This window comes from Streptomyces herbicida (assembly GCF_032656585.1).
GTDB lineage: Bacteria > Actinomycetota > Actinomycetes > Streptomycetales > Streptomycetaceae > Streptomyces > Streptomyces herbicida.
The window spans coordinates 1-112,767 of the sequence record NZ_JAUYWJ010000008.1; the positions used below are offsets into that span (position 1 = coordinate 1).

At 70.4% G+C, this 112,767-nt stretch carries 100 protein-coding genes and 3 pseudogenes (1 of these 103 only partly in view); 40 read left to right on the plus strand and 63 right to left on the minus strand.

Features of this window, described 5'->3' with window-relative positions; translation table 11 throughout:
- Positions 1–131: 131 nt before the first annotated feature.
- A complete protein-coding gene (locus Q8A52_RS17860; RefSeq protein ID WP_316753255.1) occupies positions 132–794 on the plus strand; it encodes a response regulator transcription factor in 663 nt (220 codons plus the stop codon).
- A gap of 54 nt (positions 795–848) precedes the next feature.
- A complete protein-coding gene (locus Q8A52_RS17865) occupies positions 849–2,303 on the plus strand; it encodes a peptidoglycan D,D-transpeptidase FtsI family protein (protein ID WP_316753257.1) in 1,455 nt (484 codons plus the stop codon).
- Positions 2,304–2,397: 94 nt separating this feature from the next.
- On the opposite strand, the gene Q8A52_RS17870 is transcribed toward Q8A52_RS17865, so the two are convergent.
- From Q8A52_RS17870 to Q8A52_RS17905, 8 genes are all read right to left on the minus strand, one after another.
- Complete coding sequence (locus Q8A52_RS17870; RefSeq protein WP_316753259.1) at positions 2,398–3,849, minus strand: NCS2 family permease; 1,452 nt, start codon at positions 3,847–3,849, stop codon at positions 2,398–2,400.
- A gap of 330 nt (positions 3,850–4,179) precedes the next feature.
- Positions 4,180–4,977, minus strand: coding sequence for an HAD family acid phosphatase (locus Q8A52_RS17875; RefSeq protein ID WP_316753261.1), 798 nt, complete (start codon positions 4,975–4,977; stop codon positions 4,180–4,182).
- A gap of 198 nt (positions 4,978–5,175) precedes the next feature.
- Positions 5,176–6,909, minus strand: a complete 1,734-nt coding sequence (gene araD, locus Q8A52_RS17880) for an L-arabinonate dehydratase (protein WP_316753263.1) — start codon at positions 6,907–6,909, stop codon at positions 5,176–5,178.
- A complete protein-coding gene (locus Q8A52_RS17885) occupies positions 6,906–7,817 on the minus strand; it encodes a dihydrodipicolinate synthase family protein (RefSeq protein ID WP_316753265.1) in 912 nt (303 codons plus the stop codon). The genes araD and Q8A52_RS17885 overlap by 4 nt, the downstream gene beginning before the upstream one ends.
- On the minus strand, positions 7,814–8,482 hold the full coding sequence (locus Q8A52_RS17890; RefSeq protein ID WP_316753267.1) for a GntR family transcriptional regulator: 669 nt from the start codon (positions 8,480–8,482) through the stop codon (positions 7,814–7,816). Before Q8A52_RS17890 ends, Q8A52_RS17885 begins: the two co-directional genes overlap by 4 nt.
- Positions 8,483–8,625: 143 nt before the next feature.
- Entirely contained in the window at positions 8,626–9,378 is a 753-nt protein-coding gene (locus Q8A52_RS17895) for an MBL fold metallo-hydrolase (protein WP_316753270.1), read from the minus strand.
- Between the two features lie 22 nt (positions 9,379–9,400).
- Positions 9,401–9,919 (minus strand): DUF6368 family protein, encoded by a 519-nt coding sequence (locus Q8A52_RS17900; RefSeq protein WP_316753272.1) that lies wholly within the window; start codon positions 9,917–9,919, stop codon positions 9,401–9,403.
- Between the two features lie 85 nt (positions 9,920–10,004).
- Entirely contained in the window at positions 10,005–10,592 is a 588-nt protein-coding gene (locus Q8A52_RS17905; protein WP_316753274.1) for a TIGR03086 family metal-binding protein, read from the minus strand.
- Between the two features lie 161 nt (positions 10,593–10,753).
- Between Q8A52_RS17905 and Q8A52_RS17910 the strand changes: the two are divergent.
- Positions 10,754–11,056, plus strand: a pseudogene (locus Q8A52_RS17910) (MFS transporter); the annotation flags it as partial.
- A 146-nt stretch (positions 11,057–11,202) separates the two neighbouring features.
- On the opposite strand, the gene Q8A52_RS17915 reads toward Q8A52_RS17910, so the two are convergent.
- Positions 11,203–12,366, minus strand: coding sequence for a hypothetical protein (locus Q8A52_RS17915; RefSeq protein ID WP_316753276.1), 1,164 nt, complete (start codon positions 12,364–12,366; stop codon positions 11,203–11,205).
- Positions 12,363–13,304 (minus strand): 5-dehydro-4-deoxyglucarate dehydratase, encoded by a 942-nt coding sequence (locus Q8A52_RS17920; protein WP_316753278.1) that lies wholly within the window; start codon positions 13,302–13,304, stop codon positions 12,363–12,365. Before Q8A52_RS17920 ends, Q8A52_RS17915 begins: the two co-directional genes overlap by 4 nt.
- A 221-nt stretch (positions 13,305–13,525) precedes the next feature.
- Here Q8A52_RS17920 and Q8A52_RS17925 point away from each other — a divergent pair, with 221 nt between their 5' ends.
- From Q8A52_RS17925 to Q8A52_RS17960, 8 genes are all read left to right on the plus strand, one after another.
- Positions 13,526–14,335 carry an NAD-dependent epimerase/dehydratase family protein gene (locus Q8A52_RS17925; protein WP_316753280.1) on the plus strand — a complete coding sequence of 270 codons (810 nt, stop codon included), beginning with the start codon at positions 13,526–13,528 and terminating at the stop codon, positions 14,333–14,335.
- A gap of 283 nt (positions 14,336–14,618) precedes the next feature.
- Positions 14,619–15,389: a DeoR/GlpR family DNA-binding transcription regulator gene (locus Q8A52_RS17930; protein ID WP_316753283.1), complete on the plus strand. Its 771-nt coding sequence runs from the start codon at positions 14,619–14,621 to the stop codon at positions 15,387–15,389.
- Between the two features lie 76 nt (positions 15,390–15,465).
- Complete coding sequence (locus Q8A52_RS17935) at positions 15,466–16,836, plus strand: ABC transporter substrate-binding protein (protein WP_316753285.1); 1,371 nt, start codon at positions 15,466–15,468, stop codon at positions 16,834–16,836.
- On the plus strand, positions 16,833–17,771 hold the full coding sequence (locus Q8A52_RS17940; RefSeq protein WP_316753287.1) for a carbohydrate ABC transporter permease: 939 nt from the start codon (positions 16,833–16,835) through the stop codon (positions 17,769–17,771). The genes Q8A52_RS17935 and Q8A52_RS17940 overlap by 4 nt, the downstream gene beginning before the upstream one ends.
- Entirely contained in the window at positions 17,768–18,604 is an 837-nt protein-coding gene (locus tag Q8A52_RS17945; RefSeq protein WP_316753289.1) for a carbohydrate ABC transporter permease, read from the plus strand. Before Q8A52_RS17940 ends, Q8A52_RS17945 begins: the two co-directional genes overlap by 4 nt.
- Entirely contained in the window at positions 18,601–19,590 is a 990-nt protein-coding gene (locus tag Q8A52_RS17950) for a zinc-dependent alcohol dehydrogenase family protein (protein WP_316753291.1), read from the plus strand. The genes Q8A52_RS17945 and Q8A52_RS17950 overlap by 4 nt, the downstream gene beginning before the upstream one ends.
- A gap of 101 nt (positions 19,591–19,691) precedes the next feature.
- Positions 19,692–19,913, plus strand: a complete 222-nt coding sequence (locus Q8A52_RS17955) for a hypothetical protein (RefSeq protein ID WP_316753293.1) — start codon at positions 19,692–19,694, stop codon at positions 19,911–19,913.
- A 72-nt stretch (positions 19,914–19,985) separates the two neighbouring features.
- Positions 19,986–21,176, plus strand: coding sequence for a TerD family protein (locus Q8A52_RS17960; RefSeq protein ID WP_316753912.1), 1,191 nt, complete (start codon positions 19,986–19,988; stop codon positions 21,174–21,176).
- 83 nt (positions 21,177–21,259) lie between these two features.
- Here Q8A52_RS17960 and Q8A52_RS17965 read toward each other — a convergent pair whose 3' ends face one another.
- Positions 21,260–22,843 carry a TROVE domain-containing protein gene (locus Q8A52_RS17965; RefSeq protein WP_316753295.1) on the minus strand — a complete coding sequence of 528 codons (1,584 nt, stop codon included), beginning with the start codon at positions 22,841–22,843 and terminating at the stop codon, positions 21,260–21,262.
- A gap of 497 nt (positions 22,844–23,340) precedes the next feature.
- Positions 23,341–24,786 carry an alkaline phosphatase PhoX gene (locus Q8A52_RS17970; protein WP_316753296.1) on the minus strand — a complete coding sequence of 482 codons (1,446 nt, stop codon included), beginning with the start codon at positions 24,784–24,786 and terminating at the stop codon, positions 23,341–23,343.
- 311 nt (positions 24,787–25,097) lie between these two features.
- Here Q8A52_RS17970 and Q8A52_RS17975 point away from each other — a divergent pair, with 311 nt between their 5' ends.
- Genes Q8A52_RS17975 through Q8A52_RS17985 form a run of 3 tightly spaced genes read left to right on the plus strand, consistent with a single transcriptional unit; the run spans position 25,098 to position 27,027 of the window.
- Positions 25,098–25,328, plus strand: coding sequence for a hypothetical protein (locus tag Q8A52_RS17975; RefSeq protein WP_316753298.1), 231 nt, complete (start codon positions 25,098–25,100; stop codon positions 25,326–25,328).
- Positions 25,329–25,382: 54 nt separating this feature from the next.
- Positions 25,383–26,546, plus strand: coding sequence for a chymotrypsin family serine protease (locus Q8A52_RS17980; protein WP_316753300.1), 1,164 nt, complete (start codon positions 25,383–25,385; stop codon positions 26,544–26,546).
- Between the two features lie 37 nt (positions 26,547–26,583).
- Positions 26,584–27,027, plus strand: coding sequence for a hypothetical protein (locus tag Q8A52_RS17985; protein WP_316753302.1), 444 nt, complete (start codon positions 26,584–26,586; stop codon positions 27,025–27,027).
- A gap of 48 nt (positions 27,028–27,075) precedes the next feature.
- Here Q8A52_RS17985 and Q8A52_RS17990 read toward each other — a convergent pair whose 3' ends face one another.
- Complete coding sequence (locus Q8A52_RS17990) at positions 27,076–28,506, minus strand: hypothetical protein (protein WP_316753304.1); 1,431 nt, start codon at positions 28,504–28,506, stop codon at positions 27,076–27,078.
- A 264-nt stretch (positions 28,507–28,770) separates the two neighbouring features.
- On the opposite strand from Q8A52_RS17990, the gene Q8A52_RS17995 reads away from it, so the two are divergent.
- Positions 28,771–30,597: an endonuclease/exonuclease/phosphatase family protein gene (locus tag Q8A52_RS17995; RefSeq protein WP_316753306.1), complete on the plus strand. Its 1,827-nt coding sequence runs from the start codon at positions 28,771–28,773 to the stop codon at positions 30,595–30,597.
- Positions 30,598–30,681: 84 nt separating this feature from the next.
- On the opposite strand, the gene Q8A52_RS18000 is transcribed toward Q8A52_RS17995, so the two are convergent.
- The 6 genes from Q8A52_RS18000 to Q8A52_RS18025 all read right to left on the minus strand — a co-directional run bounded on the left by Q8A52_RS18000 (position 30,682) and on the right by Q8A52_RS18025 (position 34,031).
- Complete coding sequence (locus tag Q8A52_RS18000) at positions 30,682–31,419, minus strand: SRPBCC family protein (RefSeq protein WP_316753308.1); 738 nt, start codon at positions 31,417–31,419, stop codon at positions 30,682–30,684.
- Positions 31,420–31,436: 17 nt separating this feature from the next.
- A complete protein-coding gene (locus Q8A52_RS18005) occupies positions 31,437–32,045 on the minus strand; it encodes an ArsR/SmtB family transcription factor (RefSeq protein ID WP_316753310.1) in 609 nt (202 codons plus the stop codon).
- Between the two features lie 167 nt (positions 32,046–32,212).
- A complete protein-coding gene (locus Q8A52_RS18010; RefSeq protein WP_316753312.1) occupies positions 32,213–32,728 on the minus strand; it encodes a DUF3618 domain-containing protein in 516 nt (171 codons plus the stop codon).
- The gene (locus Q8A52_RS18015) at positions 32,725–33,144 is read right to left on the minus strand and encodes a phage holin family protein (RefSeq protein ID WP_316753314.1); all 420 of its coding nucleotides are present in this window, start codon (positions 33,142–33,144) and stop codon (positions 32,725–32,727) included. The genes Q8A52_RS18010 and Q8A52_RS18015 overlap by 4 nt, the downstream gene beginning before the upstream one ends.
- Before the next feature lie 54 nt (positions 33,145–33,198).
- Complete coding sequence (locus tag Q8A52_RS18020) at positions 33,199–33,900, minus strand: hypothetical protein (protein ID WP_316753316.1); 702 nt, start codon at positions 33,898–33,900, stop codon at positions 33,199–33,201.
- A complete protein-coding gene (locus Q8A52_RS18025; RefSeq protein WP_316753318.1) occupies positions 33,897–34,031 on the minus strand; it encodes a hypothetical protein in 135 nt (44 codons plus the stop codon). Before Q8A52_RS18025 ends, Q8A52_RS18020 begins: the two co-directional genes overlap by 4 nt.
- 172 nt (positions 34,032–34,203) lie before the next feature.
- Here Q8A52_RS18025 and dapA point away from each other — a divergent pair, with 172 nt between their 5' ends.
- Positions 34,204–35,106 (plus strand): 4-hydroxy-tetrahydrodipicolinate synthase, encoded by a 903-nt coding sequence (gene dapA / locus Q8A52_RS18030; protein ID WP_316753319.1) that lies wholly within the window; start codon positions 34,204–34,206, stop codon positions 35,104–35,106.
- Here the strand turns inward: dapA and Q8A52_RS18035 are convergent, their stop codons facing one another.
- Positions 35,107–36,318, minus strand: a complete 1,212-nt coding sequence (locus tag Q8A52_RS18035) for a WD40 repeat domain-containing protein (RefSeq protein WP_316753321.1) — start codon at positions 36,316–36,318, stop codon at positions 35,107–35,109.
- Positions 36,315–36,872: a SigE family RNA polymerase sigma factor gene (locus Q8A52_RS18040; RefSeq protein WP_316753323.1), complete on the minus strand. Its 558-nt coding sequence runs from the start codon at positions 36,870–36,872 to the stop codon at positions 36,315–36,317. Before Q8A52_RS18040 ends, Q8A52_RS18035 begins: the two co-directional genes overlap by 4 nt.
- A 137-nt stretch (positions 36,873–37,009) precedes the next feature.
- On the opposite strand from Q8A52_RS18040, the gene Q8A52_RS18045 reads away from it, so the two are divergent.
- A complete protein-coding gene (locus Q8A52_RS18045; RefSeq protein WP_316753325.1) occupies positions 37,010–37,513 on the plus strand; it encodes an HAD domain-containing protein in 504 nt (167 codons plus the stop codon).
- A gap of 51 nt (positions 37,514–37,564) precedes the next feature.
- Here Q8A52_RS18045 and dapD read toward each other — a convergent pair whose 3' ends face one another.
- The 3 genes from dapD to Q8A52_RS18060 all read right to left on the minus strand — a co-directional run bounded on the left by dapD (position 37,565) and on the right by Q8A52_RS18060 (position 39,524).
- Positions 37,565–38,554 carry a 2,3,4,5-tetrahydropyridine-2,6-dicarboxylate N-succinyltransferase gene (dapD, locus tag Q8A52_RS18050; protein WP_316753327.1) on the minus strand — a complete coding sequence of 330 codons (990 nt, stop codon included), beginning with the start codon at positions 38,552–38,554 and terminating at the stop codon, positions 37,565–37,567.
- A 113-nt stretch (positions 38,555–38,667) separates the two neighbouring features.
- Entirely contained in the window at positions 38,668–39,204 is a 537-nt protein-coding gene (locus Q8A52_RS18055; RefSeq protein WP_316753329.1) for a TetR/AcrR family transcriptional regulator, read from the minus strand.
- Positions 39,204–39,524 (minus strand): DMT family transporter, encoded by a 321-nt coding sequence (locus tag Q8A52_RS18060; protein WP_316753331.1) that lies wholly within the window; start codon positions 39,522–39,524, stop codon positions 39,204–39,206. Before Q8A52_RS18060 ends, Q8A52_RS18055 begins: the two co-directional genes overlap by 1 nt.
- A gap of 192 nt (positions 39,525–39,716) precedes the next feature.
- Here Q8A52_RS18060 and Q8A52_RS18065 point away from each other — a divergent pair, with 192 nt between their 5' ends.
- Both Q8A52_RS18065 and Q8A52_RS18070 read left to right on the plus strand, forming a co-directional pair.
- Positions 39,717–41,516: an endonuclease/exonuclease/phosphatase family protein gene (locus Q8A52_RS18065; protein WP_316753333.1), complete on the plus strand. Its 1,800-nt coding sequence runs from the start codon at positions 39,717–39,719 to the stop codon at positions 41,514–41,516.
- Positions 41,517–41,790: 274 nt separating this feature from the next.
- Entirely contained in the window at positions 41,791–42,624 is an 834-nt protein-coding gene (locus Q8A52_RS18070) for an AbfB domain-containing protein (RefSeq protein ID WP_316753335.1), read from the plus strand.
- 75 nt (positions 42,625–42,699) lie between these two features.
- Here Q8A52_RS18070 and Q8A52_RS18075 read toward each other — a convergent pair whose 3' ends face one another.
- Genes Q8A52_RS18075 through Q8A52_RS18110 form a run of 8 tightly spaced genes read right to left on the minus strand, consistent with a single transcriptional unit; the run spans position 42,700 to position 49,293 of the window.
- Positions 42,700–43,032, minus strand: a complete 333-nt coding sequence (locus tag Q8A52_RS18075; RefSeq protein WP_316753337.1) for a metal-sulfur cluster assembly factor — start codon at positions 43,030–43,032, stop codon at positions 42,700–42,702.
- Positions 43,029–43,496, minus strand: a complete 468-nt coding sequence (gene sufU / locus Q8A52_RS18080; RefSeq protein ID WP_316753339.1) for a Fe-S cluster assembly sulfur transfer protein SufU — start codon at positions 43,494–43,496, stop codon at positions 43,029–43,031. Before sufU ends, Q8A52_RS18075 begins: the two co-directional genes overlap by 4 nt.
- Positions 43,497–43,515: 19 nt before the next feature.
- Positions 43,516–44,772 (minus strand): cysteine desulfurase, encoded by a 1,257-nt coding sequence (locus tag Q8A52_RS18085; RefSeq protein ID WP_316753341.1) that lies wholly within the window; start codon positions 44,770–44,772, stop codon positions 43,516–43,518.
- A complete protein-coding gene (sufC, locus tag Q8A52_RS18090) occupies positions 44,769–45,533 on the minus strand; it encodes a Fe-S cluster assembly ATPase SufC (protein ID WP_316753343.1) in 765 nt (254 codons plus the stop codon). Before sufC ends, Q8A52_RS18085 begins: the two co-directional genes overlap by 4 nt.
- A gap of 7 nt (positions 45,534–45,540) precedes the next feature.
- Positions 45,541–45,861, minus strand: a complete 321-nt coding sequence (locus Q8A52_RS18095; protein WP_316753345.1) for a non-heme iron oxygenase ferredoxin subunit — start codon at positions 45,859–45,861, stop codon at positions 45,541–45,543.
- Positions 45,858–47,081, minus strand: a complete 1,224-nt coding sequence (gene sufD, locus Q8A52_RS18100; protein ID WP_316753347.1) for a Fe-S cluster assembly protein SufD — start codon at positions 47,079–47,081, stop codon at positions 45,858–45,860. Before sufD ends, Q8A52_RS18095 begins: the two co-directional genes overlap by 4 nt.
- Before the next feature lie 59 nt (positions 47,082–47,140).
- Positions 47,141–48,562, minus strand: a complete 1,422-nt coding sequence (gene sufB, locus Q8A52_RS18105; protein ID WP_316753349.1) for a Fe-S cluster assembly protein SufB — start codon at positions 48,560–48,562, stop codon at positions 47,141–47,143.
- Positions 48,559–49,293: a helix-turn-helix transcriptional regulator gene (locus Q8A52_RS18110; protein ID WP_316753351.1), complete on the minus strand. Its 735-nt coding sequence runs from the start codon at positions 49,291–49,293 to the stop codon at positions 48,559–48,561. The genes sufB and Q8A52_RS18110 overlap by 4 nt, the downstream gene beginning before the upstream one ends.
- A gap of 161 nt (positions 49,294–49,454) precedes the next feature.
- Between Q8A52_RS18110 and Q8A52_RS18115 the strand changes: the two genes are divergently transcribed.
- The 4 genes from Q8A52_RS18115 (at position 49,455) to Q8A52_RS18130 (ending at position 53,129) form a co-directional block, all read left to right on the plus strand.
- Positions 49,455–50,270 carry an aminoglycoside N(3)-acetyltransferase gene (locus Q8A52_RS18115; RefSeq protein WP_316753352.1) on the plus strand — a complete coding sequence of 272 codons (816 nt, stop codon included), beginning with the start codon at positions 49,455–49,457 and terminating at the stop codon, positions 50,268–50,270.
- A gap of 31 nt (positions 50,271–50,301) precedes the next feature.
- Positions 50,302–51,225 carry an ABC transporter ATP-binding protein gene (locus Q8A52_RS18120; protein ID WP_316753355.1) on the plus strand — a complete coding sequence of 308 codons (924 nt, stop codon included), beginning with the start codon at positions 50,302–50,304 and terminating at the stop codon, positions 51,223–51,225.
- 142 nt (positions 51,226–51,367) lie between these two features.
- Entirely contained in the window at positions 51,368–52,084 is a 717-nt protein-coding gene (locus Q8A52_RS18125) for an ABC transporter permease (protein WP_316753914.1), read from the plus strand.
- Positions 52,085–52,118: 34 nt separating this feature from the next.
- A complete protein-coding gene (locus Q8A52_RS18130; RefSeq protein ID WP_316753357.1) occupies positions 52,119–53,129 on the plus strand; it encodes a COX15/CtaA family protein in 1,011 nt (336 codons plus the stop codon).
- A gap of 7 nt (positions 53,130–53,136) precedes the next feature.
- Here Q8A52_RS18130 and Q8A52_RS18135 read toward each other — a convergent pair.
- The 4 genes and pseudogenes from Q8A52_RS18135 to Q8A52_RS18150 all read right to left on the minus strand — a co-directional run.
- Positions 53,137–53,868, minus strand: a pseudogene (locus tag Q8A52_RS18135) (nucleotidyltransferase domain-containing protein); the annotation flags it as partial.
- 18 nt (positions 53,869–53,886) lie between these two features.
- Entirely contained in the window at positions 53,887–54,993 is a 1,107-nt protein-coding gene (locus Q8A52_RS18140; protein ID WP_316753359.1) for an amidohydrolase family protein, read from the minus strand.
- A 97-nt stretch (positions 54,994–55,090) separates the two neighbouring features.
- Positions 55,091–55,423, minus strand: coding sequence for a hypothetical protein (locus Q8A52_RS18145; protein ID WP_316753361.1), 333 nt, complete (start codon positions 55,421–55,423; stop codon positions 55,091–55,093).
- A 96-nt stretch (positions 55,424–55,519) separates the two neighbouring features.
- A complete protein-coding gene (locus Q8A52_RS18150) occupies positions 55,520–56,506 on the minus strand; it encodes a heme o synthase (protein ID WP_316753916.1) in 987 nt (328 codons plus the stop codon).
- A 400-nt stretch (positions 56,507–56,906) separates the two neighbouring features.
- Between Q8A52_RS18150 and tkt the strand changes: the two genes are divergently transcribed.
- The 5 genes from tkt to pgl are packed head-to-tail and all read left to right on the plus strand — an operon-like array spanning position 56,907 to position 63,517.
- On the plus strand, positions 56,907–59,009 hold the full coding sequence (gene tkt, locus Q8A52_RS18155) for a transketolase (RefSeq protein ID WP_316753363.1): 2,103 nt from the start codon (positions 56,907–56,909) through the stop codon (positions 59,007–59,009).
- 33 nt (positions 59,010–59,042) lie between these two features.
- Positions 59,043–60,161: a transaldolase gene (gene tal, locus Q8A52_RS18160; protein WP_316753365.1), complete on the plus strand. Its 1,119-nt coding sequence runs from the start codon at positions 59,043–59,045 to the stop codon at positions 60,159–60,161.
- A 4-nt stretch (positions 60,162–60,165) separates the two neighbouring features.
- Entirely contained in the window at positions 60,166–61,689 is a 1,524-nt protein-coding gene (gene zwf, locus Q8A52_RS18165) for a glucose-6-phosphate dehydrogenase (protein WP_316753367.1), read from the plus strand.
- On the plus strand, positions 61,686–62,738 hold the full coding sequence (opcA, locus tag Q8A52_RS18170) for a glucose-6-phosphate dehydrogenase assembly protein OpcA (protein ID WP_316753369.1): 1,053 nt from the start codon (positions 61,686–61,688) through the stop codon (positions 62,736–62,738). The genes zwf and opcA overlap by 4 nt, the downstream gene beginning before the upstream one ends.
- Positions 62,735–63,517 (plus strand): 6-phosphogluconolactonase, encoded by a 783-nt coding sequence (pgl, locus tag Q8A52_RS18175; protein ID WP_316753371.1) that lies wholly within the window; start codon positions 62,735–62,737, stop codon positions 63,515–63,517. Before opcA ends, pgl begins: the two co-directional genes overlap by 4 nt.
- A gap of 187 nt (positions 63,518–63,704) precedes the next feature.
- Here the strand turns inward: pgl and Q8A52_RS18180 are convergent, their stop codons facing one another.
- From Q8A52_RS18180 to Q8A52_RS18200, 5 genes are all read right to left on the minus strand, one after another.
- Positions 63,705–64,544: a carbohydrate ABC transporter permease gene (locus Q8A52_RS18180; RefSeq protein ID WP_316753373.1), complete on the minus strand. Its 840-nt coding sequence runs from the start codon at positions 64,542–64,544 to the stop codon at positions 63,705–63,707.
- Positions 64,541–65,902, minus strand: coding sequence for an ABC transporter permease (locus Q8A52_RS18185; protein WP_316753375.1), 1,362 nt, complete (start codon positions 65,900–65,902; stop codon positions 64,541–64,543). The genes Q8A52_RS18180 and Q8A52_RS18185 overlap by 4 nt, the downstream gene beginning before the upstream one ends.
- Positions 65,903–65,908: 6 nt before the next feature.
- A complete protein-coding gene (locus tag Q8A52_RS18190; protein WP_316753376.1) occupies positions 65,909–67,237 on the minus strand; it encodes an ABC transporter substrate-binding protein in 1,329 nt (442 codons plus the stop codon).
- 52 nt (positions 67,238–67,289) lie between these two features.
- On the minus strand, positions 67,290–68,936 hold the full coding sequence (locus tag Q8A52_RS18195) for a glycoside hydrolase family 13 protein (protein ID WP_316753378.1): 1,647 nt from the start codon (positions 68,934–68,936) through the stop codon (positions 67,290–67,292).
- A gap of 178 nt (positions 68,937–69,114) precedes the next feature.
- Complete coding sequence (locus Q8A52_RS18200; protein WP_316753379.1) at positions 69,115–70,383, minus strand: ABC transporter substrate-binding protein; 1,269 nt, start codon at positions 70,381–70,383, stop codon at positions 69,115–69,117.
- 123 nt (positions 70,384–70,506) lie between these two features.
- Here Q8A52_RS18200 and Q8A52_RS18205 point away from each other — a divergent pair, with 123 nt between their 5' ends.
- The 3 genes from Q8A52_RS18205 (at position 70,507) to Q8A52_RS18215 (ending at position 74,132) form a co-directional block, all read left to right on the plus strand.
- Positions 70,507–71,022 carry a PadR family transcriptional regulator gene (locus tag Q8A52_RS18205; protein ID WP_316753381.1) on the plus strand — a complete coding sequence of 172 codons (516 nt, stop codon included), beginning with the start codon at positions 70,507–70,509 and terminating at the stop codon, positions 71,020–71,022.
- Positions 71,019–71,783: an ABC transporter ATP-binding protein gene (locus tag Q8A52_RS18210; RefSeq protein WP_316753383.1), complete on the plus strand. Its 765-nt coding sequence runs from the start codon at positions 71,019–71,021 to the stop codon at positions 71,781–71,783. The genes Q8A52_RS18205 and Q8A52_RS18210 overlap by 4 nt, the downstream gene beginning before the upstream one ends.
- A 66-nt stretch (positions 71,784–71,849) precedes the next feature.
- A complete protein-coding gene (locus tag Q8A52_RS18215) occupies positions 71,850–74,132 on the plus strand; it encodes an ABC transporter permease (RefSeq protein ID WP_316753385.1) in 2,283 nt (760 codons plus the stop codon).
- A 739-nt stretch (positions 74,133–74,871) separates the two neighbouring features.
- On the opposite strand, the gene pgi is transcribed toward Q8A52_RS18215, so the two are convergent.
- The 12 genes and pseudogenes from pgi to uvrC form a co-directional block, all read right to left on the minus strand.
- On the minus strand, positions 74,872–76,527 hold the full coding sequence (gene pgi / locus Q8A52_RS18220) for a glucose-6-phosphate isomerase (RefSeq protein WP_316753387.1): 1,656 nt from the start codon (positions 76,525–76,527) through the stop codon (positions 74,872–74,874).
- 74 nt (positions 76,528–76,601) lie between these two features.
- A pseudogene (locus Q8A52_RS18225) lies at positions 76,602–77,909 on the minus strand (MFS transporter).
- Positions 77,910–78,031: 122 nt separating this feature from the next.
- Entirely contained in the window at positions 78,032–78,319 is a 288-nt protein-coding gene (locus tag Q8A52_RS18230; RefSeq protein ID WP_007448238.1) for an RNA polymerase-binding protein RbpA, read from the minus strand.
- Between the two features lie 276 nt (positions 78,320–78,595).
- Positions 78,596–78,832 carry a preprotein translocase subunit SecG gene (gene secG / locus Q8A52_RS18235; RefSeq protein WP_316753431.1) on the minus strand — a complete coding sequence of 79 codons (237 nt, stop codon included), beginning with the start codon at positions 78,830–78,832 and terminating at the stop codon, positions 78,596–78,598.
- 108 nt (positions 78,833–78,940) lie between these two features.
- Entirely contained in the window at positions 78,941–79,717 is a 777-nt protein-coding gene (tpiA, locus tag Q8A52_RS18240) for a triose-phosphate isomerase (protein ID WP_316753433.1), read from the minus strand.
- Positions 79,718–79,722: 5 nt separating this feature from the next.
- On the minus strand, positions 79,723–80,934 hold the full coding sequence (locus tag Q8A52_RS18245; RefSeq protein WP_316753435.1) for a phosphoglycerate kinase: 1,212 nt from the start codon (positions 80,932–80,934) through the stop codon (positions 79,723–79,725).
- A 145-nt stretch (positions 80,935–81,079) separates the two neighbouring features.
- The gene (gene gap, locus Q8A52_RS18250) at positions 81,080–82,087 is read right to left on the minus strand and encodes a type I glyceraldehyde-3-phosphate dehydrogenase (protein ID WP_316753437.1); all 1,008 of its coding nucleotides are present in this window, start codon (positions 82,085–82,087) and stop codon (positions 81,080–81,082) included.
- 251 nt (positions 82,088–82,338) lie between these two features.
- Complete coding sequence (locus Q8A52_RS18255) at positions 82,339–85,302, minus strand: M14 family metallopeptidase (RefSeq protein ID WP_316753439.1); 2,964 nt, start codon at positions 85,300–85,302, stop codon at positions 82,339–82,341.
- 148 nt (positions 85,303–85,450) lie between these two features.
- Complete coding sequence (gene whiA, locus Q8A52_RS18260) at positions 85,451–86,440, minus strand: DNA-binding protein WhiA (RefSeq protein ID WP_030642347.1); 990 nt, start codon at positions 86,438–86,440, stop codon at positions 85,451–85,453.
- Positions 86,431–87,498 (minus strand): gluconeogenesis factor YvcK family protein, encoded by a 1,068-nt coding sequence (locus Q8A52_RS18265; RefSeq protein ID WP_316753444.1) that lies wholly within the window; start codon positions 87,496–87,498, stop codon positions 86,431–86,433. Before Q8A52_RS18265 ends, whiA begins: the two co-directional genes overlap by 10 nt.
- Positions 87,495–88,508, minus strand: coding sequence for an RNase adapter RapZ (gene rapZ, locus Q8A52_RS18270; protein WP_316753447.1), 1,014 nt, complete (start codon positions 88,506–88,508; stop codon positions 87,495–87,497). Before rapZ ends, Q8A52_RS18265 begins: the two co-directional genes overlap by 4 nt.
- Positions 88,505–90,565 (minus strand): excinuclease ABC subunit UvrC, encoded by a 2,061-nt coding sequence (gene uvrC / locus Q8A52_RS18275; RefSeq protein ID WP_316753449.1) that lies wholly within the window; start codon positions 90,563–90,565, stop codon positions 88,505–88,507. The genes rapZ and uvrC overlap by 4 nt, the downstream gene beginning before the upstream one ends.
- Positions 90,566–91,010: 445 nt before the next feature.
- Between uvrC and Q8A52_RS18280 the strand changes: the two genes are divergently transcribed.
- A complete protein-coding gene (locus tag Q8A52_RS18280) occupies positions 91,011–91,958 on the plus strand; it encodes a hypothetical protein (protein ID WP_316753451.1) in 948 nt (315 codons plus the stop codon).
- 46 nt (positions 91,959–92,004) lie between these two features.
- On the opposite strand, the gene Q8A52_RS18285 is transcribed toward Q8A52_RS18280, so the two are convergent.
- A complete protein-coding gene (locus Q8A52_RS18285) occupies positions 92,005–92,433 on the minus strand; it encodes a QcrA and Rieske domain-containing protein (RefSeq protein WP_316753453.1) in 429 nt (142 codons plus the stop codon).
- A 217-nt stretch (positions 92,434–92,650) separates the two neighbouring features.
- On the opposite strand from Q8A52_RS18285, the gene Q8A52_RS18290 reads away from it, so the two are divergent.
- Both Q8A52_RS18290 and Q8A52_RS18295 read left to right on the plus strand, forming a co-directional pair.
- The gene (locus Q8A52_RS18290) at positions 92,651–93,712 is read left to right on the plus strand and encodes a LacI family DNA-binding transcriptional regulator (RefSeq protein ID WP_316753455.1); all 1,062 of its coding nucleotides are present in this window, start codon (positions 92,651–92,653) and stop codon (positions 93,710–93,712) included.
- Positions 93,709–94,620: a carbohydrate kinase family protein gene (locus Q8A52_RS18295; RefSeq protein ID WP_316753457.1), complete on the plus strand. Its 912-nt coding sequence runs from the start codon at positions 93,709–93,711 to the stop codon at positions 94,618–94,620. Before Q8A52_RS18290 ends, Q8A52_RS18295 begins: the two co-directional genes overlap by 4 nt.
- 133 nt (positions 94,621–94,753) lie before the next feature.
- Here the strand turns inward: Q8A52_RS18295 and uvrA are convergent, their stop codons facing one another.
- Positions 94,754–97,792, minus strand: coding sequence for an excinuclease ABC subunit UvrA (gene uvrA / locus Q8A52_RS18300; RefSeq protein WP_316753458.1), 3,039 nt, complete (start codon positions 97,790–97,792; stop codon positions 94,754–94,756).
- A gap of 225 nt (positions 97,793–98,017) precedes the next feature.
- Here uvrA and Q8A52_RS18305 point away from each other — a divergent pair, with 225 nt between their 5' ends.
- The gene (locus tag Q8A52_RS18305; protein WP_316753460.1) at positions 98,018–98,707 is read left to right on the plus strand and encodes a maleylpyruvate isomerase family mycothiol-dependent enzyme; all 690 of its coding nucleotides are present in this window, start codon (positions 98,018–98,020) and stop codon (positions 98,705–98,707) included.
- A 45-nt stretch (positions 98,708–98,752) separates the two neighbouring features.
- Positions 98,753–99,409, plus strand: a complete 657-nt coding sequence (locus Q8A52_RS18310; RefSeq protein ID WP_316753461.1) for an MBL fold metallo-hydrolase — start codon at positions 98,753–98,755, stop codon at positions 99,407–99,409.
- Positions 99,410–99,691: 282 nt separating this feature from the next.
- Here the strand turns inward: Q8A52_RS18310 and aroQ are convergent, their stop codons facing one another.
- Positions 99,692–100,165, minus strand: coding sequence for a type II 3-dehydroquinate dehydratase (gene aroQ / locus Q8A52_RS18315; RefSeq protein ID WP_316753463.1), 474 nt, complete (start codon positions 100,163–100,165; stop codon positions 99,692–99,694).
- Between the two features lie 102 nt (positions 100,166–100,267).
- On the opposite strand from aroQ, the gene Q8A52_RS18320 reads away from it, so the two are divergent.
- Together Q8A52_RS18320 and Q8A52_RS18325 are read left to right on the plus strand one after the other, a co-directional pair.
- Positions 100,268–101,314, plus strand: coding sequence for a S66 family peptidase (locus tag Q8A52_RS18320; protein ID WP_316753465.1), 1,047 nt, complete (start codon positions 100,268–100,270; stop codon positions 101,312–101,314).
- Between the two features lie 93 nt (positions 101,315–101,407).
- Positions 101,408–102,706, plus strand: a complete 1,299-nt coding sequence (locus Q8A52_RS18325) for an MFS transporter (protein ID WP_316753918.1) — start codon at positions 101,408–101,410, stop codon at positions 102,704–102,706.
- A 6-nt stretch (positions 102,707–102,712) separates the two neighbouring features.
- Here the strand turns inward: Q8A52_RS18325 and Q8A52_RS18330 are convergent, their stop codons facing one another.
- From Q8A52_RS18330 to Q8A52_RS18360, 7 genes are all read right to left on the minus strand, one after another.
- Entirely contained in the window at positions 102,713–103,813 is a 1,101-nt protein-coding gene (locus Q8A52_RS18330) for a calcium:proton antiporter (RefSeq protein ID WP_316753467.1), read from the minus strand.
- Positions 103,814–103,924: 111 nt separating this feature from the next.
- Complete coding sequence (locus tag Q8A52_RS18335; RefSeq protein WP_316753469.1) at positions 103,925–104,227, minus strand: hypothetical protein; 303 nt, start codon at positions 104,225–104,227, stop codon at positions 103,925–103,927.
- A gap of 130 nt (positions 104,228–104,357) precedes the next feature.
- The gene (locus Q8A52_RS18340; RefSeq protein ID WP_316753470.1) at positions 104,358–105,359 is read right to left on the minus strand and encodes a TerC/Alx family metal homeostasis membrane protein; all 1,002 of its coding nucleotides are present in this window, start codon (positions 105,357–105,359) and stop codon (positions 104,358–104,360) included.
- A gap of 235 nt (positions 105,360–105,594) precedes the next feature.
- Complete coding sequence (locus Q8A52_RS18345) at positions 105,595–107,577, minus strand: TerD family protein (RefSeq protein WP_316753472.1); 1,983 nt, start codon at positions 107,575–107,577, stop codon at positions 105,595–105,597.
- Positions 107,578–107,632: 55 nt separating this feature from the next.
- Positions 107,633–108,211, minus strand: a complete 579-nt coding sequence (locus Q8A52_RS18350; protein ID WP_316753474.1) for a TerD family protein — start codon at positions 108,209–108,211, stop codon at positions 107,633–107,635.
- Positions 108,212–108,367: 156 nt separating this feature from the next.
- Positions 108,368–110,518 (minus strand): excinuclease ABC subunit UvrB, encoded by a 2,151-nt coding sequence (gene uvrB / locus Q8A52_RS18355; RefSeq protein ID WP_316753476.1) that lies wholly within the window; start codon positions 110,516–110,518, stop codon positions 108,368–108,370.
- A 39-nt stretch (positions 110,519–110,557) separates the two neighbouring features.
- Positions 110,558–111,415 carry an MHYT domain-containing protein gene (locus tag Q8A52_RS18360; RefSeq protein WP_316753478.1) on the minus strand — a complete coding sequence of 286 codons (858 nt, stop codon included), beginning with the start codon at positions 111,413–111,415 and terminating at the stop codon, positions 110,558–110,560.
- A gap of 278 nt (positions 111,416–111,693) precedes the next feature.
- On the opposite strand from Q8A52_RS18360, the gene Q8A52_RS18365 reads away from it, so the two are divergent.
- Together Q8A52_RS18365 and Q8A52_RS18370 are read left to right on the plus strand one after the other, a co-directional pair.
- A complete protein-coding gene (locus Q8A52_RS18365) occupies positions 111,694–112,566 on the plus strand; it encodes a glycerophosphodiester phosphodiesterase (RefSeq protein WP_316753480.1) in 873 nt (290 codons plus the stop codon).
- 45 nt (positions 112,567–112,611) lie between these two features.
- Positions 112,612–112,767, plus strand: the beginning of a protein-coding gene (locus tag Q8A52_RS18370; protein WP_316753482.1) for a methylated-DNA--[protein]-cysteine S-methyltransferase. Its footprint extends 399 nt past the window's final position; only the first 156 of its 555 coding nucleotides appear in the window; the start codon lies at positions 112,612–112,614; its stop codon lies beyond the right edge, outside the window.

Sequence of the window (112,767 nt, forward strand, 5' to 3'; positions counted from 1 at the left end):
CGGGACTCCGGGCGGCCAAGTCCTTTGAGCCTTGCCAACGGCGCCCGCATGACAGCCATACCCAGAGCCCCTGGGCCTTCCGATCTTACGAATGACCAGATCAGACCCACGCCTAGAAAGGTAGGACCCGCATGACCCAGGCCCCGACCCTCCGGATCGTCCTCGCCGACGACGAGCGCATGGTGCGCTCGGCCCTGCGCGCCATCCTCTCCGCCGAGCCGGACCTGGAGGTCGTCGGCGAGGCGGCGACCGGCGCCGAGGCCGTGTCGGTCGTACGGGCGCTGAGGCCCGACGTGGTCCTGATGGACGTCCGCATGCCGGAGACCGACGGGATCCGGGCCACCGAGCAGATCCTGGCCACGCTCGACGAGCCGCCGCGCATCGTCGTCGTGACCACCTTCGAGAACGACTCCTATGTGTACGACGCACTGCGCGCCGGGGCCGTCGGGTTCCTGCTGAAGCGGGCCGAGGCCGACGCGCTGGTGCAGGCGGTGCGACTGGTCGCGCGCACCGACAGCCTGCTGTTCCCGTCGGCCGTACGGGCGCTGGCCGCCGAGTACGCGCGCGCCGTCCCGGCGCCTGCGGCCTGGGTGGCGCGGCTCACGGGCCGGGAGAAGGAGGTGCTGCGACAGCTGGCCGCCGGGCTCACCAACGCCGAGATCGCCCGGCGCATGGAGGTCGGCCCCGCCACCGTGAAGACACACGTCGCGGCGGTCCTGGCCAAGACCGGCGCGCGGGACCGGACGCAGGCGGTGATTGCCGCGTACGAGGCGGGCTTTCTGAAATCCCGATGAGAAAAGCGGGCGTACGGGAACGACTGCCGCCCTCTTGGTCGTCTTCTGTCCGGGATGAACAAGACGATCAGGCGGGCGTCCGTCTTCGCGCTGCTGCTCGTGCTCGCTCTGCTGATCAGGGCGACCTGGGTGCAGTACTACGACGGCCAGGCCCTCGCGGACGACAAGAACAACCGGCGCAACGCGATCGAGACGTACGCGGAGCCGCTCGGGAACATCATCGTGGCCGGCGATTCCGTCACCGGCTCGACGCGGACGAAGGGGGGCGACCTCGCGTACAAACGGACGTACAAGAACGGCAAGCTGTACGCGGCGGTCACGGGCTATGCGTCCCAGGCCTACGCGCCGACCCAGCTCGAGGGCATCTACCAGGACGTGCTCAACGGCACGGACAACCGGCTGAAGACCATCATGGGCACGGTCACCGGCAAGCGTGCCGATCCGGGCAACGTGGTCACGACGATCGATCCGGATGTGCAGAAGGCGGCCTACCGGGCGCTGGGCGGCAACAAGGGCGCGGCCCTCGCGATCGACCCGAAGACCGGGAAGATCCTCGCCGTGGTGTCGACCCCGTCGTACGACCCCACGACGCTCACCGACGCCAACACCGCGGGGACCGCCTGGAAGCAGCTCAACGCCGACTCGGACAAGCCGCTGACCAACCGCGCGCTGCGCCAGCCGCTGCCGCCGGGTTCGACGTTCAAGCTGGTCGTGGCGGCGGCCGCGCTGGAGGACGGGCTGTACAAGAACGTGGACGAACACACCGACAGCCCCGACCCGTACACGCTGCCCGGTACCACCAGGGTCCTCGCCAACGAGAACAAGTCGGCACCCTGCAAGGACGCCTCGATCCGTGTCGCCCTGCGCTTCTCCTGCAACAACGTCTTCGGCAAGATGGCCGTCGACCTCGGCCAGGACAAGGTGAAGGCGATGGCCGAGAAGTTCGGCTTCAACGACGACAAGCAGGATGTGCCGGTGCGCGCCTACGCCAGCGTGTACCCGTCGGACATGGACAAGGCACAGACGGCCCTGTCGGGCATCGGGCAGTTCGACGTGACGGCGACCCCACTCCAGATGGCCATGGTGTCCGCGGCCATAGCCAATGGCGGCAAGCTGGTCTCACCGCACCTGGTTTCGCAGATCACCGACAGCGGTGGCGACGTGCTGCAGAACTACGACGACGGCACGGACAGCAAGGAGATCGTGAGCTCCTCCACCGCCGAGCAGTTGCAGTCGGCGATGGAGACGGTCGTGAAGGACGGCACGGGTACGAACGCGCTGATCGACGGCGTGACCGTGGGCGGCAAGACGGGCACGGCCCAGCACGGCGAGAACAACAGCAAGACGCCGTACGCCTGGTTCACCTCGTACGGCAAGTCCGACAGCACCGGCAAGGAGGTCGCCGTGGCGGTCATGGTGGAGCAGTCGGACGCGGCGCGTTCGGAAGTGAGCGGCAACGGATTGGCGGCCCCGGTGGCCAAGGCGATGATGCAAGCGGCGCTGAAGTAAGCGCCCCAAAAGGGCGCGGGGCTGTATCGATGTGCGGCTCGCCGCGTGGGCGCGACCAGCCGCATCGGACCCGCGGCCGATCGCGCAGCGACCCTCACTTCACGCCGAGAACCTGCTCCACCGGATCGATCGCGAAGTAGACGAGGAACAGCACCGAGACGCCCCACAGCAGCCAGTTGACCTCTCTGGCCTTCCCCAGCACCGTCTTGATGACGACGTACGACAGGAAACCGGCACCGATGCCATCGGTTATCGAGTAGGTGAACGGCATCGCGGCGATCGTCAGGAACGCCGGGATGGCGATCTCGTACTTGTCCCAGTCGATGTGCTTGACGTGGGTCATCATCAGGAAGCCCACCGCGATCAGCGCGGGCGCCGCCGCCTGCAGCGGAACGATGGTCAGCAGCGGGGTGAGGAACAGCGCGAGACCGAAGAGGCCGCCGGTGATCAGGTTGGCGAAACCGGTGCGGGCACCCTCGCCGACACCGGCCGCGGACTCGATGTAGGCGGTGTTGGAGGAGGACGAGCCCACACCGCCCGCGACGGCGGCGGCGCCGTCGATGAACAGGACCCGGCCGATGCCCGGCACCTGCCCCTTCTCGTCGAGCAGGCCGGCCTCGGCGCTGATGCCCACGATGGTGCCCATGGCGTCGAAGAAGTCCGACAGGACCAGGGTGAAGACCAGCAGGACCGCGGTGAGCACCCCGGCCTCGGCGAAGCCTCCGAACAGGCTGAAGTGACCGACGAGTCCGAAGTCCGGGCTGGCGACGATCTTGTCGGGCACCTTCGGGGTGGTCAGACCCCAGCTCTTGATGTCGGCGACGGCATTGATGACGATCGCGACGACGGTCATGGTGACGATGCTGATGAGGATCGCGCCCTTCACCTTCCGCGCGACCAGCGCGATGGTCAGCAGCACGCCGAGACAGAAGACCAGTACGGGCCAGCCGGTGAGCCGGCCGACGGCGCCCAGCTGCACCGGCACGGTGGTGTTCGCGGCGTCCGGGATACGGCTGACGAACCCGGCGTCGACGAAGCCGATGAATGCGATGAACAGGCCGATGCCGACGCCGATGGCCTGCTTGAGCTGCTGCGGGATGGCGTTCATGATCGCTTCCCGGAGTCCGGTGAGGACAAGGACGCAGATCAGGACGCCTTCGAGGACGACCAGGCCCATGGCGTCGGCCCAGCTCATCAGCGGCGCCAACTGGAAGGCGACGACGGCGTTGAGGCCGAGGCCGGCGGCGATGGCGAGCGGGAGGTTGCCGCCGACGCCCATGATGATCGTCATCACACAGGCCACCAGCGCGGTGGCGGTGACCAGTTGGCCGGTGTCGAGCTGGTGGCCGAACTTGTCCTTGGCGCTGCCCAGGATGATCGGATTCAGGACAAGGATGTAGGCCATCGTGAAGAACGTGGCGAAACCGCCGCGTATCTCCCGGCCGAGGCTGGACCCCCGCTCGGAGATCTTGAAGTACCGGTCGACACTGTTCACCGGGGGTGGCGCGGCCGTTGGCCGGTCGGTCGCCTGCTGGGTCTCGGACATGATCGTCCTCCTCGTTGCCTGACTGATCGTGCGCGGATGCTGGCTGGATTGTTCCCCCGTTGAACCGGTTTCAGGTTCTCTCCGTGTTACGGAATCGGGTTCGGCCGGTCAGACCACGTCCGAACCCCCGTACGAGGTACGCCAATCACCACTCACTGGGCACCGGCCCCGACGGAACCTCCTGCCTCTTCTCCTCATCTCACATCACGTACGAGTGAGTGAACCACCTTGATCCGCCGGCCTGGCCCCCCTCGGCCGGCATGAGAACGCCCCCGCCGGTCACGACCGGCGGGGGCGTTCGTCCTGTCCAGGCGTCCGGCCCGCAGCGAACTAGCTGACGAAGTACGTCGGGTTCGGGAGCTTGTACGTCCGGTCGGCGTAGCCGCCGTCGAGGTCCGAGTACTGGTCGCCGAAGTTGGCGATGATCTCGTACCCGAGGTCGTCCTCGATGTGCTTGCGGGTGCCGGACTTGTACTGCACGGTCGTGCAGTTCCAGGCGCCCGGGGCGGCGCAGTCCTTCAGGTAGGCCGGCGGGTTGGCCTTGTCCTTGAGGAACATGTGGTCGGCGTCGAGGTTCACATCGGCGCCGATCTTCTTCAGGTTCTCGACCGCGGCGGTGCGCTGCGCCTCGCTCAGGCCCGAGTTGTAGAAGACCTCGACGCCCTTGGACTCGGCGTACTGGACCAGCTCGGGGCTGCCGAAGACGGCCGGGCGGTCGGCCTTGTTCACATAGTCCGCCCAGGTGGTCGAGTTGTAGGTGTAGTTGTAGCGCTTCTCGTAGTCGAGGCTGAGCAGCAGCGTGTCGTCGATGTCGAAGACGACCGCGGGCTTCTCGCCCCAGTGGTGGGCCTGGTGCGCGGCCCGGTCGATGTAGCGCTTGGCGGCGGCGTCCATGCGCGCCAGGTCCGTGGCGTACGGGCTGTCCGGGGACGCCTGGTACACGCCGTTGCTGTCGGCGGTGGTGCCGTAGTACGTGTCGATGTCCTTCACCAGCAGCCCGATGTTGTAGGGCTCGTGGGTGGAGTTGGCCGTCGACTGGTGTGCGGTGGCCGCGCCGGCCCCGTAGAGGGCGCCACCGGCGACAGCACAGGCGGCGACAACGGCCGCGAGACGCAGTGATTTATGCATGACAAAGGTTCTACGCGCGTCACCCGGGTGAGCGCGAGGCCCGTTGCCTGATCGATATCTATCCCACAGGTGACACGGGCCTCACTTCACCCGTCCGGCTCAGTTCATGGTCGCCCATGTTCCTGACCGTGTTGTTCACGGTGATCCGGGAGCGCACCGCGAGGATGCCGTGCGGGTGGGCAGGTGTGCGGGGTCCCGTCAGCCGGCGTACGGGTCCGGCACCCGGCCCGGCCGGGCCAGGAACTCGAAGTCGCATCCGGTGTCGGCCTGGGTGATCTGCTCGTTGTAGAGCGCGCCGTAGCCGCGCTGGTAACGGGGGTGCGGCGGCGTCCACGTGGCCCGCCTGCGCGCCAGCTCCTCGTCGTCCACGTTGAGTTGAAGCGTTCGCGCCTCGACGTCCAGGGTGATGGGGTCCCCGGTGCGCACCAGCGCCAGCGGTCCCCCGACGTACGACTCGGGCGCCACGTGCAGCACGCACGCGCCGTAACTCGTGCCGCTCATACGGGCGTCGGAGATCCGCACCATGTCCCGCACGCCCTGTCCGAGCAGGTGGTCGGGGAGGGGCAGCATGCCGTACTCGGGCATGCCGGGTCCGCCCTTGGGTCCGGCGTTGCGCAGGACGAGGACGCTGTCGGCGGTGATGCCCAGGGAGGGGTCGTTGATGGTCCGCTGCATCGTCCGGTAGTCGTCGAAGACGACGGCCGGGCCGGTGTGCTTGAGCAGGTGCGGCTCGGCGGCGATGTGCTTGATGACCGCGCCGTCCGGGCAGAGGTTGCCGCGCAGCACGGCCACCCCGCCCTCGCTCGCGACCGGGTTGTCGCGGGTGCGGATGACGTCGTCGTCGTGCACCCGGGCGCCCGCGAGCTGCTCGCGCAGGGCGTCGTACGAGACCGTCGGCCGGTCGAGGTGGAGCAGGTCCGGGATACGGGAGAGGAACCCGGGGAGGCCGCCCGCGAAGTGGAAGTCCTCCATCAGATACCGCTGTCCGCCGGGGCGGACGTTGGCGAGGACCGGGACCGTGCGGGCGATGCGGTCGAAGTCGTCGAGGGTGAGCCGCACGCCCGCCCGGCCGGCCATGGCGATCAGATGGATCACGGCGTTGGTCGAGCCGCCCAGGCCGAGCACGGTCGTCACCGCGTCCTCGAACGCCTCGCGGGTGAGGATGTCGGACAGCTTCCGGTCCCGGTGGACCAGTTCGACGATCCTCAGCCCGGACGCCGCGGCCATCCGGTCGTGCCCGGAGTCCACGGCCGGGATGCTGGACGCGCCCGGGACGGTCACACCGAGTGCCTCGGTGGCGGCGGTCAGCGTGGAGGCCGTACCCATGGTCATGCAGTGGCCGGGTGAGCGGGCCAGGGCGCTCTCCAGCTCGGCCAGCTCGCAGTCGCCGATGAGGCCGGCGCGCTTGTCGTCCCAGTACTTCCACATGTCGGTGCCGGAGCCGAGGACCTCGCCCCGCCAGTGGCCCGGCAGCATCGGCCCGGCGGGCACGAAAACCGTGGGCAGGTCGACGCTCGCGGCCCCCATGAGCAGGGCGGGCGTGGACTTGTCGCAGCCGCCCAGCAGGACGGCGCCGTCGACCGGGTAGGACCGCAGCAGCTCCTCGGTCTCCATCGAGAGCAGGTTGCGGTAGAGCATCGGGGTCGGCTTCTGGAAGGTCTCGCTGAGGGTGGAGACCGGGAATTCGAGCGGGAAGCCGCCGGCCTGCCACACCCCGCGCTTGACGGCCTGTGCGCGGTCCCTCAGGTGCACATGACAGGGGTTGATCTCCGACCAGGTGTTCAGGATCGCGATGACCGGCTTGCCCAGGTGTTCCTCGGGCAGGTAGCCGAGCTGGCGGGTGCGAGCGCGGTGGCTGAAGGAGCGCAGCCCGTCGGTGCCGTACCACGCGTGGCTTCTGAGCCCTGCGCCCTTCTTGATGTCGCTCTTCATATCGACCAGCCGGCGACGATGGCGGCGACCTCGGCGCGCTCGTCCTCGGACAGCTGCCTGCTGGGCGGGCGGACCTCGCGGCGGCACAGGCCGAGGGAGGCGAGCGCCTCCTTGACGACGGTGACGTTGTCGGCGGAGCCGTTCGCGGCGCGCAGTTCCTCGAAGCGGCGGATCTGCTCCCAGACCTTCATGGCGGCGGGGTAGTCGCCGGATCGAAGCGCTTCGATCATGTTCAGCGAAGCGGCCGGGGCGACGTTCACGAGTCCGGAGGTGAAGCCGGTGGCGCCCGCGGAGAAGTACGAGGGGGCGTAGGGCTCGGCCAGACCGGCCACCCATACGAAGCGGTCGAGACCCGCGTCCCGGGAGAAGGCGGCGAAGCGGGCGGCGTCCGGGACCGCGTACTTGACGCCGATGACGTTCGGGCAGGCGTCGGCGAGCTCGGCGAGGCGGGCGCCGGGCAGCTGAGCGTTGCGGATGTACGGCACGACGCCCAGTTCGGGGGCTGCCTCGGCGATCGCCCGGTGGTAGTCGACCCAGCCGCTCTGCGCGACGTAGGGGTGGACGGGCTGGTGGACCATCACCATCCCGGCGCCCCGCTCGCGGGCGTGCCGGGCGGACGCGACGGCAGTGGGCACGTCGTGGCCGACGCCGACGAGGACGGCGGCGCGCTCGCCCACCTCGTCGAGGGTCAGTTCGGTGACCAGCCGCCGCTCCTCGGGGGTGAGGGCGTAGAACTCACCGGTGTTGCCGTTGGGGGTGAGGGTGGTGACGCCGCCGTCGAGCAGCCTGCGCAGCAGGGCCCGGTGGACATCCCCGTCGACGGTGCCGTCCTCGGCGAACGGGGTCACCGGGATCGCGACCACACCGGCCAGGGCCGCCCGCTGGGTCTCGAACGTCACGCCGCTCATTGCCGGCCTTCCGCTGCCGGGGACTCGTCGGAAGCCTGCGGGAAAGCCCGCCGGACGAACGACGCGATGTGGGCGCGCAATGCGCCGGCCGCGCCGTCCGCGTCGCCGTCCAGGGCGAGCCGCAGGATCTCGCGGTGCTCGTCGGCCTCCCGTTCCCAGGAGGGGGCGGCGGCCCAGGCGACGGCGGAGACGAGGGCGGCCTGGTCGCGGACCTCGTCGAGCATCCGGCCGAGCAGCGGGTTGCCGCACGGCAGATAGAGGGCGCGGTGGAAGTCCCGGTTGGCGAGGGAGCGTTCGGCCGTGTCCGTCGCCTCGTCGGCCCGGGTCAGCGCGTCACGGGCGCCGTCGAGGCAGGCGCCGAGCCGCACGGCCCGCTTCACCGCCTCCGGTTCGAGCAGCAGCCGCACGTCGTAGACCTCGCGCGCCATGTCCGCGTCCACCATGCGCACCGTGACGCCCTTGTACTGGCTCATCACGACCAGTCCGGTCCCGGCGAGGGTCTTCAGCGCCTCGCGCACCGGGGTCTTGGACACCCCGAACTGTGCGGCGAGCTCGGTCTCGACCAGGGCCTGACCCGGTGTCAACTGCCCGGTGAGGATGCGGTGTCTGATCGCGTCCAGCACGAACTGCGTGCGGGACGGGATCGGCGTGGGCACAGAGGTCATGCGCGCCTCTCGGATATCGCGTATGTGATCTCACGTATCGCGTCTCATATATGACGTACGAAATACGACGGGTTGACGGTAGGAGCGCCCCCGCGCTTCGTCAATGCCTCTGACAAAGGGAGCTGAGGTGCCGTCGGGGAGGTTCAGACGATCCTGCTGTCGCCTTCGCGGGCGGTGTCCGTGGGCCGGCCGAAGGCCACCGCGGCGCGGGCGGTCGCCGACTCGCGGCCCAGCGTGGGCCCGACGTGGGTGATGAGCAGCTCGCGCACATGGGCCTCGCGGGCGATACGGCCCGCGTCCTCCGGCGTCAGATGAACCCGTTCGCCTTCGCGATGTTCGTCGATGTCCGCCTCGCAGAGGAACAGGTCGGCGCGGGTGGCGAGCTCGATGAGCGCGGCACAGGGCCCGCTGTCCCCCGAGTAGGCCAGCACGCTCCCCTGGGACTCGGCGCGCAGTCCGTACGCCTCGGTGCCGTGGGCGACCGCGCGGGCGGTGAGGCGCAGATTCCAGTGCTGGACGAAATGGCCGTCGTACAGGGGCCGGAAGTCGAAGACACGGCTCAGGAAGTCCACATCGGGCTTCCCGAAGAAGCCCGCCAGCCGCCAGGCACAATCCTGCGGCGCGTACACCGGGACCGGCGCGGGCGGAGCCATGCCGCCGAACGCGAAGGCATAGGCCGCGGCGAGCAGATCCGCGCTGTGGTCGGCGTGCAGATGCGAGATCCAGATCGCCGTGAGCCGCGCGGGATCCGTGTGCCTCTGCAACTCGGCGAAGGTACCGGGCCCCGCGTCCACCCACACCTCGGCGCCTCCGCCGCGCAGCAGGTACCCGGAACACGGGCGCCCGGGCCGCGGGTACGGGGAGGCGGTGCCGAGGACGGTGAGCGTGAGGGGCATGCCCGGAGCGTAATGTCGCCCGCTACTTGATCATGCGGAATTGGGGCTGCCGCAGCCAGGCGGCGAGGAACTCGGCGTCCCCGACCTGACGCAGCCCGCGTCCGTCGTCATCGGCGCCGTACGACACCTGAGCGAGCAGCCCCGGCAGCTCCGGCGCGTCCAGCATTCCGTCGAAGTCGATCAGCGCGTCGAGGCGTCGGGCGAGGGCGAGCGTGAGGTGGCCCAGCATCCGGTGGTTCGCCGGACCGGAGGAGCCGGCGGCCAGGACCAGCCCCTGGACGCGCGGGCTCGGGAAGGCCGAGTAGTCCTCGTCCGGCGCGGGGATGTGCTCGTCCCCCGTCAGGAGGAAGGCACCGGTCCCCTCGGCGTCGGCGGCCGGTCCGAGCGCCCGCGGATCCTCGACCCGGACGTCGACCTCTCCGTCGTCCCGGACTCGCACCGGCGCGCAGAAGCTCTCCAGCCACGGGAGCAGACCGGCTATCACCTCCCGGGTCTCCCTCGGCCGCCCGAACAGCCACAGCCCCACCACCGGCCCGGCCACGCCCGCCGCCTCTCCCCCTCGGTCCGTCCATGCGGTTGTAGCAGGCCCGGCCCCCGGCTCCGTACCCGTTTTCGTTCGAACCCTCCTACGGCCGCCACCCCGGATCCCGCCCGCTCAGTCCCACCGCGCGGTCCAGCAGGGGGGCGTCGGCCGGGACGGGGACTACGGGGCCGAAGGCGCCGTTGCCGCGGTCGGGGTTGTCGGCCGCGGCGAGCAGGAAGCCGTACGACGCCTGCAGGGCCGCGGGGTCGGGGGTGTACTGCCGGCCGGTCGCGCGGGCCAGGTCCCAGCCGTGGATCACCAGTTCGTCCGCGGCGACCGCGCCCGCGACCGCGCCGGGCAGGTCCACGCCGCCCGCGCGGGTCATACCGGTCCACGCGGCGGGCTCGCGCCAGGCCTCGGCGAGCTCGTCCAGGACCTTGGGCAGCTCCTCGCGCCAGCCGGGGCCGATGTCCGGCTCGGCGGCGGTCGGGCTGGTGTCGGTGGTGGTACCCAGGTCCTTGCGGGCGGCGTCGCGGAAGGCGACGGACAGCCCCAGCAGGTGCCCCAGCATGTTGCGCACCGCGCAGCCCGGACACGGCGTCGCGGCCGAGAGCTGCTCGTCGGTGACACCCTCGGCGAGCCGCAGCAGCTCGCGCGTCTGCGGGCCGAGGTCGAGGATCGTGTCGGTCATCCGGTTGCTCCTTGGGGATGGCGGTGTCCGTCTCCGTACAGAAGGTGGACTGTCCGGGTTCCCGGAACTCATCGGTGGCCGCCCGATTCCGTGGGGCGCCTGCCCGATGTCGCACGGATGCCTCAGGCCCACGATGACCGGGCACGACGACGAACCGGACCGTGACCCGCGTCCTCCGGGACCGCAACGCGGGGCTGTATCTGTCGAGCGTGGTGGTGTCCGCCTCCGGCACGTCCGCGCTGGGGCTCGCGTCGGGCGTGTGGGTCAAGGACCTCACCGGCTCGAACGGCCTGGCCGCCCTGTGCATGCTCGCCACCCGGGCGCCGATGCCGCTGGGCCCGGCGCTCGGCACGATCACCGACCGCGTCCGCCGCACACCGCTGCTCATCTGGACGAACCCGGGCCACGCCGGTCTCCTGCTCACCCTCTTCGGTGTCCGCACGACGTCCCGGGGCCGCTGCTGGGCCGGGCGACCGCACCGCCGACACCTTGGTCGTCACGCCGAACATGATCGGGCCGGCCGTGGGGCGGCCCTGGTCGAGTTGGTCGACCACCGTCTGCCGCTGGTCCTGTTCGGCCTGGCGCTGCTCGCGACGACCGCCTTCCTGGCTCAGCGCCCGGACAGGGCCTCCCGCACCGCCGCCAGGTCCATGTCCGACGCCAACCCGGCGTGATACAGCCGCAGTTCCGTCGCCCCGAGCTCCCGCGCCCGGGCCGCGTCCGCCGCGAGCGTGCCGGGGCTGCCGCCCATCCCGGAGACCACGGTGAAGTTGGCCGCGAGCACGGCAGCCGCGCGCCCCTGCTCCGCGAACGGCCTCAGCCGACCGGGCCCGTCCGTGCAGGGCACGACCACACCGTCCGCGACGGACAGAATGTGGGCCGGGTCCACGCCCACGTCGGCGCCGCAGTGGTAGGACACCGGGTCCGCGTGGAGCAGCACCTGGAAGCCGTCGGGCGCGGCCGCGCGGACCGCGGCGACGGCCTCCTCCTGGAGGGTACGGGCGGTTTCTTCGCGCCACGCGCGCGTGGCGGCGGCCTGCTGTACGCCGAGGAGCTTCTCCACGCCCGCCCAGCCTCCGTCGTCGGGCGCGCCCTGCCACAGCGGCTCCAGGGCGTCCCGTACGGCAGTGGCCAGTTCGTCGGGGTCCAGGCCTTCTCCGCCGTACCCGTCCCGGCAGGCGGAGCAGAAGCAGAGCGACATCAGGTACTGGCCGGCCTCACCCAGGCCGACTCCGCCGGTCTTGTCGTGGGCGTGCAGATGCGCGAGACCGTACCAGCCGAGGGACTCCAGCTCGGTGCCCCTGGCTCCGGGCCGTACGGCGGCCTCCGCGGCCAGGTCGACGAGGTACGCGCGCGTGGCGGGTGGCGCGATGCACGGCGCCCACGGGTAGCGGTCGCCGTAGGCGTTGACGACGCAGGTGCCCGGGTGCTCGGCGCCCAGGCGGGAGTTGTGTGCGAGGACGACCCAGGTGTGCACCTCCAGGCCGGCCGCCGCGAGCGCCGCGGCCGCCGCGCCGTAGGCGTCCCCGGGCGCCCAGGCCCCGGCCGGGTACGGGCGTATCGTGCGGCCCGTCCAGCGGTCGCCGGGCGGATACAGCACGGCCGCGTGCTCGGCGGTGACGACGCGGTGGCGGGGGTGGCGGGGGGTCAGCGCGCGCGTGGAGTGGTAGGCGGCCGCGAGGGTCACCTGGGCCACCCCGAGCGCGGCGACGCGGACGGCTGCCTCCGGGTCCCCGACGACGTCCCAGGGGTAGACGAACGCCGACGCCTTCACGCGTCCTCCTCCAGCAGTGCGTGGCCACGCTCGATGATCCGGGCGAGCTGCTTGACGTGGTCCTCGGACGGCTCGTGCAGCGGGGGCCGCACCTCCCCCACGTCGAGTCCGCGCAGCCGTACGCCCGCCTTGACGAGGGCGACGGCGTAGCCGCGGCCCTGGGCGCGCAGTTCGACGAACGGCCGGTAGAAGCCGTCCAGGAGGCGGTGCGCGGTGGTCTCGTCGCCCGACTCCAGCGCGCGGTGGAAGGCGAGGGCGATCTCGGGCGCGAAGCAGAACACGGCGGAGGAGTAGAGGGTGATGCCGAGGGCGCGGTAGGCGAGCTGGGTCTGCTCGGCGGTCGGGAGCCCGTTGAAGTACAGGAAGTCGCCGGGGACTTCGGCGCGTACGGCGCTGACGATCCGCTGCATCAGGTCCAGGTCGCCGAGGCCGTCCTTGAAGCCGATGATCCCCTCGGTGCGCGCCAGCTCGACCACGGTCGGCGGGGTGAACACGGCGTTGTCCCGCTGGTAGACGATCACGGGCAGGCCGGTCGCCGCGGCCACCTCGCCGTAGTGCCGCACCAGGCCCTCCTGGCCGGCCACGACGAGGTACGGCGGCATGGCCAGCAGCCCGTCGGCACCGGCGCCCTCGGCGAGCCGCGCGTAACGGACGGCGAGGGCGGTGCCGTACCCGGCGCCCGCGACCACCGGTACCCGTCCCTGGGCCGCCTCGACGGCGGCCCGTACGCAGGCCTCGAACTCCTCGGGCAGCAGCGCGTGGAACTCCCCGGTGCCGCAGCAGGCGAACACGGCGGCGGCGCCCGCCTCGACGCCCCGGCGCACATGGGTGCGGTAGACGTCGAGGTCGACCGAGCCGTCGGGGCCGTAGGCCGTGACGGGGAAGAACAGCGGTCCGCTCGGTACACGGAGTCGGGCGGCGAGAGGGGCTGGCGTCACGGGCGCTCCCTGTCGGTGCATGTCTCTGATCGGCGTCTATATTTCTGAACACGACCACGCTACGGGCCCTTCTCCTGACCGGTCAAGCGGACAAACGAGCAACAGGGCAGCAGATCTCCGCACGCCACGCCACACTTGACCAGCCAGGTCGGCCCTCCCTAGCGTGTCCATGAATGTGAATGCCATGCATGAATGCGATCGTTGAGCCAAGGAGACCGTGGATGCCCGCCCCCCGCACCGTCCTGCTCACCGGCGCCGCCGGCGGCCTCGGCACCCTGATGCGGACCCTCCTCCCGGAGTACGGCTACGAGCTGCGCCTGTTCGACGTGCGCCCCATCGAGGGCGCGCCGGACGCGATCACCGCGGACCTCTCCGACACGGCGGCACTGCGCGAGGCCGTCCGGGGCGTCGACGCGGTCCTGCACCTCGCGGGCATCTCGCTGGAAGCGCCCTTCGAGAAGATCCTCAGGTCCAACATCGAGGGCACGTACAACCTGTACGAGGCGGCCCGCCAGGAGGGTGTGCCGCGCATCGTCTTCGCCTCCTCCAACCACGCCGTCGGCTTCACCCCGGCCCCCCGGGGCACGGACCCGCTGATCCCGGTCGACACCCCGCGCCGCCCGGACACCTTCTACGGCCTGTCCAAGGCCTTCGGCGAGGACCTCGCCCAGTTCTACTGGGACAAGTACGGCCTGGAGACCGTCTCCGTGCGCATCGGCTCCTGCTTCCCGGAGCCGACCGGCGTACGCATGCTCTCGGTCTGGATGAGTCCCGCCGACGGCGCCCGCCTGTTCCACGCGGCCCTCACCGCCGAGAACGTGGGCCACACCGTCGTCTACGGTTCCTCCGCCAACACGCGCCTGTGGTGGGACCTGACGAGCGCGCGGGCACTCGGTTACGAACCGCAGGACGACTCCGAGCCGTACGCCGAGAAGCTGATCGCCGAGCACGGCGAGCTGGACCCGGAGAACCCCGCCCACAGCCGTCTGGGCGGCCACTTCGTGAACGATCCGCCGATCTGGCCGTACTGAGGGTCGCGAAACGACCGCTCTCGCGAGCGGGCGCCGAACGGGCTCGCCCGCCCGTGCATTCGGACACCGATCGGGCCCGCCCGCCCGTGCATTCGGGCACGGGCGCTGCCCGCTCTCCCGCCCCGTCCCGCAGCAACGCAGGTCCGAGGCGGGCACAGCGATCGGTGAACGGGCCGATACGGGCAGCATCGAACCGGCAACAGACCTGGTCAGAGCCGCGCACCCGCTGTAGAAATTCCCCCATGGCCCGAACGGGCGGTTCCACAGGGAAGCGGGTGACGACATGAGCACCAGTACGGCGGAGGAACGCCAGCGCGAGATTCTGCGTGCCGCGCGGGCCACGGGCTCGGTCGACGTCACCGCGCTCGCCGCCCGGCTGGGCGTGGCCAAGGAGACCGTCCGGCGCGATCTGCGCGCCCTGGAGGACCACGGTCTGGTGCGCCGCACGCACGGGGGCGCCTATCCCGTGGAGAGCGCCGGCTTCGAGACGACGCTCGCCTACCGCGCCACCAGCCACGTGCCCGAGAAACGCCGGATCGCGGCCGCCGCGGCGGAGCTGCTCGGGGACGCGGAGACGGTCTTCGTCGACGAGGGCTTCACCCCGCAGCTCATCGCCGAGGCCATGCCGAGGGACCGGCCGCTGACCGTGGTCACCGCCTCGCTCCCGGTCGCGGGCGCCCTTGCCGGGGCCGAGCACGTCTCGGTGCTGCTCCTCGGCGGCCGGGTCCGGCCCGGCACACTGGCGACCGTCGACCACTGGACGACGAAGATGCTGGCCGGCTTCGTCCTCGACCTCGCCTTCATCGGCGCCAACGGCATCTCCCGCGAGCACGGTCTGACCACCCCCGACCCCGCGGTCAGCGAGGTCAAGGCGCAGGCCATCCGGGCCGCGCGACGCACGGTCTTCGCGGGTGTGCACACCAAGTTCGGGGCGGTCAGCTTCTGCCGGTTCGCCGAGATCGGCGCGCTGGAGACGATCGTGACGAGCACGCTGCTGCCGGTGTCCGAGGCCCATCGCTATTCGCTGCTGGGACCACAGGTCATCCGGGTCTGAGGAGCCGACGCCACCGCACAGGGCATCCGCATGCCCGCCGACATCACTTATCCCCCCATATGTCCAGGAGCGATCCATGCGCACCCAGAGCCGACGGAGGCCGCGAGCCGCACTAGCCGTGGCCGCCGCAGGGACGCTGCTCGCCCCGTTGCTCTCCGGCTGCTGGTCCGGGGCGGGCGGGTCCGGTTCCGGCGGCGACTCCATCAACGTCCTGATGGTCAACAACCCGCAGATGACCGAGTTGCAGAAGCTGACGGCAGCGCACTTCACCGCGGAGACCGGCATCAAGGTCAACTTCACCGTCCTGCCCGAGAACGACGTCCGCGACAAGATCAGCCAGGACTTCGCCAACCAGGCCGGCCAGTACGACGTGGCCACCCTCTCCAACTACGAGATACCGATCTACGCCCGCAACGGCTGGCTGCACGAGATGGACCCGTACGTCGCCGAGGACCCCTCCTACGACGAGCAGGACGTCCTCAAGCCGATGCGCCAGTCCCTGACCGGCGACGACGGCAGGCTCTACGGCCAGCCCTTCTACGGCGAGTCGTCCTTCCTGATGTACCGCAAGGACGTCTTCGCGAAGAAGGGCCTGACGATGCCCGCGCACCCGACCTGGACCCAGGTGGCCGACCTGGCCGCGAAGGCCGACGGCGCCGAGCCCGGCATGAAGGGCATCTGTCTGCGCGGACTGCCCGGCTGGGGCGAGCTGATGGCGCCGCTCACCACCGTCGTGAACACCTTCGGCGGCACCTGGTTCGACAAGCGCTGGAAGGCCCACCTGGACTCACCCGAGTTCGAAAAGGCGACGAAGTTCTATGTCGACCTCGTGCGCGAGCACGGAGAGTCGGGCGCCGCCCAGTCCGGTTTCGCCGAGTGCCTCAACAACATGACCCAGGGCAAGGTCGCCATGTGGTACGACGCCACCTCCGCGGCCGGTCTGCTGGAGGCGGCGAAGTCCCCGGTCAAGGGCAGGCTCGGCTACGCCCCCGCCCCCGTCGAGAGGACCGGGTCCTCCGGCTGGCTCTACACCTGGGCCTGGGGCATCCAGAAGGCCTCACGCAACCCCGACAAGGCCTGGAAGTTCGTCTCCTGGGCGTCGAGCAAGCAGTACGAGCAGCTGGTCGGCGACACCAGTGGCTGGTCGAACGTCCCGGCGGGCAAGCGCGCCTCGACGTACACGAACGCCGCCTACCGCAAGGAGGCCGCCGCGTTCCAGGACATGACGAAGGACGCCATCGAGAACGCCCGCCCCACCGACCCCGGCGTGCAGCCCCGCCCCGCGCCCGGCATCCAGTTCGTCGGCATCCCCGAGTTCACCGACCTCGGCACCAGGGTCTCCCAGGAGATCAGCGCGGCCATCGCCGGACGCCAGTCCGTCGACTCGGCCCTGAAGAAGTCCCAGCAGCTCGCCGAGAAGATCTCCAAGGAGTACGAGGGACGATGACCGCGACCACGACAGCACCCCTGGCGACCACACCGGTACGCGCCTCGCGGCAGCCCTCCGCCCGCCTGCGCGCCTGGGCCACCCGGGGCCCGCTCCTGCCCGCCCTCGTCTTCATGATCGTCGTGACCCAGCTCCCGTTCGTGGCCACGCTGGTGATCTCCTTCTTCGACTGGAACGCCCTCTATCCCAAGGCCCGCCACTTCACCGGCCTCGACAACTACCGCGAGGTCCTGACCGACGCCGACCTGCGCCACTCGGTGTGGACGACGGTGCTGCTCACGGCTGCGGTGGTGCTGGCCAGCCTGGTCCTCGGCCTGGCGCTGGCCCTGCTGCTGGACCGGAGGTTCCGCGGCCGGGGTGTCGTCCGCACCCTGCTGATCGCCCCGTTCCTGGTGGTCCCGGTCGCCGCGGCCCTGCTCTGGAAGCACGTCCTCTACAACCCCGAGTACGGCCTGTTCAACGGCCTGCTGCACTACGGCGGCGGCCCCCAGCCGGACTGGATCTCGAACACCCCGCTGCTCGCGGTCGAGGCCTCCCTGGTGTGGCAGTGGACGCCCTTCATGATGCTGATCCTGCTGGCCGGCCTGCAGAGCCGGGACCAGCAGCAGATCGAGGCCGCCCGGGTGGACGGCGCGAACGACTGGCAGATCTTCCGCCACCTCACGCTCCCGCACCTGCGCCGCTACCTCGAACTCGGCGCCCTGCTGGGGTCGATCTACATCGTCCAGAACTTCGACGCCGTCTTCACGATCACCTCCGGCGGCCTCGGCACCGCCAACCTGCCCTACACGGTCTACCAGAGCTTCTACCAGGCCCATGAGAACGGCCTCGCCTCGGCCGCGGGCGTCCTGGTGGTCATCGGCTCGATCGTCATCGCGACCTTCGCCCTGCGGGTGGTGTCGTCGCTGTTCCGCGAGGAGGTGTCCCGCGCATGACCACAACCACCGTGCGCCGCAAGGGCCTCGGCCTGGGTCTGGTGGCCTGGCTGGCGGGGATCGTGTTCTTCCTGCCGATCGCCTGGATGGCCCTCACGTCCTTCCACTCCGAGCAGGACGCGGCGACCAACCCGCCGTCCTTCACTTCCGCCCTCACCCTCGACGGCTACCGCGAGTTCTTCGGCACGGGCGGCGGGGCGAGCCCCTGGCCCGCGCTGATCAACTCGACCGTGGCCTCGGTGGTCTCGACGGTGTGCGTGCTGCTGCTGGCGCTCCCGGCCGCGTACGCCCTGTCGATCCGCCCGGTCAGGAAGTGGACTGACGTCCTGTTCTTCTTCCTGTCGACGAAGATGCTGCCCGCGGTGGCCGGCCTGCTGCCGATCTATCTGTTCGCGAAGAACGCCGGGATGCTGGACAACATCTGGCTGCTGGTCGTCCTCTACACCTCCATGAACCTGCCGATCGCGGTGTGGATGATGCAGTCGTTCCTCGCCGAGGTGCCGGTCGCCGTGATCGAGGCGGCCCGGGTGGACGGAGCACGGCTGCCGACGGTCCTGGCTCGGGTGGTGGCCCCCATCGCCCTCCCCGGGATCGCGGCCACGGCCCTGATCTGCTTCATCTTCAGCTGGAACGAGCTGCTCTTCGCCCGCGTTCTCACCGGCGTCGTCGCGGAGACCGCCCCCGTCTTCCTGACCGGCTTCATCACCAGTCAGGGCCTGTTCCTGGCCAAGGTGTGCGCCGCGTCGCTCGTCATCTCCCTGCCGGTGCTCGCCGCGGGGTTCGCCGCCCAGGACAAACTGGTCCAGGGCCTGTCACTGGGAGCCGTGAAATGAAGGCCGCCGTCATCGAGTCCGTGGGCCGTGCCGTCGTCACCGAGGTCCCCGACCCGACGCCGGGCCCGCGCGAGGTCGTGGTGGAGGTGGCCGCCTGCGGCCTGTGCGGCACGGACCTGCACATCCTCCAAGGGGAGTTCGCGCCGAAGCTGCCGATCGTCCCAGGGCACGAGTTCGCGGGCGAGGTGGTCGGGGTCGGCGCCCAGGTCACCGAGGTCGCGGTCGGCGACCGGGTGGCGGTGGACCCGTCGCTGTACTGCCACGAGTGCCGTTACTGCCGTACCGGCCACAACAACCTCTGCGAGCGCTGGGCGGCGATCGGCGTGACGACGGCCGGCGGAGCCGCACAGTTCGCGGTGGCGCCGGTGGCCAACTGTGTGAAGCTCCCCGAACACGTCCGCACCCAGGACGCGGCCCTGGTGGAGCCGCTGTCCTGCGCGGTGCGCGGCTACGACGTCCTGCGCTCGCGGCTGGGCGCGCACGTGCTGATCTACGGCTCCGGGACCATGGGCCTGATGATGCTGGAGCTCGCCAAGCGCACCGGCGCGGCCAGCGTGGACATGGTGGACCTCAACCCGGCCCGGCTGGAGACGGCCCGCCTGCTCGGCGTATCGACGTCCGCCGCGAACGCGGACGAGCTGGAGCGGCCGCAGGGCTGGGACGTCGTGGTCGACGCGACGGGGAACGCGGCGGCGATCCAGGACGGGCTGGACCGGGTGGCCAAGGCGGGTACGTTCCTGCAGTTCGGGGTGGCCGACTACGCGACCCGGGTGACCATCGACCCGTACCGCATCTACAACCAGGAGATCACCATCACCGGTTCCATGGCGGTCCTGCACAGCTTCGAGCGGGCGGCGGAACTGTTCGCGAACGGCGTGCTGGACCCGGAGGTGTTCATCAGCGACCGCATCCCGCTGGAGCGCTACCCACAGGCCCTGGAGCAGTTCGCGGCGGGGGTGGGCCGCAAGATCGTGGTGGTGCCGTGACCGGTGGTGCAAGGGGCGGAGCCCCTGGGACGGGACGGGCAGGGGCGGCGAGGGCGAAAACCGCTGGGCCCGCCCACCACCGGCCCTCTACCATCCCCGACATGCCACGCCCCCAGGGATTCCGGTACGAAGCACACGCGAGCGGCACCGTCAGCATCACCCACCACAACCGCCCCGCAGCCACCCTGAACGGCGCACGCGCCGCGCAGTTCCTCGCCGAGGTGGACGCCGGGGACCCGCAGCTCGTGATGGCCCGCTGGACCGGCAACTACCGGCGAGGCAATGAGCGCACCGCCCGCAACCACCCCCGCAACGCCCGCTGAACGGCTCGTCCGAATGGTCGCCGGGTAAGGGAACGGTAAAGCGGTCCCGCTCGTTCACCCGGCATGACAGCTATGACCCCCGGCTCGAACATCCCCCTGTCCGCCGCCCGCGTGACGGTGGACGTCGCCGCACCGGTGCGGCTCGACGTATCGGGCCTGCTGCTCACCGCCGACGGCAAGGTGCGCTCCGACGACGACTTCATCTTCTACAACCAGCCGAGCGGGCCGGGCGTGACGTACCGCTCGGGCGGCGGGACGGCCCCCGACGCCATCACTGTCGACACCACCGCCGTGCCCCCGGGCATCGAGAAGATCGTGGTCACCGCGAGCCCGGACGCCGCGGGCCAGACCTTCCAGGGCATCGAACCGACGGCCACGATCCGCAACGCCGACGACAACAGCGTCCTGGCCACGTTCACGCCCCCGCAGCTCGGCACCGAGACGGCGCTGGTGGTCGTGGAGATCTACCTCCGCAACGGCGCCTGGAAGGCCCGCGCGGTCGGCCAGGGCTACGCCAACGGACTCGCGGGCATCGCGACCGACTTCGGTGTGACCGTGGAGGAACCGGCACCGGTCCCGGTCGCGCCGCCGCAGCCGGTGGCCCCGCCGCCCGCGGCACAGCCGTCGATGACGCCCCCGCCGCCCGCCGCGCCCCCGGCCCCGCCCGCCCCCGCGCCCGGTACCGGGAAGATCAACCTCGACAAGGGCCGGGTCAGCCTCCAGAAGAACCAGACCGTCTCCCTGGTCAAGGGCGGCAGCCCGCTGCTCTCCCAGGTGAAGATGGGCCTCGGCTGGGAGCCGGCGTTCCGCGGCAAGAACATCGACCTGGACGCCTCGGTCATCGCGTACGGCCCGCAGCGCAACCACATCGACAGCTGCTACTTCGGCAAGCTGACCATCCTGAACGGCGCGGTCAAGCACTCCGGCGACAACCTCACGGGCGAGGGCGGGGGCGACGACGAGGTGATCATGGTCGACCTCGGCAGGCTCCCGCAGGAGGTCACCGGCCTGGTCTTCACCGTCAACTCCTTCTCCGGCCAGAAGTTCACGGAGGTCGCCAAGGCCTACTGCCGTCTGCTGGACGCCACCACCGGCGAGGAGCTGGTCCGCTTCGACCTCACCAGCGCCGAGCCGCAGACCGGCGTCGTGATGGCCAAGCTGATCCGGCAGTTCTCCGGCGAGTGGGACATGACCGCTTTGGGTGACTTCGTGAAGGCGCGTACGGTCCGGAACATGGTGCAGCCGGCGGCGCAGGCGCTGTAGCCGGCCGTACGACGTCTGCGGGCGCCCCCGGCTCCAGGGGGCGCCCCGCCTTCAGCGCGCCATACTGACGAAATCCAGGCCGCTCAAACAAGCCATGGCCAACGCCCATCGCGGCCACTCTCGATCAGTGAAACGATGCGGAAGGCAGCATCCGAAAGGCCGGCAAATACATGCCGGTTCCCCTTGCCCGACGGGCCGTGGCCCGCCCGGTAGCCGGCCAGGTTCCAGGTGTAGACCGGGACGTCGGCCGGGACCTGCTGGGTCGGGTCGCCGTGCACGTTGTACGCGTACTGCTCGTCGGTGACGATCAGCACCCGGTCGTGCTTCCGGTAGTGCCGGAGTACCGCCTCGGTGGTGTCGGTGCCGCCCAGGTCGCCGAAGCGCTCCAGGATCTTCAGCACCGACTCGCCCTTGCGGAACTTGACCGGGTTGCTGCTGCTCCCGAACTCGACGAGGTCCGCGTCCGCCGCCCGCACCGCGAGCGCCGTACCGAAGATCGCCGCCGCGTCGGCCCGGTTGAGCTCCGAGCGGTCCGACAGCCGGGAGTAGAACATCGAGCCGGAGCGGTCGACGAGCACCAGCGTCCGCCCGGGCAGCGCGGGCACGTTGGCCAGCGAGTGACCGAGCGCCTGCTCCAGCGGGTACGACCAGCGCAGCGACGGGGCGTGCTGGTACGCGGCCAGGTAGCGGAAGGGGAACTGCCGCGAGCGCGCCACCTCCGCCGGGTCGCTGATCTTCGCCGCGACCCGGGCGGCCACCTCGTCCGAGACTTCCGCCTCGTCGAAGTTCCGCAGGTTGCGGACCAGCGCCATCGCACCCATGGACGGAATCACGGCCTCCCAGGCCGCCTTGTCCATCGGGCCCTGCAGCCAGCCGGCCAGCGCCTCCCAGGTGATCCCGGCCGCCGCGAGCCGCTCGGCGCCGTCGGGCGCCGTGACGAGCGCCCGGCGCTGCTCCACCGGTACCGCCATCAGCTCGCGGTGCGCGGTGAGCACGCGGTTCGAGGCGGGCGGCACAGCGGTGTCCGGGTTGTGCCGGCGGTCCAGCGCGTACTGGAACAGCTCGCCCTGCCACGGCTTGTCCGGGTCCGGCGCCGCGTGCACCAGGTTGAGGATGTCGCCGAAGCGGTAGCCCTTGGACGCGGTGTCGTACTTCAGCAGCGACTTGCCGTGGTACATCCGTCGTACGGCATCGGCGACGCCGCGCTTGACCGGCTTGGGGATGGTGCGGCCGTAGGTCGCGGTCCAGTACGCGAGCAGCTCGCCGGGCTCGTCCGGGCGCTGCAGCACGGAGGCGACGACCTGCCGGTTGGACGGGCCGTCGGTCGCGCCTGCCTCCAGACGCGCCTTGACGTACTCGGCGGCGCCGACGACCGCGGCCGTACGGAGGTTGCCCTCGCCGCGCAGCCAGCCGAGCAGACCGGCCGTCCACGACGGGTCCGCGACGGCGAGCCGGGCCACGAGCGCGGCGAACCGGTCGTCGCGGTCGGCGCCACTCTCGTAGAAGGTCTGCTGCGAGACGAAATTGGCGACGGCCAGCAGAAAAAGCTCCGAGCGCGCGTCCCGCTCGTGACCGCGGCCGCCCTGGTAGGTACGGAGCACCCGCCCCGTGGACGTCACCCGCGAAGTCGGCTGCGCCTTGGCCGCCTTGGTGTTGAATCGCGCCATGCTGAATTCCCCCGAATTCATTTTCCGTTTCGGAGGGAGGCGCAGCAAAAGGAGGGTGCCCGAGATCAGGGGTCGGCGACGGACTTAGCCAGGTGCTCTACCGATTGCGCTACACCGACCCGAAGTCGATGACGGGACTCGAACCCGCAACCGCCCGATCCAATGAAGTAACCGTTGCCTGCGCACCGGGCACCCACCATGAGCTGCGCCTCCCGAGATCAAATAGGCTGCGGCTCCGGATTCTCTTTGCAAAAGAAGTAGCCGCTGCCTGCGCACCGGGAGGTGCATGAAGTTGTGGTGTCCAGAGTTCAGATCGGCGGAACCGACGTTTGGCGCTCTAACCTCTGAGCTACACCGGTATGTGGCACCGGCGGCGGGATTCGAACCCGCGGCCTCCCCATGAGGAGTGGAAGTAAGTCCTGCCTTCGCACCTGGACGTTCATCACTCTAGGAGGGGGGCCGCGGGACGAGCCAGCGAATTAATTCCCGTCAGAAGTTCAGCCGCGTCGCTGGCGCTTCCAGGGGCCCGTGATGGCCAGCATGATGCCCGGCTCCTGGATGTTGGCGAACAGGGTCTTGCCGTCGGGTGAGAACGTGACGCCGGTGAATTCGCTGTACTCGGGCTTCTCCGGGGTGCCGATGTTCAGGTCGTTGCGGGCGATCGGGTAGGTGCGGCCGCTGTCCGTGGCACCGAACAGGTGCTGGACGCCCTCGCCGTCCTCGGCGATGACGAGGCCGCCGTACGGGGAGACGGTGATGTTGTCAGGGCCGTCGAAGGCGCCGTCCTTGGACGGGTCGGGGTTGACGCCGAGGAGCACCTTCAGGGTCAGGGTGCGGCGCTTGGGGTCGTAGAACCAGACCTGGCCGTCGTGCTGGACGGGGCTCTCCGCACGGGCGAACGAGGAGACGATGTAGGCGCCGCCGTCGCCCCACCACATGCCCTCCAGCTTGCGGGCGCGGGTGACCTGGCCGGCGGTGAACTGCTTGCGCACGGAGGTCGTCTTCGCGTCGCGGTCGGGGACGTCCACCCAGTCCACGCCGTACACGGTGCCGATCTTCGTGGCCCGGGAGAGGTCGTCGACGAACTGGCCGCCGGAGTCGAAGCACTTGAACGCCTGCAGGACGCCGGCGTCATCGGCGAGGGTGCGCAGCTCGCCGCGGCCGTGGCAGAAGTCCTCCGGCGGGGTCCAGCGGTACAGGAGGCCGTTCGGGCTCGCCGCGTCCTCGGTCAGGAGCAGGTGGCCGCGCTTGGGGTCGACCACGACCGCCTCGTGGGCGTAACGGCCGAGCGACTTGATGGGCTTGGGGTCCCGGTTGGCCCGGCGGTCCTCGGGGTCGACCTCGAAGACATAGCCGTGGTCCTTGGTCATGCCGTTCTGGCCGGCCTTGTCCTCGGTCTCCTCGCAGGTGAGCCAGGTGCCCCAAGGAGTGTTGCCGCCCGCGCAGTTGGTGGACGTGCCGGCGATGCCGACCCACTCGGCGACCTTGTCGTGCCGCACCTCGACGACCGTGCAGCCACCGGCGGCGGCCGGGTCGTAGACGAGGCCCTCGGTCAGCGGCACCGGGTACTTCCAGGCGGCGCGCGCGCCCCTCAGCTCGTGGTTGTTGACGAGAAGGGTCGCGCCGCGCGGGCCGTCGAAGGTGGAGGTGCCGTCGTGGTTGGACGGGGTGAACTCGCCCGACTCCAGCTTGGTCCTGCCGCTGTAGGTGATGATCTTGTACTTGAACCCGGCGGGGAGCGCGAGGATGCCGTCCGGGTCGGGGAGCAGCGGCCCGTATCCGACCCCGCCGTGCGCGGCGGCCGACTCCTCGTCGACGCTCTCGGTGTCCGTGGACGCGAGGGCGTTCGGCGCGGTGGCGAGGGCGCCGACGCTGCCCGCCAGGGCGACCCCGGCGCCGGTGATCGCGGATTTTCTGGCGAAGTCCCTGCGGGTGAGCGACATGGTGTCTCCTGTGACGGTGGGAGTGCCGTGGAGGGTGGCGGTCCTCGGTCGGCGAAAACGGTCCCGCCCATCTCTGAACGGGAGTTGAACACCGGGCGACCGCAACGGGCCCGCTTCCATGAATCCGTATGCACCTTCCCATGGGACCCAAAAGTCACTCCACCCAGCGGAATTGGTCGGATGATTCTTCGTAAAGAAGGTCAACAGGTGCGGATCATCACTCATCCCATGATTTACGGCAGAGCGCCTTGACTGCCGGTGTGCCGGGCAATAGACACCAACTACCAAGCACCCGGGGGAGGCGAGCCGAAGTGGACGCACGTCGCGCGCGCAGCCTCCATGAGGGCCGGCTGATGGGCCTGCCCAATGTGACGGGGGTCGGGACCGGGAAGGACGAGCACTCGGGTCGGGACGTCATCGTCGTCTTCGTGACCCGCAAGGTGCCCCGGGACCGGCTCAGGGACGAGGACGTGGTTCCGGACGAACTCGACGGCGTACCCGTGCGTGTGCTCGCCATCGGCGAGGTCTCCGCGCAGGAGTGACGTCCGCGATCGGCCCCGGGACCGCGCACACACCGGGGAAGAGGTGGTCTGGCCGTGACGAGCCGGCCCGAACTGATGCGAGGACCAACCGGCGGACAGCTCAGTGACAGCTCACGCCGCCAGGCGTTGTCGGACTTCCTGCGGCGCGAGCAGCCGCCGGCGAACGTGGTCGGCTTCGGCCACGGCGTGAAGTGGAGCGGCGGCGAACCGACCGGCGAGGAAGCCGTGCTGGTGTTCGTGACGCAGAAGCTGCCGGAGTCGATGCTGCCGGAACGGGACGTGATCCCGTACCGGATGGACGACGGGACGCCCACCGACGTGGTCGCGGTCGGCCATGTCTCCGCGCAGCCGCAGCGGCGGCTGACGGGCCTCGGGCCCGACGCGCGCAGCGAGGTGGGGTACGGCCCGGACGGCCGGGCCGGCGAAGAGCTCGCGCGGCTGTCCCTGCCGCTCCTGGAGGAGCCGCCCGGACCGGCGGTGTTCGAGCCGCAGATCCTCAGGCGCCGTATGCGGCCGTGCCCTTCGGGCTTCTCGGTCGGCAACGTCCGGGTGACCGCGGGCACGCTCGGCAGCGTGGTGTACGACTTCCTGCCGGGCGCGACGGTCGACCCGCCGGGACCCGGTCTGGGCGTTCCGGCGAAGTTCTACATCCTGTCCAACAACCATGTGCTGGCCGACTCCAACCGGGCGCAGCAGGGCAGCCCGATCGTGCAGCCGGGGGTGTTCGACGGGGGTACGGACCCGGCGGACCGGATCGCGACGCTCGACCGGTACATCGCCATCGCCTTCGCCCCGCAGATCCCGCTGGACCGGCACAACAACGTGGTGGACTGCGCACTGGGCGTGGTGGACTTCCAGGACGCCACGCGGGAGCAGTACTTCAGCGGGGCGCCGCGTGCCTGGCGGCGCAAGGCCAATGTCGCGGTGGGCGACCTGGTGAAGAAGACCGGCCGCACCACCAACATCAGCTTCGGCCGGATCATCGCGGTCGACGCGACGGTCGACGTCAACTACGGCACGGCGGGCACGGCCCGCTTCAAGGACCAGATCCTGACCACGAACATCTCGGCGGGCGGCGACTCGGGCTCCCTGGTCACCTCGCTCGACGACGTGGCCGTGGGCCTGCTGTTCGCCGGTTCGTCGGTGGTGACGATCGCCAACCACATCGAGAACGTCCGCGCGCTGCTGCGCGTCGAGGTCGCCGAGCAGCTGGCCTGACGGTCACTCACACTCCGACGAGGGGAGGCACGTTCCCATGACCACACAGGCACGCCAGCGGCGGGGCGCCGAGGCCGAGCACCGCTTCCACAACGCGCAGGGCGCGGAGGTCAAGACGCGCGACGAGGCGTTCGCGGCCCGGCAGGAGGTGTCGACGGAGGCCCTGTCCACGTCCGCGAGGCTGGAGCTGCACAACGGGGCCGTCACCTTCGCGATGGAGGTGACGTACGACCCCAACAGCCATCCGTACGTCGTCCTCGGCGGCCGGATCACCTCCGGGATCTGCGGCGCCCCGTGGGACATCACGGGCGGCTTCATCGGTGACACGATCCGCCTGGACGCCAAGCGCGCGGGCCAGGGCAGCTGCGCCGACACGATCACGATCGTGGGCGAGTACCAGAACCCGCCGGCCTACCGGGGCACATACGGCTTCAACGGGTCGACGTCGTCCTTCCGGCACACGACGGTGTACCACTGCTGAGGCCTTCGACCGCGACCCACGCCGGGCGGGCGTGGGTCGCGCCCGTGCTCAGTACCCGTGCTGGGAACGGGCCTTGAAAGCGGCCTTGCGTGCTTCCTTCGCGACCTTCTTGTCCGGGTGCAGCCGCCCCATCGCCTCCAGCACGTCCGCCGTCGCCGGGTGCTCCACGCGCCAGGCCGTCGCGAAGAAGCCGCTGTGCTGCTGGGCCAGGCCCTCCACCAGGGCCCGCAGCTCCTCGGAGTTGCCCTCGGCCTGGAGCTGGGCGGCCACGGTGTCGATGGTCAGCCAGAAGACCAGCTCCTGCGACGGCGCGGGCACGTCGGAGGCGCCCCGCTCGCTCAGCCACACCCGGGCCAGGCCACCGAGCTCGGCGTCGTCGAGCACCTCCCGCAGTGCGGGTTCGGCCTCCGCGCCGACCAGCGACAGCGCCTGCTGGCAGCGCAGCCTGCGCAGCGGCGCACCGGCGTCACCGCCCCGGGCGGCGGCGAGCAACTCCCTTGCCGCGGCGAGGGGTTCGCGGCGGACCAGCCACTGCTCGGTCTCGGCCAGGGCCGCGCCCGACGGGAACAGGGAGGTCCCGTCGAGCAGGACGTCGGCTCCCTTGTCGGCGAGTTCACCGACCGCGGGCGCCTCGAAACCGGCCTCCAGCAGCCGTGCCCGCAGCCCGTACACACCGAGCGGGGTGAGCCGGACCATGCCGTAGCGGGCGACGTCGGTCTCGTCGACGGGCGCCACCCCCGGCTCCTCGTCGGCGTCGGCCATCAGCGCCTCGTCGACCGGCTGGTACTCCACGAGTCCGGCCGGCTCCAGCATCCGGAACTGGTCGTCGAGACGCATCATCGCGTCGGAGACCTGCTCCAGGACGTCGTTGGTGGGCTCGCCCATGCCGCTGGGCACGATCATCGAGGCGGCGAGGGCGGGCAGCGGCACCGGGGCCTCGCCGTGACCGTCCTCCCGGACGGTCAGCAGATAGAGGTTTGCGAGGACGCCGTCGAGGAAGTCCGCCTCGGCCTCCGGGTCCCAGCCGAGTGACGCGAAATCGACCTCGCCGCCCTCGTCCAGCGCGTCGACAATACCGTCCAGATCGGGCACGGTCGCGTCGGCGACGACGGTCTCCAGGGCCGTGAGCCACACCGCGAGCACATCGTGCGGCGAGCCGCCGGTGAGCAGCGTCAGCTCCTCCCCCGCCGCCACGGCGCCGGCCTCCTCGTCGACCATCTCGACCAGCCCGGTGTCCACGGCGACCCGCCAGGCCTCACTGGCGTGGGCCGCGGCGTCGTCCCCGGTCAGCCCCAGTGCCTCGGCCGCGGCCGGCAGCTGTTCGTCGACCAGGCCGCCCCCGGCGTCCACCCGGGTCTCCGGCCCCGCCCAGCGGGCGAGCCGGGCCGCCCGGGAGAGCAGGGGCGTGGACAGCGCGGCGCGCGCCAGCTCCGCTTCGGGGTGCAGCCGCACCGGCGGCAGGGGGGAGCTGTCTGACATCGGCTGGTTCTCCTCGGGTGAAAGGACTCAGCCGCTCAGCCTAGACGGATTTCCACCCATGCCGCCCGGTTCATCTCCCCTTCGGTCGCCGTACATGGCCGAAACCTTGACAACTCCCTTGATCAGGCAGGAGATTGACGCGCGTAGAAGTCGGGGGACAACTGTTCACTGTATTTCTACGCGTGTCACACTGCCGCCGCGTGTCATGCGCACTCCAATGTCCAGCCTCGTCCCGGCGCTCACGTTCATCCCCGGAGGGATCCCTTGCCGAGCAGGTCTTCCGCGCGTCTCGCCGCGCTCACCGTCGCCGCGGTCTGTTCCGCGGCGTCCACCGTCGCCCTCACGTCGCCCGCACACGCGGACGCGGTGCGCATCCATGACATCCAGGGCAGCACCCGAATATCGCCGTACGCCGGCCAGAAGGTGACCGACGTGCCGGGCATCGTCACGGCCACGCGCACCTACGGCTCCTCCAAGGGCTTCTGGATCCAGGACCCCACCCCGGACGACAACCCGGCCACGAGCGAGGGTGTGTTCGTCTTCACCAGCTCCACGCCGAAGGTCACCGTCGGTGACTCCGTCACGGTCACCGGCACGGTCTCCGAGTACGTCCCCGGCGGCGCCTCGTCCGGCAACCAGTCGCTCACCGAGATCACCAAGCCGGCGATCACCACCGTCTCCGCCGGCAACGCGGTCCCGGCCGCCACGGTGATCGACGCCAAGTCGGTCCCGGCGGAGTACACCCCCGCCGGTGACACCGCGGCGAGCGGCTCGATCAACGCCCTGACCCTGGACCCGTCGAAGTACGCCCTGGACTACTACGAGTCCCTGGAGGGCACGAACGTCCAGGTCGCCGACACTCGTGTGGTCACCGCGACCGACCCGTACAGCGAGCTGTGGGTCACGGTGAAGCCGCGCGAGCACCGCACCCACCGGGGCGGCACGATCTACGGCTCCTACGAGTCCCAGAACACCGGCCGCCTCCAGATCCAGTCCCTGGGCCCGACCGCCGACTTCCCGAAGGCGAACGTCGGCGACACCCTGGAAGGCGCCACCACGGGCCCGCTGGACTTCAACCAGTTCGGCGGCTACACCCTGGTCGCGAGCAAGCTCGGCACGCTGGAGAGCGGCGGCCTGGAGCGGGAGACGACCCGCAAGCAGTCGCGCGGCGAGCTGGCGGTGGCGACGTACAACGTCGAGAACCTCGACCCGTCGGACACCACCTTCGACAAGCACGCGGCCGCGATCGTGAACAACCTGCAGTCGCCCGACATCGTGTCCCTGGAGGAGATCCAGGACAACAACGGCGCCAAGGACGACGGCACGGTCGACGCCGGCGAGACCGTCAACAAGCTGATCGACGCGATCGTCGCGGCGGGCGGCCCGAAGTACGACTGGCGCTCCATCGACCCGGTCAACGACCAGGACGGCGGCGAGCCCGGCGGCAACATCCGCCAGGTGCTCCTGTTCAACCCGGAGCGGGTGTCCTTCGTGGACCGCGCGGGCGGCGACTCCACCACCGCGGTCGGCGTCACCAAGGTGCACGGCAAGGCCCAGCTGACGGTCTCCCCGGGCCGGATCGACCCGGACAACGCGGCCTGGAAGAGCAGCCGCAAGCCGCTGGCCGGCGAGTTCGTCTTCCGCGGCAAGACCGTCTTCGTGATCGCCAACCACCTCAACTCCAAGGGCGGCGACCAGGGTCTGACCTCGCAGTACCAGCCGCCGGTGCGCAGCTCGGAGATCCAGCGCCACGCACAGGCGACCGAGGTGAACACGTTCGTCAAGGACATCCTGTCCGCGCAGAAGAACGCGAACGTCATCGCGCTCGGCGACATGAACGACTTCGATTTCTCCGAGACCGCGCAGATCCTCGAGGGTGACGGCGAGCTGTGGTCGGCGATCAAGTCGCTGCCGAAGAGCGAGCGTTACACCTACGACTACCAGGGCAACCAGCAGGTCCTGGACCAGATCCTGGTGAGCCCCTCGATCCGGCGCGGCTGCGACTTCGACTACGACTCCGTGCACATCAACTCGGAGTTCAACGACCAGATCTCCGACCACGACCCGCAGGTGCTGCGGTTCCGCCCGTAATCAGGTGTCGTCAGACTCCCGTCGTCCGCCCGTAGGGCGTGCCAGGCGCCGCCAGGCAGACGGGAGTTTGGTGACAGAGCCCGCTCAGGACTGGCCGAACACGCCGTTCAGCCAGTCCTGCCAGGCGGTCTCGTTCGCCCGGGCGTCGGCGTCCGGCGCGAAGTCGTGGACGCTGATGCCGAGCGGCGCGCCCCAGTGGCCGCGTCCGAAGAAGCGGATGAGGGCGCTGTCGGTGCGCAGCCCGATGAAGTACGGGTTGCGGTAGTCGAGCACGGCGTCCAGGGTCCGTCCGCCGGGCCCCTGGGCGTCGACCTTCGTGCCCGCGGCCGTGTCGTCCGCCAGGCCGAGCGCGCGGCCGACGGCCGCGAGCGCCCGCGGGGTCTGGGAGGCCGCAGGCCCCTGCAGCTGGACGAAGGTGACCGGGCGGGGCGCGAAGTGCGTGAGGTACTCGCACAGGGTGTGCAGATAGAAGTTGGTGTGCTTGCTCGCGCCGTCGTACTGGTTGTTCCAGTCGTCGGTGAAGATCCCGCTGTGGACGTAGCGCACCCAGGCGCGCCGGCCCTCTTCGCGGGGCTCGATCGTGTAGTCGAGCTGGTTGAGGGACTGGGTCGGGAAGCCGACGTCCTCGCTGCGGTTGGTGTAGCGGTGGGGCGGGTCCCAGGCGGTGACGGTGGACCCGAAGGGTCCGCTGCCGCCCACCCGCGGCTCGGGCGGGTCCATCGGCCACAGATAGCCACCGGTTCCGGTGGTGACCGCCTCCCACACCTTCTCGGGCGGGGCGTCGACCTCAAACTCGCGGACGATCTCGAATTCCTTGGACATGGTGGGGCTCCTGCGGACTACTGGTCCAGTTCGGGGGTGGGCCGGTCCTTGACCGTGGGATGGACGGCGACGACGATCCGGTGGTCCCGGCCGCCCTCCGCGTCGGGGGCGTCGTACTTGCGGATCAGGGCGCTCACGCCCGCCGTCAGTTCCTGGACGAAGGCCGCGCGGTCGGCGGCCGAGGCGAAGCGGACCTCGCCGTCCAGCGCGTAGGTCGCCAGCCCCTTGCGTGCCTTCGTCGCGCCGGTGATCAGCGCGCCGACGTCCCGCACCAGGCGGGCGCCGAGCGCAAGCAGCCAGCGCGCGGAGAGCTGGTCGCGGAAGCGGTCCGGGTCCGGCTGCACCGGGGCGAGCGCGAGCGGCGAGATGACGTACGACGCGGCGGTCGCGCGCATCAGCCGCTCGGTGACATTGCCCTTGCGCCGCTCCCCGGCCAGCTCGACCAGGCCGTGCCGCTCCAGTGCCTTCAGGTGGTAGTTCACCTTCTGCCGCGGCAGTCCGACCTTGCCGGCCAGCATGGTGGCCGACGCGGGCTCGGCGGCCAGTTCGGCGAGCAGTCTGGCCCTGATGGGGTCCAGGGAGACGGCTGCGGCCTCGGGGTCCTCGATCACGGTCACGTCCAGCATGCGTCCACCGTCTCACCGAAAACTTTTCTTGTCCAGGTGAGTGGACTTTTCGGTGAGACGGTGGAGCGGGAGCCGGGCTGTGCCGTGCTGTCACGTGCTGTGCTGTTGTGCGGGGGCGGACGGGGACGAGTCGGCTCAGCGGCCAGTCCGGTCAGCGGCCAGTCCGGTCACCGGCGACCGCCACGGCCGTGGTGGCCGTGGCTCCTGTGCCGCAGGGCGCCCACCGCGACGGCCGCCGCGCCTGCCGCCGCCCCGACGAGCAGCACCGACCGCGGATGCCGCAGTCCGAATCCGACGGCGGCGCGTACCGGGCGCGGGCCGCTCTGCTCGACGGTGTGCCCGGCGTGGGCGGCCCTGTCCTGGACGCTGTGGCCCGCCCGGCCGGCCTTGTCCTGAACGGCGTGACCGGCCTGGGCCGCCTTGTCGTGAACGGCATGACCGGCCTGCGTCGCCTTGTCGTGAACGGCATGACCGGCCTGCGCGGCGCTGCTGCGCAGCTGCACGGTCATGGCGCCCGCCTTGTCCTTGAGGTCGGCGGCCCGGGCCCGGGCGCGGCCCTTCAGATCCGCCTTGTCCGCCAGCTCCTCGACGGTGTCGCCGAGTTGGCTCCTGGTCTGTTCGATCTGTGCCCGCAGTTCCTCGGGGCCCTTCGCGCCCGCCCCCTGCGGAGTCCTGTCCGTCATCGGTGCACCCTTTCCCTGATCTCCTCGACGTCTGCCCTGACGCTGCCGAGGCTCTCCTGTGGCGTGGGCGGGGCGGCACGGCGCAGCTGGGCACGTCCGGTCACGGCCAGCACCGCGGCGATCACGAAGAGCACCGCCGTGACGACGAGCGCGGCGGCCCACACGGGCAGCGTCAGTGAGAGGCCGGCGGTGGCCGACCCGGCCAGGACGAGCAGACCGGCATAGGCAACGGCACCGGCGGCACCCAGCAGCCCGCCACCGCGCCCCGCGCGTCGCCCCTTCTCGGCCAACTCCGCCTTGGCGAGGGCGACTTCCTGTCGGACGAGCCGTGAGGCCTGCTCGGTGGCCCGGCCGACGAGGTCGCCCACCGAGGCCTGCCCGTCTGCGACGGGCCGGACATCATCGGTCCCGGTCACGGTCTTCCGCCTCCTCTCGGTTCCGGACCATCCGGGTACCCCGAGCGGCGGCCGTTAGCCCTTGTCCCCGCCGGCCTCTCCCCCGGCGCCACGCTCCCCGAGCCGGGCCAGCTGGGTCTGGAACCAGTCCAGACGGGCCTGCAACAGGGCCGCCTCGGCGGCGAGTTCGGGGACACCGAGACCCTCGGGTCCGGCGAGGCCGGCGAGGGAGAGGACGCCGTCGCGGTCCGCCACCACCCGCAGCCCGCTCCCGGCCAGCAGGGCGAAGGCGGTGAGCGAGGCGGACGTACGGCCGCGCACGCAGGCCGCGCAGGCGGCGGTCAGGGCGCGCCAGCCGGGCCTGCCCCAGCCCGCGTCGGCCAGCGCCACCGCGGGCGCACCGCACGCACAGGGGCCGACGGTGGCCGTGCGCACCCGCTGCCGGGCGTAGCGGAAGCCGCGCTCGAAGCGGATGTAGGCGCCGAGGACGGAGACCTCGAGCAGGACGGCCGCCCGGTGCTCGGTGGTGCACAGCAGCGCCTCGGCGGCCGTGCGGTCGTGCACGCAGTGGAAGCCGCAGTCGCACAGCCGCGCGGGCGGGCGGTGCCGTCGGCCATAGACGCAGGACGCGTCGTCCAGCACTCCGTACGGCAGCGCGCCGCCCAGCGACACACCGGTGAACCCGGCCCGGGTGCCGTCCTGCGACAGCACCGGGTGGGCGATCTTGTATCCGGTCGGCGGCTCCGTCGGACGTTCCGTGGGGAGCCGCAGTCTCATCGGGCGGCCGGGACCTCTTCCGGCGCGGACGCCGTCGGTTCGGCGATCTCCTCGGGGAGTTCGAGTTCTTCCTCGTGGACGAGCGGCCGTTCCTCCGCCACTCCGGTGGCCAGTGCCTTGCCGAGCTTCATGGCGCCTCCCATGACCTGGGGTCGGTGACCGTCCGGCCCATAGTGACCCATGGGCGGCCGAGTTGGACATAGGGCCGGAGGTCGGCACGGGAACATCAGTTCAGTGCCGCTTATCAATATCTCTTAGGAAAATTAAGTAGAGCTTCACGATTGTCATGCCGAGACTACTCCCATGACGAACCCGGGCAAGACCAGCGCTCCTTTCGGCCGCACCCTCTGCGCGATGATCACTCCCTTCACCGGGTCGGGCGCGCTCGACCTCGACGGTGCCGGGAGACTTGCCGGCCGACTGGTGGCGGAGGGCTGCGACGGGCTGGTGCTCAACGGGACGACGGGCGAGTCACCGACCACGACGGACGCGGAGAAGGCGGAGCTGGTCCGGGCCGTCCGGGCGGCCGTCGGCGGGCACGCCTCGATCGTCTCGGGTGTCGGCACCTCCGACACCCGGCACACCGTCGAGCTGAGCCTCGCGGCCGAAAAGGCGGGCGCCGACGGGGTGCTGGTGGTGACGCCGTACTACAGCAGGCCGCCGCAGGACGCCGTGGAGGCGCACTTCCGAGAGGTCGCCGACGCGAGCGGCCTGCCCGTGATGCTGTACGACATCCCGGGCCGCACCGGCACCCGTATCGAGCCGGAGACGATGATCCGGCTGGCGGAGCACCCCCGGATCGTGGCGGTCAAGGACTGCTCCTACGACCTCCTCGGCACCCAGAAGGTGCTGGCGCGCACGGAGTTGGCGTACTACGCGGGATGCGACGAGCACATCCTGGCCCTGTACGCGGTGGGCGCGGCAGGCTGCGTCAGCACGGTCGCGAACGTCGTGCCGCGCCGCGTCGCGGAGATCCTGGACGCGTTCGAGGCGGGCGACACGGCCCGGGCCGCCCGGCTCCAGCAGCGGGCCACCCCGCTGATCGAGGCGATGATGGCCGCCGGCCTGCCGGGCACGGTCACCGCCAAGGCGCTGCTGAACGCGCTCGGCCTGCCCGCGGGCCCGATGCGCGCACCGCTGCGGCTCGCCGGCCGGGAGGCGGCCGACGGGCTGCGGGCGGTGTACGAGGAGCTCGTGGCTGCGTGATCAGCGCTCGGCGAAGACCGGCTCCCAGGTCTGGCGCAGGAGGGAGTCGTTCATCTCGCTGACGCCGCTGAGTGGTACGACCTTGTCGCTGCCGATGGTGACCAGCACGAGCCGGGGCCGGTACGGCTCCTCGAGGCTCGTGACCCGCTCCCAGGCGATGAGCCGCTTGTCGTCGGCCCAGGCGAGCAGATGGCCTCCGCGGACCTTGGTGATCTCCTTGCCCGTACGGGGATCACGGATCGAGGAGTACGACTTGCCGGGGGCGACCTCCTTCGTCAGACCGAGAGCGGCGAGCCGGCCGTTCGGGGACAGCCGCGCGCCCACGTCCCACCGCAGGTACTTCTCGTTCGCAGGGGCGGCGACCTCCTTCCCGGCGAGGTCGTAGAACTGCTCCGAACCGTCGTGGTCTCCCACGATCCGCGCGTACACCAGGGCACCGTCGCGGCTGAAGGCGAAGTCCTCCCGGGCGTTGACGTTGCGCTTCGCCGGAACGCCGCTCCAGGAACCCCTGCCGGAGGCCACGTCGATGACGGAGAAGCCGGTGCGGACCTTCGCCCCGAACCGCGGCACCCAGGTCCCGCCGGAACCGCTCCTCTCGTACAGGTCGGGGTTCTCCGTGTACGTCGTGGCGACCAGCCTGCTGCCGTCGTGCGAGAACGCCAGCCCACCGACACCGTGGTCCACCGGGATCCACCGCTCGACCTCCCCCGTCGCGAGGTCGAGCAGGCCGATCCGGGGGGCCGGCAGGTGGCGCTCCAGCACGGCGGCGGTCCGCAGGCCCGGGGCGACGGCGACGAACTGCCACCGGGTGTCCTTCTCGTACCGGCCCGTCTTCGGGTTCAGCAGCCAGTACGTGTGCGCGCCGATGCCACGGCCGTCGCTCTGCGGGACGACCTGCGTCGTGGAGTACGCGGCCAGCACCGCGTTCCCGGCCGCGATCATGTCGCGCGGCGGCGACTGGTCCGGGTGGGCGGACACCCCGTCCTGACCGAGCACCCTCGCGGGCCGGGCGTCGCCCTTGCCGGAGTCCAGCAGCGGCACCCCGACCGCCACGGCGACGACCGCGGCGGTGGCCACGACGACGGACACGAACCGGCGGGCACGGCGGCGACGCCGTACGGCCAGGACCCGGTCGGCGAAACCGTGCCCGAGCGGCTGCTGTCCGGCCGCCTGCTCCCGCAGTGCGTCACGCACCAGTTCCTCGACGTTCACGACCGCACCTCCACGGGTGAGTAGTCACGGGACGGGAGCTCCCGGCCGCCGTCCGGGCCGAGCCCGTCCAGCTCGGGCGCGAGGGCGCGCAGCCTGGCCAGGGAGCGATGGGTGGTGGACCGTACGGTGCCCACGGAGCAGCCCAGCATTCGGGCCACGTCGGCCTCCGGCAGGTCCTCGAAGTAGCGCAGCACCAGCACGGTGCGCTGGCGGGCGGTGAGCCGGGACAGCGCGGCGCGCAGCACGAGGCGCAGTTCGGCGGCGTTCGAGCCGTCCGGGGCGTGGCCGGACTCCGGCGGCTCGGCGACGGTGACCTCCCGCCGCCGCCACTTCAACCGCCAGCGGCTGATCTGCTGGCGGTACAGGACCTGCCGTACATAGGCCTCGGGTTCGTCGATCCGCTGCCAGCGGCCCGCCGCCTTGACCAGCGCGTTCTGCAGCAGGTCCTCGGCGGCGTGCCGGTCTCCGCCGGTCAGCAGCACCGCCGTCTTCAGCAGTGCCGACGAACGGCCGGCCACGAACTCCCGGAAACTCTCCTGTGCCTGCGCATCCATCGTCACCTTCACATCCCGGGCGGACCCTGCGCCCGGCCCCTGTACCCCTTGTGACGCGCGCGGAGTTCCGCCGCTATGCCTGCCGCATCCGAAGAAATTCCGTGAGCTCTCCGACCGGGGTGCCGTACGTTGTCCCCGTGAGCCGCCCCCTGCTCTTCCTCGACGTCGACGGCCCCCTCAACCCGTACGCGGCGCAGCCCGAGCGGCGGCCCGAGGGCTATACGACGATCAGGGTGGCCGTGGACCCCGGCCGCACACTGCGGGTCTGGCTCAACCCCGGCCACGGCCCGGCGCTGCTGCGTCTCGGCTACGACCTGTGCTGGGCGACCACGTGGATGGACGCCGCCAACCGCTATGTCGCCCCGGTCGTCGGCCTGCCCGAGCTGCCGTACGTCGACTTCGGCAGCGGGCTGTTCGCCTGGCGGCCCGACGACGTGCACTGGAAGACAGAGGCGATCGTGGCGTATGCGCAGGGCCGCCCCTTCGCCTGGGTGGACGACGAACAGAGCCCGGCCGACACGACGTACGTGAACACGCACCACCCGGGCCCCGCACTGCTCCACCACGTCAACCCGCGCATCGGCCTGCGCGAGGACGACTTCAGAGCACTGGCGGAGTTCGCGGCGGACTTCCCCGCATGAGCCGTGCGCCCTCCCGCCGACGACGGAAGGGCGCTCAGCGGGACGCTCGGCTCAGTTGTGGCTGTGCAGGATCTCGTTCAGGCCGCCCCACACCGCGTTGTTCGGGCGGGCCTCGACCGCGCCGGTGACCGAGTTGCGGCGGAAGAGGATGTTGGAGGCGCCGCTGAGGTCGCGGGCCTTGACGATCTGGCCGTCGGGCATGGTGATGCGGGTGCCCGCGGTGACGTACAGGCCGGCCTCGACCACGCACTCGTCGCCGAGCGCGATGCCCACGCCCGCCTCGGCGCCGACCAGGCAGCGCTCGCCGATGGAGATGATCACGTTGCCGCCGCCGGACAGCGTGCCCATCGTGGAGGCGCCGCCGCCGATGTCCGAGCCGTCGCCGACCACGACGCCCGCGGAGATACGGCCCTCGACCATGGAGGTGCCGAGCGTGCCGGCGTTGAAGTTCACGAAGCCCTCGTGCATGACCGTGGTGCCCTCGGCCAGGTGGGCGCCCAGCCGGACCCGGTCGGCGTCGGCGATGCGGACGCCCTTCGGGGCGACGTAGTCCGTCATGCGCGGGAACTTGTCGATCGAGGTGACCTGGAGGTGCAGGCCCTCGGCGCGGGCGTTCAGGCGCACCGTCTCGATGTCGTCCACCGCGACCGGGCCCAGCGAGGTCCAGGCGACGTTGGCGAGGAAGCCGAACATGCCGTCCAGGCTCTGGCCATGCGGCTTGACCAGGCGGTGGGACAGGAGGTGGAGGCGCAGGTAGACGTCGTGCGCGTCGATCGGCTTCGCGTCGAGGGAGGAGATGACCGTGCGGACCGCGACCACCTCGACGTTGCGGCGGGCGTCGGGGCCGATCGCCTGCGCGGCCCCCTCGCCGAGCAGCTCCACGGCCTTCTCGGCGGACAGCGACTCGGTGCCGGACGGACCGGGCTCGTCGACGAGCCCGGGGGCGGGGAACCAGGTGTCGAGGACGGTGCCGTCGGCGGCGATCGTGGCAAGGCCGGCGGCCACGGCGCCGGTGGTACGGGGAGCGTTCGTGTCGGTCATGAGGGAAAACTAACGCGAGGGGGGTCGTACGGGCGAACCGGTGAGCAGGGCGTCTCATGTGCCGGTCGGACCGGCCCGGCCGAGTCCGGTCGAGGGACCCGCCGCGCACTGTGTCAGGGAATCACCCGCGCCAGCACCTCCCGCGCGTACTCCTCGTCATAGGCAGCCCCCGTCAGCAGCACCTGCAGACAGATCCCGTCCATCAGGGCGAGCAATGCCCGCGCGGTCACCGGGTCCGTGTGGGCGGCCAGTCGCCGGGCCGTTTCCTCCGTCCATTCGGCGGCGACGGGGCGCAGGGCGGGGCGGCGCAGGGCCGCGAGGTACAGCTCGTACTCGAGCTCGACGCCCGGGCGGTCTCCGCCGAGCCACTCCCCCAGCACCCGTGCCAGCCCCGCCGCCGGCTCGCCCCCGGTGTCGTCCAGGACGCCACTGCTCGCAAGCACCTTGGCGAAGCCCTCGTTGGTCTGGCGCAGTGCGGCGACCATCAGTTCGTCGAGGGTCGCGAAGTGGTAGGTCGTGGAGCCCAGCGGGACGTCCGCCTCCGCGGCGACGGAGCGGTGACTCAGCCCGGCGATGCCCTTCTTGCCGACGACCCGGATCGCCGCGTCGATGATCCGCTGCCGCCGCTCGGGGTCGTAGCGCCGGGGCATCAGTGCGCGCCGCCCAGGTTCAGCACCACCACGCCCCCGATGATCAGCGCGATCCCGGCGACCTTCGCCACGCCCAACCCCTCGCCGAACAGCATCAGTCCGATGACCGCGATGGTCGCGGTGCCCACCCCGGCCCAGATCGCGTAGGCCGTGCCGATCGACACGGTCTTCAGGGTCTGGGCGAGCAGAGCGAACGAAAGCACATAGCCCAGGGCCGTCAGCAGCGAGGGCCAGAGCCTGCTGAAGCCGTCGCTGTACTTCATCGCGGTCGTGGCCGCGACCTCGGCGGCTATGGCGCCGACGAGCAAGAGGTATCCCATGTGTACAAGCGTACATAACCGAACGGCCGCCGTGCACCCACACGGGTTCGACGACACGCATAGACGCCGTGCGCGGAACACACTCCGTACATCCTTCGGTAACTCTGAGCGAATAGAACTCTCCGCGACCAGTCGCTCATGTACGTCCAGGCACCAACCAGCTCCACTCAACCGCTTGTTGAAGGGACGCACATGGACAGAAAGCTCGGGCTCGCGGCCCGCGCGACAGCCGCCGGGCTGCTCGCCTCGGCCTCGCTGATGGCACTGCCGTCCGCCGCGCACGCCGCCACCTACACGATCTCCGCGATCCAGGGCACCACCCGGATCTCGCCGTACAACGGCTCGACGGTCACCACGACCGGTATCGTCACCGCGATTCGTTCCGCCGGCTCCTCGCACGGCTTCTGGATCCAGAGCGTGGGCGGCGACGGCAACGCGGCGACCAGTGACGCGATCTTCGTCTACACGGGGTCCGGCACGCCGAACACGGCGGTCGGCAACAGCATCACGGTCACCGGCAGGGTCTCCGAGTACTACCCCGACTCCTCCGGCGGCAGCCAGTCGCTCACCGAGCTGGGCAGCGCGAGCTGGACCACCAACTCGACCGGGAACGCCCTTCCCGCGGCCGTCACGATCAGCGACGCGACCGTCCCGGCCACCTACACCCGCACCAACAACGGCGGTTCGATCAACTCGTTCACGCTGGCCCCGACGACCTACGCCCTGGACTACTACGAGTCCCTGGAGGGCATGCGGGTCAGCGTCGGCAACTCGCCGGTGGTCGGACCGGCCAACGCGTACAACGAGATGTGGGTCAATGTGAAGCCCTCGCAGGTGAACTCGGCCCGCGGCGGATCCCTGTACTCCTCCTACAGCAGCCAGAACTCCGGCCGGCTGCAGATCACCACGCTGCTGTCCTCGGCCTTCCCGAAGGGGACGGTGGGCGACACGATCTCCGGCGCCACCGGTGTCCTGGACTACAGCGCGTACGGCGGCTACTCCCTGAACGCCACCTCGCTCGGCACGCTCACCTCGGGCGGGGTCGCCAAGGAGACGACGGCGGACCAGTCGCCGGGCCAGTTGTCGGTGGCCACGTACAACGTGGAGAACCTCGACCCGACCGATCCCGCCTCGAAGTTCACCGCGCTCGCACAGGGCATCGTGAACAACCTCAAGTCGCCCGACATCGTGGCGCTGGAGGAGGTTCAGGACAACGACGGCCCTGCGGACGACGGCGTCGTCTCCGCCTCCACGACCCTCTCCACGCTGATCTCCGCGATCAGGACGGCCGGCGGCCCGACCTACTCGTACACCCAGATCAACCCGCGGAACGACGCCGACGGCGGTGAGCCCGGCGGCAACATCCGCCAAGTGCTCCTGTACAACTCCGCACGGGTGGGCTTCACCGCCCGCGGCAGCGCCACCGCCACCACCGCCAACTCGGTCACCAGCGTGGGCGGTGTGGCGCAGCTGACGTACAACCCGGGCCGGATCGCCCCGGCCAACTCGGCCTGGTCGGCCAGCCGCAAGCCACTGGCCGCGGAGTTCACCTTCGGCGGTCAGAAGTACTTCGTGATCGCCAACCACTTCGTCTCCAAGGGCGGTGACTACTCGCTGCACAGCCAGTACCAGCCGCCGGCCCGGTCGTCGGAGACCCAGCGGGGCAGCCAGGCCTCGGTGGAGAACTCGTTCGTGGACTCGATCCTGGCGGCGCAGTCGGACGCGCATGTGATCGTGCTCGGCGACCTGAACGACTTCCAGTTCTCCACCGCGGTCTCCAACCTGGAGGGCGGCGTGCTGACCGACCTGGTGGACACACTGCCGGCGTCCCAGCAGTACACGTACGTCTACGACGGCAACTCCCAGGTCCTCGACCACACCCTGGTCAGCTCGTCGATCACGTCGTACGACTACGACATCGTGCACATCAACAGCGAGTTCCCGGACCAGACCAGCGACCACGACCCGCAGGTCGTACGCATCACCCCCTGAACCAAGAGGCGGTGCGGCGGTGGCGGAGCAGTCCGGCCGGGTCGGGCCGTACTGCTCCGCTCCGTCATGGAAACGGATTTCTCTCCGGCAGGTGATCCGCTGCGCGTCGGCGGCCCCGTTGCCCGGATCACGGACGGGAGCAGGTTCAATATTCATGGAAACCGCTCGCTGAAACGGGTCCCGGTAACCCCTCGGCTCCACTAGAGTTCCACCGCTCGATCACCTCACCCTCACATCCCCGGCCGCCGCCACGGGCGCCGCTGGAGGAACACGCATGCCCGAAACCACCCCCCACCCTCCCCGGAACCAGCCATGGCAGAACGGCTGGTTCCCCGACACCTCCCGGGCTCCCGGAACCCGGAGACTCTGGCTGGCCGGTGGGCTGGCCATGGCCACGATCGTCGCCTGCGCCACCGCAATCGTGGTGAACCGCCAGGTTCCTGACGACACGACATCCCCGGTGCGGTCCGCGGCGCCCACGGACGACGGGCCCGGCCTGCTCTCGTTCGCCTCGCCGACGTCGGGTACGACCCCCGCCCCCAAGGACAAGACCGGCATGGCGTCGGTCGCGCCTCCCGCCGCCTCGGCCACCCCCACGGACCGCGACGGCAAACCGAAGTCCACGGCCTCCGCCTCGCCGTCCAAGTCGCCCGCATCACACGGCGGTTCGGGGGGCTCGGAGACCTCTTCCGCCTGGACCTCGGTCCGCTCGGTGAACTACCCCGACCGCTACTGGCACGTCGGCGGCGGCTATGTGCAGCTCGACCCGATCGGCTCCGCCTCCGCCCGCCGCGATGCCACGTTCAAGGTGGTGGACGGCCTGGCCGACGGCTCCTGCTACTCCTTCGCCACCGCCGACGGCAGCTATCTGCGGCACCGCGACTTCCTGCTGCGCGCCGAGCGCAACGACGGCTCGTCCCTGTTCCGGCAGGACGCGACCTTCTGCCCCCGCGCCTCCTCCTACTCCGGCGCGGTCATGCTGGAGTCGGTCAACTACCCCGGCCGCTTCCTGCGCCACCAGAACTTCCGGCTCAAGCTGGACCAGTACCAGTACAGCGACCTGTACCGCGCGGACTCCTCGTTCCGGCTGGTCGACGGACTGCTCTGAGGGCAAGAACAAGAACGAGAACGAGAAACGGCGAGGTCCGGGTGGACCTCGCCGTTACTGTTCGGCCGGTGGATCTCAGACGTTGAAGCCGAGCGCCCGCAGCTGCTCGCGTCCGTCATCCGTGATCTTGTCGGGGCCCCACGGCGGCATCCAGACCCAGTTGATGCGCAGCTCGTTGACGAGGCCGTCGGTGGCGGACTTGGCCTGGTCCTCGATGACGTCCGTCAGCGGGCAGGCCGCCGAGGTCAGGGTCATGTCGATCGTCGCGATGTTCGCGTCGTCGATGTGAATGCCGTAGATCAGGCCGAGGTTGACGACGTCGATGCCCAGCTCGGGGTCGACGACGTCGTACAGGGCCTCGCGGACTTCCTCCTCCGAGGCCGGCTTCGTCTCCACGGTGTCGCTCATGCCGTCTTCCTTTCGGCGTCGGCCCCGCCCAGCGCCTGGGCCGTCGCGTCCTTCCACGCCATCCAGCTGAGGAGGGCGCACTTGACCCGGGCCGGGTACTTGGAGACTCCGGCGAACGCGACCGCGTCCTCCAGAACGTCCTCCATCGCGTCGTCCGGCTCGACCTTGCCCTTGGACTGCATCAGCTCCAGGAAGGTCTCCTGGATCTTCTGCGCCTCGGCCAGCTCCTTGCCGACGAGCAGCTCGTTCAGCACGGAGGCCGAGGCCTGGCTGATGGAGCAGCCCTGGCCCTCGTACGAGACGTCACTGATCGTCGTGCCGTCGTACTTCACACGAAGGGTGATCTCGTCGCCGCAGGTCGGGTTCACATGGTGCACCTCGGCGTCGCCATCCCTCAGACCACGCCCGTGCGGGTTCTTGTAGTGGTCCAGGATGACTTCCTGGTACATCGAATCCAGCTTCATGCGATCGCTCGCCAATCCCTCAGCCGAAGAAGTTCCGGACGTGCTCCAGCCCCTCGACCAGTGCGTCGATCTCGGCCGGCGTGGAGTACAGATAGAACGACGCTCGCGTGGTCGCAGGAATTCCGTACCGCAGGCAGACCGGGCGGGCGCAGTGGTGGCCGACCCGGACCGCGATGCCCTGCTCGTCGAGGACCTGGCCCACGTCGTGCGGGTGGATGTCACCGAGCGTGAAGGAGATCGCCGCGCCCCGGTCCTCGGCCGTGGTCGGGCCGATGATCCTGAGGTCGGGGACCTCGCCCAGCTTCCGCACCGCGTACTCGGTGAGCGCGTGCTCATGGGCGAGGATCTTGTCCATGCCGATCGAGTTGAGGTAGTCGATCGCCGCGCCGAGACCGACCGCCTGGGCGATCGGGGGCGTGCCCGCCTCGAACTTGTGCGGCGCCGGGGCGTACGTCGACGAGTGCATCGACACGGTCTCGATCATCTCGCCGCCGCCGAGGAACGGGGGCAGGTCCTCGAGCAGCTCCTGACGGCCCCACAGGACGCCGATGCCGGTCGGACCGCACATCTTGTGGCCGGTGAAGGCCACGAAGTCGGCCTGCAGCGCCTGCACGTCCAGCGGCATGTGCGGGGCGGCCTGGGAGGCGTCGATGCAGACCAGCGCACCGACCTCCTGCGCTCGGCGCACTATCGCCTCGACCGGGTTGACCGTGCCCAGGATGTTGGACACCAGCACAAAGGAGACGATCTTCGTCTTCTCCGTGATGATCTCGTCGATGTTGGAGAGGTCGAGACGGCCGTCGTCGGTCAGCCCGAACCACTTCAGCTTCGCGCCCGTGCGCTGCGCGAGCAGCTGCCACGGGACGATGTTGGAGTGGTGCTCCATCTCCGTGATGACGATCTCGGTCTCGCGGTCCACGCGGTAGGGCTCGTCGGCCCAGCCCAGCATGTTCGCCACGAGGTTCAGCGACTCGGAGGCGTTCTTGGTGAAGATCACCTCGTCGCGGCTCGGCGCGTTGATGAACGCGGCGACCTTGTCGCGCGCGCCCTCGTACAGCGCCGTGGCCTCCTCGGCGAGCACATGCACACCGCGGTGGACGTTGGCGTTGTAGCGCTCGTAGTACTCGCTCAGGGCGTCGAGCACCTGGCGCGGCTTCTGCGAGGTCGCCGCGTTGTCCAGGTACACGAGCTTCTTGCCGTCGTGGACCAGTCGGTCCAGGACGGGGAAGTCCTTGCGGATCGCCTCGGTGTCGAGGAGGCCCGGCAGCTGTGTCACGCGGATACGCCACCCTTCGTGTACGACTCGTAGCCCTCGTCCTCCAGCTTGTCGGCGAGCTCGGCACCGCCGGACTCGACGATCCGCCCGCCGGAGAAGACGTGGACGAAGTCGGGCTTGATGTAGCGCAGGATGCGCGTGTAGTGCGTGATCAGCAGGGTGCCGACCTCGCCGGTCTCACGGACGCGGTTGACGCCCTCGGAGACGATGCGCAGCGCGTCGACGTCCAGGCCGGAGTCCGTCTCGTCGAGGATCGCGACCTTCGGCTTGAGCAGCTCGAGCTGCAGGATCTCGTGGCGCTTCTTCTCACCACCGGAGAAGCCCTCGTTGACGTTGCGCTCGGCGAAGGACGGGTCCATGTTGAGGCGCTGCATGGCCTCCTTGACCTCCTTCACCCAGGTGCGCAGCTTCGGCGCCTCGCCGCGGATCGCGGTGGCGGAGGAGCGCAGGAAGTTGGAGACCGAGACGCCGGGGACCTCGACCGGGTACTGCATCGCGAGGAACAGGCCCGCGCGGGCGCGCTCGTCGACGGACATCTCCAGGACGTCCTCGCCGTCGAGCAGCACGGTGCCCTCGGTGATCGTGTACTTCGGGTGACCCGCGAGCGAGTAGGCGAGGGTCGACTTGCCGGAGCCGTTGGGGCCCATGATGGCGTGCGTCTCGCCCTGCTTCACGGTGAGGTCGACGCCCTTGAGGATCTCCTTCGTGGCGTTGTCGGCCTCGACGGTGACGTGCAGGTCTCGGATTTCAAGCGTTGCCATGGGTGCCTCAGGACTCCTGGGTGAGGGAGACGAGCACGTCGTCCCCTTCGATCTTTACGGGGTATACGGGGACGGGGCGCGTCGCGGGAAGGCCGGACGGCTTGCCGGTGCGGAGGTCGAAGCTGGAGCCGTGCAGCCAGCACTCGATCTGGCAGTCCTCCACCTCGCCCTCGGAGAGCGAGACATTCGCGTGGGAGCAGATGTCGTAGATCGCGAACACCTCGCCCTCGGTCTTCACGACCGAGACCGGCGTGCCGTCGAGTTCCACCCGCTTCGGGGTGTCCTCGTCCAGCTCGCTCAGCCCACAAGCGCGTACGAAGGTGGTCATGCGACCGACGCCTCCAGCTCCTCTTCGATCTTGGCGAGCAGGCGCTCCTCGATGTCCGCGACACCGATCTGCTGGACCAGCTCGGCGAAGAAGCCACGGACGACGAGGCGGCGGGCCTCGTGCTGCGGGATGCCGCGGGCCATCAGATAGAAGAGCTGCTCGTCGTCGAAGCGGCCGGTGGCCGAGGCGTGACCGGCGCCGACGATCTCGCCGGTCTCGATCTCCAGGTTCGGCACCGAGTCGACGCGGGCGCCGTCGGTGAGGACCAGGTTGCGGTTCATCTCGTACGTGTCCGTGCCCTCGGCCTTGGCCTCGATGAGCACGTCGCCGATCCACACCGCGTGCGCGTCGTCGCCCTGGAGCGCGCCCTTGTAGACGACGTTCGACTTGCAGTGCGGGGTGTTGTGGGTGACCAGGAGGCGGTGCTCCTGGTGCTGCCCGGAGTCCGTGAAGTACAGGCCGAACAGCTCGGCCTCGGCGCCGGGGCCCGCGTAGGTGACGCGCGGGTGCAGGCGGACGAGGTCGCCGCCGAAGGTCACGACGACCGACTTGAAGGAGGCGTCCCGCCCGATGAGGGCGTTGTGCTGGGCCACGTGCACGGCCTTGTCGTCCCAGTCCTGGACGGAGACGACGGTGAGCTTCGCACCGTCGCCCAGGACGAAGTCGACGTTGGCGGCGAGCACCGCGTCACCGGTGTGGTCGATGACGACGACGGCCTCGGCGAAGGCGCCCAGCTCGATGACCTGGTGGCCGTAGGCGACCCCGCCCTGGCCGTGCACGGCGATGCGGATCGGCTCGGTGAGCACCGTCTCCTTGGGGACGGTGACCACGCCGGCCTGCTCGAACGCCGAGTACGCCTGGGCGGCCACGCGGTCCACCGGGGTGCCCGCCCTGCCGACGCGCGCGTCGTCGCGGCCGACGGTCTCGACGGTGACGCCCTCGGGGGCCTCGACGGTGACCTTCACGCCCTCGCCGTTCGCGACGGCGCTGCCGTCGTGCAGCCCGCGCAGGCGCTCCAGCGGGGTGAACCGCCACTCCTCCTCGCGGCCGTGCGGGACCGGGAAGTCCGCGACGTCGAAGGACGGGGGCGCGCTCATGCGCGTGGCGACGGTCGACTCGGCGGCCACCGCGATCTGGCCCGCGGTGGTCGAGCCCAGCGGTGGGGGTGCCCCCTGTCCGAGCGGAGTCGAGGACTTGGGGGAGTTCGGAGCCTCAGCCATGGCTGTCGTAATGCTCGCTTTCTTGCGTAAGTGGCTTGACGGGGACTGCGGGCCGGTGATTAACCGACCGCGCCCTCCATCTGCAGCTCGATCAGCCGGTTGAGCTCCAGCGCGTACTCCATCGGCAGTTCCTTGGCGATCGGCTCGACGAAGCCGCGCACGATCATCGCCATCGCCTCGAACTCGGTCAGACCGCGGCTCATCAGGTAGAAGAGCTGGTCCTCGGAGACCTTGGAGACGGTCGCCTCGTGGCCCATGGACACGTCGTCCTCGCGGACGTCCACGTACGGGTACGTGTCGGAGCGGGAGATCGTGTCGACCAGCAGCGCGTCGCAGAGCACGTTGGACTTGGAGCCCGCGGCGCCCTCGCCGATCTCGACCAGGCCGCGGTACGAGGTGCGGCCGCCGCCACGCGCCACCGACTTGGAGACGATGTTGGACGAGGTGTTCGGCGCCATGTGGACCATCTTGGAGCCGGCGTCCTGGTGCTGGCCCTCACCCGCGAAGGCGATGGAGAGGGTCTCGCCCTTGGCGTGCTCGCCCATCAGGTAGACGGCCGGGTACTTCATCGTCACCTTGGAGCCGATGTTGCCGTCGATCCACTCCATTGTCGCGCCCTCGTAGGCGACGGCGCGCTTGGTGACCAGGTTGTAGACGTTGTTCGACCAGTTCTGGATGGTCGTGTAGCGGCAGCGGGCGTTCTTCTTGACGATGATCTCGACGACCGCGGAGTGCAGCGAGTCCGACTTGTAGATCGGGGCCGTGCAGCCCTCGACGTAGTGCACATAGGCACCCTCGTCGACGATGATCAGCGTCCGCTCGAACTGGCCCATGTTCTCCGTGTTGATACGGAAGTAGGCCTGGAGCGGGATCTCCACGTGCACGCCCGGCGGGACGTAGATGAAGGAGCCGCCCGACCACACGGCGGTGTTCAGCGACGCGAACTTGTTGTCACCGGCGGGGATGACGGTACCGAAGTACTCCTTGAAGAGCTCCGGGTGCTCCTTCAGCGCCGTGTCGGTGTCCAGGAAGATGACGCCCTGCTCCTCCAGGTCCTCACGGATCTGGTGGTAGACGACCTCGGACTCGTACTGGGCTGCGACACCGGCGACGAGACGCTGCTTCTCCGCCTCGGGGATGCCGAGCTTGTCGTACGTGTTCTTGATGTCCTCGGGCAGGTCCTCCCAGGACTCCGCCTGCTTCTCCGTGGAGCGCACGAAGTACTTGATGTTGTCGAAGTCGATGCCCGAGAGGTCCGAGCCCCAGTTGGGCATGGGCTTCTTCTCGAAGAGCTTCAGGCCCTTGAGGCGCAGCTTCGTCATCCACTCCGGCTCGGACTTCTTCGACGAGATGTCCCGGACGACGTCCTCGTTCAGACCGCGCTTCGCTGCGGCACCGGCCTCGTCGGAGTCGGCCCAGCCGTATTCGTACTTGCCCAGACCCTCGAGTTCGGGGTGGGCAGTCTCCGTGGGGAGAGTCATGCGGGGTTCCTCCCGGCCGTGCTTGCAGATGCGTCAGGTGAAATCTTGGGGATGAACGTCGTGCAGACGCCGTCGCCGTGGGCGATGGTCGCCAGTCGCTGGACGTGCGTTCCGAGCAGCTCGGCGAAGATCTCCGTCTCCGCCTCACAGAGCTGGGGGAACTGCTCCGCTACGTGCGCGACCGGGCAGTGGTGCTGGCAGAGCTGCTCGCCGACCGGTGCGCTGCGCGCCGTAGCAGCGTACCCGTCGACGCTCAAGGCCTTGGCCAGGGCTTCGGCGCGCTTGTCGGGGGTGGCGCCCTCGATCGCCTTACGGTACGCGCTCGCCTGTGCCGCGATCCGGGCGCGGGCGAAGGCGGCGACCGCCTCCTGGCCGCCCTCCTGGTCGGCGATCCAGCGCAGCGCGTCCGCGGCGAGCGTGTCGTACGACTGGTCGAAGGCGTCGCGACCGCAGTCGGTGAGCGCGAAGACCTTGGCGGGACGACCGCGGGTGCGCGCGCCGTACACACGCTGTTCGCGCGCCTCCACGACATCGTCGGCAACCAACGCGTCCAGGTGGCGCCGTACGGCCGCCTGGGTCAGTCCCAGACGTCCGGCGAGCTCCGCGACGGTCGACGGGCCGTGGTCCAGGATGGACCGCGCGACGCGGTTGCGCGTCGAGCGCTCACCGGTCGCGAGCTCTTCGTGAGGAGCCCCCGTGGGGGCCTCCGGAGCCTCGCCGACGTTTTTCACAACGCCATTGTTGCGTAATTCCTCGGAGACTGACAAGCCGCGTCCGTTTCGGCGGGCGGTGCCCTGCGTCACTTAGGCATACCTAATCCGACCTGCGGAAACGATCTTTGATCGATCAAATCGGTGGCACCGGCGAGGCTCTTCGGGAACACTGCCGAACCATGCCCATCCCCGCTCCGACCGGCCCTCTTGTCACTCGCGACACGCTCGCCGCACAGCTGCGCCGACTGGGTGTCGAGACCGGCGAGACCCTGCTGGTCCACTCCTCTCTGAGTTCACTCGGCTGGGTCTGCGGCGGCGCCGTGGCCGTCGTCCGGGCACTGCTCCACGCCCTCGGCCCGGACGGCACGCTGGTCGTCCCCACCCAGTCCGGCGACCTCTCCGACCCGGCCCTGTGGGGGAACCCTCCGGTACCCCGGGAGTGGTGGGCCACGATCCGGGCCTCGATGCCCGCGTACGACCCCCTGACCACCCCCTCCCGCGGGGTCGGCGTGATCCCGGAGACCGTACGGACCTGGCCGGGCGCCCTGCGCAGCGCCCATCCGCAGACGTCCTTCGCGGCCGTGGGCCCGCACGCGGCCGGGATACTCGACGGACACGCGCCCGACTGCCGGCTCGGCGAGCACAGCCCGCTGGCCCGGCTGGAACGGCTGGGCGCCCGTGTGCTGCTCCTCGGCACCGGCTACGACACCTGCACCAGCTTCCACCTCGCCGAGTACCGGATACCGGCCCCGCGCGTCGAGGTCGGCCGGCCGGCGCCCGGCGGCGGCTGGGAATCGGTGATCGAGGTGTCGATCGACTCGGACCGGTTCGACGAGCTCGGCCACGACTTCGAGCGGGACCGGCCCGTCGTCCGCGGGAAGGCCGGGGCTGCCGACGTACGGCTGTTCCCGGTGGCGGACGCCGTCGCCTACGCGGAGAAGTGGCTGCCGCTGCACCGACCCCGTGCGGAGGAGTTCCTGCACCCGCCCGTCTGAGTGACACGGCACGTACCTAGACTCTGGACCCATGCGAAGTGAGCCCGTGGTCCAGATCCAGGCCCTGGTGAAGCGGTACGGCACAAAGACCGCGGTGAACGGCCTCGACCTGGTCGCCGAGGCGGGAGTGACCGCCGTACTCGGCCCCAACGGGGCGGGGAAGACGACCACGGTCGAGACCTGCGAGGGGTACCGGAAGCCGGATGCCGGCACGGTGCGCGTCCTGGGCCTCGACCCGGTCCGGCAGTCCGCGCTGCTGCGGCCACGCGTCGGCGTGATGCTGCAGTCCGGCGGCGTCTACTCGGGCGCGCGGGCCGACGAGATGCTGCGCCACGTGGCCAGACTGCACGCGCATCCGCTGGACGTGGACGCGCTCATCGAACGGCTGGGGCTCGGCAGCTGCGGCCGGACCTCGTACCGGCGCCTGTCCGGCGGACAGCAGCAGCGGCTCGCGCTCGCCATGGCCGTCGTGGGGCGGCCGGAGCTGGTGTTCCTGGACGAGCCGACGGCCGGCCTCGACCCGCAGGCTCGCAGGGCCACCTGGGACCTGGTGCGGGACCTGCGTGCCGACGGCGTCTCCGTGATCCTCACCACCCACTACATGGAAGAGGCCGAGCAGCTCGCCGACGACGTCGCGATCATCGACGCGGGCAGGGTGATCGCCCAGGGTGCCCCCGAGGAGCTGTGCCGCGGCGGCGCCGAGAACACCCTGCGCTTCACCGGCCGCCCCGGCCTCGACGTGAGCTCCCTGCTCAAGGCGCTGCCCGCCGACTGCACGGCCGCCGAGCTGACCCCGGGCTCCTACCGCGTGGTCGGCAAGGTCAATCCCCAGCTGCTCGCCACGGTGACCTCGTGGTGCGCCCAGCACGGCGTGATGCCGGACCGGATCTCGGTCGAGCGGCACACCCTCGAAGACGTCTTTCTCGAGCTCACCGGCAAGGAGCTGCGCTCATGATTCCGGCCAACACCCCCCTCGGCCGGGGGTCCGGGGGCTGCCCCCCGGGAAGACACAGCCCGGAGCTCACCGGCAAGGAGCTGCGCTCGTGACCACCGTGGGTGCCTACACCCCCAAGCCCGGCGCGGCCCCACTGCCCCGCATGATCGCGGCCCAGGCGGCGCTGGAGACCAGGATGCTGCTGCGCAACGGCGAGCAGCTGCTGCTGACGGTCGTGATCCCGACGCTGCTCCTCGCGCTCTTCAGCTCCGTGGACATCGTCGACACGGGCGCGGGCAAGGCCGTCGACTTCCTCGCCCCCGGCATCCTCGCTCTCGCCGTGATGTCGACCGCCTTCACCGGCCAGGCCATCGCGACCGGCTTCGAGCGCCGCTACGGCGTGCTGAAGCGGCTGGCCTCGTCCCCGCTGCCCCGCTGGGGCCTGATGGCGGCGAAGACGGCGTCCGTGCTGGTCACGGAGGTCCTCCAGGTGATCCTGCTGACGGTGATCGCCTTCGCGCTGGGCTGGTCGCCGCACGGCAACCCCCTCGCCGTCCTGCTCCTGCTGGTCCTGGGCACGGCCGCGTTCTCCGGGCTGGGCCTGCTGATGGCCGGCACGCTCAAGGCGGAGGCCACGCTGGCCGCCGCCAACCTGGTCTTCCTGCTGCTGCTCATCGGCGGCGGGGTGATCGTCCCGCTGGACAAGTTCCCGCCGGCCGCCCAGGACGTGCTGGGTCTGCTGCCCATCTCCGCGCTGTCGGACGGGCTGCGGGACGTGCTCCAGCACGGGGCCGGGATGCCGTGGGGCGACCTGGGAATCCTCGCCGTGTGGGCGGTCATGGGCCTGGCGGCGGCCGGAAAACTGTTCCGCTGGGAGTGACCCTCGTGAAAGTGTGCACAAGCGGGCGCCTACGATGGTGCACGTGCCAAAGCTGACCCGCGCCGACGCCCAGGCGGCCCTGCGCAACCCGCTCGCCTTCATCGCCGAACGCTGGACCCCGCACCCCCGGACGGTCCAGCGGGCAGCCCTCGCCGCACTCGCCATGTCGGTGATCATCGTGGTCACCGGCGGCGCCGTACGGCTGACCGGCTCGGGCCTGGGCTGCCCGACCTGGCCCACCTGCACCGACGACTCGCTGACCACCACCGGCGCGATGGGCGTCCACGGAGCCATCGAGTTCGGCAACCGGATGCTGACGTACGTGCTGTGCGCGGCCGTCGGCTGGGCGATCATCGCGGCGCGCTCGCAGAAGCCGTGGCGGCGCAGCCTCACCCGGCTCGGCTGGGCTCAGTTCTGGGTGGTCATGGGCAACGCGGTGCTCGGCGGGATCGTGGTGCTGGTCGGCCTCAACCCGTACACGGTGGCCGCCCACTTCCTGCTCTCGTCGGCGCTCATCGCCGTCGCCACGGTGATGTGGCAGCGCACCCGGGAGGGTGACGGGGCGTCGCGTCCGCTGGTCGGCAAGGCGGTCCAGCAGCTGGTGTGGTTCCTGGTCGCCGCGTCCGTCCTGCTCATCGCGGTCGGCACGGTGGTCACCGGAGCCGGCCCGCACGCGGGTGACTCCAGCGAGGTCGACCGGATCCCGATCGACTGGGAGACGGTCGCCAAGCTGCACGCGGTGCTCGCGTGGATCGTGGTGACGCTGACCTTCGCGCTGTGGTTCGTCCTGAAGGCGGTGGACGCGCCCAAGGGTCCGCTGGACCGGACCCGGGAGCTGTTCGTCGTGCTGCTGGCTCAGGGCGTGATCGGCTACGTCCAGTACTTCATGCATCTCCCCGAAGCCCTGGTCGCCCTGCACATGCTGGGCTCTTCCGTGATGTGGATCTGGGTGCTGCGCGTGCTGCTGTCGCTGCGCGAGCGTCCCGACGTGACGGCGGACCTGCCCGGTCCCACGGCAGAGGCGCCGGTCGGCACGCGCGCGTGAGGCATCCGTACGCCGTCACGAGTGCGTCGATGGCCGGTCCCAGGTAGCTCCGGGTCAGCTCGCCCCGGCGAGCCGTCCACTCCGCGTTCGACGGATGGGGGTCCGCGTATCTGCGGCGCCTGATGTCCGCGACCACCTCGGCGGGCGCGCCGAGGCCGGGCAGCAGATCGAGGGACTCACGCTTGGAGATCAGCCGGCCCTCGCGCAGGGTGACGGTCGCGCGGGCGAAGGTCATCAGTCCCAGGTCGACCCAGATGTCCTGCTTCCACAGACGTGCCTTGTCGACGGCGGGCCGCCAGAACTCCCGCTGGTCGCGCACGACGAAGTCGCCCAGCTCCCGGTCCGACACGGGTGGCAGCAGACCGGCCGGCGGCCGTCCGTGCAGCACCCGGCCGAAAGCGTGCAGCTCGCGCCGGGTGACCGGGGTGACCGTGCGCCGCAGGACATGGTCGTGCGCCCAGGTCAGGTGCTTGTGTCCGGGGTCGCCGAGCCGGTCCGCGCCCGCGTAGCTGCAGTGCAGCTTGGTGGCGAGCGGCTCGACGCGCAGGGCGCGGTGCAGGATGACGACCCTGCGTACGGTGCTCAGGGTCGCGGGGCGCTCCAGCACCGCGATGAGGTCCAGGTCGCTGCGGCCCTCCTGGTAGTCACCCCCGGCGAGGGAGCCGTGTGCCCAGACGGCGACGGGAGCTAGGGGCGCGAGACTCGTGAGGAAACGGTCGAGTAAGGCGTCGGTCTGCATGCGCCCAGTCTGTGCAGCTCAGTCCAGTCCGTACACCCGCCGGGCATTTCCGGCCGCGAGCAGGTGGGCCACGCGCTGGGCGTCCGTCAGCGACCACGCGCCCTCGGCGACCCAGCCGCCCAGCACCCGGCCCAGCGCCTCCCGGAACAACCGCGCGCCCACCACGTGCAGTTCCGGCAGGCCATGTGCTCCGCTGGAGAAGAGGATCTTGCCGAACGGGGCCAGTTCCAGGATCTCGGCGAGGATCGTCGCCGCGCGGGCGCCGGTACGGACGAGCGCGGCGCCCGAGTCGGCGAACACATGCGGGAAGACGCCCGCGAGGTGGGCGGCGTGGCGGTGGTACGGGTAGCCGTGCAGCAGGACCAGGTCCGTGCCCAGGCCCGCGGTGGCCCGCACGAAGTCCGTCAGCAGCACCGGGTCCGTACGGTCGATGCGCGCCGCTGGCTCCGCGAGACCGGCGTGCAGCTGGAGCGGCAGCCCCGAGGCGACCGCGATCCACAGCAGATGCCTGAGCAGGACCGGGTCGCTCAGCTCCCCGCCGACCCGGCGCCCCGCCAGCCAGCGGCCCGCCGCTCCCCGCACCTCCCCCGGCCCGGGCGGCTCGGGCGCCAGCCCGAGTCCGTGCCGTACCCCCGCGACGGAGGTGAAGGCGACGGCGTTCGCGGCGGCCCCGTGCACCGACTCGGCGAGGTTGGCGAGGAACGACTCGACGGTCCCGGAGGTGTCGGCGACCTGCTCGGCGAGGAGTTCCAGGCGCACGATCTCGCGCGCCTCGGCGTCACCGGCGGAGGCCATCTCGGCGGGGCCGGTGAGGTCCCCGGGCAGCCCCGTGTCGACCAGATAGGTCGTGATCCCGCTGCCGCGCAGCAGCCTGCGGCCCACCTCCGCCACGCCCAGTTCACGGCGCCGGGCGAGATAGCGGGCGGGCGGGCAGTGCGGCTCCAGGCCGAGCAGCGGCGGGCACCAGCGGCGTACGGCGAAGCCCGTCTGGGTGTCGAAAAGCGTGGTACCGGGGGCAGGCGGCCCCTCGGTCCGGGCGAGCTGGGCCTCGAACGTGCCGAGTCCCAGCTCCGTCTTCAGCACGCCGTGGCAGTACTGGTCCACCAGGGACGGTGTTTCGATCATCCGGGCTCCCCGTGTGACTGGACCTCGTCCTCTTTCAGGTCCTAACGGGTGAACCGGGTGTCAGGTGTTGCTCGGAGCTCCGGGGGTTGCCGGGAGCTCAGCCGTTGCTCGGACCGCCGACCTGGATTCCGGCCATCCGCTTCCACTCGTAGGGGCCCGTCTTCACCTTGGCGGCGAACTCGCCGTCGAACGCCTCGTGGACGGTGATCCCGGACTTCTGCACGGCCTTCTCGGCGATCTCGTACGAGGGCGCCACCAGGTCGCCCCAGCCGCCGTCCTCGCCGACGAGCACGATCCGGGCGCCGCGCTCACCGATGTAGGCCACCTGACCCTCGGCACCGCCGTGCGCCTTGGAGAAGGCGCTGATCTGCTGCGCGAGCCGCGCCACCTTGCGCTCGGCCTTCGAGTCAACCTGCTGCGTGTCTGCCATGGTCAGGATGCTACCGACGGGTAGATCAAACGGCGACGGGCGGGGTGCGTGGCCTTGACCACGCTCCCCGCCCACCGAAGGGGCAGTGCGGAGCGGCTACCGCAGGAAGGGGTCCACCGCCACCGCGACGAACAGCAGCGACACATAGGTGATGGACCAGTGGAACAGCCGCATCTCCTTCAGCTTCACGCCGGTCACCTCGGCCTTCGCGCGGTTCTGCAGGGCGTGCGCCTCCCAGAGCCACCAGCCGCCCGCCGCCAGCGCGACCAGCGTGTAGAACCAGCCCGTGTAGCCGAGCGGGGTCAGCAGCAGCGAGACGGCGACCATCACCCAGCTGTAGATGACGATCTGCTTGGCGACGACCTTGTTGGAAGCGACGACCGGCAGCATCGGCACGCCCACGCGCGCGTAGTCGTCCTTCACCTTCATGGACAACGGCCAGTAGTGCGGCGGCGTCCAGAAGAACATCACCAGGAACAGGATGACCGGCGCCCACGACATGGAGTTCGTGACGGAGGACCAGCCGATCAGCACCGGCATGCAGCCGGCGATGCCGCCCCACACGATGTTCTGCGAGGTACGCCGTTTGAGGATCATCGTGTAGACGACGACGTAGAAGAGGAGCGCTCCGAGCGACAGCCAGGCGGACAGCCAGTTGACGGCGAACCCGAACAGCAGCGTCGAGACGACGGCCAGCGTGATGCCGAAGGCGAGGCACTCGCGCGGGCTGACCATGCCGGTCACCAGCGGACGCTGCGACGTACGGTCCATGAGCGCGTCGATGTCACGGTCGATGTACATGTTCAGCGCGTTGGCGCCGCCGGCGGAGAGGTAACCGCCGATGCACGTGAGCAGCACCAGGCCGAGGTCGGGCACGCCCTGCTGCGCGAGGAACATCACCGGAACGGTGGTGATCAGCAGCAGCTCGATGATCCGCGGCTTGGTCAGCGCCACGAAAGCCTTCACACGGGCCCCGAACGGCCGGTGGCTCGGGCTCTGGCTCGCACCGAGCTCCCCCACAGCCTTGAAGGCGTGGGAGGTGCCCCCACCCGCTGGACGGGATTCGACGGCCGTCACGCACACCCCTGACAGAGACATCCCAGCGAGCCTCCCCATGTGAAGTCCGGGTAAAGGCTCGCGCGTACCACGCCACTGTAGACGTTGCCCATACCTCGTCCTTCGCGGGGGTGGGTTCGTGTTGGCGGGGGGCGTTCACCGGCTGCTCAGGGGCCCGCTCATCGGTCGTACTGAGGCTCGATTGAGCAGTCAGATGAGCGGCTCCGTATTCATGTGCCGAATGCGATCCGGAGTGGTCGGGAGGCGGATCCCCTTAAGGCCCGGCAGTCTGGAATGGCTCGAAAAAATGCACGTCTTCACGGGGGTAGGCTCAGCAAAGGCCGGTGGGCACCCAGTGCACCGGCAGCCGGTGGGCGCGCGCCCGGAAGACCGGCGACCGACATGTGGAGAGGAGCCCTGACTCAGGGTGAGCACCAAGCCGACCACCACAGACCTCGAGTGGACCGAGCTGGACCAGCGGGCCGTGGACACCGCCCGCGTCCTGGCCGCCGACGCCGTACAGAAGGTCGGCAACGGCCATCCCGGTACGGCGATGAGCCTGGCTCCGGCCGCCTACACCCTCTTCCAGAAGGTGATGCGGCACGACCCGGCCGATCCCGAGTGGGTCGGGCGCGACCGTTTCGTGCTGTCCGCCGGCCACTCGTCCCTGACCCTCTACACGCAGCTCTACCTGGCCGGCTTCGGCCTGGAGCTGGACGACCTGAAGTCCTTCCGCACCTGGGGCTCGAAGACCCCGGGCCACCCGGAGTACGGGCACACCAAGGGCGTCGAGACGACGACCGGCCCGCTCGGCCAGGGTGTCGCCAACGCGGTGGGCATGGCGATGGCCGCCCGTTACGAGCGTGGTCTGTTCGACCCGGACACCCCGCAGGGTGAGTCCCCCTTCGACCACTTCGTGTACGTCATCGCGGGTGACGGCTGCCTCCAGGAGGGCATCTCCGCCGAGGCGTCCTCGCTGGCCGGCCACCAGGAGCTCGGCAATCTGATCCTGCTGTGGGACGACAACCACATCTCGATCGAGGGGGACACCGAGACGGCCGTGTCCGAGGACACCGTCAAGCGGTACGAGGCGTACGGCTGGCACGTGCAGCGCATCGCCCCGAAGCCGGACGGCGACCTGGACCCGCACGCCATCTACAACGCGATCGAGGCCGCGAAGAAGGTCACGGACAAGCCGTCCTTCATCGCGATGCGCTCGATCATCGCCTGGCCCGCGCCGAACGCGCAGAACACCGAGGCCGCCCATGGCTCGGCGCTGGGCGACGACGAGGTCGCGGCCACCAAGCGCGTCCTCGGCTTCGACCCGGAGCGGACCTTCGAGGTCTCCGACGAGGTCATCGCCCACACCCGCCAGGCCCTCGACCGGGGTGCCCAGGCGAAGGCCGAGTGGGAGAAGTCCTTCCAGCTCTGGCGCGACGGCAACACCGAGCGTGCCGCCGAGTTCGACCGCATCAGCAAGGGCGAACTGCCCACCGGCTGGGAGGAGAAGGTCCCGGTCTTCGAGCCGGGCAAGGGCATCGCGACCCGTGCCGCCTCCGGCAAGGTGCTGCAGGCGCTCGGCGCGGTCGTCCCCGAGCTGTGGGGCGGCTCCGCCGACCTCGCCGGGTCGAACAACACGACCATCGACAAGGACAGCTCGTTCCTGCCGGCGGACAACCCGCTGCCGGAGGCGAACCCCTACGGCCGCACGATCCACTTCGGCATCCGCGAGCACTCCATGGGCGCCGAGATGAACGGCATCGCCCTGCACGGCAACACCCGTATCTACGGCGGTACCTTCCTCGTCTTCTCCGACTACATGCGCAACGCGGTGCGTCTGTCGGCCCTGATGCACCTGCCGGTGACGTACGTGTGGACCCACGACTCCATCGGCCTCGGCGAGGACGGCCCGACCCACCAGCCGGTCGAGCACCTGGCCTCGCTGCGCGCCATCCCCGGTCTGAACATCGTCCGCCCGGCGGACGCCAACGAGACCGCGATCGCCTGGCGCGAGATCCTCGGCCGCTACACCAAGGAGTTCGGCAAGGGTGCTCCGCACGGCCTCGCGCTGACCCGTCAGGGCGTGCCGGTGTACGAGCCCAACGACGATGCCGCGCGCGGTGGTTACGTCCTGTTCGAGGCCGAGGGGCCTGACGGGCAGGGCGCAGCACCGCAGGTCATCCTGATCGCCACCGGTTCCGAGGTGCACGTGGCCGTCGAGGCGCGCGAGCAGCTCCAGGCCGACGGGGTGCCCACCCGAGTGGTGTCCATGCCGTCGGTGGAGTGGTTCGAGGAGCAGGACCAGGGGTACCGGGACTCGGTGCTTCCACCGTCCGTGCGGGCGCGTGTCTCGGTCGAGGCGGGCATCGGCCTCACCTGGCACAAGTACGTCGGGGACGCCGGCCGCATCGTTTCCCTGGAGCACTTCGGTGCTTCCGCCGACGGCAAGGTCCTCTTCCGGGAGTTCGGCTTCACTGCCGAGAACGTGGCCGCCAAGGCCCGGGAATCCCTCGCCGCCGCCCAGCGCTGACGCTCATATACGACACGTAGGAGATGTAATTCCATGACAGACGCACTCAAGCGCCTCTCCGACGAAGGCGTCGCGATCTGGCTGGACGACCTGTCGCGCAAGCGGATCACGTCCGGCAACCTCGCCGAACTGATCGACGAGCAGCACGTCGTGGGCGTCACCACCAACCCGACGATCTTCCAGAAGGCGATCTCTTCGGGCGACGGCTACGAGCAGCAGGTCGCGGACCTCGCCGCTCGCAAGGTGACCGTCGAAGAGGCCATCCGAATGATCACCACGGCGGACGTCCGTGACGCTGCAGACATCCTGCGCCCCGTCTTCGACGCCACCGAGGGTCAGGACGGCCGCGTGTCGATCGAGGTCGACCCGCGTCTGGCGCACAACACGAAGGCGACGATCGCCGAGGCCAAGCAGCTGGCCTGGCTCGTCGACCGCCCCAACACGCTCATCAAGATCCCGGCCACCAAGGCGGGTCTGCCGGCGATCACCGAGGTCATCGGCCTGGGCATCAGCGTCAACGTGACGCTGATCTTCTCGCTGGAGCGCTACCGCGAGGTCATGGACGCCTACCTCGCCGGTCTGGAGAAGGCGAAGGAGCGCGGTCTCGACCTCTCGCTGATCCGTTCCGTGGCGTCCTTCTTCGTGTCCCGTGTGGACACCGAGATCGACAAGCGCCTCGACGCCCTCGGCACCCCCGAGGCCAAGGCGCTGCGCGGCAAGGCCGCCGTCGCCAACGCGCGCCTCGCCTACCAGGCGTACGAGGAGGTCTTCTCCTCCGACCGCTGGAACACGCTGGAGAACGCGGGCGCCAACAAGCAGCGTCCGCTGTGGGCCTCGACCGGTGTCAAGGACCCGGCGTACAAGGACACCATGTACGTCGACGAGCTGGTGGCGCCGAACACGGTCAACACCATGCCGGAGGCCACCCTGGACGCGGTCGCCGACCACGGCGAGATCCGCGGCGACGCCGTGAGCGGCACCTACGAGCAGGCCCGCGCCGAGATCGACGCGGTGGAGAAGCTCGGGATCTCGTACGACGACGTGGTCCAGGTCCTGGAGGACGAGGGCGTCGAGAAGTTCGCGGCGTCCTGGAACGACCTGCTGAAGTCGACCGAGGCCGTACTGGAGCGCCTCGCCCCCTCGGAGGGCTGAAACCTTGTCGAGCAGCAACCCGCTGCGTGACCCCGCAGACCGACGGCTCCCGCGTATCGCGGGGCCGTCGGGCCTGGTCATTTTCGGCGTCACCGGCGATTTGTCACGTAAAAAGCTGATGCCCGCCGTGTACGACCTCGCGAACCGGGGTCTGCTTCCGCCGGGTTTCTCGCTGGTCGGGTTCGCCCGCCGCGAGTGGGCGAACGAGGACTTCGCGCAGGAGGTCCACGACGCCGTCAAGGAGCACGCCCGCACGCCGTTCCGCGAGGAGGTCTGGCAGCAGCTCATCCAGGGGATGCGCTTCGTCCAGGGCACCTTCGACGACGACGACGCGTTCGAGCGGCTGCGTGCCACGATCGACGAGCTGGACAAGGCACAGGGCACCGGCGGCAACTTCGCCTTCTATCTGTCCGTGCCGCCGCGCTCCTTCCCCGTGGTCATCCAGCAGCTGAAGAAGCACGGCCTGACCGACCAGGAGGGCGGCTCCTGGCGGCGCGCGGTCATCGAGAAGCCGTTCGGCCACGACCTTAAGTCGGCCGAGGAGCTGAACAAGGTCGTGCACGAGGTGTTCGAGCCGGACCAGGTGTTCCGGATCGACCACTATCTCGGCAAGGAGACCGTCCAGAACATCCTGGCGCTGCGCTTCGCCAACACCATGTTCGAGCCGATCTGGAACCGGTCCTTCGTGGACCATGTGCAGATCACGATGGCCGAGGACATCGGCGTCGGCGGCCGTGCCGGCTACTACGACGGCATCGGCGCCGCCCGTGACGTCATCCAGAACCATCTGCTCCAGCTGATGGCGCTGACCGCGATGGAGGAGCCCGCCTCCTTCGACGCGGACGCGCTGGCCGCGGAGAAGACCAAGGTGCTCGGCGCGGTACGGCTGCCCAAGGACCTGGGCCGCAGCAGCGTCCGCGGGCAGTACGCGGGGGGCTGGCAGGGCGGCGAGAAGGTCATCGGCTATCTGCAGGAAGACGGCATCGACGCCAAGTCGAAGACCGACACCTACGCCGCGATCAAGCTGGAGATCGACAACCGCCGCTGGGCGGGCGTCCCCTTCTATCTGCGCACCGGCAAGCGCCTCGGCCGCCGCGTCACCGAGATCGCGGTCGTCTTCCAGCGGGCCCCGCACTCCCCCTTCGACCACACGGCGACGGAGGAACTCGGCCAGAACGCGGTCGTCATCCGCGTCCAGCCGGACGAGGGCATCACGGTCCGCTTCGGCTCCAAGGTGCCGGGCACCTCCATGGAGATCCGGGACGTGTCCATGGACTTCGCCTACGGCGAGTCGTTCACGGAGTCCAGCCCGGAGGCGTACGAGCGGCTCATCCTGGACGTACTGCTCGGCGACGCCAACCTCTTCCCGCGCACGGAGGAGGTCGAGCTGTCCTGGAAGATCCTCGACCCGATCGAGGAGTACTGGGACGAGCACGGCAAGCCCGCGCAGTACCCGTCGGGCACGTGGGGTCCCGCGGAGGCCGACGAGATGCTTGCACGAGACGGACGGAGCTGGCGCCGGCCATGAAGATAGACCTCACGGACACCACGGCCAGCAAGATCAACAAGGCGCTGGTGCAGGGCCGCCGCGCCATCGGCACCCCGGCCGTGGGCATGGTCCTGACCCTCGTCATCGTCACCGACGAGGAGAACGCCTACGACGCCCTCAAGGCCGCCAACGACGCGTCGCGCGAGCACCCCTCGCGCACGCTCGTGGTCATCAAGCGCGTCTCCCGCTCCCCCCGCGACCGTACGTCGTCCCGGCTGGACGCCGAGGTGCGGGTGGGCGCGGACGCGGGCACCGGCGAGACGGTGGTGCTGCGGCTGTACGGCGAGGTGTCCGACCACGCCGACTCGGTCGTCCTGCCGCTGCTGCTGCCGGACGCCCCGGTCGTCGTCTGGTGGCCGGTGAACGCCCCGCTCGACCCGGCCAAGGACCCGCTGGGCGCCCTGGCCCAGCGCCGGGTCACCGACACCTACGCGGCCGAGCAGCCGGTACGGGAGCTGTCCGCCCGTGCCGACGCGTACACGCCCGGCGACACGGATCTGTCCTGGACCCGCATCACGCCCTGGCGCTCGATGCTGGCGGCGGCCCTGGACCAGGTGCTGTGCGAGGTCAAGGCGGTCGAGGTGGAGGGCGAGGAGTTCAACCCGAGCTGCGAGCTGCTCGCGATGTGGCTGGCCGACCGGCTGAACGTGCCCGTCAAGCGGTCGCTGTCGTCGGGTCCCGGCCTCACCGGGGTCCGCATGGACACCAGCCACGGCCCGATCGCCCTGGACCGCGCGGACGGCTCGCTGGCCACGCTGTCCATCGAGGGCCAGCCGGACCGTGCGGTGGCGCTCAAGCGGCGTGAGACGGCCGAGCTGATCGCGGAGGAGCTGCGCCGGCTCGACCCGGACGACACCTACGCCTCGGCGCTGCGGTACGGCGTGGACCGGCTGAACGAGGTGCCCGAGCAGACGCCCGCCGAGTCTCCCGCCGAGAAGGCCCCCGCGGCGCCCGCGAAGAAGGCGGCGGCCAAGAAGTCCACGGCGGCGGCCCAGGCTTCGGCTCCTGCGAAGAAGGCGGCGAAGTGAGCACCCCGCAGCTGGTCGTGCACCGCGACAAGGATCTGATGGCACAGGCCGCCGCGGCCCGGCTGATCACCAAGATCGTGGACGCGCAGTCCTCGCGCGGCTCCGCGTCCGTGGTGCTCACCGGCGGCCGCAACGGCAACGGGCTGCTGGCCGCCCTGGCGGCCGCGCCCGCCCGGGACGCCATCGACTGGGGCCGTCTGGACATCTGGTGGGGCGACGAGCGCTTCCTCCCGGACGGGGACCCGGAGCGCAATGTCACCCAGGCCCGCGAGGCGCTCCTGGACGCCGTACCGCTGGACCCGAAGCGCGTGCACCCCATGCCCGCGTCGGACGGCCCGTACGGCGCCGATGTGGACGCGGCGGCGGCCGGTCACGCGGAGGAGCTGGCCCGCGCGGCCGGTCCGGAGAACCACGGGCTCGTGCCCACCTTCGACGTCCTGCTCCTCGGCGTCGGCCCGGACACGCACGTGGCCTCGCTCTTCCCGGAACTGCCCGCGGTACGGGAGACGGAGCGCACGGTGGTCGGCGTCCACGGCGCCCCCAAGCCTCCGCCGACCCGTGTCACCTTCACCCTTCCGGCGATCCGGTCGGCCCGTGAGGTGTGGCTCCTGGCGGCCGGCGAGGACAAGGCGAACGCCGTGGCGATCGCCCTGTCGGGCGCGGGCGAGATCCAGGCCCCGGCGGCCGGCGCGTACGGCCGCCGGCGCACCCTGTGGCTCCTGGACGCGGCGGCGGCCGCGCAGCTGCCACGCTCGCTGTATCCGCCGGCCTCACCGTAAGTCCCGGCAAGCGTCCCAGGGGCTCCGCCCCCTGGACCCCCGGCCTAGGCACACCCGCCACCCGACCGGTAGGCCGAGAAACGGGCGTAAGGCCGATCGGGGGTCCAGGGGGCGGAGCCCCTTGGCGAGGTCGAAGGGGCGGAGCCCCTGGGGATGGGAATGGGAAAGGGCGGCGGGGGCGAGAAAACTACTTCACCGACCCCGCCATCACCCCCTGCACGAAGTGCCGCTGGAAGGCGAAGAACACCACCACAGGCACGATCAGGGACAGGAACGCCCCGGGCGCCAGGACGTCGATGTTGCTGCCGAACTGGCGTATCTGTGACTGGAGTTGCACCGTCAGCGGCTGCGAGGAGCTGTCGGCGAAGAGCAGGGCCACCAGCATGTCGTTCCAGACCCACAGGAACTGGAAGATGGCCAGGCTGGCGATCGCGGGGCGGCCGACCGGCAGGACCAGACGCGTGAAGATGCGCCATTCGCTGCCGCCGTCCATGCGTGCCGCCTCCAGCATCTCCTTCGGCATCTCGGCGAAGTAGTTGCGCAGAAGGAACACGGCGAAGGGAAGGCCGTAGGCGACGTGGAAGAGCACGACACCGGGGATCGTGCCGAACAGGCCCAGCTGTCCGAAGAGTTTGGCGACCGGCAGCAGGCCGATCTGGACGGGCACCACGAGCAGCGCCACCACCAGCAGGAAGAGCGGCTCGCGACCCGGGAAGTCCAGCCAGGCGAAGGCGTATCCGGCGAGCGCGGCGATGACGACGACCAGGGTCGTCGCCGGCACCGAGATCAGCACCGTGTTCCAGAACGCCTGCGTCATACCGGAGTTCTTCAGCAGCGCCGAGTAGTTGTCGAACGACAGCTGCCCGGGCCTCGCCAGGGCCGTCCACCAGCCGCCCTTGGCCGTGTCCTGGGCGGACCGCATCGACGACACGAACAGCCCCGCCAGCGGCGTCAGCCAGACCAGGCCGATCACCACGAGGAACGCCTGGACCAGGCCGTTGCCCAGACCGCGCCTGATCGCGTTCATCGCTGACTCCTTCGGAAACGGCGGACGTTGAAGACCATCGCGGGGATCACCAAGAGCAGGAGCAGCACGCCCAGCGCGCTGCCGAGACCCTGGTTGTTGCCGCCGCCGAAGGACACCAGCCACATCTGCGTCGCGAGCACCGTGGCGTCCTCCTGCACCGGTCCGGGCGCGATGATGTAGACGAGGTCGAAGACCTTCATCACGTTGATGACGAGGGTCACGAAGACGACCGTCAGCACCGGGGCGAGCAGCGGCACCGTGATGCGGCGGAAGATCTGCCACTCGTTCGCGCCGTCCATCCGGGCCGCCTCCAGCGCGTCCCGCGGGAGGGTCGAGAGACCCGCGCCGATCAGGACCATCGCGAAGCCGGTCCAGATCCACAGGTACGCCCCGATGATCGCCGGGGTGACCAGTGCCGGCCCGAGCCAGGAGATGCCCTGGTAGGGCGGCGCGAAGTTGGAGGCGGGCAGCTTCACCGTGTACGAGCCGTCGTCGAGCCCGGCGAAGCGGAAGGAGCCGTCGGATGCCGTCGTCGTGCTTGCGACCGACCGTCCGTCGCGTATCGCCTCGACCTTCATGCCGGGCAGCCCGCTCTCCTTCGGGTCGACCCTGCCCTGCTTCCCTCCCCCGCCGGGCGTGAAGTCCAGGTAGACGACGCCGCGCAGCTCGCCGGGGGCCGCCTTGTGCGAGGCCGCCGGATAGGCGGGCGACGCGCCCTGGGGCAGGTCCCCCGGCAGCACGCCGACCAGCCCGACGGCCACCGAGTCACCCGGGGACAGGGCGGCGTCCGTCAGGTATGAGCCGTCCTGGCCCCGGGTGAGCCCTTGTCCGTCACGCGCCCGCGCCGTCGGGTACGACGACGTGCCCGTGAAGGCGTCGTGCACCGAGACCACGGCGGCGTTGAGGACACCCTTGTTCGGGTCCTCGTCGTAGGCGAGCCGGAAGATGATGCCGGCGGCGAGGAAGGAGACCGCCATCGGCATGAACAGCAGCAGTTTGAACGCGGTGGCCCAGCGGACCTTCTCCACCAGGACGGCCAGGATCAGGCCGAGGCCGGTCAGCAGGGCCGGGGCGACCAGGACCCAGATCGCGGTGTTGCGGATGGCCTTGACGGTCGCCGGGTCGCGGAACATCTCGGTGTAGTTGCCGCCGCCGACGAAGCGGGTGCCGGACGCGTCGAAGAAGCTGCGTCCGACGGAGAACAGCACCGGGTAGACGACCAGCGCGCCGAGCAGCAGCAGCGCGGGGAAGACGAAGAACAGGGCGACGATCCGGCCCCGCCGCCGGTTGCGACGCCTGCGGGTCGCACCGGCGGCGGGCGGGCTCGCCTCTTTGTGTACGAGCGTGGTGGCGGTCATCGAAGGTCAGTCCTGGTAGGCCTTGGCCGCCGCGGACTCCAGCTCCGCCGCGGTGCCCTTCGGGTCGGACGGGTCACGCAGGAAGTCCTGGAGCAGCTTCCACTCGCCCGCGCCCTTGGTGCCGCCGAAGGCCGCGGGCGCCTGGTCGGACATGTCGAAGCGGACCGAATCGCCCGCCTCGATCAGGGACTTGGCGGTCGCGCGGGTGACGTCGTCGGCGTAGGAGGTGAGGTCGAGCTTCTTGTTCGGGGACAGGAAGCCGCCGGCCTTCGCCCAGACGGCCGCGGCCTCGGGGCTCGCGAGGTACTCCATGAGCTTCATTCCGGCCTTGGCGTTCTTGCCGTCCTTCAGTACGACGGCCGCGTCACCGCCGCTGACCACGGGCGCCGTACCGCCGTCGACCGCCGGGAACGGGAAGAAGTTCGCGTCCTTGCCGATCACCTTTCCGAACTGGTCGTGCGCCACACCGGCGACGAAGTCGCCCTCGTAGACCATGCCGGCCTCGGCCTTGGGCCCGAACACCTTCTCCACCGAGCCGGGGAAGTCGGTGTTGAGGGCCCCCTTCTGGCCGCCCGCGATCAGCTGCTTGTCCTTGAACAGCTTGCCGAGCGTGGTGAGCGCCTTGACCACGCTCGGGTCGGTCCACTTCAGCTTGTGGGCGGCGAGGGCGTCGTACTTCTCGGGTCCGGCCTGGGACAGGTAGACGTTCTCGAACCAGTCGGTGAGCGTCCAGCCGTCCTGTCCGGCGACGGAGAAGGCGGCGAGGCCGGAGTCGGAGACGGTATGGCCGGCCTTCAGCATCTCGGCGTACGTCGTCGGCGGCTTCACGCCCGCCTGGGTGAGGGCGTCGGGGCTGTACCAGACCGTCGACTTGTGGGCGGCCTTGAAGTAGAGGCCGTACAGGGTGCCGTCCACGCTGCCGTACTTCTTCCACACGGGCGCGAAGTCGGCGTCGACGGTCTGCTCGGCGGCCGACGACAGCGGCTTCAGCCAGCCCTTCTTCGCGAACTGCTGGAGCACGCCGACCTGCGGGACCATCACGACGTCGGGGGCGTTGCCACCCTCGATCTTGCTGCCGACGACGGTGGAGACGTTGTCACCGGTGGACACGAACTGTGTCTTGGCGCCCGTCTTCGCGCTGAACGCGTCGAGCACCTTCTGGAAGTTCTTCTGCTCGCTGCCGGACCAGACACCGGCCACGGTGACGGTCTGGCCGCTCAGCGCCTTGTCGCCGCCGCCCGCGGAGACCGGGCCGCTGCCGCCGCAGGCGGTCGCGCCGAGCCCCAGGACGAGGGCGGTGCAGCCGGTGAGCAGGGTGGTACGTCGTCGCATCATCGTTGATGTCCCTTCAGGGGTGGGAAACTGACGAGGGTGGAGCGGAGAAGGATCAGAGGCCGGTGCCGTCGCTGATCCACCAGGCGGCCGTGGAGCCGGGGAGCACCCCGGCCGGGCAGGGACCGCTGGACAACAGGGGTGTGCCGGAGACCGGCGCGGGGGTGGGGGCCGTACCGAAGTTGACGGCGCAGACGAGGTCGTCGCCGCGGACGAAGGCGAGGACGCCCGGCGCGGAGTCCAGCCAGCGCAGCGTGCCTTCGCCCAACTGGGGCAGTGCGGCGCGCAGTTGGAGTCCGTCGCGGTACAGGTGCCAGAAGGAGCGGGTGTCGGCGAGGGCGCGGTCGGTGGCGTACTCGGCGAAGTACGACGGCTGCGGCAGCCACGGCTTGGCGCTCTCGGCGCCGGAGGTGAAGCCGAACGGGGAGGCCTGCCCGGACCAGGGCAGGGGCACCCGGCAGCCGTCACGTATGCGGGCGCGGCTTCCGGTGCGGCGGAAGATCGGGTCGGTGAGCACGTCGTCGGGCAGGTCGACGACCTCGGGCAGGCCCAGCTCCTCGCCCTGGTAGATGTACGCGGCTCCGGGCAGCGCCAGCATCAGCAACGCGGCGGCGCGGGCGCGGGCGGCGCCGAGGCCGCTGCCCTCGGTGGCGGGTTCTCCGTAGCGGGTGACGGTGCGGACCTGGTCGTGGTTGTTGAGGACCCAGGTGACCGTCGAGCCCGTGCCGGCTATGTCCTGCATGGCCTCGGAGATGACCTTGCGGAAGGCGTCGGCGTCCCAGGCGGCGCCCAGCAGGTCGAAGAAGAAGGCCTGGTGGAGTTCGTCCGGGCGGACGTACTCGGCGTGTTCGCGGGCCGTGGGGACCGAGACCTCGCCGACCAGCAGCCGCTCGCGGCCGTCGTGTGCCGTGTACTCCTCGCACACCGCGCGCCAGTGCCGCCACACGTCGTGCACCTCGGGCTGGTTCCAGGCGAGCGGGTTGACCGAGTCGCGGGTGCGGGCGTCGGCCTCGGGGTCCGGGGAGTCGGGCAGCTCGGGGTGCTTGTAGAGGCCGGCGGCCACGTCGATGCGGAAGCCGTCGACGCCCCGGTCCAGCCAGAAGCGCAGGACGCGGTCGAACTCGGCGGCGACCTCGGGGTCGCGCCAGTTCCAGTCGGGCTGTTCCGGCGTGAACATGTGCAGGTACCACTGGCCGGGGCGGCCGTCCGCCTCGGTGACCCGGGTCCAGGCCGGGCCGCCGAACATGGCGTGCCAGTTGTTGGGCGGCTCGGTGCCGTCCGGGCCGCGGCCGTCGGCGAAGTGGAAGCGGGTGCGGGCCGGGGTGCCGGGCGCGGCGGCGAGCGCCTCGCGGAACCACGGGTGCTCGCTGGAGCAGTGGTTGGGGACGATGTCCAGGAGCACCTTGATGCCGAGCCGCCGGGCGGCGGTCACCAGCAGGTCGAACTCGGCCAGGTCGCCGAAGAGCGGGTCGACGCCGCAGTAGTCGGCGACGTCGTAGCCGTGGTCGTGCTGGGGCGAGGGGTAGAACGGGCTCAGCCAGACCCCGTCGACACCGAGCTTCTTGAGGTACGGCAGTCCTGCCCTGACTCCGGCCAGGTCGCCGATACCGTCGCCGGTGCTGTCCAGGAAGCTGCGGACGTACACCTGGTAGATCACTGCGTCGCGCCACCAGTGGTGGGTGCGATTGCGCTGAAGACTCACCCCGTCGGCCTGTCTGTGCGTGCTTACGGTTATGCATGCATGTTAAGTAGACGTGTCGTGAGGGTGTCAACGAAGAGGCAGAAGCTACCGCGGAGTTGGTCCTTTATATACGGACTTATCAGGGCATCCAGCGGCAAGATGAGACCCCGGCGTTACTTAACAAGTAACTAGCGAGGGACTATCGCTGGGAGATGGCGGCGAGCTCCCGCGCCAGCCGCCGCACCGCGCTCTCGGGCGTCTGGTGCCCGGTCAGCGCGTCGTGCACGACGGCCTGCACCACCAGGCTGACCTGGTCGTAGTGCGGGCTCTTGGGGCGCGGGGCGGCCGCGAGCACGGCGGCGCGCAGGGTCGGCAGATAGGGGAACCGCCGTACCAGTTCGGGGTCGTCGTAGAGCGAGGCGCGGACCGGCGGCAGCGCGCCGCGCGTGAGGACCTGGCGCTGGACGCGCTCACCGGTCAGGTACGCGATGAGCCGCGCGGCCGAGTCGGGGTGCCGCGCATGGGTGTTGACGGCCAGGTTGGAGCCGCCGAGGACACTCGTCCCGGGTCCGTCCGGGCCCGGCAGCGGTACCGCGCCGACCTCACCGGCCACCTTGGAGCCCCTGGCCGAGGCGGCGACGTACGCATAGGGCCAGTTGCGCAGGAAGAGCAGCCGGCCGTCCTGGAAGGCCTGCTTGGACTCCTCCTCCTTGTACGTCAGCGCCTGCCGCGGGATCCAGCCCTCGCGCACCCCGCGCGCCAGGAACCCGATGCCCTCACGGGCCGCCGCGGAGTTCACGGTGACCCGGGCGCCCTCGTCGCCGAGGATCGTGCCGCCCGCCGAGTACACGGCCTCGGCCGCGTTGACGGTGAGGCCCTCGTACGGCAGGAACTGGCCCGCGTAGCCGTCGAGCCCGTACTTGGGCGCGATGGTCTTCGCGTCCCGCTCCAGCTCGGCCCAGGTGCGCGGTGGCGGCACGCCTTCCTTGGCCAGGACGTCCTTGCGGTATAGGAGCAGTCCGGCGTTGGTGACGTACGGCACGGCGTACAGCTGCCCGTCGTAAGTGGCCGTGTCGACCACCGGCGGCAGGAAGGTCTTCAGCGGGAAGCGGTCGCGCGGCAGCGGGCGGATCCAGCCGGCCGCTGCGAACTCGGAGGTCCAGTTGACGTCGATGTTGAGGACGTCGAAGCGGCTGCGGTCGCCGCCGCGCAGGTCGGTGGTCATCTGCGCATGGGTCTCGTCGGCCGAGTCCGGGAGCTCGACGAGTGTGACCTTCTCGGCGGGGTGGGTGCGGTTCCAGCCGTCGAGGAGTGGGGCAAGATAGCCGGTGAGATCCCCGGCGGTGGCCAGAGTGAGCGGACCGCGGCCGCCGCCGCCCTCGTCGGCCTGCGCGCCGGAGGCGACATAACCGGTCAGGACCACGGCGAGGACGAGGAGGCCCCTACCGGCGGTGTGGATCCACCGCATAGGTTCCTCCTTAGCACACCCGGCACCCGGCGCCCTGGCTCGGGTCAGAGGCCATGTATACCTGTTAGGTATGGGCGATACTAGGGCCTGGAGCACATTTGACCGGACAGGAGGACAGCACGAGTGCGCCTGCCCCTCCTGGCACTCCTCGCACGCGGCCCGGCCCACGGCTACGAGCTGAAGCAGGACCTTGAGCAACTGCTGGGCTCCGCGTACCCTCAGCCGAACGTCGGCCAGATCTACGTGACCCTCGGCCGCCTCGAGAAGTCGGGACTGATCGAGGGCGAGGACGTCGAGCAGTCCAGCCGACCCAACAAGAAGGTCTACCACCTCACCGAAGCCGGGCGGGAGGCGCTGCGCGTCTGGTTCGAGGAGCCCGAGGACGAGCCGCGGGTACGGGACGAGTTCTTCATGAAGCTCGCCCTCGCCCCGCAGACCGGTCTCGCCGACCAGATCGCCCTCATCAACCAGCAACGGCGCCAGTACCTCAACACCATGCGCAACCTGTCGAAACTGGCCGCGGCCGAGAACCGGGACAACCGCATAGCCCACCTGCTGATCGAGGGCGCCATGCTGCATCTCCAGGCCGACCTGGACTGGCTTGAGCGGTGCCAGGAGGAACTGGAGGAGATGGAGTGAGCGACCTTTCCGCTCCCGACCACCCCGCTCCTCTGCTGCGCGCCGAGGGCCTGGTCAAGACCCACTACGGCGAGGGCGCGCCCGCACATGCCGTGCGTGGCGTCGATCTTCGCGTGACACACGGCGAGTTCGTGGCCGTCACGGGCCCCTCGGGCGCCGGGAAGTCGACGCTGCTGCATCTGCTCGGCGGCCTGCAGCGGCCGGACGCCGGCAGCCTCTGGCTGGCCGGCGAGTGCACCGACGCCTACAGCGAGGCGCGCTGGGCCGTCGAGCGCAGGAAGCGCATCGGGATCGTCTTCCAGTTCTTCAACCTGGTCTCCAACCTGTCGGTCGCCGACAACGTCGAACTGCCGGCCCTGCTCGCCGGTGTCCCCCCGAAGCGGGCCCGGGCCGAGCGCGAGGAGCTGCTGGCCGAGCTGGGCCTGGAGGGCAAGGAACGCAGCATGCCGGGTGAGCTGTCCGGCGGTGAGCAGCAGCGGGTCGCGCTGGCCCGGGCCCTGGTCAACCATCCGCCGCTGCTGCTCGCGGACGAGCCCGCGGGCAGCCTCGACAGCAAGGGCACCCGTGAGGTCATGCGGCTGCTCTCGCGCTTCCACGGGCGCGGCCAGACCATTGTGCTGGTCACCCATGACGCCCGGCTGGCCAGCGCCGCGGACCGGGTGATCAGCTTCTTCGACGGCCGGATCGCCGACGACGCCGCACTGGACGGCACACCGACCCGGGGCGCCGGGATCTCGGGTGTGCTGGAGCTGAAGGACTGACGGCGGTGTACGACGAGATGTCGCGGGCGAGCCGATCCGCCCGGCGCGAGCCGAGAGGCTGAGCCGGTGCGGGCCACCTTGCGCTGGGCGCACTCCGATCTGCGCACGCACCGCGGTGAGGCGCTGTTCATGGTGCTCGCCACCGCCGGCATCGTCGCCTCGCTGCTGCTGGCCACGGCGCTGTTCGGGTACGCGACCAACCCCTGGCAGCGGATCTTCAACCAGGCCCGCGGCGCACACGTGTGGATCCACGCCTCGCAGTCCGCCGACACCGCCAGGCTGGCCCGGCTGGACGGAGTCGACACCGTCGCCGGCCCCTATGCCACGGAGTCCGTCACCGTCTCCTCGCGCGGCACCCGCGCCTCCGTGGAACTGCGCTCCACCCCCGAGCGGCTCACCGTGGACCGGCCGCTGCTCACCTCCGGCCACTGGCTGCGGCCCTCGGACCCGAACGGGGTGGTGCTGGAGAGCCGGCTCGCCCGGGCCCTGCTGGCCGAGCCCGGGGACACGCTGAGCCTGCCCGGCACGGCCCGGACCCTGACCGTCGTGGGCATCGCCGACAGCCCCGAACCCCGCTACAGCCCCGGCGAGCAGCCGGGGCTCGTCTGGGCACCGCCGGGCGCCGTGCGCGATCCCGGCGTCCAGGTCGTCGGGCTGCGGCTGACCGACCCCGACGACACGGACTACGCCGTCCAGCGGGCGGTCACCGTGCTGGGCTCCGGCGCGGTCGGCGAGGTCTCCACCTGGCAGCAGGCGCGGGCCGAGGCCCAGGGCGACAGCCGGCTGTTCGGCCAGGTGCTGGGGCTGTTCGGCCTCGGCGCGCTGGCGGCGGCCGGGTTCGCGGTGCACGGTGCGATCGGCACCCGGATCCGGGGCCATCTGCGGGACATCTCGGTGCTCAAGGCGATCGGCCTCACGCCCGGCCAGGTCGTACGGATCTTCCTGCTCCAGCACGTCGCGTACGCCGTCGTCGGCGCCGTGGCCGCCGGGGCGCTCATCCAGGGGCTGGGCCGCCGCATCCCGGGGCGGCTCGGTGACGCGGTGGGGGTATGGCAGGGACTGCCGGGGCAGACCGTGGCCCTGTTCGCGGTGCCCGTCGGCGCGGTGCTGTTCATCGCGCTGACCACCGGGCTCGCGGCCTGGCGGGCCGGGCGGGTCTCTCCGGTGCCGGTGCCGCGGCCCGCGTCCCAGTCCGGCGGACGGCTGACCGGCGTGGCCCGGCGCGCCCTCGGGCTGCGGCTGCCGCCCGCGCTGGTCCTGGGCTGCCACAAGGTGTTCACCGGGCGCCGCCGGTCGCTGGCCACGGTGGGCCGCCTGGCGCTGCCGCTGCTGCTGATCGTGGTGGCGCTGAGCGCGTGGACCACCATCGACCGGTTCCACAGCAGCCCCGAGCGGATGGGGCTGCCCGCGGCGCTCACCGTGCGGACCGACGGCTCCATGGGGGACGGGGACGCCCGGGCACTGATGACCGCCGACCGCCGGGTCGCCGCCGCCTACCCCGGTGTCGAGGTGCCCGCCCTGGTGCCCGGCCAGACCGCCACGATCGCCCTGCGGGGCCTCGGCACCCGCCAGGACCCGTATCCCTACGCGCTTGCCGAGGGCCGTCGCGTACATGGGCCCGACGAGGCGGTGGCCGGGCAGGGGCTGCTCGACCTGCTGGACGTGCACGTCGGCGACTGGGTGCGGATGACCGTGGGCGACCGGCCGCAGATCCTGCACATCGTGGGCCGCAGCATCGAACCGGAGAACGCCGGCCGGGTCGTCTCCACCTCGCTGGACACCCTCCGCGAGAACGATCCGCAGCTGGTCCCGACCCTGTACCAGGTTCGGCTGCGGGCGGGCGCCGACCCGCACCGGGTCGCGGCCGACCTGGCCACGGCCGGCCACGGGCACCTGGACGTGCACGCCGTGCCGAACCCGGCCGACGGGCTGTCCCCGCTGCGCGGAGTCGTCGCCGGGCTGGTGGCCGTCCTCGCCCTCATCGGGGCCGTCGAGCTGCTCACCGCGATCGGCGGGACCGTCCGCGAGAGCGAGCGCGACCTGCTGGCGCTCAAGGCGATCGGCATGTCCCCACGACAGATCACCGCGATCACGGTGACGGCGACGAGCTGTACGGCCCTGGCCGCGGTCCTCGTCGCCACGACGCTGGGCCTGCCGCTGGCCCGCCGACTGATCGACGCCCAGGGCAGCGCCAGCGGCATCGGCGCCGGAATCGCCCAGTCCCCCTCCCCCGGCCTCCTCACCGCACTGGGCGCGGCAGCGGTCCTCGGGGCCGCCGCCCTCTCGGCCCTACCCGCGGCCCGAGCGGCACACCGCCGACTGGCGGACACATTGAGCGCGGTGGCCTGACCACATCCGACAGCCGCGGACACGGCCGGGTCGCCGGGCCGAGACCGCCGGCCAGAGCGACGCCGGCGGGCGCGGCCGACGGCGCCGATCGGCCCGGACATCGCCCAGCCCCTCGGCCTGCCGACCACACCGACCGCAGCAGCGGTGCGCCGACGCACATGCCCAGCCCGGCCTGCTGCCCGCACGGCCACGACAGCGGTGCGCCGACGCGCGTGTCCAGCAGTGGGAGCCGGCGCGCTCTCCGCCCCGCCCGCGGCCTCAGCGGCACACCGCCCACCACGCGCCGCCCTCGGGCCACCCGGGCACCCCCGCCGATCGACGCCCAGGGCAGCACCGGCTGCTGGGGCGCCGGGATCGCGAGCCTCCCGCCCCCCGGCCAGGTGACGGCACCGGACACGGCGGCAGCGCGCCGACGCACGTGTCCAGCAGTGGGAGCCGACGCGCTCTCCGCCCCGCCCGCGGCCTCAGCGGCACACCGCCCACCACGCGCCGCCCTCGGGCCACCCGGGCACCCCCGCCGATCGACGCCCAGGGCAGCACCGGCTGCTGGGGCGCCGGGATCGCGAGCCTCCCGCCCCCCGGCCAGGTGACGGCACCGGACACGGCGGCAGCGCGCCGACGCACGTGTCCAGCAGTGGGAGCCGACGCGCTCGGGGGCGACCGCAATCCGCCCCGCAACCACCCCGGTGCCGCCCCAAGCGCCTCTCCCGGCGCCCGGGGCAGCGCCCGCGGTCTCGGGTCAGGCGCGGCCGCGCAGTTGCCGGTACTTGGCGACCAGGGCCTTGGTGGACTCGTCGAGGCCCTCGACTTCGGCGCCCTCGGTGAGGGCGGGCTCGACGCGTTTGGCGAGGACCTTGCCGAGTTCCACGCCCCACTGGTCGAAGGAGTCGATGTTCCAGACCGCGCCCTGGACGAACACCTTGTGCTCGTAGAGGGCGACGAGCTGCCCGAGGACGGACGGGGTCAGCTCGTGGGCGAGGATCGTGGTGGTCGGCCGGTTGCCCTTGAACGTCTTGTGCGGCACCAGCTCCTCGGGCACGCCCTCCGCCCGGACCTCGTCGGCGGTCTTGCCGAAGGCCAGGGCCTGGGTCTGGGCGAAGAAGTTGGCCATGAGCAGGTCGTGCTGGGCCTTGAGTTCACCGTTGAGCTCGGCAACCGGCTCGGCGAATCCGATGAAGTCCGCCGGGATCAGCTTCGTGCCCTGGTGGATGAGCTGGTAGTAGGCGTGCTGCCCGTTGGTGCCGGGCGTGCCCCAGACCACCGGACCGGTCTGCCAGTCGACCTCCTGCCCGTCCCGCGCCACGTGCTTGCCGTTGGACTCCATGTCCAGCTGCTGCAGGTAGGCGGTGAAGCGCGACAGGTAGTGGCTGTAGGGCAGAACCGCGTGCGACTGGGCGTCGTGGAAGTTGTCGTACCAGATGCCCAACAGGCCCAGAAGCAGCGGCACGTTGGACTCGGCCGGCGCGGTCCTGAAGTGTTCGTCGACGAGGTGGAAGCCGTCGAGCATCTCCCGGAACCGGTCCGGGCCGATGGCGATCATCAGGGACAGGCCGATTGCCGAGTCGTAGGAGTAGCGGCCGCCGACCCAGTCCCAGAACTCGAACATGTTGGCCGTGTCGATGCCGAAGTCCGCGACCTTCTCGGCGTTCGTGGACAAGGCCACGAAGTGCTTGGCGACGGCCTCCTGACCGGCCTTCAGCTCGGTGAGCAGCCAGTTGCGGGCGGAGGTCGCGTTGGTGATCGTCTCGATCGTGGTGAAGGTCTTGGAGGCGATGATGAACAGCGTCTCCGCCGCGTCCAGGTCCCGTACCGCCTCGTGCAGGTCGGCGCCGTCCACGTTCGACACGAAGCGCACCGTGAGGCCGCGGTCGGTGAAGCTGCGCAGCACCTCGTAGGCCATCGCCGGGCCCAGGTCGGAGCCGCCGATCCCGACGTTGATCACGTTCTTGATGCGCTTGCCGGTGTACCCGGTCCAGGCGCCGGAGCGGACGCGGCCGGCGAAGTCGCTCATCTTGTCGAGCACGGCGTGCACCGCGGGGACGACGTTCTCCCCGTCGACCTCGATCACCGCGTCGCGCGGGGCGCGCAGCGCCGTGTGCAGCACCGCGCGGTTCTCGGTGACGTTGATCTTCTCCCCGCGGAACATGGCGTCCCGCAGACCGAAGACGTCGGTCGCTGCGGCCAGCTCCCGCAGCAGCCGCAGCGTCTCGTCGTTGACCAGGTGCTTCGAGTAGTCGATGTACAGGTCACCGACCTGGAGCGTGTACCCGGTGCCGCGTCCCGGATCGGCGGCGAACAGGTCCCGCAGATGGGTGTCACCGAACTGTTCCCGGTGCTTGGCCAGAGCGGTCCACTCGGGCGTCTGGTTGAGCCTGGTACGGCCGTCTGCGTTCATTTCGGACTTCAGCCTTCTTTCCTGCAACCTGTCCTGGTGCGTACCTGCCCCGCTGCCGGTCCCAACCTAGTTGATCAGCGGGTCACGTGAGCTGTTGTGGCGCCGTCCTCCGGGGCAACAACAGGTACGTCCGGCTTGCGTGCCGGTATCAACGAGGTGACCGCCAGGGCGAAGAGAACCGCGGCCAGCAGGGCCGGTGCGTTCAGCCCGTACGGTCCGGCCACGGCTCCGCCGAGGAACGCGCCGAGGGGGCTCCGGAGGTGGAGGCGGTGCGGAAGGCCGAGGAGACGCGGCCCACCATGGACGCGGGGCTGCGTTGCTGCATCAGCGTGACCTGGTTGACGTTCCACACCATGTTCATCGCGCCGAGCAGCAGCATGCCGACGAGCAGGGCGGTCAGGTGCCGTACCGAGCCGATGAGAAGCAGGGACGCCGTCTGGACGGCCCCGGCCACCAGCAGGGCCATGGCCCACCCGGTGCGGCGCGCGATGCGCTGGGCGACGAGACCGCCGACCAGGCTCCCGGCCGCGTACGCCGTCATGGCGGCGGCGTAGGCGCCGTCGCCCCCGTGCAGCCAGCGGGTGACGTGCAGCACCAGGGTGGCGATCAGGGCGCCCATGCCGATGTTGCACAGCAGCGTGGCCAGGCAGATGGCCCGCAGCACCCGGTCACGCCACAGTTCGCGCAGGCCGGCGGCGATCTCCGCGCGCAGGGTGCTGCCCGCCGGGCGCGGCTCCCGCTGCGGCGGCCGTATCCGCAGGGCGGCCACCAGGGCCGCGGCCACCAGATAGGTGCCCGCGTCGGCCACGAACGGCATGCACACCCCAGCCGTCAGCAGCAGCGGCACGAACGGGCCCGCCAGCAGGCCACCGGCGAGTTGCTGACCGGTCATCAGCCGGGCGTTGGTCCCGCCCAGGGCCTCGCGGTCGACCAGGGACGGCAGTAGGGCCGTGGAAGCGTTGTCGAAGAGCGTCTGGAGGGTGGTCAGCGTGAAGGCGAGGGCGATCAACAGGGGAACCGAGGCGTGGCCCAGGCCCACGGCGAGGGCGAAACCGCCGACGAGGACGCCCCGCACCGTGTCCACGGCCCACATCGCCCGCCGCTGGTCCACCCTCCCCCAAGCTCTCGGCTTCGCTCGAGCAGGGAGGTACCCCCATCGCCACGGCCCCGCCGAGCAGCCCGAACAGCAGCCAGGGCACATAGCCGCAGGCGGTGACCGAGGCGATGGCCAGGGGCCTGTCAGTGATCCGCACGGCGAGCAGGGGCAGCGCGGACGTGCGTAAGGCGTCCCCGAAGCGGGAGACCACGGCGGCGGTCCACAGCCGTCCGAATCCCCCGCGCCACGCGGGCGCGGTCCTGCCCGCCGCCTCGACCGTCGTCACGTCTCCCCCTCACGGTTCACCCATGCACAACCGTAAGAGGCGCCACTGACAATCGGTCGGCGGCCGCTGCTGCCGAAACGGCTCCGGCCAGGCGCCCGTGGGCACCCGGCCGGTCATGACTTCTAGATCTCTCCGCGCAATTTGGCGAGCGCCTCGGCGAGGATCGCCTCACCGTCCGCGTCGCTGCGCCGCTCCCGCACATACGCGAGGTGCGTCTTGTACGGCTCGGTGCGCGGCGGGTCCGGCGGGTTGTCCCGGTCCTGACCGGCCGGGAAGCCACAGCGCGGGCAGTCCCAGGTTTCGGGAACCTGCGCGTCGCTGGCGAAGCTGGGCTGCGTCTCGTGCCCGTTGGAGCACCAGAAGGAGATGCGCAGACGCGGCGCGGACTCGCCGCGCTCGGCCTCGCCCATCGGCCCCGCCCCGACCCGGCTTCCTCGGATCGCGTTGCCACTTGCCACGGTGTAACTCCCTGCGTGATGGTGCCGCGAAGCGAGTCGGCGTTTCGCTTCGTTGCGAGCGCCTCAGTCTACGTAAGGCCCAACGCGCGTCCAGTGATTGGAGTTACAAGGCCCCATACCTAGACGCAAGCCCCATGATAGGCCGCGCTCAGGAGCGCGTACCGAACATGGGGCCTTACGTACGGAATGTGCGTGTTCGTGAGAAGCTGATCAGCTGCTCGTCCGCGCTCAGCTGCCCGACTTCATCAGCAGACCGAGGACGACGATGCACGCGAACCACAGCAGACCGACCACAATGGTGATCCGGTCGAGGTTACGCTCGGCGACCGAGGAGCCGCCGACGGACGACTGCATGCCGCCACCGAACATGTCGGAGAGGCCGCCGCCCTTCCCCTTGTGCATCAGCACCAGCAGCATCATCAGCAGGCTGAAGACGATCAGGGCGATCGAGAACCCCAAAACCACGGCTGGACCAACTTCCTCGGATTCGGATGGACTGCGGGGGCCGGCAGACACCTACCAGCCCCCGCAAGGGTACGACGAATCGTCGTTACCGCATACTCACAGGTCGCGTCACTGGTCGCGGAAGCGCACGATCTTGACGAACTCGTCCGCGTCCAGCGAGGCCCCGCCGACCAGGGCGCCGTCGATGTCGGCCTGAGCCATGATCTCGGCCACGTTTCCGCCCTTGACGGAGCCGCCGTACTGGATGCGCACCTTGTCGGCCAGCTCCTGCGTGTACAGCTCGGCGATCTTGGCCCGGATGGCGGCACAGACCTCCTGGGCGTCCTCGGCGCCGCAGACCTTGCCGGTGCCGATGGCCCAGACGGGCTCGTAGGCGATCACAATGGTCTCGGCCTGCTCGGCCGGGAGGTCCTTCAGACCCCCCTCGACCTGGGCGAGGGTGTGGGAGACGTGGTTGCCCGCCTCGCGGACCTCCAGCTCTTCGCCGACGCACATGATCGGGGTCAGACCGTGCTTGTAGGCGGCCTTGACCTTGGTGTTCACGACCTCGTCGGTCTCGTTGTGGTACTGACGGCGCTCGGAGTGGCCGATGGCCACGTAGGAGCACTTCAGCTTGGCCAGCATCGGGCCCGAGATCTCGCCGGTGTAGGCGCCGGAGTCGTGCGCCGAGATGTCCTGGGCGCCGTACTTGATCTTGAGCTTGTCGCCGTCGACCAGGGTCTGCACGGAGCGCAGGTCGGTGAAGGGCGGCAGGACGGCGACCTCGACGGCCTCGTAGTCCTTGTCGGCCAGGGCGAAGGCGAGCTTCTGGACGTGCGCGATGGCCTCGAGGTGGTTGAGGTTCATCTTCCAGTTGCCCGCCATCAGCGGCGTGCGCGTGCTCATGTAGGTCAGTCCTCCAGTGCGGCGAGGCCGGGGAGCGTCTTGCCCTCGAGGTATTCGAGGGAGGCGCCGCCACCGGTCGAGATGTGGCCGAATGCCTTCTCGTCGAAGCCGAGCGTACGCACGGCCGCGGCCGAGTCGCCGCCGCCGACGACGGTGAAGCCCTTCGATCCGACGAGGGCCTGGGCGACCGCCTTGGTGCCCTCGGCGTAGTCGGGGTGCTCGAAGACGCCCATGGGACCGTTCCAGAAGACGGTCTCGGCGTCGGCGAGCTTCGCGGCGTACAGCTCGCGGGTCTTCGGGCCGATGTCCAGGCCCTGCTGGTCGGCGGGGATCTTGTCCGCGTCGACCACGGCGTTCTCGGTCGGAGCCTTGGCCTTCAGGTCCGGGAACTCCCGGGCGACCACGACGTCCACGGGGAGCAGCAGCTCGACGCCCTGCTTCTCCGCGCGCTCCATGTACTCGGTGACGGTCGGGACCTGGTCCTCCTGGAGGAGGGAGATGCCGACCTCGTAGCCCTTGGCCTTGAGGAAGGTGTAGGCCATGCCGCCGCCGATGAGGAGGCGGTCGGCCTTGCCGAGCAGCTCGTCGATGACGGCGAGCTTGTCGGAGACCTTGGCGCCGCCGAGCGCGACGACGTAGGGCCGCTTGACGTCTTCGGTGAGCTTCTTGAGGACGCCGACCTCGGTGGCGATGAGGTAGCCGGCGTAGTGCGGCAGTCGGGCCGGGAGGTCGTACACGGAGGCGTGCCCCCGGTGCACGGCGCCGAAGCCGTCACCCACGTAGACGTCCGCGAGGGCCGCCAGCTGGTCGGCGAACTCGCCGCGCTCGGTGTCGTCCTTGGAGGTCTCGCCGGCGTTGAAGCGCAGGTTCTCGATGACCGCGACCTGGCCGGGCTGCAGACCGTTCACGGCGTCGTGGGCGGCGGGGCCGACGGTGTCCTCGGCGAACGCGACCGGGGCACCGAGGAGTTCACCGAGCCGCTCGGCGGCGGGCAGCAGCGAGAAGGCCGGGTCCGGGGCGCCCTTGGGACGGCCCAGGTGCGAGGCGACGACCACCTTGGCGTCCGCGTCGGCGAGAGCCTTGACGGTGGGCAGGACGGCGCGGATACGGCCGTCGTCGGTGATCACGCCGTCGGCGAGCGGCACATTGAGGTCGGCGCGGACGAAGACCCGCTTGCCGGCCACGCCTTCCGCGAGAAGTTCGTCGATGGTCTTCATGAGGGGACTCCTGAGGAGGGCTCTTGATCGTACGAGGGCTGATCGACCGTACATAGAGGGTCGATCCGCACGTGCGTCAGGGCTCGGGCAGCGCGACGGTGCGCTGCCCGAGCCCTGCTGTCACATCAGGTGCCTGCTCTGCCGATCAGAGCTGGTTGCCGACGAAGACCGTCAGGTCGACGAGGCGGTTGGAGTAGCCCCACTCGTTGTCGTACCAGCCGATGATCTTCACGTTCTTGCCCTCCTGGACCATGGTCAGGGAGGAGTCGAACGTGCAGGACGCCGGGGCGTTGACGATGTCGGAGGAGACGATCTGGTCCTCGGTGTAGTCGAGGAGGCCCTTGAGCTCGCCCTCGGCGGCCTTCTGGAAGGCGGCGTTGACCTCTTCCTTGGTGACCTCACGGCCGAGCTCGACGACGAGGTCGGTGACCGAGCCGGTCGGGACCGGGACGCGCATGGCGATGCCGTCCAGCTTGCCCTTGAGCTGCGGGAGCACCAGGGCGGTGGCCTTGGCGGCGCCCGTCGTGGTCGGGATGATGTTCTCGGCGGCGGCACGGGCGCGGCGCAGGTCCTTGTGCGGGAAGTCCAGGATGCGCTGGTCGTTCGTGTACGCGTGCACCGTGGTCATCAGACCCTTGACGATGCCGAAGTTCTCGTCGAGGACCTTCGCCATCGGCGCCACACAGTTGGTGGTGCAGGAGGCGTTGGAGATGACGTGGTGGTTCGCCGGGTCGTACTTGTCCTGGTTGACGCCCATGACGATGGTGATGTCCTCGTCCTTGGCCGGAGCCGAGATGAGGACCTTCTTGGCGCCGCCGGCGATGTGCTTCGCGGCGTCTTCCTTCTTGGTGAAGATGCCGGTGGACTCGATGACGATGTCGACGCCGAGCTCGCCCCACGGGATGTCGGCGGGGTTGCGCTCGGACAGCACCTTGATGGTGTGGCCGTCGACGGTGATGGTGTCGGCGGTGTGGGACACCTCCTGCTTCAGACGACCCAGGATGGTGTCGTACTTCAGCAGGTGGGCGGTGGTCGCGGTGTCACCCAGGTCGTTGACAGCCACGATCTCGATGTCTGCGCCCTGCTCCAGCAGCGCGCGGAAGTAGTTGCGACCGATACGACCGAAGCCGTTGATGCCTACGCGGATCGTCACGAACCGATCTCCTCGTTGGTACGCCGGCCATGCGATGCCGGCGAGCTGTATTTGGGATGTCCCCGACCACCCCCGACCCTACCTCCCTGAGGCTCCCGAGGTGACATCCAGATGCCTCATACACGGCAGGGCGGTCCGTACCCGTCAGTAGGGGTACGGACCGCCATTCTTCGGGGGGTTGATCGCCCCGCCATGTCAGGAAATGACGGTGCCTCGCGGCGGTGTTGTCACTCGTTCGTGAGCGGGTCGGCTCACTTGTCGAGTGACGCCAGCGCCTTCTTGACCAGTGCCGTCCGGTCGGCCGCCGCGGGGACCTGCTCCAGGCCGAAGCCCAGCAGCACGGTGTCCTTCGTGGTGACCGCTCCGTACGTCTTGAACAGGGCTCCGGTGCGGCTCCAGTCCTTCAGGACCGCCGGGCTGCCGACGGGCGGTCCGGCCACGCTCCAGGGGCCCAGCGACGACTCGAAGCCCTCGGTCTCCTTCGCCGTGCCGCCGACCACCAGCGAGGCCTCGTCGGCGAGGACGCCGTGCCCACCGGTGCCGGGGTCGGTGATGTAGCTGATGGAGACCTGGACGGACTTGCCTGCGTAGGCGCTGAGGTCGAAGCCGACCTGCTGCCAGCCGCTGGAACTGCCGGTGAGGCTGTTCCAGGAGCCGGTGGTCCCGGTCGCCGTGCAGGCGTTGTCCGCGAGCGTCAGATAGTGCTTGAGCCACGGGTGCTCGCCGATCAGGAATCCGGCCCCGCACTCCGCCGGGACGGCGGTGCTGGTGGCGCCGCCCGTCTCCGGGAGGGTCGTCCAGTCGTCCGCGCCGACGGTGTGCGCCTCGACCACGGCGTGGTCGTAGCCGGGCTCGGTGTCCCACAGCAGCCGGGTGCTCAGGGTCGGCTTGTCGGAGGCGCCGACGCCGGTGAGGTCGATGGTGCGGGTGAGGCGCTTGTAGGCGTCGTCGGTGTGGACCGCGGCGACCATGGAGGAGCCCGCGTACGGCCCGTACGGGTTGACGGTTCCGGCGAACTGACCCGCCCCCGCGCTGGCGAACTGCGGGTACTTGGCCACCGACAGCTCGTCGGAGGTGACGCCGTAGGTGCCGGCCTTGTCGAGGGCGTTGCCGGGAGCGTCGCCGAGGGCGCCGGTGTAGCCGTCGAGGTTGCCGGAGCCGGTGAAGCCGGTGGCTCCGGGGGTCGACGTGCGCGAGTAGGCGCCCAGGTAGTACTGGCTGAAGTCGTCCGACGGGGTGCCGTCGGCGAGTTTCACGCTGCCGCCGGCCAGTTCGCCGGCCTCGATCAGCTTGCCGCCCTCGTTCAGGTAGGCGCGCAGCTGGAGCTGGGTGGCGTTGCCGGGACCGGTCGCACCCGAGTAGTGGACGACGGTCCTGAAGTACTTGAGCACGGCGAGCGCGTCGGGCGCGCCCTGCGTGGCGACGTCCCAGACGATCGCCTTGCGGCCGTTCGCCTTCAGCGCGTCCACGTACTTCTGGGCCTGTGTGGCGGCCACGCCCTCCTCGGCGACCACGAGGGTGTCCGCCTTGGGCCGCTCGGCGACCGTGTAGGTGAAGTGCGAGCCGGCGACCTTCTTGCCGCCCCTGGCCCGGCCGGTGAACCACACCTCGACCTTGTCGCCCGGTTTGCCGTCCTTGACCTTGGCCCGGTACTCGTCGAAGTAGAGGTTGTCCTCGCCCCCGTAGGTCTCGCCGCCCTTCCAGGGCCGGAGCGCCTGGTCCTGCGTACGGCCGCCGTTGACGCGGTACTTGAGCTCCTTGTCGCGCACCGACTTCCGTACGACGACCGAGACCTGCTGGTCGGCGCCGCGCGCGTACGACGTGGAGAACGTCGCCGGGGTGAAGTCGGCGGCGCTCAGGCCGACCGAGGAGACCGGCTGGTCGGGGTGGGCGGCGGTCTCGGCGACGGAGAGCGCGAACGGGACGTTCTTCTGGAACTCCTGCTGGATCAGCTTCTCGTCGTCGGGGAAGTTGAAGACCGACTGGCAGTCGGAGGCCTTCCAGGCGTCGTTCGGGTCGAGGTTCGACGCCGTCTGGCAGGTCGACATCTCGGGGGTGAACATCGCCATGCCGTTGACGTTGGACGCGTGACCGTCCGCCTCGCCGTTGGTGGTGTACAGCTCCGAGGAGACCTGCGGGTGGTAGCCCGGGACCGCGGAGTGGTCGGGGGTGCCGGCGAGCGCCTTGTAGAGGACGTCGTCCGGGGTCGGGGTGGCCACCTGCCAGCCGACGCCGTAGAGGAGGAGCTCGGCGGCGGAGTGGTAGTTGATGCCATAGGTGAAGCCGACGCGCTTCTCGAAGCGGTCCAGCGCCCGCGTCTCGGGCTCGGACCCGGGGCTCGCGCCGCGGTAGGTCTGGCTGGTCGGGTTGGGGGACGAACCCTCGTCGTCGTAGCCCCACTTGTAGGCGAAGTTGCGGTTGAGGTCGACGCCGTCGCCGGCGGAGATGACGCCGTCGCCGTTGACGTCCCGCAGGTTCTTGCGCCACAGGCGGGTGTCGGAGTTCCGGAAGGTGTAGTCGTAGCCGTCGGGGTTGGCCGAGAGGACGAACCACAGCTCGGTCGAGTCGACGATCTTCTTGATCCGCTTGTCCGTCTTGTACTTGTCCAGGTAGTAGTGCATCAGACGCCGGGTCATCTCCGGCGTGATCCACTCGCGCGCGTGCTGGTTGGACACATACAGCACGGAGGGCTTCGAGCCGTCCTTCGACTTCTTCGCGTTCTTGGTCAGTTTGAGCGCGAGGATGTCCTGGCCGTTGATGGTCCTGCCGATGGACTCGACCTTGGTGAGACCGGGGTTGGCCTGGCCGGTCCTGACGATCTCTTCCTTGAGTCCGCCGCTGCCGCTGTAGGGGCGGAACACGCCTTGGGACGCGTCCTCGACGCGCGCCTCGGCCTTGGCCGACAGGGTGTGCTCGGTGAGGGCGACACCCTGCTTCTCGAGCTTCTCGGCCTGCTTGTCGGTGAGATAGACCTCCACGGCGGTCCGGCCGCTTGCGGTCACCTGCTCGCCGAGTTCATGACCGTCCTGGCCGGCCTGGAGCAGCAGAGGTATCTGCTTCTGAGTGACTTCGGCGCGGAAGACCTTGATCTCGGCGCCGTCGTCCGCGGCCGCCCTGCCGGAACTTCCGCTCTGTGCCTGGGCGATGGGTGCGAGGCCGGCGACGCCGAACAGGAGTGCGCCGACAGCGAGGATCGATCTCGCTCTACGTCTCATGAACCCCCCTAGCCTGGTCCGCCACAGCAGCGAACACATGCCAGGCTCATGACACTTCATGATCGAGTCAAGGGCGCCTCATAGCCACGCAAACGCCGGTGCCGGCACCCGAACGGGCGCCGGCACCGGCAAGTTGACGGTCCTTCACTCACCCGGCCAGGTTGTCGGCCAGCTCCTCGGAGAGGTTCGCCTCGGTCCCCGGGATGCCCAGGTCGGAGGCGCGCTTGTCGGCCATCGCCAGCAGCCGGCGGATACGGCCCGCGACGGCGTCCTTGGTGAGCGGCGGGTCGGCGAGCGCGCCCAGCTCCTCCAGGGAGGCCTGCTTGTGCTCCATGCGCAGCCGCCCGGCGGCCGCGAGGTGCTCGGGGACCTCGTCGCCGAGGATCTCCAGGGCACGCTGGACACGGGCACCTGCGGCGACGGCCGCGCGCGCGGAGCGGCGCAGGTTGGCGTCGTCGAAGTTGGCGAGCCGGTTGGCCGTGGCCCGGACTTCGCGGCGCATCCGGCGCTCCTCCCAGGCCAGCACGGACTCGTGCGCGCCGAGGCGGGTCAGCAGGGCACCGATCGCGTCACCGTCGCGGACGACGACCCGGTCCACGCCCCGGACCTCGCGGGCCTTCGCGGCGATCGACAGCCGGCGTGCGGCGCCGACCAGGGCGAGCGCGGCCTCCGGGCCCGGGCAGGTCACCTCCAGGGAGGAGGAGCGGCCGGGCTCGGTCAGCGAGCCGTGCGCCAGGAACGCCCCGCGCCAGGCCGCCTCCGCGTCACAGGTGGCCCCCGAGACCACCTGCGGGGGCAGGCCCCGGATCGGGCGCCCGCGGCCGTCGACCAGCCCCGTCTGCCGGGCCAGCTGGTCGCCGCCCGCGACCACGCGCACGACGTACCGCGAGCCGCGGCGCAGTCCGCCGGGCGCCATCACGATCAGCTCGGAGCTGTGGCCGAAGATCTCCAGGATGTCCCGCTTGAGGCGCCGGGCCGCCATCGCGGTGTCCAGCTCCGCCTCGATCACGATGCGCCCGCTCACCAGGTGAAGGCCGCCGGCGAACCGCAGGATGGCGGAGACCTCCGCCTTTCTGCAGCAGGTCCGGGTGACGGGGAGCCGGGAGATCTCGTCCTTCACCGCTGCCGTCATCGCCATGGGCCGATCCTTCCATGCATCCGAAAAATACGGTCGTACGCGGCGGCCAACAGCTCCGGGTCGTGCCGCGGAGAACCGTCGGTCCGGGCCACCGGCGCCAGCTCGACCGCGGCTCCGAGCCGCTCGGCGGCCTCGGTGAGCGAGTCGCGATCGGGCACGGCGGCCTCGTCTGCCAGCACCACGTCCAGGGCGAGTTTAGGGGCGTGTCGCCCCAAAACCTCCAAATGACGCTGCGGGGAGAAACCTTCGGTTTCTCCGGGCTGCGGGGCGAGGTTCAGTGAGAGTACCCGGCGCGCCTTGGTCTCCGTGAGGGCGTCCAGCAGCTCGGGCACCAGCAGGTGCGGGATGACCGAGGAGAACCAGGAACCGGGGCCCAGCACCACCCAGTCCGCGTCCAGGACCGCCTCGACGGCCTCGGGCACGGCGGGCGGGTCGTGCGGCACCAGGTGCACGGACTGCACCTCGCCGGGCGTGAGGGCGACGGTCGCCTGGCCGCGCACGGTGTCCACGTCCTCCGGCCGGTCCGGATCATGCCCCTTCACCAGGGCCTGGAGCTCCAGCGGCACGGCGGACATGGGCAGCACACGTCCATGCGCGCCGAGCAGCTTCCCGACCAGGTCGAGGGCCTGGACATGATCGCCGAGCTGCTCCCAGAGCGCCACGATCAACAGGTTGCCGACCGCGTGGTCGTGCAGATCGCCCTGGGAGGTGAAGCGGTGCTGGATGACCCGCGCCCAGGTCTGGCCCCAGTCGTCGTCGCCGCACAGCGCGGCCAGGGCCTTGCGCAGATCGCCCGGGGGAAGCACGCCCAGCTCGTCGCGCAGGCGTCCGCTGGAGCCGCCGTCGTCGGCCACGGTGACGACGGCGGTGAGGTCGCCGGTGATCCGGCGCAGCGCGGCGAGCGAGGCGGACAGGCCCATGCCGCCACCGAGGGCGACCACCTTGGGCTGGGCGCCGCGGCGGCGCGGCCGGCCGCCACGGGCCTCGGCGGGGCGGCCCGCGCGAGCCTCGGGGACCATCCGGCGCAGCCTGCTCAGCCGCGGAGTACGTGCTGTCATTCCCGTCCCATGTCCCGGTGCACGACCACCGTCTCCACGCCCTCGGCCGCGAGGCGCGCGGCGAGCTTCTCGGACATGGCGACGGAGCGGTGCTTGCCGCCGGTGCAGCCGATGGCGATGGTCACGTAGCGCTTGCCCTCGCGGCGGTAGCCGGCGGCGATCAGCCGCAGCAGCTCGGCGTACCGGTCCAGGAACTCCTTGGCGCCGGGCTGGTTGAAGACGTACGCGGCGACCTCCTCGTTGAGGCCGGTGTACGGGCGCAGCTCCGGGACCCAGTGCGGGTTGGGCAGGAACCGCATGTCCGCGACCAGGTCGGCATCGACCGGGAGGCCGTACTTGAAGCCGAACGACATCACGGTGGCCCGCAGCTCGGGCTCCTCGTCGCCGGCGAACTGGGCGTCCATCTTGGCGCGCAGCTCGTGCACGTTGAGGCTGGAGGTGTCGATCACCAGGTCGGCGTCACCGCGCAGCTCGCGCAGCAGCTCGCGCTCGGCGGCGATGCCGTCGACGATACGGCCGTCGCCCTGCAGCGGGTGCGGACGGCGGACGGACTCGAAGCGGCGCACCAGGGCCTCGTCGGAGGACTCCAGGAAGACGATGCGCCGGGTGACACCCTTGGTGTCGAGGTCGGCGAGGGACTGGCGCAGGTTGTCGAAGAAGCGGCGGCCGCGCACGTCGACGACGACCGCGATCCGCGCCACGTTGCCCTGGGAGCGCGCTCCGAGCTCCACCATGGTGGGGATGAGCGCGGGCGGGAGGTTGTCGACGACGAACCAGCCGAGGTCCTCCAGACACTTGGCGGCCGTCGACCGGCCCGCTCCGGACATGCCGGAGATGATCACCAGCTCGGGGATGGCCGCCTCGGGGACCCCTGCCGCCGTGCTGTCCGTACTCACCTGTGCTCCGTTTTCCCCGGCGACGTCCTGGGCCGCCTGCTGCGGCTGTTCCTCGCCCGTTTCCGTGTGCGCCCGATCTCGCTCCGCTGCGGGCTGTGCTTCGTGCTCGGTCATGTCTCCTGCCCCCGTCGTTCGTCCGGGGCTCCCGCGGTCACGGGATCCCCCGAGGCACCCGCCGTCGCTTCGGGTTCCTCGTCATCAATGATCTCTCCGGTCGCCGTGTTCACGGCGGGCGCGGCCGGAGCCGCCCCGGCCAGGGCCGCGGCAATGATCTCGGCCGTCTTCCGGCCTATGCCGGGCACCTCCTGGATCTGCTCGATTGTGGCCGACCGCAGCTTCTTCACCGAACCGAAGTGCTTGATCAGCGCCTGTTTGCGGGTGTCGCCGAGGCCCGGCACCTCGTCCAGGGGACCCGCGCGGAAGCGCTTGGCGCGTTTGGTCCGCTGATAGGTGATCGCGAAGCGGTGCGCCTCGTCGCGGACGCGCTGGAGCAGATACAGGCCCTCGCTGGTGCGGGGCAGGACGACCGGGTCGTCGTCGGCCGGCAGCCAGACCTCCTCCAGGCGCTTGGCGAGGCCGCAGACGGCGATGTCGTCGATACCCAGCTCGTCCAGGGCCCGCTTGGCGGCCGCGACCTGCGGCTGACCGCCGTCCACGACGACGAGCTGGGGCGGGTAGGCGAACTTCTTGGGACGGCCGTCGTCGTCCTTGAGGCCGTTGCCGGGCAGACCGTCGGTCCCCGCGTCGTCCTCCACCCACTCGCCTGTCCGCTCCTTCTCCGCGAGGTAGCGCCGGAAGCGGCGGGTGATCACCTCGTGCATGGAGCGCACGTCGTCCTGGCCCTCGAAGCCCTTGATCTGGAAGCGGCGGTACTCGCTCTTGCGCTGCAGGCCGTCCTCGAAGACGACCATGGAGGCCACCACGTCGTCGCCCTGGAGGTGCGAGATGTCGTAGCACTCGATCCTGAGGGGGGCGCTGTCCAGGTCGAGCGCGTCCGCGATCTCCTCCAGGGCCCGCGAGCGCGTGGTGAGGTCGGAGGCGCGCTTGGTCTTGTGCAGGGCGAGCGCCTGCAGGGCGTTGCGCTCGACCGTCTCCATCAGGGCCCGCTTGTCGCCGCGCTGCGGGATGCGCAGCGAGACATTCGAGCCGCGGCGTCCGGTCAGCCAGTCCTGGACGGGCTCGACCGGGTCGGGCAGCGCCGGGACGAGGACCTCCTTGGGGACGGCGTCCCCGGTCTCCTCGCCGTAGAGCTGCTGGAGGGCGTGCTCGACGAGGGCGGCGGCGGTGACCTCCTCGACCTTGTCGGTCACCCAGCCGCGCTGGCCGCGCACGCGCCCGCCGCGCACATGGAAGATCTGGACGGCCGCCTCCAGCTCGTCCTCGGCGACGGCGATCAGGTCGGCGTCGGTCGCGTCCGCGAGCACGACCGCGTTCTTCTCCATGGCCTTCTTCAGGGCCTCGATGTCGTCACGCAGGCGGGCGGCCCGCTCGTACTCCATCTCCTCGGCCGCCTCCGTCATCCGCTTCTCCAGGCGGCGGACGTACGTGCCCGTCCGGCCGGCCATGAAGTCGCAGAACTCCTCCGCCAGTTCTCGGTGTTCCTCGGCGGGGATCCGGCCCACACAGGGCGCCGAGCACTTGCCGATGTAGCCGAGCAGGCAGGGGCGTCCGGTGCGGGCGGCGTTCTTGAAGACGCCGGCCGAGCAGGTGCGCACGGGGAACACCCGCAGCAGCAGATCGACCGTGTCACGAATGGCCCAGGCGTGCCCGTACGGCCCGAAGTACCTCACGCCCTTCTTCTTGTGACCGCGCATCACCTGCACCCGCGGGAACTCCTCGTTCATCGTCACCGCGAGGTACGGGTAGCTCTTGTCGTCGCGGTACTTGACGTTGAACCGGGGGTCGAACTCCTTGATCCAGGAGTACTCCAGCTGCAGCGCCTCGACCTCCGTGGACACGACGGTCCACTCCACCGACGCGGCCGTGGTGACCATCGTCCGGGTGCGCGGGTGCAGGCCGGCCAGGTCCTGGAAGTAGTTCGCCAGGCGCTGGCGCAGGCTCTTCGCCTTTCCGACGTAGATCACCCGGCGGTGCTCGTCGCGGAATTTGTACACCCCGGGAGAGTCCGGGATCTCTCCCGGCTTGGGGCGGTAGCTGGAGGGGTCGGCCATGTCTCACACCCTACTGGCGTGGGGTGACACTCCGGCGGGGCTGTGGACAACGGCGAGGTTGTGGACAAAGACGGGATTGTGGACAACGGCGCGCCGCCCCAGGCCGGCGGTCACCGGCCCGTGCGGCGTCCGCCGCCCGCGGCCCCGTCAGCCGCGGCCAGGGTGCCGCTCACCGAGCGTAAGGGCGTCGTCGGTGCCCCGACCGCGGGCAAGTCCCACGCACGGCGGGGTCGCGGCTCGGCCAGGTGGGCGGCGCGGTTGGACAGGAGGTGTTGTCGGGGCTTGGTCAACACGCTTCAATGCGGGGGAACTCGGGGCCGTGAACGACGGCGTCCGGATGCGGCGTACGGATGTGCAGACGCCCCGGCGCCGACGGGGTGGCCCCGGAGACCCGCGCGAACGGTCTGACCAGCCGTAGTGAACCTTCACAGAAAGGCCCCTGCGCATGCGGCACGCCATTGAGCACGCGGACGTCGGCACCGCGGAACTGGACACGGCCCTACGGGGCGGCCCCTTCCATGTCGCGCTGCGCGCCGCGATCGCCGCCCGCGGGCTGCCGCTCCAGCGGGTGCAGCACCATCTGTCGCGGTACGGGGTCAAGGTGGGTGTGACGAGCCTGAGTTACTGGCAGCAGGGCGCCCGCCGCCCCCAGCGCCCCGAGTCGCTGCGGGCCGTACGGGCGCTGGAGGAGATCCTGCAACTGCCCGACGAGTCGCTGATCCGGCTGCTGGCCGAGGCGGACGGCCGCTCGCCCGGGCAGCGCCCGGCGGCCCGGTCGTACCGCTCGATGATCGAGGCCTCGGACGTCCTGGACCGGCTCATGGCCGAGCTGGGCTGGTCCCTCGACGGCGGGCTGCACACCCTCGGGCACCACGAGCGGGTACGGATCGGCGCCCGCCGGGAGCTGGCGGGCCGCGAGTCACACCACATCATGCGGGCCCACCGGGACGGCGTCGACCGCTTCGTGGCCGTCCACCACGGCGACCCGGGCTGCGCGCCGGAGCGCATGGCGGTGCACGCCCTGGAGAACTGCCGCACGGGACGCGTCCGCCTGGACCGGGACACCGGCGTGCTCGTCACCGAGCTGCTCTTCGGCACCCGGCTGCGGTCCGGCGACACCTTCCTGTTCCGGTACGCCGTCGAGGACGGCACGGCCGGGCTCTCACGCGAGTACCTGCGCGGTTTCGGCTATCCCGGCGGCCAGTACGCGCTCCAGGTGCGGTTCGACACGAACGCGCTGCCGGTGCGCTGCCACCGGTTCGCCCAGCATTCGGCGGCTGCTCCGCGCAGCGGCCGCCAGGAGCTGCCCCTGAGCGGGCCGCACCGCTCGGTGCACCTGGTGGAGCCACGGGTACGGCCGGGCATCGTGGGGATCGGCTGGGACTGGGAGTGAACGCCTCCCCGCTCATCCGGTGATCAGGCCCCGGGTCATCCGGTGATCAGGCGCCGGGCCCCGCGATGATCTTGCCGTTCGTGGCCTTGACCGGCAGCTCGTCCAAGGGCTCCGTGGCCGGAGCCTGCACCACCTTTCCGGTCACGGCGTCGAACTCGCTCCCGTGGCACGGGCAGATCAGCGTCGTCCCCTGAAGCTTGTTGATGGCGCATCCCGCGTGCGTGCAGATCGTGCTGTACGCCTTCAGCGTGCCGTCCCCGTCCCGGCTGACCACCACGTTGTGGTCCCGGTACAGCTTCGCGCTCCCCTTGGCGACCTCGCCCTCGGCGCCGAGCTCGACGGGCGCGGTCGGCCTCGCGTCCGTGGTGACACCGCCCCCTGCCCCCGAGCACGCGGCGAGGCCGAGGCCGGCGAGCGGAGTGGCGGCGGCTCCTCGAAGGACGGTACGGCGGCTCGCTGGGGGTCGGGCGGACATCAGGGGTCTCCACTGTTCGGGGGCGGGTGGTGCAGGCCGACGATACCTGGGGCGGTAATCCCGGGCCGGAGTGGGTCGAAGTGGGCGTGAAGGGGACACAGGGACGTGAAGGGGACCTAGTGAAGTGACGTAAACGTTTACGCAAGCGTTTACGCGCGGCGCCGGATGGGATACCTTCCCCGCCAGAAGGCCCACCGCGGGCCCAGGAGGGAACACGATGCCCACCATGGCCGACGTCGCACGGAGCGCCGGAGTCTCCGTGGCGACCGTCTCCCACGTGCTGAACGGCACGCGTCCGGTGCTGCCCCACACCCGTCGGGCGGTGCTGGACGCGATCGACGAGCTCGGCTACACGCCCAACACGCTCGCCCGCTCCCTGGTGACCTCCCGTACCCGCTCCATCGGGCTCGCGGTCTCGGCGATCAGCAACCCCTACTTCACGGAGATCCTCCAGGGCGTCGAGGCCGGCGCCCTGGAAGAGGGCTACAGCCTGCTTATCGCCGACCCGCACGACGACCCCGGTCACGAACGCAAGGTCGTCCAGCTGCTCCACGAGCGACGCGTGGACGGCATGATCGTCGCCCCCTCCGCCGACCCTCGGGAGCTCATCGCCTATCTGGGCCGCCACGCCGTGCCGACCGTGTTCCTGGACCGCGTGATCGACGCGCACACCGACGACACCCTGCGCTTCGACCAGGTCTGTGCGGAGAACACCGACCCGATGGCCGGGCTCGTCACCCACCTCGCCGGACGGGGCCACCGCCGGATCGGCCTGGTCGCGGGAATGCCCGGGCTCAGCACCACCGTCGAGCGGATCACCGGCTACCGGCAGGGCCTCACCGCTGCCGGGCTGGCCCACGACGAACGACTCGTGGCCCCCGGCAACTCCGAGTCGGCGGGTGCCGAGCGGGCCGCCATGGACCTGCTCTCCCTCGCCGACCCGCCGACGGCGCTGATCACCGCCAACAACGCGATGACCATCGGCACCCTGCGCGCCCTGCGCGAACGCGGTCTGAGCGTGCCCGACGACATCGCCCTGTGCTGCTTCGACGACTTCGCCTGGGCGGATCTGTTCTCGCCCCGGCTCACCGCGGTCGCCCAGCCCAGCAAGGAGATCGGCGCGCAGGCCGTCCGGGTACTGCTCAACCGCCTCGCCGCGCCGGACCGGCCCGCCCGGACCGTGCGGCTGCCCTGCACCTTCGTCCACCGCACGTCGTGCGGCTGCCCGGAGCGGCCCGAGCGGGCCGCCGACCAGTCCAGGAAAGGAAGCGACTCGTGATCGTCGTCGCCGGTGAGGCACTGATCGACCTCGTACCGCAGGGCGCGGGTGCCCTGGCGGGCCTGAAGCCGGCACTCGGCGGCGGGCCCTACAACACGGCCGTGGCCCTCGGCCGTCTCGGCTCCCCCACGGCCTTCTGCTCCCGCACCTCGTACGACGCCTTCGGCGAGGCCCTGCTCGACGGGCTGCGCCGGGCCGGCGTGGACGTCTCGGGGGTGCAGCGCGGCACGGAGCCGACCACGCTCGCGGTCGCCACGATCGACGGGCACGGGTCGGCCGCCTACTCCTTCTATGTCGAAGGCACCGCCGACCGCCTGTTCACGGCGCCCGCCGAGCTCCCGGCCACGGCACGCGCGGTGTCGTTCGGGACCTGCTCGCTCGTCCTGGAGCCCGGGGCGAGCGCCTACGAGCGGCTGATGCGGACCGCGGCCGGGCAGGGACTCTTCACGGCGCTCGACCCGAACATCCGGGCGGGTCTGATCCCGGACGCGGATGCCTACCGGGCGCGGTTCAGGAGCTGGCTGCCGTCGGTGGCGCTGCTGAAGGTCTCCGAGGAGGACGCCCAGTGGCTGGGCGGCACTCCGCGCGAGTGGCTGGGCGCCGGCCCCGCGGCCGTGGTGATCACCCGGGGCGGCGACGGTCTCACCGTCTTCACCCGGGACGGCGCGGAGCACTCCGTGCCGGGCGAGAAGGTCGAGGTCGTCGACACGATCGGCGCAGGCGACACGGTGAACGCGGCCCTGCTGCACGGCCTGGCTGTGCAGGACGCCCTCTCCGCCGAGGCGCTGGCCGGCCTTGGCGCCGACGGCTGGGCGCGGCTGCTGCGGTTCGCGGCGCGTGCGGCGGCGGTGACCTGTTCACGGGCGGGGGCGGAACCGCCGTTCGCCGCCGAGCTCGGGGAGTTCTAGCGGCACTTGCAAGACCGGCACGTTCGACACCGTCAGGGCCAAAGTGGCCGCTGTGGAACGAGCGGCGCCCCGCGGGGAGTTCCCGCGGGGCGCCGCTCTCTGAGGATTTGTCAGAGCGTGGCCGCTGCCCGGCTCACGCCTTCCGTGCCCGCGTCGTCTTCTTCGCGGGTGCCGCCTTCTTCGTGACCGCGGCCGCCTTCTCGGTCGCCGTGTTGTTGGCGGTCCTGGTCGTCCGGGCCGTGGCCGTCTTCTTCGCCGTCGACTTGGCGGCGACCGTCTTCCTGGCCGCCGTCTTGCGCTGGGCCGGCACCGACGCCGCGTCGCTGATGCGGTCGGCGCCGAGGATCTCGCGCAGGAACTTGCCGGTGTGGCTGGCCGGGACCCCGGCGACCTCCTCCGGCGTTCCCTCGGCGACGACGAGACCGCCGCCGGCGCCGCCCTCCGGGCCCATGTCGACGACCCAGTCGGCGGTCTTGATCACATCGAGGTTGTGCTCGATGACGATGACCGTGTTGCCCTTGTCGACCAGGCCGGACAGGACCTTCAGCAGCTTGCTGATGTCCTCGAAGTGCAGACCGGTGGTCGGCTCGTCCAGGACGTAGACCGTGCGTCCGGTGGAGCGCTTCTGCAGTTCGCTGGCGAGCTTGACGCGCTGCGCCTCACCGCCGGACAGGGTGGTCGCGGACTGTCCGAGGCGGACGTAGCCGAGTCCGACGTCCTTGAGTGTGTTGAGATGGCGGGCGATCGGGGGAACGGCTTCGAAGAACTCCGTCGCCTCCTCGATCGGCATGTTCAGGACGTCGGCGATGGACTTGCCCTTGTAGTGGACGTCCAGTGTCTCCCGGTTGTAGCGGGCGCCGTGGCAGACCTCGCACGGGACGTAGACGTCCGGGAGGAAGTTCATCTCGATCTTGATCGTGCCGTCGCCCGCGCAGTTCTCGCAGCGGCCGCCCTTGACGTTGAAGGAGAAGCGGCCGGGCAGGTAGCCGCGGACCTTCGCCTCGGTCGTCTCGGCGAACAGCTTGCGGACGTGGTCGAAGACGCCGGTGTACGTCGCCGGGTTGGACCGCGGGGTGCGGCCGATCGGCGACTGGTCGACGTGCACGACCTTGTCGACGAGGTCGTCGCCGTCCACGCGCGTGTGCCGGCCGGGGACGTTCCTCGCGCCGTTCAGCTCGCGGGCCAGGTGCGTGTAGAGGATGTCGTTGACCAGCGTCGACTTGCCGGAACCGGACACACCGGTGACGGCCGTGAACACGCCCAGCGGGAAGGACACGTCGATGTCCTGCAGGTTGTTCTCGCGGGCGCCGTGCACGGTGAGCCGGCGGGACGGGTCCTGCGGGCGCCGGATGTCGGGCAGCGGGATGGACTTCTTGCCGGACAGATACTGACCTGTCTGCGACTCGGCGTTGGCCAGCAGTTCCTTGAGCGAGCCGCTGTGCACGACCTTGCCGCCGTGCTCGCCCGCGCCGGGGCCGATATCGACGACCCAGTCGGCGACCTTGATGGTGTCCTCGTCGTGCTCGACGACGATGAGCGTGTTGCCCATGTCGCGCAGCCGGACCAGGGTCTCGATCAGCCGGTGGTTGTCACGCTGGTGCAGACCGATGGACGGCTCGTCCAGGACGTACAGGACGCCGACCAGGCCGGAGCCGATCTGCGTGGCCAGGCGGATGCGCTGGGCCTCGCCGCCGGAGAGCGTGCCGGCCGCGCGGTTGAGCGAGAGGTAGTCCAGGCCGACGTCGACCAGGAACCGCAGCCGCTCGTTGACTTCCTTCAGCACCCGCTCGGCGATCTTCTTGTCGCGGGCGTTGAGCTTCAGCTCGCCCAGGAAGTCCGCGCAGTCGCTGATGGACATCGCGGAGACCTCGGCGATCGACTTCTCCATGATCGTGACCGCGAGGACGATCGGCTTCAGGCGCGTGCCCTGACAGGTGGGGCAGGGCACCTCGCGCATATAGCCCTCGAAGCGCTCACGGCTGGCGTCGCTCTCGGCCTCGCTGTGCCGGCGCTTGACGAAGGGGACGGCGCCCTCGAACGGCGTGGTGTAGACGCGCTCGCGGCCGTACCTGTTGCGGTAGCGGACCTCGATCTGCGTCTTGTGGCCGTGGAGCAGTGCCTTCTTGGCGCGCTGCGGCAGACCGGCGAAGGGGATGTCCGTCCGGAACCCCAGCGCGTCCGCGAGGGCGCCGATCAGACGGCCGAAGTAGTCCTTGGTGTGCCCGTGCGACCAGGGGTGGATGGCGCCCTCGTCGAGGGACTTGTCCTCGTCCGGGACGATCAGCTCCGGGTCGACCTCCATGCGCGTGCCGATGCCGGTGCACTCGGGGCAGGCGCCGAAGGGAGAGTTGAAGGAGAAGGAGCGCGGTTCCAGCTCCTCGAAGGACAGGTCGTCGTACGGACAGTAGAGGTGCTCCGAGTACATGCGCTCGCGCTCGGGGTCGTCCGCGGGGAGATCGACGAAGTCGAGCACGACCATGCCGCCGGACAGGCCGAGGGCGGTCTCCACGGAGTCGGTGAGCCGGCGCTTGGCGGAGTCCTTCACCGTGAGGCGGTCGACGACCACCTCGATGGTGTGCTTCTCCTGCTTCTTCAGGGTGGGCGGGTCGGAGAGCTGGATGGTCTCGCCGTCCACGCGGGCGCGGCTGTAGCCCTTGGTCTGGAGGTCCGCGAACAGGTCGACGAACTCTCCCTTGCGCTCGCGCACCAGCGGCGAGAGCACCTGGAAGCGGCTTCCCTCCGGCAGCTCCAGGACCTTGTCGACGATCGCCTGCGGCGACTGGCGCGAGATGGGGCGGCCGCACTCGGGGCAGTGTGGCTTGCCGATGCGCGCGAAGAGCAGTCGCAGGTAGTCGTAGACCTCGGTGATGGTGCCGACCGTCGAGCGCGGGTTGCGCGAGGTCGACTTCTGGTCGATGGAGACCGCCGGGGAGAGGCCCTCGATGAAGTCGACGTCCGGCTTGTCCATCTGGCCGAGGAACTGGCGGGCGTACGAGGAGAGCGACTCCACGTACCGCCGCTGGCCCTCGGCGAAGATCGTGTCGAACGCCAGCGAGGACTTGCCCGAACCCGACAGGCCCGTGAAGACGATGAGCGAGTCGCGTGGCAGGTCGAGCGAGACATTCTTCAGATTGTGCTCGCGCGCGCCACGGACGATGAGACGGTCGGCCACGCCGGTCCGCACCTTTCTTGAGAGAAGTGACAGGGGCGGGGCCCCCGTCGTTCTTCAGACTAGGGGGAGCCACTGACAACGCCGGTCGGATTCCCGGTTCCGTAAAACAATCCCCGGCCATCCAGCATGCCCGACGCCACACCCGACCATATAGCACGCACATTCGATTTGCGGGGCTGGCCCACCACCTTCACCCGAAGGAGTGGCGGGGTTAGGGTCGGCCTCATGATTGATCACGCGCGTGACCTGGCGTCTGTACGCGACGCGACCGAACGGCTCCTCACCGCAGCCGCCGCACTGGACAACGCGTCCGCCGCCGAGCCGTCACGGCTGCCCGGCTGGAGCCGTGGCCACGTCCTCGCTCACCTCGCCCGCAACGCGGACGCGCTGGTGAACGTCCTCGAGGGGCGTCCGATGTACGAGTCGGGGGAGGCCCGCGACGCCGACATCGAGCGGGACGCCCCGCGCGCCCTCGACGTCCAGCTCGCCGATCTGCGCGAGACCGACGCCCGCTTCCGGGCGACGGGGGCCGCGCCCGCGGACTGGGCGCGCACGGTGGAGCTGCGCAACGGGGTCACCGACTCGGCGTCCCGGGTGCCGTTCCGGCGCTGGGTCGAGGTCGAGCTGCACCATGTGGACCTGGGGATCGGGTACGAGCTGGAGGATCTTCCGGCGGAGTTCGTCGAGCGGGAGATCGACTTCCTCGCGGAGCGCTTCGGCGGACACCGGAACGTGCCCTCGACCGTTCTGGTCGCCGACGGCGGCCGCACCTGGACCACGGGCGGCGGCGCGCCGGGCGGCCCGCTCGCGGTGGAGGGGACGGCCGCCGATCTCCTCGGCTGGCTCGCCGGCCGCCGGGACGGCTCGGGGCTGACCGTGAAGGGCGGCGATCTGCCGACGCTCCCCCCGCTGTAGCACGTGGACGCCGCCCGGTCCGCTCCCCCACTATAGGCTGCCGCCATGACGTACAGCGGTGAGGTGACGGTCGGCGGACCGGCGGACGTGCACGAGCTGAAGGACCTGATGATCACCAAGATCGCGGTCGGCCCGATGGACAACAACGCTTATCTGCTGCGCTGCCGGGCCACGGACGAGCAGCTGCTGATCGACGCCGCCAACGAGGCGCAGACGCTGCTCGGCATGATCGGCGACGACGGCATCGCGTCCGTCGTCACCACACACCAGCACGGTGACCACTGGCAGGCGCTCGGCGAGGTCGTGGCGGCCACGGGCGCGCGTACGTACGCCGGGCGGGACGACGCCCCCGGCATCCCGGTGCCGACCGATGTCCTGGTCGACGACGGTGATGTGATCCGGGTGGGGCGTGTGGAGCTCACCGCGCGCCATCTGGTGGGGCACACGCCGGGGTCGATCGCGCTGGTCTACGACGACCCGCACGGCCACCCGCACGTCTTCACCGGGGACTGCCTGTTCCCGGGCGGTGTGGGCAACACGCGCAAGAATCCGAAGGCGTTCGCCAGCCTGATCCATGACGTCGAGACGAAGATCTTCGACGTCCTGCCGGACGAGACGTGGGTCTACCCGGGGCACGGCAATGACACCACGCTGGGCGCCGAGCGCCCGCATCTGCCGGAGTGGCACGCGCGCGGGTGGTGAGCGCTGTCCCGGCCAACGCGCCGGGCCCGGCGCGAACTTCGTACGTGCGCCCCGCGCGAGCGCCTTGCGCGCGCCCCGTGTGAATCATTCGCACGCGCCGGTGACCCGCGCGCGCTCCCGGGGCACGTCGTTGCGCAGTCAACTGGAAGCAGCCCCGCACAGGATGACGGCTCCTGCGCGGTATGGGCCGCCGGTCTTCCGAACCCCGCCCTCGGCCGGCGGCCCAGGCCTGAGCACCTATGAGGGGCCATACCCATAAGGCGTCAGTCGCTTTTTCAAACGCTAGGCGTCGGCCTGAGCGGCCCCCACCAGCGCCGCCACCCGCTCCACGCCGAAGACATATCCCTGCACGCCGCACCCCGCGATGACGCCGTCGGCACGCAGGGAGACGTACGAGTGGTGCCGGAACGACTCGCGCTTGTGGATGTTGGAGATGTGGACCTCGAGGACCGGCATGCCGTCGCAGGTGTTCAGTGCGTCCAGAATCGCGACGGACGTGTGCGAGTAGGCGCCGGGGTTGATGACGATCCCGCAGTGGTTGAGCCGCGCCTCGTGGATCCAGTCCACCAACTCGCCCTCGTGGTTGGACTGCCGGAAGTCCACCGTCCCACCGTGCGCCGCCGCGGCCTTGGCGCACAGGGCCTCGACGTCGGCGAGCGTGTCGGAGCCGTAGATCTCCGGCTGACGCTGGCCGAGCAGATTGAGGTTGGGCCCGTTGAGGATCATGATCGGGGCGTTGGCCAGGGTGCGGGGCACGGTTCCTCCGGTCCGTTCGGGGTGGGCGGTCGGTAAGGGACCGCTGCTCAGACCCGGTTTATCACGGTGCGGCGTCGAGACAAGGGGCCGTACTCTCCCGGCATGACGATGCCCTCGTATCCTCCCAAGCCCTCGCCCGGCGACCGCATCGCCGTCATCTCCCCCTCGTCCGGGCTGGCGGAACTCTACCCGCGGCCCTACGAACTGGGCCTGCAGCGGCTGCGCGAGGAGTACGGCCTCGTACCGGTCGAGTACCCGACGACCAGGAAGATGGGCACGTCGCCGCAGGACCGCGCCGACGACATCCACGCGGCCTTCGCCGACCCGGACGTCAAGGCGGTCATCGCGTCGATCGGCGGCGAGGACCAGATCACAGTGCTGCCGCTGCTGGACCGGGAGTTGATCCGGGCCAACCCGAAGCCGTTCTTCGGGATGAGCGACAACACGAACCTGCTCGCGTACCTGCGCAACGCCGGGATCGTCGGCTTCCACGGTCCGACGGTGATGTGCGAGCTGGGCCGCCCCGGCGCCATGCACCCGCAGACCGCCGAGTCCCTCAGGGCCGCGCTGTTCACCTCCGGCGAGTACGAACTCCGGCCCGCCGAGCGCTGGAACGACGTCAACCGCGACTGGGCCGACCCCGCCACCTTCGACGCGGAACCGCAGACCCGGCCCGGCGCCGGCTGGACCTGGCTGAACGCCGACCGGGTCGTCGAGGGGCATGGCTGGGGCGGAAACCTGGAGATCCTCGGGTGGCTGCTGATGGCCGACCGCGAGGTCTCGCACGACCTCACGGAGTACGACGGCGGCGTCCTGTTCCTGGAGACCTCCGAGGAGCTGCCGAGCGCCGCGGAGGTCTTCCGGACCCTGCGCAACTTCGGCGAGCGTGGCCTGCTGCAGCGGTTCTCCGCCCTGCTGATGGGCCGCCCCAAGAGCTGGTCCTTCGAGCGGCCCAACAGTCCGGAGGAGGCGGCGCGTTACGCGGCGGAGCAGCGCGAGGCCGTAGAGCGCGTGCTGAAGACGTATGCGCCTACCATGCTCGTCGTCTTCGATGTGGATCTGGGCCACACCGACCCCCAACTCGTCATCCCTTATGGGGGCGTGATCCGCGTGGACGGACCGGCCCGGCGCATCATCGTCACCTACTGACGCGGGCCGCGACCCCGCGCGCCCCCGTAACCAGTGGTCACCGTGGGTAGTTGACGCGGCATGCACGATGTACGCACCGTAAAGGCGCCCTCCATGCTGCGGATGGCCGCCGCCTCCCTCGCCGGGACCGCGATCGAGTTCTACGACTTCTTCGTCTACGGGACGGCGGCGGCCCTCGTCTTGGGGCCGCTGTTCTTCCCGACGTTCTCACCGGTGGCGGGGACGCTGGCGGCCTTCGGGACGTTCGGGGTGGGGTTCGTGGCCCGGCCGCTGGGCTCGATGCTCTTCGGGCACATCGGGGACCGGCGCGGACGCCGGCCCGTTCTCGTCGCCTCGCTGCTGCTGACCGGCGCGTCGACGGTCGCGGTCGGGTGTCTGCCGGCGTACGGCTCGATCGGCGTCACCGCTCCCCTGCTGCTGCTCGTCCTGCGCTTTCTTCAGGGGCTTGGACTCGGCGGGGAATGGGGCGGGGCGGTGCTGCTGACCGCGGAACACGCGCCCGCCGGGCGGCGTGCGCTGTGGTCGAGCCTTCCGCAGATCGGCCCGGCCATCGGCTTCGTGCTCGCCAACGGCGTGATGCTGGTGCTGTCGGCGACGCTGTCCGAGGCGCAGTTCGCGCAGTGGGGATGGCGGGTGCCGTTCTGGGCGGCCGGAGCGCTGGCCCTGGCCGGTCTGTGGCTGCGCTCCTCGCTCGCCGAGAGTCCCCGGTTCCTCGAAATCGAGGACCACGCGCGCATGCCGCTCGCCGACGTCGTACGGCACCACTGGCGGCTGGTGCTGCTGACGGCGGGGGCGCTCGCGGTCGGATACGCGGTGTTCTACGCGGTGACGACCTGGTCCCTGGCCTATGGGACCGAGCGGCTCGGGGTGAGCCGTACCGTCATGCTGACCTGCATCATGGCCGCCGTGGTGGTGAAGGGGGCGCTCACGCCCGTGATGGCGCTGCTCGGCGACCGCTACGGCCGGCGGCCGCTGTGCCTGGCGGGGTGCACGGCCATCGCCCTGTGGATGTTCCCGATGGTCGCGCTGCTGGCGACGGCCGAGCCGCTGCTGATGTTCCTCGGCTTCCTGGGGGCACTGGCGGCGTTCATCACCATGTTCGCGGTGATCGCCGCCTATCTGCCGGAGCTGTACGAGCCGCGGGTGCGGTGCACGGGAGCCGCGGTGGGCTACAACCTCGGTGGAGTCCTGGGGGGCGCGCTCACGCCGATCGTGGCGACGGCGCTCGCCGAGCACGGCGGGCGCGTTCCGTGGGGTGTCGGCGCATATTTGACGGGGATCGCGCTGCTCAGTCTGGGCTGCTTCGCACTGCTGCCGGAGACCCGCCCGGTGCCTGTGGCGACAGCGAAGCCCGCTGCGGGAGTGAAAGGTGGTTCGGCGTCCGGCGGGTGAGGACTGCTACGGATTGATCGCCAGCTCCAGATACGCGGCGAACAGCACCAGATGCACGCCGCCCTGCAGGGGCGTCGCCCGCCCGGGCACGACGGTCAGGGAGCTCACCACGATGGTCAGCGCGAACAGCAGCATGCCGGTGGCGCCGAGGCCGAGGACGAGCGGACCGGAGAGCCAGAGGGAGGCGAGGGCCACGGCGGGGATGGTCAGGCCGATGCTGGCCATCGCCGAGCCGAGCGCGAGGTTGAGGCTGGTCTGCACCCGGTCACGACGGGCCGAGCGCAGCGCGGCGATCGTCTCCGGGAGCAGGACGAGCATGGCGATGATCACGCCGACCACGGCCTGGTGCAGGCCGGCCGCCTGCACTCCGGACTCGATCGCGGGCGAGACGCCCTTGGCGAGGCCGACGACCCCGATCAGGGCGAGGCCCAGCAGTCCGAGGCTGATCCAGGCGGTGCGGGCGGACGGCGCCTTGGCGTGGTCGTCCGTGGTGATCACCTCGCCCTGCCGGGTGATGGGCAGGAAGTAGTCGCGGTGCCGCACGGTCTGGGTGGCCACGAACAAGCCGTACAGGATCAGCGAGGACAGTGCGGCGAAGGTCAGCTGTACGCCGGAGAACTCCGGTCCCGGCTTGCTGGTGGTGAAGGTCGGCAGCACCAGGCTGAGCGTGGCCAGGGTCGCCACGGTGGCGAGGGCGGCGCCGGTGCCCTCGGGGTTGAAGACGGCGATGCCGTGGCGGAGTGAGGCAACGAGGAGACACAGGCCGACGATCCCGTTGCAGGTGATCATCACGGCCGCGAAGACCGTGTCCCGGGCCAGCGTCGCGCTCTTGGCGCCGCCGTCGGCCATGAGGGTGACGATCAGGGCGACTTCGATGATCGTGACGGCTACGGCGAGGACCAGCGAACCGAAGGGTTCGCCGACCCGGTGGGCGACCACCTCGGCGTGATGGACGGCGGCCAGGACGGACGCGGCCAGGATCACGCTCACCAGCGCGACGACTGGGCCGGGGAGATGGCGCCCCCAGGTGAAGACGAGAAGGACGACCGCGAGCACCGGCACGAGGAGCGTCCACTGAGCGGTGAGCCACCTGAGCCGAACGATCATGCTGCGATGGTGGCAGAGGCGTACGGGGTTCGCATTCCAGTCCTTTCCGGTGCCGGAGGCCCGGCGCCGGCACGGCACGGGCCCCCGGGGTGGTTCGGCTTTCGGGCTTGGTCAAGTGAAGTCGCTCATCTCCACGACGTCGCAGTCGGTGAAGGACGGCGGCCGGGTGCACAGCGCGGCCATCTGCTCGGCGAACTTGCTCGTCTCGGGGTCACTGCTGTTGCGCATGGCCTCCTCGTAGGAGTCGAACTCGATCACCGCGAGATAGCGGCCCGGCTGATTCCTGTCCGCAAGGACCGAACGGCGCGTGGGCCCGTTCTCGCGGCCCGCGAAGCGCTTCTCCATGTCCTCGGACAGGGCCCGCATCTCCTCGATGCGGTCTGTCTCGAAGTCGATGATCTGGACGAACTTCATGGATGCCTCCACCGGGGCGGCGGCGTCCCCGGCCGGGGACGCGCTCTGCCCCCCAACGAAGCATCGGGAGCGGTGCGCGGCAATCACCCCGCACCGCTCCCGGGGACCGTCGTTTCTACGTCCGTCGCGGTCAGGCGTCGACGCTGTCCTTCGGAGCGCCTTCGCCGGGTACCCGCGCCGCTTCGAGCGCTGCCTGCTTCCGGGACGCCAGCAGACTGGTGACCGTGGTGACGATCAGGACCACGCAGATCACGCCGAGCGAGACCGGAGTGCTGATCTCCGGGACGTGCACCCCGGACTCGTGCAGTGCGTGCAGCACCAGCTTGACGCCGATGAAGCCCAGGATCACGGACAGTCCGTACGAGAGGTGCACCAGCTTCCTCAGCAGGCCGCCGATGAGGAAGTACAGCTGCCTGAGGCCCATCAGGGCGAAGGCGTTGGCGGTGAAGACGATGTACGGGTCCTGCGTCAGGCCGAAGATCGCGGGGATCGAGTCGAGCGCGAACAGCACGTCCGTGGTGCCGATCGCGAGCATGACGACCAGCATCGGCGTCATCACGCGCTTGCCGTGCTGCTGGATCCACAGCTTGGTGCCGTGGTAGCGGTCGGCCACGCCGAACCTGCGCTCGGCAGCCTTCAGCAGCTTGTTCTCCTCGAACTCCTCGTCCTCCTCGTCGGCCCGGGCCTCCTGGATCAGCTTCCATGCGGTCCAGATCAGGAAGGCGCCGAAGAGGTAGAAGACCCACGAGAAGCTGGCGATGATCGCGGCTCCCGCGGCGATGAACACGGCCCGCAGGACCAGGGCTATGAGCACGCCGACGAGCAGTACCCGCTGCTGATACTGCGAGGGCACCGCGAACTTCGCCATGATCAGGACGAAGACGAAGAGGTTGTCGACGCTCAGCGACTTCTCGGTGATGAAGCCCGCGAAGAACTCCCCGGCGGGCTGACCGCCCGCGAAGACGAGCAGGCCGAGGCCGAATAGGCCGGCCAGGGCGATCCAGACGACCGTCCAGATCCCCGCCTCCTTGATGGACACGTCATGGGGCTTGCGGCCGATGAAGAAGTCGACCGCGATGAGGGCGGCAAGGCCCGCGATGGTGAGGACCCACAGGGTCACGGAAACATCCATTGCGCCTCCGGCAGTACGTAGCAGAACGTAACGGCAAACAGTCAGCGTCGTCGCTGCCGGAGGTCTCTTCCACCCACGATGGGCCGGCGCCCCGGGATCAGGCCTGATCCGTATTGACGGGTACGCCGCAGCAGACAGGGAGTACTCCCCTCCGTACGGAAAACAGTACCCCAATCACCAAGGAAAGGTAAAGTGCTTGGCAAAGAAAAGACCAAGCTCCCAGGTCAGAAGTGTTTTACGTGTACTTGGTGCGAGCCGCGGCGACCTGCGCGAGCACCCGGTGGAGCACCTCGCTGCCGGGGGGAACGAGCGACGGCTCGTACGTCCAGGCATGCCCGACCCACGGGTCGGCAAGGTGGTCGTCGGGAGCCGGGGTGAGTCGCATGAGCGAACGCCACAGCGGGTCGAGCAGCGGGCCGTAGGCAGCGGCGTCCTCACGGTCCGCGACCATCAGCAGATGCACGCCGACGGACGGCCCCTCGTCCGCGAGATAGCGCAGCTGGTTCACCGCCCGGTCGTCGAAACCGTGCGGGAAGTCGTTGACGATCAGCAACTGCTGCGCGGTGTCGAGACCGGGCGGCAACGACTCGGCCGCGCCACCGCGCAGCGCCATCTGCACCAGGTCGACGCGCTGGGTGAGCCGGCCCAGCACGTCCGCGACACCTGCTGCGCCGGTCGCCGGCGGGGCCGCCGGCACACCGCTTCGCGTCAGCGGTCCCAGTGCCTGCGCCCCCGAACCGGCCGGGTCGATCACATGCACGGCGAACTCCCCCACCGGGTGGACCGCGAGCAGCCGGGCCGCGAGCGCCACCGCCGTCTCCATCGCGAGGTGCCGCAGCCCGCCGGGGTCCGGGAAGGAGCCGTCGAGGCCCGTCCTGGGGCCGCTGTCGATCCACAGGCCCCGCTCCAAAGGCAGCCGGACCAGCATCGGGACGCGCAGCGGTGCGCTCTCGGGCAGGTGGAGGTCGCCCAGGCGCAGGGCCATCGGAGACTCCGTCGGCACGCGGTAGGCATGCCAGACGGGGTTGTCCCAGCGCGCATACGCCGGCGGGAGCGCGTACTCGACCACCTCGGACTCGGCGGTGAGCTGGGCCAGATCACGGTCGAGCACCGCCCTGGCCTGCTCGACGAGCCGAGCCCGCTTGGCACTGGCCGCCTCGCGTTCGGCGTCGCCCGAGGAGCCGAGTCGGTTGCGCGGGTCCGACAGGACTTGGTCGAGCTCCTTCTCCATACGGGATTCGGCGAAGTCGACGGCGCTGCGGTACGCGGCCGTGGTGCGGGCCAGGTCCTCGAACATGCCCCAGACCTGGTTGTACAGCCGCTCGTCCATGGACCAGCCGGCCGCGTCACCGGCGACGGGCGCAGCGGGCTGTCCGGGCGGGGCGGGGGGTGCCTGCGGCGGAGGCGGCGGAGGGGTCGAGTGCCGACGGTTCGGGTGGGTGTAGTCGATCGAGCCATCGGTGGGCGCTGCCGGTTGCGGGGCGGTGGTGTCGGGCTGCGCGGGGAACGAGGAGCCGGGCACATGGCCGCCGTACGGACCTTGTGTGCCGTGAGGTGGCACGGGATCCGGGGTGGCCTGTGGAGACGGACCCGGTGCGGAGGGCGCCGTCCGGCGGGACCGGTCGGCGTCCGCCGGACGCGATGGTGGCGCCGAGACGGACCGGGCCACGCCCCGGGCCACCGCCTCGTGGATGCTGCCCGCGAGTTCCACCGCCTGGCTCAGGCCCTGGTCGGTGAGGAGCGCGGCGAGGCCGCCCGCATAGCCCTGGCCGACGGCACGCACCTTCCAGGCGCCCTGTCTGCGGTACAACTCCAGGGCGACGACGGCCGACTCGGCGTCCAGGCCGGTGAGAGTGAAATTGACGATCCCGGTGCCGTCGAGACCGGTGACCGCGACGGAGGGGGCGGGGACGACGCCGAAGCGGGTCGGGCCTCCCACCCCCTCGGGCAGGGCGATCAGCACATTGACGCGATGCACGGCCTCCGGCATGGCGGCCAGGTCCACCGCAAGACGGTGGTCGGCGGCCGCCTGCCGGGAGACCTCGAGCCCGGGGAGCGCGGGCACGCCCGGGTGCGCCACCCACTCGATGCCGCGCGCCTTGCCGTTGTCGTCGCTGAGCGTGGCTGCCGCCACGACGGGCACACCGGCCGAGACCCGGATCTCGAGCCGCATCTGCGAGAGCGGGTGGTTCTGCCCCCGCACCAGCTCGGCCGTCATCGCCTTCCCCCTGTGTCGTGTTGTCGTGCGCCGCTCGCCGAGCCGTCCGGCGGTCCTACAGGTGCGGCAGGATCGCCGGCATCAGATCCTGGAAGGTACGGCCGTTGGCCGGAGTGCCCAGGGCGGTCATCGTCCAGCCGGCGCCGGCCCGGTGCACCTTCGCCATGATCTGCGCGGTGTACGCGCCACCGCCCGCCAGCGTGTAGCGCGCGAGCTCCTGCCCGTTGCTCTCGTCGACCAGGCGGCAGAACGCGTTCTGCACCTCCTGGAAGGTCTGGCCCGTGAAGGAGTTCACGGTGAAGACGATCTGGTCGATGTGAACCGGGACGCGCGCCAGGTCGACCAGGATGGCCTCGTCGTCGCCGCCCTGGCCCACGCCGCCGACGAGGTTGTCGCCGGTGTGGCGCACGGAGCCGTCGTCGCTCACGAGGTGGCGGAAGAAGACGACGTCGACCGGCTGCTTCTCCGCGAAGAGCACCGCCGAGGCGTCCAGGTCGATCTCCCGCGTGCGGGAGCCGAACAGTCCACGCCTGGGTGCCGCCTGCCAGCCGAGACCCATACGGACCGCGGTCAGGGTGCCCCCATCCTTCTTCTCCAGGCTGATGGCCTGACCCTTGGTCATGTTGACGGACACGGCTGGTTCCCCTCTCGGACTTCCCCTGTTGCCGCACTGCTTGCGGTTGACCAGAACCCTAATCACGGGCACCGACACTGCCGAACCCCGGCCCGCGGTTTGTGTCGGTGTTGCAACACTCTGCGCACTTGCCGGGGTCCGGCACGGACTGCGAGGTCAGGCCAGACCGGCCTCCCGCATCTGGCGCAGCTCCTTCTTCATCTCGGAGACCTCGTCGCGCAGTCGGGCCGCGATCTCGAACTGCAGGTCCGCGGCGGCGGCACGCATCCGCTCCGTCATCTCCTCGATCTGCTCGGCGAGTTCGGTCGCGGGGCGGTCCGTCGGCACCGCGGCCTTCTCCTGGGCCTTGCCCTTGGCCGACTTGGCCTTCGCCCCCTTTGCCGCCTTGTCGCCGAGCGACGGGACGGGGGCCTTGGCTCCCTTGCCGTCCTTCGTCTTGCGGTAGCCGGAGCCGAGCAGTTGCTCGGTGTCGACCTCCTCGCGCGCGATCTGCGCCACGATGTCGTTGATCTTCTTCCGGAGCGGCTGCGGGTCGATGCCGTTGGCCTTGTTGTAGGCGACCTGCTTCTCGCGGCGGCGGTTGGTCTCGTCGATGGCCTTCTCCATCGCCGGGGTGATCTTGTCGGCGTACATATGGACCTGACCGGAGACATTGCGCGCCGCGCGGCCGATGGTCTGGATCAGCGAGGTGCCGGAGCGCAGGAAGCCCTCCTTGTCGGCGTCCAGGATCGCCACCAGGGACACCTCGGGCAGGTCGAGGCCCTCACGGAGCAGGTTGATGCCGACCAGCACGTCGAACTCGCCGGAGCGCAGTTCGCGCAGCAGCTCGACGCGGCGCAGGGTGTCGACGTCGCTGTGCAGATAGCGCACCTGGATGCCGAGTTCGAGGAAGTAGTCGGTGAGGTCCTCGGCCATCTTCTTGGTGAGCGTGGTGACCAGGACGCGCTCGTCCTTCTCGGTGCGCTTGCGAATCTCGTGCACCAGGTCGTCGATCTGACCCTCGGTCGGCTTGACCACGACCTCCGGGTCGACGAGACCGGTGGGGCGGATGATCTGCTCGACGACACCGTCCCCGCGGGACAGCTCGTACGGGCCGGGGGTCGCCGACAGGTACACGGCCTGCCCGATCCGTTCCTGGAACTCCTCCCACTTCAGGGGGCGGTTGTCCAGGGCGGAGGGCAGCCGGAAGCCGTGCTCGACGAGGGTGCGCTTGCGGGAGGCGTCGCCCTCGTACATGGCGCCGATCTGCGGCACGGTGACATGCGACTCGTCGATGACGAGCAGGAAGTCGTCCGGGAAGTAGTCCAGCAGGGTGTTGGGCGGGGAGCCGGGCGAGCGGCCGTCGAAGTGCATCGAGTAGTTCTCGACGCCGGAGCAGGAGCCGATCTGGCGGAGCATCTCGATGTCGTACGTGGTGCGCATCCGCAGCCGCTGGGCCTCGAGGAGCTTGCCCTGCTTCTCCAGCTCGGCGAGGCGCTCCCCCAACTCCTTCTCGATGTCGTTGACGGCACGCTCCATGCGCTCCGGGCCCGCGACGTAGTGGGAGGCCGGGAAGACGTACAGCTGCTGGTCGTCGCTGATGATCTCGCCGGTGAGCGGGTGCAGGGTGGACAGCGCCTCGATCTCGTCGCCGAACATCTCGATGCGGACGGCCAGCTCCTCGTACACCGGGAAGATCTCGATGGTGTCGCCGCGCACCCGGAAGGTGCCGCGGGTGAACGCCATGTCGTTGCGCGTGTACTGGATGTCCACGAAGCGGCGCAGCAGCTCGTCGCGGTCGATCTCCTCGCCGACCTTGAGGGGGACCATCCGGTCCACGTACTCCTGCGGAGTACCGAGGCCGTAGATGCAAGACACCGAGGCGACCACGACGACGTCGCGCCGGGTGAGCAGCGAGTTGGTCGCGGAGTGCCGCAGACGCTCGACCTCCTCGTTGATCGAGGAGTCCTTCTCGATGTAGGTGTCCGACTGCGGGACGTACGCCTCGGGCTGGTAGTAGTCGTAGTACGAGACGAAGTACTCGACCGCGTTGTTCGGGAGGAGCTCGCGGAACTCGTTGGCCAGCTGGGCGGCCAGCGTCTTGTTCGGCGCCATCACGAGCGTGGGGCGCTGGAGCTTCTCGATCATCCACGCGGTGGTGGCGGATTTGCCGGTGCCGGTCGCGCCCAGCAGGACGACATCCTTCTCACCGGCCTCGATGCGCCTGGCCAGGTCGGCGATGGCCGTCGGCTGGTCGCCGCTGGGCTGGTAGTGGCTGACGACCTCGAAGGGCGCCACCGTGCGTTCGATGTGGGAAACGGGCCGCATGGATCCACCGTACGACCCCGCACTGACAACGGGTCCCGATCACCGGTTCTGTGGGGCACGGGAACCGCGGTGGCCCTGCTGGCGGACCTGCGGTCGGCGGCCCAGGGACGGGACGACGGCGCCGGCCGGGATGCCCGGCTTGTGCTCGACGCGGGTCCAGTCGGGCTTGCCCATGACCATCAGCGGATCGAACATCACGACGACGCCCGCGAGGAGGAGGAAGACGAGAGGGCCGATCAGCATGGGGCCGAGCAGGGCCGCGGGCGACTCGCCGGCGGTGGTCGAGCCGGAGCCGTGCAGATGGACGCTGAGGGCGGCCATGCCGGTGTAGTGCATGCCGCTGACGGCAAGCCCCATCACGAGGCTGGCGCCGACGCTCCACAGGAAGCCCCTCACCTGTCCCGCGGCCCACAGGGCGGCGGTGGCGGCCACGACCGCAATGACGACGGAGGCGGCGACGGTGAGCGTGTTGTACTGCAGGCTTCCGTTGAGGCGCAGGCCCGCCATGCCGAGGTAGTGCATCGAGGCGACGCCCAGACCGGTGACCGTGCCGCCGGTGAACAGCGCCGCCCCGGTGGCACCGCGGTAGCCGACGATGAAGATCCCGACCCCCACCATGACGACGGCGAGGCCCAGGCTCGCGTACGTCATCGGTTTGTCGTAGTGGATCGGCGTCTCCTTGACGGTGAACCCCATCATGGCGACGAAGTGCATGGTCCATATGCCGGAGCCGATCGCGGCCGAGCCGAGGACGAGCCAGGCGGGACGCCAGGACTGGGTCACCAGCATGGATCTGGTGGTGCAGCGCAGGCCGAGGGCTCCACCGAGGCACGCCATCAGATAGGCCACCAGCGGGGTGACGATCCCGTAGCTGAATCCGTCGACCGTGCCCTGCATGCGCGGCTGCCCTTCACCCTTTGCGTCCCGGAATACCTGTAATGCGCCCCCGTCCCAGGACCGCTCCGTGCGGTCAGGGTTGACGAGGAGAGTATGACCCCCACCGGAATGGTCGAACGATTTTCCGGCAAAGAATCACGCCCCTGCCTCACTTGTGCGGCACCGGTGTGCGGACTTGGGTAACTCCATTCATTCCGTGGCCGTCCCGCGCCATCCTCCTGTTGACGCTCTGCTGTCACTCTGGTGCTGTCCGTATTCGCTCGACGCGAGGAGTACGCATGCACGCGCGCGCAGTTGCCGCCACCACCACCGCGCTCCTGGGGACGGCCACCCTGCTGGCCCCCACCCCCGACGCCCGGGCCGGCGACGTCGGCGAACAGCCCCGGATCGTCGCCCACCGGGGTGCTTCCGCCTACGCCCCGGAGAACACCCTCCCCGCCATCGACGAGGCGGCCCGGCTGGGCTTCTCCTGGGTCGAGAACGACGTGCAGCGCACCAAGGACGGTGTCCTGGTCGTCATCCACGACGACAGCCTCAGGCGCACCACGAACGTCGAGAAGGTCTTCCCGGGCCGGGCGCCCTGGAAGGTGAAGGACTTCACCGCCGCCGAGATCGCCCGACTGGACGCGGGCAGCTGGTTCGGCCCCTCGTACGCGGGCACGCGCGTGCCGACCTTGACGCAGTACATGGGCCGCGTCGAGCGCAACCACGAGAAGCTGCTCCTGGAAATCAAGAATCCCGAGCTGTACCCGGGCATCGAGCAGCAGACCCTCAAGCTCCTCGGCAACGAGGGCTGGCTGGACAGGCCGCACCTGGGCCGCCTGATCGTGCAGAGCTTCAGCGCCGACAGCCTGCGCATCGTCCACGATCTGAAGCCCGGCCTGACGACCGGATTCCTCGGCACGCCGCCGCCGGGCGACCTGTACCGGTACGCACGGTTCACCGATCTGATCAACCCGTCGTACGGGACCATCTCCGGCAGCTATGTCGCCACCGTGCACGCGTTCCACGGCCCGCACGGCAGGAGGCTCGGGGTGTACACCTGGACCGTCAACGACGCGGCCACCGCCTGGACCGTCGCCCGGTACGGCGTCGACGGCGTCATCACCAACAAGCCCGATGTGGTGTGGGCGGCGCTGACCGGCTACTGAGCCGGACACCGGGCGTTGTCAGTGGCGGGTCGTACGGTGGGGCCCATGGACAGCCACGGGCAGTACGAGCAGCAGGTGGTGTGGACCGTCGTGGGCACCGCCATCGGTCCGCTGTTTCTTGCGGCGACCCGCGACGGCCTGGTCAACGTCGTGTTCCACGCCACCGACGCGGTGCGCGACCGGTCGCTGGAGCGGCTGGCG

Excerpts from the sequence above, each read along its gene's own strand:
- Q8A52_RS17860 (WP_316753255.1), top strand. The coding sequence starts at position 132 with ATGACCCAGGCCCCGACCCTCCGGATCGTCCTCGCCGACGACGAGCGC.
- Q8A52_RS17865 (WP_316753257.1), top strand. The coding sequence starts at position 849 with ATGAACAAGACGATCAGGCGGGCGTCCGTCTTCGCGCTGCTGCTCGTG.
- Q8A52_RS17870 (WP_316753259.1), bottom strand. The coding sequence starts at position 3,849 with ATGTCCGAGACCCAGCAGGCGACCGACCGGCCAACGGCCGCGCCACCC.
- Q8A52_RS17875 (WP_316753261.1), bottom strand. The coding sequence starts at position 4,977 with ATGCATAAATCACTGCGTCTCGCGGCCGTTGTCGCCGCCTGTGCTGTC.
- araD (WP_316753263.1), bottom strand. The coding sequence starts at position 6,909 with ATGAAGAGCGACATCAAGAAGGGCGCAGGGCTCAGAAGCCACGCGTGG.
- Q8A52_RS17885 (WP_316753265.1), bottom strand. The coding sequence starts at position 7,817 with ATGAGCGGCGTGACGTTCGAGACCCAGCGGGCGGCCCTGGCCGGTGTG.
- Q8A52_RS17890 (WP_316753267.1), bottom strand. The coding sequence starts at position 8,482 with ATGACCTCTGTGCCCACGCCGATCCCGTCCCGCACGCAGTTCGTGCTG.
- Q8A52_RS17895 (WP_316753270.1), bottom strand. The coding sequence starts at position 9,378 with ATGCCCCTCACGCTCACCGTCCTCGGCACCGCCTCCCCGTACCCGCGG.
- Q8A52_RS17905 (WP_316753274.1), bottom strand. The coding sequence starts at position 10,592 with ATGACCGACACGATCCTCGACCTCGGCCCGCAGACGCGCGAGCTGCTG.
- Q8A52_RS17925 (WP_316753280.1), top strand. The coding sequence starts at position 13,526 with ATGCCCGCCCCCCGCACCGTCCTGCTCACCGGCGCCGCCGGCGGCCTC.
- Q8A52_RS17930 (WP_316753283.1), top strand. The coding sequence starts at position 14,619 with ATGAGCACCAGTACGGCGGAGGAACGCCAGCGCGAGATTCTGCGTGCC.
- Q8A52_RS17935 (WP_316753285.1), top strand. The coding sequence starts at position 15,466 with ATGCGCACCCAGAGCCGACGGAGGCCGCGAGCCGCACTAGCCGTGGCC.
- Q8A52_RS17940 (WP_316753287.1), top strand. The coding sequence starts at position 16,833 with ATGACCGCGACCACGACAGCACCCCTGGCGACCACACCGGTACGCGCC.
- Q8A52_RS17945 (WP_316753289.1), top strand. The coding sequence starts at position 17,768 with ATGACCACAACCACCGTGCGCCGCAAGGGCCTCGGCCTGGGTCTGGTG.
- Q8A52_RS17950 (WP_316753291.1), top strand. The coding sequence starts at position 18,601 with ATGAAGGCCGCCGTCATCGAGTCCGTGGGCCGTGCCGTCGTCACCGAG.
- Q8A52_RS17955 (WP_316753293.1), top strand. The coding sequence starts at position 19,692 with ATGCCACGCCCCCAGGGATTCCGGTACGAAGCACACGCGAGCGGCACC.
- Q8A52_RS17960 (WP_316753912.1), top strand. The coding sequence starts at position 19,986 with ATGACCCCCGGCTCGAACATCCCCCTGTCCGCCGCCCGCGTGACGGTG.
- Q8A52_RS17965 (WP_316753295.1), bottom strand. The coding sequence starts at position 22,843 with ATGGCGCGATTCAACACCAAGGCGGCCAAGGCGCAGCCGACTTCGCGG.
- Q8A52_RS17970 (WP_316753296.1), bottom strand. The coding sequence starts at position 24,786 with ATGTCGCTCACCCGCAGGGACTTCGCCAGAAAATCCGCGATCACCGGC.
- Q8A52_RS17985 (WP_316753302.1), top strand. The coding sequence starts at position 26,584 with ATGACCACACAGGCACGCCAGCGGCGGGGCGCCGAGGCCGAGCACCGC.
- Q8A52_RS17990 (WP_316753304.1), bottom strand. The coding sequence starts at position 28,506 with ATGTCAGACAGCTCCCCCCTGCCGCCGGTGCGGCTGCACCCCGAAGCG.
- Q8A52_RS18000 (WP_316753308.1), bottom strand. The coding sequence starts at position 31,419 with ATGTCCAAGGAATTCGAGATCGTCCGCGAGTTTGAGGTCGACGCCCCG.
- Q8A52_RS18005 (WP_316753310.1), bottom strand. The coding sequence starts at position 32,045 with ATGCTGGACGTGACCGTGATCGAGGACCCCGAGGCCGCAGCCGTCTCC.
- Q8A52_RS18010 (WP_316753312.1), bottom strand. The coding sequence starts at position 32,728 with ATGACGGACAGGACTCCGCAGGGGGCGGGCGCGAAGGGCCCCGAGGAA.
- Q8A52_RS18020 (WP_316753316.1), bottom strand. The coding sequence starts at position 33,900 with ATGAGACTGCGGCTCCCCACGGAACGTCCGACGGAGCCGCCGACCGGA.
- Q8A52_RS18025 (WP_316753318.1), bottom strand. The coding sequence starts at position 34,031 with ATGAAGCTCGGCAAGGCACTGGCCACCGGAGTGGCGGAGGAACGGCCG.
- dapA (WP_316753319.1), top strand. The coding sequence starts at position 34,204 with ATGACGAACCCGGGCAAGACCAGCGCTCCTTTCGGCCGCACCCTCTGC.
- Q8A52_RS18040 (WP_316753323.1), bottom strand. The coding sequence starts at position 36,872 with ATGGATGCGCAGGCACAGGAGAGTTTCCGGGAGTTCGTGGCCGGCCGT.
- dapD (WP_316753327.1), bottom strand. The coding sequence starts at position 38,554 with ATGACCGACACGAACGCTCCCCGTACCACCGGCGCCGTGGCCGCCGGC.
- Q8A52_RS18055 (WP_316753329.1), bottom strand. The coding sequence starts at position 39,204 with ATGCCCCGGCGCTACGACCCCGAGCGGCGGCAGCGGATCATCGACGCG.
- Q8A52_RS18060 (WP_316753331.1), bottom strand. The coding sequence starts at position 39,524 with ATGGGATACCTCTTGCTCGTCGGCGCCATAGCCGCCGAGGTCGCGGCC.
- Q8A52_RS18065 (WP_316753333.1), top strand. The coding sequence starts at position 39,717 with ATGGACAGAAAGCTCGGGCTCGCGGCCCGCGCGACAGCCGCCGGGCTG.
- Q8A52_RS18070 (WP_316753335.1), top strand. The coding sequence starts at position 41,791 with ATGCCCGAAACCACCCCCCACCCTCCCCGGAACCAGCCATGGCAGAAC.
- Q8A52_RS18075 (WP_316753337.1), bottom strand. The coding sequence starts at position 43,032 with ATGAGCGACACCGTGGAGACGAAGCCGGCCTCGGAGGAGGAAGTCCGC.
- sufU (WP_316753339.1), bottom strand. The coding sequence starts at position 43,496 with ATGAAGCTGGATTCGATGTACCAGGAAGTCATCCTGGACCACTACAAG.
- sufC (WP_316753343.1), bottom strand. The coding sequence starts at position 45,533 with ATGGCAACGCTTGAAATCCGAGACCTGCACGTCACCGTCGAGGCCGAC.
- Q8A52_RS18095 (WP_316753345.1), bottom strand. The coding sequence starts at position 45,861 with ATGACCACCTTCGTACGCGCTTGTGGGCTGAGCGAGCTGGACGAGGAC.
- sufD (WP_316753347.1), bottom strand. The coding sequence starts at position 47,081 with ATGGCTGAGGCTCCGAACTCCCCCAAGTCCTCGACTCCGCTCGGACAG.
- sufB (WP_316753349.1), bottom strand. The coding sequence starts at position 48,562 with ATGACTCTCCCCACGGAGACTGCCCACCCCGAACTCGAGGGTCTGGGC.
- Q8A52_RS18115 (WP_316753352.1), top strand. The coding sequence starts at position 49,455 with ATGCCCATCCCCGCTCCGACCGGCCCTCTTGTCACTCGCGACACGCTC.
- Q8A52_RS18120 (WP_316753355.1), top strand. The coding sequence starts at position 50,302 with ATGCGAAGTGAGCCCGTGGTCCAGATCCAGGCCCTGGTGAAGCGGTAC.
- Q8A52_RS18125 (WP_316753914.1), top strand. The coding sequence starts at position 51,368 with ATGATCGCGGCCCAGGCGGCGCTGGAGACCAGGATGCTGCTGCGCAAC.
- Q8A52_RS18130 (WP_316753357.1), top strand. The coding sequence starts at position 52,119 with ATGGTGCACGTGCCAAAGCTGACCCGCGCCGACGCCCAGGCGGCCCTG.
- Q8A52_RS18140 (WP_316753359.1), bottom strand. The coding sequence starts at position 54,993 with ATGATCGAAACACCGTCCCTGGTGGACCAGTACTGCCACGGCGTGCTG.
- Q8A52_RS18145 (WP_316753361.1), bottom strand. The coding sequence starts at position 55,423 with ATGGCAGACACGCAGCAGGTTGACTCGAAGGCCGAGCGCAAGGTGGCG.
- tal (WP_316753365.1), top strand. The coding sequence starts at position 59,043 with ATGACAGACGCACTCAAGCGCCTCTCCGACGAAGGCGTCGCGATCTGG.
- opcA (WP_316753369.1), top strand. The coding sequence starts at position 61,686 with ATGAAGATAGACCTCACGGACACCACGGCCAGCAAGATCAACAAGGCG.
- Q8A52_RS18180 (WP_316753373.1), bottom strand. The coding sequence starts at position 64,544 with ATGAACGCGATCAGGCGCGGTCTGGGCAACGGCCTGGTCCAGGCGTTC.
- Q8A52_RS18185 (WP_316753375.1), bottom strand. The coding sequence starts at position 65,902 with ATGACCGCCACCACGCTCGTACACAAAGAGGCGAGCCCGCCCGCCGCC.
- Q8A52_RS18190 (WP_316753376.1), bottom strand. The coding sequence starts at position 67,237 with ATGATGCGACGACGTACCACCCTGCTCACCGGCTGCACCGCCCTCGTC.
- Q8A52_RS18200 (WP_316753379.1), bottom strand. The coding sequence starts at position 70,383 with ATGCGGTGGATCCACACCGCCGGTAGGGGCCTCCTCGTCCTCGCCGTG.
- pgi (WP_316753387.1), bottom strand. The coding sequence starts at position 76,527 with ATGAACGCAGACGGCCGTACCAGGCTCAACCAGACGCCCGAGTGGACC.
- Q8A52_RS18230 (WP_007448238.1), bottom strand. The coding sequence starts at position 78,319 with ATGGGCGAGGCCGAGCGCGGCGAGTCCGCGCCGCGTCTGCGCATCTCC.
- tpiA (WP_316753433.1), bottom strand. The coding sequence starts at position 79,717 with ATGAGCACGCGCACGCCGCTGATGGCGGGCAACTGGAAGATGAACCTC.
- Q8A52_RS18245 (WP_316753435.1), bottom strand. The coding sequence starts at position 80,934 with ATGAAGACCATCGACGAACTTCTCGCGGAAGGCGTGGCCGGCAAGCGG.
- Q8A52_RS18255 (WP_316753439.1), bottom strand. The coding sequence starts at position 85,302 with ATGAGACGTAGAGCGAGATCGATCCTCGCTGTCGGCGCACTCCTGTTC.
- whiA (WP_030642347.1), bottom strand. The coding sequence starts at position 86,440 with ATGGCGATGACGGCAGCGGTGAAGGACGAGATCTCCCGGCTCCCCGTC.
- Q8A52_RS18265 (WP_316753444.1), bottom strand. The coding sequence starts at position 87,498 with ATGACAGCACGTACTCCGCGGCTGAGCAGGCTGCGCCGGATGGTCCCC.
- rapZ (WP_316753447.1), bottom strand. The coding sequence starts at position 88,508 with ATGACCGAGCACGAAGCACAGCCCGCAGCGGAGCGAGATCGGGCGCAC.
- uvrC (WP_316753449.1), bottom strand. The coding sequence starts at position 90,565 with ATGGCCGACCCCTCCAGCTACCGCCCCAAGCCGGGAGAGATCCCGGAC.
- Q8A52_RS18280 (WP_316753451.1), top strand. The coding sequence starts at position 91,011 with ATGCGGCACGCCATTGAGCACGCGGACGTCGGCACCGCGGAACTGGAC.
- Q8A52_RS18285 (WP_316753453.1), bottom strand. The coding sequence starts at position 92,433 with ATGTCCGCCCGACCCCCAGCGAGCCGCCGTACCGTCCTTCGAGGAGCC.
- Q8A52_RS18290 (WP_316753455.1), top strand. The coding sequence starts at position 92,651 with ATGCCCACCATGGCCGACGTCGCACGGAGCGCCGGAGTCTCCGTGGCG.
- Q8A52_RS18305 (WP_316753460.1), top strand. The coding sequence starts at position 98,018 with ATGATTGATCACGCGCGTGACCTGGCGTCTGTACGCGACGCGACCGAA.
- Q8A52_RS18310 (WP_316753461.1), top strand. The coding sequence starts at position 98,753 with ATGACGTACAGCGGTGAGGTGACGGTCGGCGGACCGGCGGACGTGCAC.
- Q8A52_RS18320 (WP_316753465.1), top strand. The coding sequence starts at position 100,268 with ATGACGATGCCCTCGTATCCTCCCAAGCCCTCGCCCGGCGACCGCATC.
- Q8A52_RS18325 (WP_316753918.1), top strand. The coding sequence starts at position 101,408 with ATGCTGCGGATGGCCGCCGCCTCCCTCGCCGGGACCGCGATCGAGTTC.
- Q8A52_RS18330 (WP_316753467.1), bottom strand. The coding sequence starts at position 103,813 with ATGATCGTTCGGCTCAGGTGGCTCACCGCTCAGTGGACGCTCCTCGTG.
- Q8A52_RS18335 (WP_316753469.1), bottom strand. The coding sequence starts at position 104,227 with ATGAAGTTCGTCCAGATCATCGACTTCGAGACAGACCGCATCGAGGAG.
- Q8A52_RS18340 (WP_316753470.1), bottom strand. The coding sequence starts at position 105,359 with ATGGATGTTTCCGTGACCCTGTGGGTCCTCACCATCGCGGGCCTTGCC.
- Q8A52_RS18345 (WP_316753472.1), bottom strand. The coding sequence starts at position 107,577 with ATGACGGCCGAGCTGGTGCGGGGGCAGAACCACCCGCTCTCGCAGATG.
- uvrB (WP_316753476.1), bottom strand. The coding sequence starts at position 110,518 with ATGCGGCCCGTTTCCCACATCGAACGCACGGTGGCGCCCTTCGAGGTC.
- Q8A52_RS18360 (WP_316753478.1), bottom strand. The coding sequence starts at position 111,415 with ATGCAGGGCACGGTCGACGGATTCAGCTACGGGATCGTCACCCCGCTG.
- Q8A52_RS18365 (WP_316753480.1), top strand. The coding sequence starts at position 111,694 with ATGCACGCGCGCGCAGTTGCCGCCACCACCACCGCGCTCCTGGGGACG.